112 protein-coding genes and 5 tRNA genes are annotated in these 112734 nt (G+C 71.0%); 102 read left to right on the plus strand and 15 right to left on the minus strand.

Translation table 11 applies throughout. The annotated features are described in order from the left end of the window. Window positions 1-272 precede the first annotated feature (272 nt). Both ABT015_RS05325 and ABT015_RS05330 read left to right on the plus strand, forming a co-directional pair. Window positions 273-926, plus strand: a complete 654-nt coding sequence (locus ABT015_RS05325) for an ArsR/SmtB family transcription factor (protein WP_350877016.1) — start codon at window positions 273-275, stop codon at window positions 924-926. Window positions 927-968: 42 nt separating this feature from the next. Then, the gene (locus tag ABT015_RS05330; protein WP_350877018.1) at window positions 969-1460 is read left to right on the plus strand and encodes a hypothetical protein; all 492 of its coding nucleotides are present in this window, start codon (window positions 969-971) and stop codon (window positions 1458-1460) included. A gap of 78 nt (window positions 1461-1538) precedes the next feature. On the opposite strand, the gene ABT015_RS05335 is transcribed toward ABT015_RS05330, so the two are convergent. Then, window positions 1539-2027, minus strand: a complete 489-nt coding sequence (locus ABT015_RS05335) for a YajQ family cyclic di-GMP-binding protein (protein ID WP_063348915.1) — start codon at window positions 2025-2027, stop codon at window positions 1539-1541. Window positions 2028-2243: 216 nt separating this feature from the next. On the opposite strand from ABT015_RS05335, the gene ABT015_RS05340 reads away from it, so the two are divergent. The 9 genes from ABT015_RS05340 to ABT015_RS05380 all read left to right on the plus strand — a co-directional run bounded on the left by ABT015_RS05340 (window position 2244) and on the right by ABT015_RS05380 (window position 15310). Continuing rightward, window positions 2244-2324 (plus strand) — tRNA-Tyr (locus tag ABT015_RS05340). Window positions 2325-2760: 436 nt separating this feature from the next. Further along, window positions 2761-4593 carry an APC family permease gene (locus ABT015_RS05345; protein ID WP_350877021.1) on the plus strand — a complete coding sequence of 611 codons (1833 nt, stop codon included), beginning with the start codon at window positions 2761-2763 and terminating at the stop codon, window positions 4591-4593. Window positions 4594-4887: 294 nt separating this feature from the next. After that, window positions 4888-6885 (plus strand): APC family permease, encoded by a 1998-nt coding sequence (locus ABT015_RS05350; RefSeq protein ID WP_350877393.1) that lies wholly within the window; start codon window positions 4888-4890, stop codon window positions 6883-6885. Window positions 6886-7329: 444 nt separating this feature from the next. Beyond that, a complete protein-coding gene (gene kdpF / locus ABT015_RS05355; protein WP_037971201.1) occupies window positions 7330-7419 on the plus strand; it encodes a K(+)-transporting ATPase subunit F in 90 nt (29 codons plus the stop codon). 1 nt (window position 7420) lies between these two features. Next, window positions 7421-9082 carry a potassium-transporting ATPase subunit KdpA gene (gene kdpA, locus ABT015_RS05360; protein WP_350877024.1) on the plus strand — a complete coding sequence of 554 codons (1662 nt, stop codon included), beginning with the start codon at window positions 7421-7423 and terminating at the stop codon, window positions 9080-9082. Then, on the plus strand, window positions 9082-11196 hold the full coding sequence (gene kdpB, locus ABT015_RS05365; protein WP_350877026.1) for a potassium-transporting ATPase subunit KdpB: 2115 nt from the start codon (window positions 9082-9084) through the stop codon (window positions 11194-11196). Before kdpA ends, kdpB begins: the two co-directional genes overlap by 1 nt. Before the next feature lie 14 nt (window positions 11197-11210). Next, window positions 11211-11846, plus strand: coding sequence for a potassium-transporting ATPase subunit KdpC (kdpC, locus tag ABT015_RS05370; protein WP_350877028.1), 636 nt, complete (start codon window positions 11211-11213; stop codon window positions 11844-11846). 176 nt (window positions 11847-12022) lie between these two features. Next, a complete protein-coding gene (locus tag ABT015_RS05375; protein ID WP_350877030.1) occupies window positions 12023-14575 on the plus strand; it encodes an ATP-binding protein in 2553 nt (850 codons plus the stop codon). A 60-nt stretch (window positions 14576-14635) separates the two neighbouring features. After that, window positions 14636-15310, plus strand: a complete 675-nt coding sequence (locus ABT015_RS05380; RefSeq protein ID WP_350877032.1) for a response regulator — start codon at window positions 14636-14638, stop codon at window positions 15308-15310. A gap of 241 nt (window positions 15311-15551) precedes the next feature. On the opposite strand, the gene ABT015_RS05385 is transcribed toward ABT015_RS05380, so the two are convergent. Continuing rightward, window positions 15552-16823, minus strand: a complete 1272-nt coding sequence (locus tag ABT015_RS05385; protein WP_350877034.1) for an amidohydrolase family protein — start codon at window positions 16821-16823, stop codon at window positions 15552-15554. Between the two features lie 286 nt (window positions 16824-17109). Between ABT015_RS05385 and ABT015_RS05390 the strand changes: the two genes are divergently transcribed. From ABT015_RS05390 to ABT015_RS05425, 8 genes are all read left to right on the plus strand, one after another. Beyond that, window positions 17110-17182 (plus strand) — tRNA-Thr (locus ABT015_RS05390). A 43-nt stretch (window positions 17183-17225) separates the two neighbouring features. Next, window positions 17226-17298, plus strand: a tRNA-Met gene (locus tag ABT015_RS05395). Window positions 17299-17381: 83 nt separating this feature from the next. Then, the gene (gene rpmG, locus ABT015_RS05400; RefSeq protein ID WP_006604855.1) at window positions 17382-17546 is read left to right on the plus strand and encodes a 50S ribosomal protein L33; all 165 of its coding nucleotides are present in this window, start codon (window positions 17382-17384) and stop codon (window positions 17544-17546) included. Between the two features lie 154 nt (window positions 17547-17700). Continuing rightward, the gene (locus ABT015_RS05405; RefSeq protein WP_350877036.1) at window positions 17701-18159 is read left to right on the plus strand and encodes an FAS1-like dehydratase domain-containing protein; all 459 of its coding nucleotides are present in this window, start codon (window positions 17701-17703) and stop codon (window positions 18157-18159) included. Between the two features lie 5 nt (window positions 18160-18164). Beyond that, the gene (locus tag ABT015_RS05410; protein ID WP_063351327.1) at window positions 18165-18587 is read left to right on the plus strand and encodes a MaoC family dehydratase; all 423 of its coding nucleotides are present in this window, start codon (window positions 18165-18167) and stop codon (window positions 18585-18587) included. 117 nt (window positions 18588-18704) lie between these two features. Further along, window positions 18705-19274 (plus strand): TetR/AcrR family transcriptional regulator, encoded by a 570-nt coding sequence (locus tag ABT015_RS05415; RefSeq protein WP_350877395.1) that lies wholly within the window; start codon window positions 18705-18707, stop codon window positions 19272-19274. Window positions 19275-19360: 86 nt separating this feature from the next. Next, entirely contained in the window at window positions 19361-20881 is a 1521-nt protein-coding gene (locus tag ABT015_RS05420) for an MFS transporter (RefSeq protein ID WP_350877039.1), read from the plus strand. A gap of 61 nt (window positions 20882-20942) precedes the next feature. Beyond that, window positions 20943-21986, plus strand: coding sequence for a UDP-N-acetylmuramate dehydrogenase (locus ABT015_RS05425; protein ID WP_350877041.1), 1044 nt, complete (start codon window positions 20943-20945; stop codon window positions 21984-21986). A gap of 21 nt (window positions 21987-22007) precedes the next feature. On the opposite strand, the gene ABT015_RS05430 is transcribed toward ABT015_RS05425, so the two are convergent. Together ABT015_RS05430 and ABT015_RS05435 are read right to left on the minus strand one after the other, a co-directional pair. Next, a complete protein-coding gene (locus tag ABT015_RS05430) occupies window positions 22008-23042 on the minus strand; it encodes an adenosine deaminase (protein WP_350877043.1) in 1035 nt (344 codons plus the stop codon). Window positions 23043-23180: 138 nt separating this feature from the next. After that, on the minus strand, window positions 23181-24428 hold the full coding sequence (locus ABT015_RS05435; protein ID WP_350877045.1) for a pyridoxal phosphate-dependent aminotransferase: 1248 nt from the start codon (window positions 24426-24428) through the stop codon (window positions 23181-23183). A 284-nt stretch (window positions 24429-24712) separates the two neighbouring features. Between ABT015_RS05435 and ABT015_RS05440 the strand changes: the two genes are divergently transcribed. The 16 genes from ABT015_RS05440 to ABT015_RS05515 all read left to right on the plus strand — a co-directional run bounded on the left by ABT015_RS05440 (window position 24713) and on the right by ABT015_RS05515 (window position 43493). Next, window positions 24713-24785: transfer RNA gene (locus ABT015_RS05440), tRNA-Trp, on the plus strand. A gap of 147 nt (window positions 24786-24932) precedes the next feature. Next, complete coding sequence (secE, locus tag ABT015_RS05445) at window positions 24933-25292, plus strand: preprotein translocase subunit SecE (protein WP_350877047.1); 360 nt, start codon at window positions 24933-24935, stop codon at window positions 25290-25292. A 212-nt stretch (window positions 25293-25504) separates the two neighbouring features. Further along, the gene (gene nusG / locus ABT015_RS05450; RefSeq protein ID WP_350877049.1) at window positions 25505-26392 is read left to right on the plus strand and encodes a transcription termination/antitermination protein NusG; all 888 of its coding nucleotides are present in this window, start codon (window positions 25505-25507) and stop codon (window positions 26390-26392) included. 165 nt (window positions 26393-26557) lie between these two features. After that, complete coding sequence (gene rplK, locus ABT015_RS05455; protein ID WP_063348931.1) at window positions 26558-26992, plus strand: 50S ribosomal protein L11; 435 nt, start codon at window positions 26558-26560, stop codon at window positions 26990-26992. Between the two features lie 77 nt (window positions 26993-27069). Further along, window positions 27070-27792, plus strand: a complete 723-nt coding sequence (gene rplA, locus ABT015_RS05460) for a 50S ribosomal protein L1 (RefSeq protein ID WP_350877051.1) — start codon at window positions 27070-27072, stop codon at window positions 27790-27792. 171 nt (window positions 27793-27963) lie between these two features. Further along, window positions 27964-28749 carry a hypothetical protein gene (locus tag ABT015_RS05465; protein ID WP_350877053.1) on the plus strand — a complete coding sequence of 262 codons (786 nt, stop codon included), beginning with the start codon at window positions 27964-27966 and terminating at the stop codon, window positions 28747-28749. Between the two features lie 111 nt (window positions 28750-28860). Further along, window positions 28861-29673: an SCO4651 family lipoprotein gene (locus ABT015_RS05470; protein WP_350877055.1), complete on the plus strand. Its 813-nt coding sequence runs from the start codon at window positions 28861-28863 to the stop codon at window positions 29671-29673. Between the two features lie 127 nt (window positions 29674-29800). Continuing rightward, window positions 29801-30664 (plus strand): SCO4651 family lipoprotein, encoded by an 864-nt coding sequence (locus tag ABT015_RS05475; RefSeq protein ID WP_350877057.1) that lies wholly within the window; start codon window positions 29801-29803, stop codon window positions 30662-30664. A 366-nt stretch (window positions 30665-31030) separates the two neighbouring features. Continuing rightward, complete coding sequence (gene rplJ, locus ABT015_RS05480) at window positions 31031-31594, plus strand: 50S ribosomal protein L10 (protein ID WP_063348937.1); 564 nt, start codon at window positions 31031-31033, stop codon at window positions 31592-31594. Between the two features lie 84 nt (window positions 31595-31678). Continuing rightward, window positions 31679-32062 carry a 50S ribosomal protein L7/L12 gene (rplL, locus tag ABT015_RS05485; protein WP_208869184.1) on the plus strand — a complete coding sequence of 128 codons (384 nt, stop codon included), beginning with the start codon at window positions 31679-31681 and terminating at the stop codon, window positions 32060-32062. Between the two features lie 721 nt (window positions 32063-32783). After that, window positions 32784-36260 (plus strand): DNA-directed RNA polymerase subunit beta, encoded by a 3477-nt coding sequence (gene rpoB / locus ABT015_RS05490; protein ID WP_350877059.1) that lies wholly within the window; start codon window positions 32784-32786, stop codon window positions 36258-36260. 98 nt (window positions 36261-36358) lie between these two features. Beyond that, the gene (locus tag ABT015_RS05495; protein WP_350877062.1) at window positions 36359-40252 is read left to right on the plus strand and encodes a DNA-directed RNA polymerase subunit beta'; all 3894 of its coding nucleotides are present in this window, start codon (window positions 36359-36361) and stop codon (window positions 40250-40252) included. A gap of 143 nt (window positions 40253-40395) precedes the next feature. Next, a tRNA-Met gene (locus tag ABT015_RS05500) sits at window positions 40396-40469 on the plus strand. 357 nt (window positions 40470-40826) lie between these two features. Then, window positions 40827-42014: a sensor histidine kinase gene (locus ABT015_RS05505; RefSeq protein WP_350877064.1), complete on the plus strand. Its 1188-nt coding sequence runs from the start codon at window positions 40827-40829 to the stop codon at window positions 42012-42014. Then, window positions 42011-42691 carry a response regulator gene (locus ABT015_RS05510; protein ID WP_350877067.1) on the plus strand — a complete coding sequence of 227 codons (681 nt, stop codon included), beginning with the start codon at window positions 42011-42013 and terminating at the stop codon, window positions 42689-42691. The genes ABT015_RS05505 and ABT015_RS05510 overlap by 4 nt, the downstream gene beginning before the upstream one ends. Window positions 42692-42881: 190 nt before the next feature. Next, window positions 42882-43493, plus strand: a complete 612-nt coding sequence (locus ABT015_RS05515; protein WP_350877068.1) for a hypothetical protein — start codon at window positions 42882-42884, stop codon at window positions 43491-43493. Window positions 43494-43541: 48 nt separating this feature from the next. Here the strand turns inward: ABT015_RS05515 and ABT015_RS05520 are convergent, their stop codons facing one another. After that, window positions 43542-45338, minus strand: a complete 1797-nt coding sequence (locus ABT015_RS05520; protein ID WP_350877070.1) for a vWA domain-containing protein — start codon at window positions 45336-45338, stop codon at window positions 43542-43544. Next, a complete protein-coding gene (locus ABT015_RS05525; RefSeq protein WP_350877072.1) occupies window positions 45335-46399 on the minus strand; it encodes an ATP-binding protein in 1065 nt (354 codons plus the stop codon). Before ABT015_RS05525 ends, ABT015_RS05520 begins: the two co-directional genes overlap by 4 nt. Window positions 46400-46511: 112 nt before the next feature. On the opposite strand from ABT015_RS05525, the gene ABT015_RS05530 reads away from it, so the two are divergent. From ABT015_RS05530 to ABT015_RS05545, 4 genes are all read left to right on the plus strand, one after another. Continuing rightward, complete coding sequence (locus ABT015_RS05530) at window positions 46512-47252, plus strand: SIR2 family NAD-dependent protein deacylase (RefSeq protein ID WP_350877074.1); 741 nt, start codon at window positions 46512-46514, stop codon at window positions 47250-47252. An 81-nt stretch (window positions 47253-47333) separates the two neighbouring features. Further along, window positions 47334-48548, plus strand: a complete 1215-nt coding sequence (locus tag ABT015_RS05535; RefSeq protein WP_350877076.1) for a cytochrome P450 — start codon at window positions 47334-47336, stop codon at window positions 48546-48548. Window positions 48549-48601: 53 nt separating this feature from the next. Continuing rightward, window positions 48602-49600, plus strand: coding sequence for an ADP-ribosylglycohydrolase family protein (locus tag ABT015_RS05540; protein WP_350877078.1), 999 nt, complete (start codon window positions 48602-48604; stop codon window positions 49598-49600). Between the two features lie 253 nt (window positions 49601-49853). Next, complete coding sequence (locus ABT015_RS05545; protein ID WP_350877080.1) at window positions 49854-51020, plus strand: serpin family protein; 1167 nt, start codon at window positions 49854-49856, stop codon at window positions 51018-51020. An 87-nt stretch (window positions 51021-51107) separates the two neighbouring features. On the opposite strand, the gene ABT015_RS05550 is transcribed toward ABT015_RS05545, so the two are convergent. The 4 genes from ABT015_RS05550 to ABT015_RS05565 all read right to left on the minus strand — a co-directional run bounded on the left by ABT015_RS05550 (window position 51108) and on the right by ABT015_RS05565 (window position 56115). Continuing rightward, window positions 51108-52220 (minus strand): ADP-ribosylglycohydrolase family protein, encoded by a 1113-nt coding sequence (locus ABT015_RS05550; protein WP_350877082.1) that lies wholly within the window; start codon window positions 52218-52220, stop codon window positions 51108-51110. A gap of 42 nt (window positions 52221-52262) precedes the next feature. After that, on the minus strand, window positions 52263-53543 hold the full coding sequence (locus ABT015_RS05555; RefSeq protein ID WP_350877084.1) for a DUF2786 domain-containing protein: 1281 nt from the start codon (window positions 53541-53543) through the stop codon (window positions 52263-52265). A 101-nt stretch (window positions 53544-53644) separates the two neighbouring features. Beyond that, window positions 53645-55276, minus strand: a complete 1632-nt coding sequence (locus tag ABT015_RS05560; protein WP_350877086.1) for a GumC domain-containing protein — start codon at window positions 55274-55276, stop codon at window positions 53645-53647. Then, a complete protein-coding gene (locus tag ABT015_RS05565; protein WP_350877088.1) occupies window positions 55273-56115 on the minus strand; it encodes an ABC transporter ATP-binding protein in 843 nt (280 codons plus the stop codon). Before ABT015_RS05565 ends, ABT015_RS05560 begins: the two co-directional genes overlap by 4 nt. Window positions 56116-56368: 253 nt before the next feature. Between ABT015_RS05565 and ABT015_RS05570 the strand changes: the two genes are divergently transcribed. The 49 genes from ABT015_RS05570 to glmM all read left to right on the plus strand — a co-directional run bounded on the left by ABT015_RS05570 (window position 56369) and on the right by glmM (window position 94597). Continuing rightward, the gene (locus ABT015_RS05570; RefSeq protein ID WP_350877090.1) at window positions 56369-56944 is read left to right on the plus strand and encodes a DUF1707 and DUF4190 domain-containing protein; all 576 of its coding nucleotides are present in this window, start codon (window positions 56369-56371) and stop codon (window positions 56942-56944) included. Window positions 56945-57365: 421 nt separating this feature from the next. Continuing rightward, a complete protein-coding gene (gene rpsL / locus ABT015_RS05575) occupies window positions 57366-57737 on the plus strand; it encodes a 30S ribosomal protein S12 (RefSeq protein ID WP_014144289.1) in 372 nt (123 codons plus the stop codon). Window positions 57738-57739: 2 nt separating this feature from the next. Then, window positions 57740-58210 (plus strand): 30S ribosomal protein S7, encoded by a 471-nt coding sequence (gene rpsG / locus ABT015_RS05580; RefSeq protein WP_030055803.1) that lies wholly within the window; start codon window positions 57740-57742, stop codon window positions 58208-58210. Window positions 58211-58249: 39 nt separating this feature from the next. Then, the gene (gene fusA, locus ABT015_RS05585) at window positions 58250-60355 is read left to right on the plus strand and encodes an elongation factor G (protein WP_063348955.1); all 2106 of its coding nucleotides are present in this window, start codon (window positions 58250-58252) and stop codon (window positions 60353-60355) included. Window positions 60356-60590: 235 nt separating this feature from the next. Continuing rightward, a complete protein-coding gene (gene tuf / locus ABT015_RS05590) occupies window positions 60591-61784 on the plus strand; it encodes an elongation factor Tu (protein ID WP_063348956.1) in 1194 nt (397 codons plus the stop codon). A 185-nt stretch (window positions 61785-61969) separates the two neighbouring features. Beyond that, entirely contained in the window at window positions 61970-62959 is a 990-nt protein-coding gene (locus tag ABT015_RS05595; RefSeq protein ID WP_350877093.1) for a glycosyltransferase family 2 protein, read from the plus strand. Further along, entirely contained in the window at window positions 62956-63387 is a 432-nt protein-coding gene (locus ABT015_RS05600) for a GtrA family protein (protein ID WP_350877095.1), read from the plus strand. The genes ABT015_RS05595 and ABT015_RS05600 overlap by 4 nt, the downstream gene beginning before the upstream one ends. Window positions 63388-63569: 182 nt before the next feature. Beyond that, window positions 63570-65636, plus strand: coding sequence for a hypothetical protein (locus tag ABT015_RS05605; protein ID WP_350877097.1), 2067 nt, complete (start codon window positions 63570-63572; stop codon window positions 65634-65636). A 124-nt stretch (window positions 65637-65760) separates the two neighbouring features. Then, window positions 65761-67095 (plus strand): hypothetical protein, encoded by a 1335-nt coding sequence (locus tag ABT015_RS05610; protein WP_350877099.1) that lies wholly within the window; start codon window positions 65761-65763, stop codon window positions 67093-67095. Between the two features lie 103 nt (window positions 67096-67198). Continuing rightward, window positions 67199-67888 (plus strand): glycosyltransferase family 2 protein, encoded by a 690-nt coding sequence (locus tag ABT015_RS05615; protein ID WP_063348961.1) that lies wholly within the window; start codon window positions 67199-67201, stop codon window positions 67886-67888. After that, window positions 67885-68262 carry a DUF2304 domain-containing protein gene (locus tag ABT015_RS05620; RefSeq protein WP_063348962.1) on the plus strand — a complete coding sequence of 126 codons (378 nt, stop codon included), beginning with the start codon at window positions 67885-67887 and terminating at the stop codon, window positions 68260-68262. Before ABT015_RS05615 ends, ABT015_RS05620 begins: the two co-directional genes overlap by 4 nt. A 430-nt stretch (window positions 68263-68692) precedes the next feature. Continuing rightward, entirely contained in the window at window positions 68693-69586 is an 894-nt protein-coding gene (locus ABT015_RS05625) for a glycosyltransferase family 2 protein (RefSeq protein WP_350877102.1), read from the plus strand. A gap of 331 nt (window positions 69587-69917) precedes the next feature. After that, on the plus strand, window positions 69918-71738 hold the full coding sequence (locus ABT015_RS05630) for a hypothetical protein (protein WP_350877104.1): 1821 nt from the start codon (window positions 69918-69920) through the stop codon (window positions 71736-71738). Between the two features lie 419 nt (window positions 71739-72157). Beyond that, window positions 72158-72466 carry a 30S ribosomal protein S10 gene (gene rpsJ, locus ABT015_RS05635; RefSeq protein ID WP_012785157.1) on the plus strand — a complete coding sequence of 103 codons (309 nt, stop codon included), beginning with the start codon at window positions 72158-72160 and terminating at the stop codon, window positions 72464-72466. Window positions 72467-72480: 14 nt separating this feature from the next. Next, complete coding sequence (gene rplC, locus ABT015_RS05640) at window positions 72481-73128, plus strand: 50S ribosomal protein L3 (protein ID WP_327677876.1); 648 nt, start codon at window positions 72481-72483, stop codon at window positions 73126-73128. A 4-nt stretch (window positions 73129-73132) separates the two neighbouring features. After that, window positions 73133-73810 (plus strand): 50S ribosomal protein L4, encoded by a 678-nt coding sequence (rplD, locus tag ABT015_RS05645; protein ID WP_350877106.1) that lies wholly within the window; start codon window positions 73133-73135, stop codon window positions 73808-73810. Beyond that, window positions 73810-74130: a 50S ribosomal protein L23 gene (rplW, locus tag ABT015_RS05650; RefSeq protein WP_063348967.1), complete on the plus strand. Its 321-nt coding sequence runs from the start codon at window positions 73810-73812 to the stop codon at window positions 74128-74130. The genes rplD and rplW overlap by 1 nt, the downstream gene beginning before the upstream one ends. A gap of 43 nt (window positions 74131-74173) precedes the next feature. Continuing rightward, window positions 74174-75010, plus strand: a complete 837-nt coding sequence (gene rplB / locus ABT015_RS05655; protein WP_063348968.1) for a 50S ribosomal protein L2 — start codon at window positions 74174-74176, stop codon at window positions 75008-75010. A gap of 11 nt (window positions 75011-75021) precedes the next feature. After that, on the plus strand, window positions 75022-75303 hold the full coding sequence (rpsS, locus tag ABT015_RS05660; protein ID WP_030055821.1) for a 30S ribosomal protein S19: 282 nt from the start codon (window positions 75022-75024) through the stop codon (window positions 75301-75303). A 50-nt stretch (window positions 75304-75353) separates the two neighbouring features. Continuing rightward, window positions 75354-75701: a 50S ribosomal protein L22 gene (gene rplV / locus ABT015_RS05665; protein ID WP_030055822.1), complete on the plus strand. Its 348-nt coding sequence runs from the start codon at window positions 75354-75356 to the stop codon at window positions 75699-75701. Continuing rightward, complete coding sequence (gene rpsC / locus ABT015_RS05670; RefSeq protein WP_350877110.1) at window positions 75701-76525, plus strand: 30S ribosomal protein S3; 825 nt, start codon at window positions 75701-75703, stop codon at window positions 76523-76525. The genes rplV and rpsC overlap by 1 nt, the downstream gene beginning before the upstream one ends. A 5-nt stretch (window positions 76526-76530) precedes the next feature. After that, window positions 76531-76950: a 50S ribosomal protein L16 gene (gene rplP / locus ABT015_RS05675; RefSeq protein WP_030055824.1), complete on the plus strand. Its 420-nt coding sequence runs from the start codon at window positions 76531-76533 to the stop codon at window positions 76948-76950. Continuing rightward, the gene (rpmC, locus tag ABT015_RS05680) at window positions 76950-77174 is read left to right on the plus strand and encodes a 50S ribosomal protein L29 (protein WP_063348970.1); all 225 of its coding nucleotides are present in this window, start codon (window positions 76950-76952) and stop codon (window positions 77172-77174) included. The genes rplP and rpmC overlap by 1 nt, the downstream gene beginning before the upstream one ends. Next, a complete protein-coding gene (rpsQ, locus tag ABT015_RS05685; protein ID WP_030055826.1) occupies window positions 77174-77446 on the plus strand; it encodes a 30S ribosomal protein S17 in 273 nt (90 codons plus the stop codon). Before rpmC ends, rpsQ begins: the two co-directional genes overlap by 1 nt. Window positions 77447-77548: 102 nt before the next feature. Beyond that, window positions 77549-77920, plus strand: a complete 372-nt coding sequence (gene rplN / locus ABT015_RS05690; RefSeq protein WP_030393301.1) for a 50S ribosomal protein L14 — start codon at window positions 77549-77551, stop codon at window positions 77918-77920. A gap of 15 nt (window positions 77921-77935) precedes the next feature. Next, the gene (rplX, locus tag ABT015_RS05695; RefSeq protein WP_030055828.1) at window positions 77936-78247 is read left to right on the plus strand and encodes a 50S ribosomal protein L24; all 312 of its coding nucleotides are present in this window, start codon (window positions 77936-77938) and stop codon (window positions 78245-78247) included. Beyond that, complete coding sequence (gene rplE, locus ABT015_RS05700) at window positions 78247-78816, plus strand: 50S ribosomal protein L5 (protein WP_030393302.1); 570 nt, start codon at window positions 78247-78249, stop codon at window positions 78814-78816. Before rplX ends, rplE begins: the two co-directional genes overlap by 1 nt. A 4-nt stretch (window positions 78817-78820) precedes the next feature. Continuing rightward, window positions 78821-79006 carry a type Z 30S ribosomal protein S14 gene (locus ABT015_RS05705; RefSeq protein ID WP_030393303.1) on the plus strand — a complete coding sequence of 62 codons (186 nt, stop codon included), beginning with the start codon at window positions 78821-78823 and terminating at the stop codon, window positions 79004-79006. A 268-nt stretch (window positions 79007-79274) separates the two neighbouring features. Then, window positions 79275-79682, plus strand: a complete 408-nt coding sequence (rpsH, locus tag ABT015_RS05710; RefSeq protein ID WP_030055831.1) for a 30S ribosomal protein S8 — start codon at window positions 79275-79277, stop codon at window positions 79680-79682. 22 nt (window positions 79683-79704) lie between these two features. Next, window positions 79705-80244: a 50S ribosomal protein L6 gene (gene rplF, locus ABT015_RS05715; RefSeq protein WP_030055832.1), complete on the plus strand. Its 540-nt coding sequence runs from the start codon at window positions 79705-79707 to the stop codon at window positions 80242-80244. Window positions 80245-80247: 3 nt separating this feature from the next. Then, window positions 80248-80631, plus strand: a complete 384-nt coding sequence (rplR, locus tag ABT015_RS05720) for a 50S ribosomal protein L18 (protein WP_030280785.1) — start codon at window positions 80248-80250, stop codon at window positions 80629-80631. Between the two features lie 48 nt (window positions 80632-80679). After that, a complete protein-coding gene (gene rpsE / locus ABT015_RS05725; protein ID WP_030055834.1) occupies window positions 80680-81303 on the plus strand; it encodes a 30S ribosomal protein S5 in 624 nt (207 codons plus the stop codon). Then, window positions 81303-81485, plus strand: coding sequence for a 50S ribosomal protein L30 (gene rpmD / locus ABT015_RS05730; protein ID WP_030055835.1), 183 nt, complete (start codon window positions 81303-81305; stop codon window positions 81483-81485). Before rpsE ends, rpmD begins: the two co-directional genes overlap by 1 nt. 2 nt (window positions 81486-81487) lie before the next feature. Continuing rightward, window positions 81488-81940, plus strand: a complete 453-nt coding sequence (rplO, locus tag ABT015_RS05735) for a 50S ribosomal protein L15 (protein ID WP_255752515.1) — start codon at window positions 81488-81490, stop codon at window positions 81938-81940. Window positions 81941-82262: 322 nt separating this feature from the next. Beyond that, window positions 82263-83573 carry a preprotein translocase subunit SecY gene (secY, locus tag ABT015_RS05740; RefSeq protein WP_350877114.1) on the plus strand — a complete coding sequence of 437 codons (1311 nt, stop codon included), beginning with the start codon at window positions 82263-82265 and terminating at the stop codon, window positions 83571-83573. Then, a complete protein-coding gene (locus ABT015_RS05745) occupies window positions 83573-84226 on the plus strand; it encodes an adenylate kinase (RefSeq protein ID WP_350877116.1) in 654 nt (217 codons plus the stop codon). Before secY ends, ABT015_RS05745 begins: the two co-directional genes overlap by 1 nt. A 108-nt stretch (window positions 84227-84334) precedes the next feature. Continuing rightward, entirely contained in the window at window positions 84335-85174 is an 840-nt protein-coding gene (gene map / locus ABT015_RS05750; RefSeq protein WP_063348975.1) for a type I methionyl aminopeptidase, read from the plus strand. 152 nt (window positions 85175-85326) lie between these two features. Beyond that, entirely contained in the window at window positions 85327-85752 is a 426-nt protein-coding gene (gene mscL / locus ABT015_RS05755) for a large conductance mechanosensitive channel protein MscL (protein ID WP_350877119.1), read from the plus strand. A gap of 205 nt (window positions 85753-85957) precedes the next feature. Beyond that, the gene (gene infA / locus ABT015_RS05760; protein ID WP_014047798.1) at window positions 85958-86179 is read left to right on the plus strand and encodes a translation initiation factor IF-1; all 222 of its coding nucleotides are present in this window, start codon (window positions 85958-85960) and stop codon (window positions 86177-86179) included. A 32-nt stretch (window positions 86180-86211) separates the two neighbouring features. Then, entirely contained in the window at window positions 86212-86325 is a 114-nt protein-coding gene (gene rpmJ / locus ABT015_RS05765; RefSeq protein WP_003956441.1) for a 50S ribosomal protein L36, read from the plus strand. 178 nt (window positions 86326-86503) lie between these two features. Next, window positions 86504-86884: a 30S ribosomal protein S13 gene (rpsM, locus tag ABT015_RS05770; protein ID WP_148644398.1), complete on the plus strand. Its 381-nt coding sequence runs from the start codon at window positions 86504-86506 to the stop codon at window positions 86882-86884. 72 nt (window positions 86885-86956) lie between these two features. Continuing rightward, window positions 86957-87364, plus strand: a complete 408-nt coding sequence (rpsK, locus tag ABT015_RS05775) for a 30S ribosomal protein S11 (protein ID WP_030232513.1) — start codon at window positions 86957-86959, stop codon at window positions 87362-87364. A gap of 146 nt (window positions 87365-87510) precedes the next feature. After that, window positions 87511-88533: a DNA-directed RNA polymerase subunit alpha gene (locus tag ABT015_RS05780; protein WP_030232516.1), complete on the plus strand. Its 1023-nt coding sequence runs from the start codon at window positions 87511-87513 to the stop codon at window positions 88531-88533. A 127-nt stretch (window positions 88534-88660) separates the two neighbouring features. Beyond that, window positions 88661-89146 (plus strand): 50S ribosomal protein L17, encoded by a 486-nt coding sequence (gene rplQ, locus ABT015_RS05785; protein ID WP_350877122.1) that lies wholly within the window; start codon window positions 88661-88663, stop codon window positions 89144-89146. A 76-nt stretch (window positions 89147-89222) separates the two neighbouring features. Beyond that, on the plus strand, window positions 89223-90134 hold the full coding sequence (truA, locus tag ABT015_RS05790) for a tRNA pseudouridine(38-40) synthase TruA (RefSeq protein WP_350877124.1): 912 nt from the start codon (window positions 89223-89225) through the stop codon (window positions 90132-90134). Window positions 90135-90175: 41 nt separating this feature from the next. Next, window positions 90176-91834, plus strand: coding sequence for an ABC-F family ATP-binding cassette domain-containing protein (locus ABT015_RS05795; RefSeq protein WP_350877126.1), 1659 nt, complete (start codon window positions 90176-90178; stop codon window positions 91832-91834). 234 nt (window positions 91835-92068) lie between these two features. Then, a complete protein-coding gene (rplM, locus tag ABT015_RS05800; RefSeq protein WP_030055846.1) occupies window positions 92069-92512 on the plus strand; it encodes a 50S ribosomal protein L13 in 444 nt (147 codons plus the stop codon). Between the two features lie 45 nt (window positions 92513-92557). Continuing rightward, complete coding sequence (gene rpsI / locus ABT015_RS05805; RefSeq protein WP_350877128.1) at window positions 92558-93067, plus strand: 30S ribosomal protein S9; 510 nt, start codon at window positions 92558-92560, stop codon at window positions 93065-93067. Between the two features lie 165 nt (window positions 93068-93232). Beyond that, entirely contained in the window at window positions 93233-94597 is a 1365-nt protein-coding gene (glmM, locus tag ABT015_RS05810; RefSeq protein WP_350877130.1) for a phosphoglucosamine mutase, read from the plus strand. 61 nt (window positions 94598-94658) lie between these two features. On the opposite strand, the gene coaA is transcribed toward glmM, so the two are convergent. After that, window positions 94659-95654 carry a type I pantothenate kinase gene (gene coaA, locus ABT015_RS05815; RefSeq protein WP_350877132.1) on the minus strand — a complete coding sequence of 332 codons (996 nt, stop codon included), beginning with the start codon at window positions 95652-95654 and terminating at the stop codon, window positions 94659-94661. A gap of 99 nt (window positions 95655-95753) precedes the next feature. Here coaA and glmS point away from each other — a divergent pair, with 99 nt between their 5' ends. Next, window positions 95754-97610: a glutamine--fructose-6-phosphate transaminase (isomerizing) gene (gene glmS, locus ABT015_RS05820; RefSeq protein ID WP_350877134.1), complete on the plus strand. Its 1857-nt coding sequence runs from the start codon at window positions 95754-95756 to the stop codon at window positions 97608-97610. Between the two features lie 33 nt (window positions 97611-97643). On the opposite strand, the gene ABT015_RS05825 is transcribed toward glmS, so the two are convergent. Then, window positions 97644-98201 (minus strand): Uma2 family endonuclease, encoded by a 558-nt coding sequence (locus ABT015_RS05825; RefSeq protein WP_350877136.1) that lies wholly within the window; start codon window positions 98199-98201, stop codon window positions 97644-97646. 173 nt (window positions 98202-98374) lie between these two features. Between ABT015_RS05825 and ABT015_RS05830 the strand changes: the two genes are divergently transcribed. From ABT015_RS05830 to ABT015_RS05850, 5 genes are all read left to right on the plus strand, one after another. Next, on the plus strand, window positions 98375-99850 hold the full coding sequence (locus ABT015_RS05830; RefSeq protein WP_350877138.1) for an NAD(P)H-hydrate dehydratase: 1476 nt from the start codon (window positions 98375-98377) through the stop codon (window positions 99848-99850). Window positions 99851-100023: 173 nt separating this feature from the next. Next, window positions 100024-101223: an alanine racemase gene (alr, locus tag ABT015_RS05835; protein WP_350877140.1), complete on the plus strand. Its 1200-nt coding sequence runs from the start codon at window positions 100024-100026 to the stop codon at window positions 101221-101223. Further along, complete coding sequence (locus ABT015_RS05840) at window positions 101220-102413, plus strand: alpha/beta fold hydrolase (RefSeq protein WP_350877142.1); 1194 nt, start codon at window positions 101220-101222, stop codon at window positions 102411-102413. The genes alr and ABT015_RS05840 overlap by 4 nt, the downstream gene beginning before the upstream one ends. Window positions 102414-102509: 96 nt before the next feature. Beyond that, on the plus strand, window positions 102510-103007 hold the full coding sequence (tsaE, locus tag ABT015_RS05845; protein WP_350877144.1) for a tRNA (adenosine(37)-N6)-threonylcarbamoyltransferase complex ATPase subunit type 1 TsaE: 498 nt from the start codon (window positions 102510-102512) through the stop codon (window positions 103005-103007). Window positions 103008-103124: 117 nt separating this feature from the next. Next, complete coding sequence (locus ABT015_RS05850; protein WP_063348989.1) at window positions 103125-103319, plus strand: hypothetical protein; 195 nt, start codon at window positions 103125-103127, stop codon at window positions 103317-103319. A gap of 16 nt (window positions 103320-103335) precedes the next feature. On the opposite strand, the gene ABT015_RS05855 is transcribed toward ABT015_RS05850, so the two are convergent. Further along, window positions 103336-103905, minus strand: a complete 570-nt coding sequence (locus ABT015_RS05855; RefSeq protein ID WP_350877398.1) for a hypothetical protein — start codon at window positions 103903-103905, stop codon at window positions 103336-103338. Between the two features lie 153 nt (window positions 103906-104058). Between ABT015_RS05855 and tsaB the strand changes: the two genes are divergently transcribed. From tsaB to ABT015_RS05880, 5 genes are all read left to right on the plus strand, one after another. Further along, window positions 104059-104733, plus strand: a complete 675-nt coding sequence (gene tsaB, locus ABT015_RS05860; protein WP_350877147.1) for a tRNA (adenosine(37)-N6)-threonylcarbamoyltransferase complex dimerization subunit type 1 TsaB — start codon at window positions 104059-104061, stop codon at window positions 104731-104733. Between the two features lie 23 nt (window positions 104734-104756). Further along, complete coding sequence (gene rimI, locus ABT015_RS05865) at window positions 104757-105236, plus strand: ribosomal protein S18-alanine N-acetyltransferase (protein WP_350877400.1); 480 nt, start codon at window positions 104757-104759, stop codon at window positions 105234-105236. Next, window positions 105229-106335 (plus strand): tRNA (adenosine(37)-N6)-threonylcarbamoyltransferase complex transferase subunit TsaD, encoded by a 1107-nt coding sequence (gene tsaD, locus ABT015_RS05870; protein ID WP_350877149.1) that lies wholly within the window; start codon window positions 105229-105231, stop codon window positions 106333-106335. The genes rimI and tsaD overlap by 8 nt, the downstream gene beginning before the upstream one ends. 11 nt (window positions 106336-106346) lie before the next feature. Beyond that, window positions 106347-106592 carry a hypothetical protein gene (locus ABT015_RS05875; RefSeq protein WP_350877151.1) on the plus strand — a complete coding sequence of 82 codons (246 nt, stop codon included), beginning with the start codon at window positions 106347-106349 and terminating at the stop codon, window positions 106590-106592. 80 nt (window positions 106593-106672) lie between these two features. Continuing rightward, the gene (locus ABT015_RS05880; RefSeq protein WP_350877153.1) at window positions 106673-107587 is read left to right on the plus strand and encodes a polysaccharide deacetylase family protein; all 915 of its coding nucleotides are present in this window, start codon (window positions 106673-106675) and stop codon (window positions 107585-107587) included. A 25-nt stretch (window positions 107588-107612) separates the two neighbouring features. Here the strand turns inward: ABT015_RS05880 and ABT015_RS05885 are convergent, their stop codons facing one another. Next, a complete protein-coding gene (locus ABT015_RS05885) occupies window positions 107613-108779 on the minus strand; it encodes a THUMP-like domain-containing protein (RefSeq protein ID WP_350877156.1) in 1167 nt (388 codons plus the stop codon). A 317-nt stretch (window positions 108780-109096) separates the two neighbouring features. Between ABT015_RS05885 and groES the strand changes: the two genes are divergently transcribed. The 3 genes from groES to ABT015_RS05900 all read left to right on the plus strand — a co-directional run bounded on the left by groES (window position 109097) and on the right by ABT015_RS05900 (window position 112274). Continuing rightward, entirely contained in the window at window positions 109097-109402 is a 306-nt protein-coding gene (gene groES / locus ABT015_RS05890) for a co-chaperone GroES (RefSeq protein WP_014136232.1), read from the plus strand. Between the two features lie 116 nt (window positions 109403-109518). Next, window positions 109519-111144 carry a chaperonin GroEL gene (gene groL / locus ABT015_RS05895; RefSeq protein WP_350877158.1) on the plus strand — a complete coding sequence of 542 codons (1626 nt, stop codon included), beginning with the start codon at window positions 109519-109521 and terminating at the stop codon, window positions 111142-111144. Between the two features lie 131 nt (window positions 111145-111275). Next, window positions 111276-112274, plus strand: coding sequence for a LysR family transcriptional regulator (locus ABT015_RS05900; protein ID WP_350877160.1), 999 nt, complete (start codon window positions 111276-111278; stop codon window positions 112272-112274). An 89-nt stretch (window positions 112275-112363) separates the two neighbouring features. Here ABT015_RS05900 and ABT015_RS05905 read toward each other — a convergent pair whose 3' ends face one another. After that, window positions 112364-112690, minus strand: a complete 327-nt coding sequence (locus tag ABT015_RS05905; RefSeq protein ID WP_063348997.1) for a WhiB family transcriptional regulator — start codon at window positions 112688-112690, stop codon at window positions 112364-112366. Window positions 112691-112734: the final 44 nt, after the last annotated feature.

Here is a 112734-nt window from a genome sequence, read left to right on the forward strand (position 1 = left end):
TCCGCCGTCGCCTCCTCCGCCGTCGCCTCCTCCGCCGTCGCCTCCTCCGCCGTCGCCTCCTCCGCCGTCGCCTCCTCCGCCGTCGCCTCCTCCGCCGTCCTCGACTCGTCAGCCGCCGTTCTGCTCCCCGCCATGGCCCACCCCGCCGTTCGCGCTTCCGACATCATTCACGTTGTCGTGAATGATGTCGGAAGCGTGATTGATTGCGCAAGGGTGAGCGCTCACCGGAGCGTGATTGCGTGCGGCGCGGCCGATCTGCCAAGGTGGTGCCCGTGGCCGAGCACGATCTGGAACCCGCCGACGGCGGCGAGCAACCCACCACCTGGGTCAAGGAACGCCAGGTGGCCGACGTCGCCGTGCTCAAGGCACTGGCCGACCCGTTGCGGCTGGCCATCCTCGGCGCCCTGAAGTCCGGCGAGGAGCGCCCGCTCACCGCCAAGGAGATCGCCGCCGCGCTCGGCGAACCGCAGACCAAGCTCTACCGCCACATCAAGCAGTTGGAGAAGGCCGGGCTGGTCATCGTGGCCGGCACCCGGCTGGTCTCCGGCATCGTCGAGAGCCGCTACGCCGCCGCCCAGGAGTCGATCCGGCTCGCCCCGGAGATGTTCACCGCCGACTCCCCGGGCCGCTCCGAGGCGTACGACGCCATCCTGGCCGCCATCGACCGGGTCCGCGGCGACTTCCGGGCCCATGTCCTCGGCGGGCGGCTGGACTTCAGCTCGCCCCGGGACGGATCGGTCGGGCCGCCCGGACTGTTCGCGCACTCGACGCTGCGGCTCAGCCCGGACCGGCTGATCCGGCTGCGGACCCAACTCGCCGCAGTCATCGACGAGCTGAACGGGGAAGCGCCCAGCACGGCCGAGGACGCGGTGGACGTGACGGTCTTGACCCTGCTCTACGGACTCCAGCCGGGCACGGAATCATAAACTCCGCGCCGACTGTCGGTGCGGTGGGACACGATGACCGGCATGTCCTATGAACTCCAGGCCCTGATAGGAACATTCGAGCTGTTGGCGGTGGCCGCGGCGGAAACCTCGACGGCCCGGGTGGTGCCACTGGCACAGGGTCTGGCCCTGATACCGGTCACCCCCGCGGTGCTCTCCGCCCTCCAGACCGACGGCGGCTCGACGAAGCCCGCCGAGGCGGCCGGCTTCGGCTGGCACCCGGGCGGCTTCGAACTCCGGCTGGCCGCCTGGTCCAAGGCCGGCCCGATCGCCTGCGTCGAGGCCGAGTACTTCGGCGGCAGCGGCACCCAGCGCGCCGCCGTCTGGGAGAACGGCCGGATCGTCCTCGGCCCGCTCACCAAGGGCGAGTTCGAACCCTTCCCGCCCGAGGGCTCCCCGATCTCCCGCGCCCTGCGGCGGATCGGCGCCCGCACCGAGGCCGGCCGGGTGGACGAGTTCGAGTCCGTCGGCCTGTCCGCCCACCGCGGCACCAGCGGCTGGGCCGCCGCCGACTGACCCCACCCACGCGAAAGGCCCCGCCCCCCGGAGCTCGAACTCCCGGGAACGGGGCCCTGCCGCACAGCCCCCGCGGGGTCAGCGGTAGTTCACGTACTGGATCGCGAAGTCCAGGTCCTTGCCCTTGAGCAGTGCCTGTACGGTCTGCAGGTCGTCGCGGCTCTTCGAGCTGACCCGCAGCTCGTCGCCCTGGACCTGCGCCTTGACGCCCTTCGGGCCCTCGTCGCGGATGATCTTCGCGACCTTCTTGGCATCCTCCGTGGAGATGCCCTCCTTGATGTCCGCGAAGATCTTGTACTCCTTGCCGGACAGCTGCGGCTCGCCGGCGTCCAGGGCCTTGAGCGACAGTCCGCGCTTGATGAACTTGCCCTGTAGGACGTCCAGGATGGCCTTCACGCGCTCCTCGCCGTTGGCCTTCATCTCGATCTTCTCGCCGGAGCGGCTGATCTCGCCGCCGACGCCCTTGAAGTCGAAACGGGTGGCGATCTCACGGGAGGTCTGGTTGATCGCGTTGTCGACCTCCTGCCACTCGACCTTCGAGACGATGTCGAAACTGGAGTCGGCCATGGGTGTTGGTCTCCTTGATGTTCTGGCTTCACTGGCACGGCCTGCCCCACCGGGCGTCCGCCTCCCCAGCCTATCCAGCGCCACCCCGCCCCCGCCCCCGACAGCCACGCCGTGGCCCTTGATCATCACGTGACCTATCGAGTGGCGGAGCACCCCCCGGCATCAGGTATTGTTTACGAAGTCGAACGGGGCGAACGCCCCGGGGGACAAGATCCTGGCTGGTTGCCCGAGCGGCCAAAGGGAGCAGACTGTAAATCTGCCGCGCAAGCTACGCAGGTTCGAACCCTGCACCAGCCACAGGACAGAGAACGGCCCCCGATCTGCGGAGACGCGGATCGGGGGCCGTTGTCGTTTTCCCGCCGCGTGAGCGTCGCAGCGCTGCCGTGCCGGCGGCGGGGACACTTATTGCGCATTGCTTGCAATTACGGGCAGCAGGCAGCAGAGTGGGTGCGGGGGTGGGTGGGGCCGTTCAGCGTGATTGTGGTGGTGTCCCGGGTGTGCGTAGGGCGCGCCGGGGGTTCTTCGCAAGAGCTGGTCGTCTTCCCAACCGGCGCCCGCCGGGACAGCGGCCCACCCACCCCCGCCACCGGCCCCCGCCATGAGCTCTCCCGCGGCGCGTCAAGGGCCCGTCAATGGTTCCTGGGACGGCGTCAGGAACGCGTAGGGGTTGGGTGGAGGGCGGGGGTGCGGCCCGCAGGATCGGAGGAACAACCGATCGCGGAGGTTCCGTCCGATGTCCAGCGCCATCACCACCCCGGCCGTCACGGCCGAACCCGAGCCGCCGGACGCCGGCGCGGGCGACGAGCGGCACCGGTTGAGTGCGCTGGGCGGTCTGGCGGCGCTGTCGTTGGACGCCATGGCCTCGGTCGCGTACGGGCCGGAGTCGATCGTGCTGGTGCTGGCCGCGGCCGGGGCGTACGGGCTGGGGTTCACGCTGCCGGTGACGGTGGCGATCGCGGTGCTGCTGGGCGTGCTGGTGGCGTCGTACCGGCAGGTGATCGCGGCGTTCCCGGACGGCGGCGGCTCGTACGCGGTGGCGAAGGAGCACCTGGGCCGGCGGACGGCGCTGACCGCGGCCGCCTCGCTGGTGATCGACTACATCCTGAACGTGGCGGTCTCGGTGACCGCGGGGGTGGCGGCGCTGACCTCGGCGGTGCCGAGCCTGTACGACGACCGGGTCTGGCTGTGCCTGGGCGTGCTGGCCCTGGTGACGGCGGTGAACCTGCGCGGGATCGCCGAGTCGGCGCGCTGGTTCATGGCGCCGACGGCCGTCTTCGTGGTGTCGATCCTGGCGATCATCGTGGTCGGCCTGTTCCGGGACGGCCCGGCGAGCACCGCGGCCGCCGCGGGCCACGCGTCGACGCTGGCCGAGAACGCCACGACCGTCGGTGCGTTGCTGCTGCTCAAGGCGTTCGCGGCCGGGTGCTCGGCGCTGACCGGGGTGGAGGCGGTGGCGAACGCCGTTCCGTCGTTCCGGACCCCGCGGGTGAAGCGGGCGCAGCACACCGAGGTGGTGCTCGGTGCGCTGCTCGGCGTGATGCTGATCGGGCTGGCCGTGCTGATCGGCCGTTTCCACCTCCAGCCGGTGGAGGGCGTCACGGTGCTGGCTCAGCTCGCCGACGCCTCGCTCGGCCACGGCGCCGCGTTCTACGTCGTCCAGTTCGCCACCGTGGTGCTGCTCGGGCTGGCCGCGAACACCTCCTTCGGCGGGCTGCCGGTGCTGCTGCACCTGCTCGCCCGGGACAACCACCTGCCGCACGTGTTCGCGCTGCGGGCCGACCGCCAGGTGCACCGGCACGGGGTGCTGTTCCTGGCCCTGGTGTCGGCGGCGCTGCTGGTCGGTTCGGGCGGGGACGTGAACAGCCTGGTGCCCCTGTTCTCGATCGGCGTGTTCGTCGGGTTCACGATCTGTCAGGTCGGCATGGTCCGGCACTGGTCCGTGCACCGGCCGGCCGGCTGGGTGTGGAAGGCCGCGCTGAACGGGTTCGGCGCGCTGCTCACCGGGGTCGCGACGGTGGTGGTGACCGGCACCAAATTCACCGAGGGCGCCTGGGGCATCGTGGTGGCGCTGCCGCTGCTGGTGGCGCTGTTCGAGGCGGTGCACCGGAGTTACGGGCTGATCGGCGAGCGGCTGGAGCTGGGCCGGGTGCCGGGCGCGGTGACCCGCCAGCGCAGCCTGGTGGTCGTGCCGGTGACGGCCATCACCCGGCTGACCCGGGACGGCCTGTCGGCGGCGCTGTCGCTCGGCGACGAGGTGCTGGCGGTGACGGTGGTGCACGAGCAGGCCGAGGCGGAGGCGCTGCGGCGGGACTGGGAGCTGTGGCAGCCGGGCGTGCCGCTGGTGGAGATCCCGGAGGACCGCCGCCGGCTGGGCCGGCCGATCGCCGCGTTCGTGAACCGGCTCGGCGAGGAGCACGTCTACGACCGGTTGACGGTGCTGATCCCGGAGGTGGAGCCGGCCCGCTGGTGGCAGCGGGCGCTGCAGAACCGGCGCGGCGCCGTGATCGACCGCGCGCTGCGGCGGCACACCGACGCGGTGGTCTGCCGACTGCGGATGCGGATGTGACCCGGGCCGCCACCGCTGAGGCGCCGGGCCGCCACCGCTGAGGCGCCGGGCGTCCACAGCTTGGACGCCCGGTAACAACCTGGCATCTTGACACGGTCTTAACGGGGGGGCCTTGACGCCCTCGATACGCCCGGCACGTGCCCGCCCGCAGCGGCCCTGACCTGCGGGAAGTCCATGAGGGCGGGACGTGCCGGGCCGGTGCCGCAACGGATTCCGTCGTGTCCGACCGAACTTACGCTCGCCAACGTGTTCAACGTGCCCCAGGCGCTGAAGCGCCTCGTCATCGGCCGGGCCATGCGCAGCGAGGAGCTCGGCGAGACGCTGCTGCCCAAGCGGCTGGCGCTGCCGATCTTCGCCTCCGACCCGCTCTCCTCGGTTGCCTACGCGACGCAGGAGATCCTGCTGGTGCTCACCGTCGGTGGCGCCGCCTTCCTCTACCTGACCCCGTGGGTCGCGGCCGGTGTGGTCGCGCTGATGGCGGTCGTGGTGATGTCCTACCGCCAGGTGGTGCACGCCTACCCGAGCGGCGGCGGCTCGTACGAGGTGGTGTCCCGCAACCTCGGCGCCAACTCCGGTCTGGTGGTGGCCGCCTCGCTGCTGGTCGACTACGTGATGACGGTCGCGGTGTCGGTGGCCTCCGGGGTGGACAACATCATCTCGGCGCTGCCGTCGCTGGCCGGTCACCGGGTCTGGCTGGCGCTGGGCTTCGTGCTGCTGCTGATGGCGGTGAACCTGCGCGGAGTCCGGGAGTCCGGCAAGGCCTTCGCCGCGCCGACGTACCTGTTCATCGGCGGCATCCTGCTGATGGTGGTCACCGGGCTGGTCCGGGTCGCGCTCGGCGACGCGCCGGTGGCGTCCAGCGCCTCGTACGGGATCCTCCCGGAGGACGGCAAGGACACGGTGGCCGGCCTCGGCCTGCTGATGCTGGGCCTGCGGGCGTTCGCCTCCGGCTGTACGGCGCTGACCGGGGTGGAGGCGATCTCCAACGGCGTCCCGGCCTTCCGGGCGCCGAAGGCGAGGAACGCCGCGCGCACCATGGCCGTGATGGGCACCACGGCCGTGGTGATGTTCGCCGGCATCACCGCCCTCGCGCTGATCGCCAAGGTGCACATCACCGAGGGCGGCGCCTGCCGGCTGACCGGCTTCCCCGGGGACTGCGCGAGCACGCCCCAGCAGACCGTGATCGCCCAGCTCGCGGCGGCGATCTTCGGCGGCGACCACAGCGTGCTGTTCTACGCGATCCAGGCGGTCACCGCGCTGGTGCTGATCCTGGCCGCCAACACCGCCTTCAACGGCTTCCCGCTGCTGGCCTCGATCCTGGCCGAGCACCGCTACCTGCCCCGGCAGATGCACACCCGCGGGGACCGGCTGGCCTTCTCCAACGGCATCATCGCGCTCGCGGTGGTGGCCGGCGGGCTGCTGTGGCTGTACGACGCGAACGTCACCAGCCTGATCCACCTGTACATCCTGGGCGTCTTCACCTCCTTCACGCTGTCCCAGATCGGCATGGTCCGGCACTGGAACCGGGCGCTGGCCACCGAGACCGATCCGGCGGTGCGCCGCTCGGCGCTGCGCTCCCGGGTGATCAACGCCTTCGGCGCGGTCGTCACCGCACTGGTGCTGGTGATCGTGCTGCTCACCAAGTTCACCCAGGGCGCCTGGCTGGCCGTGGTCGCCGCGCTGGTGTTGTGGCTGATGATGCGCGGCATCCGCCGGCACTACGACGGCGTCGCCGCCGAGCTGGCGGTGGACGATCCGGAGGCCGAGTCGGCGCGGCCCGCCCGGGTGCACGGGGTCGTGCTGGTGTCCAAGCTGCACAAGCCGACGCTGCGGGCGCTCGGCTACGCGGAGGCGTTCCGGCCGGACTCGCTGGAGGCGCTGACGGTGGCGGTGGAGCCGGAGGCGACCGGTGAGCTGGAACGGCAGTGGACGGAGGCCGGCGTCCGGGTGCCGCTGAAGGTGCTGGACTCGCCGTACCGGGAGATCACCAAGCCGGTGCTGGCGTACGTGCGGGAGCACCGCCGGGACAGCCCCCGGGAGGCGGTCGCCGTGTTCATCCCGGAGTACGTGGTCGGCCACTGGTGGGAGCACCTGCTGCACAACCAGTCGGCGCTGTGGCTGAAGAGCCGGCTGCTGTTCACGGCGGGCGTGATGGTGATCAGCGTGCCGTGGCAGCTGACCTCCTCCGGGCGCGCAGGCGGCCCGTCGCGCCGGGCGCCCGGCGCGGTGCGCCGGGGTGAGCCTGCCCCGGGGAGCGGGTACGAGCGGCTCCCGGCGCCGGAGAAGGTCTGACCGGAGCAGCAGCCGGCCCCCCTCGGCCCCGTCGGCCCCGCCCGCACGAGCCCGCACGAGCCCGCACGAGCCCGCACGAGCCCGCACGAGCCCGCACGAGCCCGCACCCGTACGGAAGCCCCGGAATCCCGGGGCTTCCGGCGTTCCGGCGCCGGGCCGATCACGGCCTGATGACGACGGTCACGGCCCGGTGAAGCGGGCGTCAAGGTCGCGTCAACGTCCCGCAGTCACCCGTATGGAGGGCGTCAGGGAGCCATAACGCGCCTCTGACGGCTGCTTTGCTGCATCTGCCGGTCGTCCGCCGGCGCCGCGCGAAGCCCCCGGCCCGCCCGCGGCAGTCTCCCGAACCGCTCTGGTGGAGCCCATGTCCGATCTCATCTACGTCGGTGTCACGGTCGCCGTGTTCGCCGTCATCGCCCTGATCGCGCGGGGGGTGGAGAAGCTGTGAGCGCGGAGAACATCGCAGGTCTGATCGTGGCCGTCGCGCTCGTCGGCTATCTCGTCGTGGCGCTGATCTTCCCGGAGAAGTTCTGACATGGGATCCACTCTCGCGGGCTGGCTGCAGGCCCTGGCCCTGGTCGGGGCACTGGCCCTGTGCTACCGCCCCCTTGGCGACTACATCGCCAAGCTCCTCACCACCACCAAGCACCTCAGAGTCGAGCGCGGCATCTACAAGCTGATCGGCGTCGACGGCGACGCCGATCAGCGCTGGCCGGTGTACCTCCGCTCGGTGCTGGCCTTCTCGGCCGTCTCCGTCCTCTTCCTCTACGGTCTGATCCGCCTCCAGGGCTACCTGCTGCTGAACCTGGGCGTTCCGCAGATGGAGGGCCACCAGGCCTGGAACACCGCGATCTCGTTCGTCGCCAACACCAACTGGCAGTCCTACGCCGGTGAGTCCGCGATGGGCCACCTGGCGCAGATGGCGGGCCTGGCGGTGCAGAACTTCGTCTCCGCGGCCGTCGGCATCGCCGTCGTCGGCGCGCTGATCCGGGGCTTCACCCGCAACCGGACCGACCGGGTCGGCAACTTCTGGGTGGACCTCACCCGGATCAACCTGCGCCTGCTGCTGCCGATCTCGATCGTGTTCGCCCTGGTCCTGGCCGCCTCCGGCGTGATCCAGAACTTCCACGGCTTCCACGAGGTGGCCACGCTCAGCGGCGAGGTGCAGAAGATCCCGGGCGGCCCGGTGGCCTCCCAGGAGGTCATCAAGCTGCTCGGCACCAACGGCGGCGGCTTCTTCAACGCCAACTCCGCGCACCCGTTCGAGAACCCGACCGGCTTCTCCAACCTGGTCGAGATCTTCCTGATCCTGCTGATCCCGTTCGCGCTGCCGCGGGCCTTCGGCCGGATGGTGGGGGACAACCGCCAGGGCTACGCGATCCTCGCGGTGATGGGCCTGTTCTGGGTCGCCTCGACCGCCCTGCTCACCTTCGCCGAGTCGCAGCACCAGGGCACCGCCCTCCAGGCCGCGGGCGCCGCGATGGAGGGCAAGGAGCAGCGCTTCGGCATCGCCGCCTCCGGCCTGTTCGCCGCCTCGACCACGCTGACCTCGACCGGCGCGGTGAACTCCTTCCACGACTCGTACACGCCGTTCGGCGGCGGGCTGACGGTCTTCAACATGATGCTGGGCGAGATCGCGCCCGGCGGTGTGGGCTCCGGCCTGTACGGCATGCTCGTGCTGGCGATCGTCGCGGTGTTCGTCGCCGGTCTGATGGTCGGCCGCACCCCCGAGTACCTGGGCAAGAAGCTCGGCGGCCGGGAGATGAAGTTCGCCTCGCTGTACATCCTCACCACGCCGACCCTGGTGCTGGTCGGCACGGGCCTGGCGATGGCCCTGCCGGGGGAGCGGGCCGGGATGCTCAACTCGGGCGCCCACGGCTTCTCCGAGGTGCTGTACGCCTTCACCTCGGCCGCCAACAACAACGGCTCGGCCTTCGGCGGCATCACCGTCAACACCGACTGGTACGACACGGCGCTCGGCCTGGCGATGATCTTCGGCCGCCTCCTGCCGATCGTCTTCGTCCTGGCGCTGTCCGGTTCGCTCGCCCAGCAGCAGCCGGTCCCGGCCACCCCGGGCACTCTGCCCACCCACAAGCCGCTGTTCGTGGGCCTGCTGTCGGGCGTCATCCTGATCGTCGTCGGCCTCACCTACTTCCCGGCCCTGGCTCTCGGGCCGATCGCGGAAGGTCTCTCCTGATGTCCACCCCTACGCTCAACCCCGCACCGGTCGACAAGGCCGAGCCCGCCGCGCAGCACAGAGTGGCCAGCGGCCTGCTCGACCCGAAGCTGATCGTCGCGTCCCTGCCGGACGCGGTGAAGAAGCTCGACCCCCGGGTGATGGTCAAGAACCCGGTCATGTTCGTGGTCGAGGTCGGCTCGGTGGTCACCACCGTCTCCGCGATCGCCAGCCCGTCCGTGTTCGCCTGGGCCATCACCGTCTGGCTCTGGCTCACCACGATCTTCGCCAACCTGGCCGAGGCCGTCGCCGAGGGCCGCGGCAAGGCCCAGGCCGACACCCTGCGCAAGACCAAGACCGAGAGCGTCGCCCGCCGGCTCACCGACTGGCCCGCCACGCAGGCCGAGGAGGAGGTGCCGGGCACCGCGCTGCGGCTCGGCGACCACGTGGTGGTCGAGGCCGGGCAGATCATCCCCGGCGACGGCGACGTCGTCGAGGGCGTCGCGAGCGTCGACGAGTCGGCGATCACCGGCGAGTCCGCGCCGGTCATCCGCGAGTCCGGCGGTGACCGCTCGGCGGTGACCGGCGGCACCAAGGTGCTGTCCGACCGGATCGTGGTGAAGATCGCCTCGGAGCCCGGCAAGTCGTTCATCGACCGGATGATCGCCCTGGTCGAGGGCGCCGCCCGGCAGAAGACGCCGAACGAGATCGCGCTGAACATCCTGCTCGCCTCGCTGACCATCGTCTTCCTGGTCGCCGTGGTGACCCTGCAGCCGATGGCCACCTACGCGGGCGCCCCGCAGTCGATGATCGTCCTGGTCGCCCTGATCGTGGCGCTCATCCCGACCACCATCGGCGCGCTGCTCTCCGCGATCGGCATCGCCGGCATGGACCGGCTGGTGCAGCGCAACGTGCTGGCGATGTCCGGCCGGGCCGTCGAGGCGGCCGGCGACGTCAACACCCTGCTGCTGGACAAGACCGGCACCATCACCCTGGGCAACCGCCAGGCCGCCGAGTTCCTGCCCGCCCCGGGCGTGTCCACCGAGGAACTGGCCAGCGCCGCGCAGCTGTCCTCCCTCGCGGACGAGACCCCGGAGGGCCGCTCGATCGTGGTCCTCGCCAAGACCGAGTACGGCCTGCGGGCCCGCGCCCAGGGCGAGCTGACGCACGCCACCTGGGTCCCGTTCACCGCCCAGACCCGGATGTCCGGCGTCGACCTGGACGAGGCCGAGGCGGTCCACCAGGTCCGCAAGGGCGCGGCCGGCGCGGTCACCAACTGGGTGACCGAGAACGGCGGTTCGGTCGGCAACGAGGTCTCCGCCCTGGTCGACGGGATCTCCGCGGCCGGCGGCACCCCGCTGGTGGTGGCCACCAAGGTCGGCGCCAAGCCGGCCCGCGTCCTCGGGGTGATCCACCTCAAGGACGTGGTCAAGGAGGGCATGCGGGAGCGCTTCGACGAGCTCCGCCGGATGGGCATCAAGACCATCATGATCACGGGCGACAACCCGCTGACCGCCAAGGCGATCGCGGAGGAGGCGGGCGTGGACGACTTCCTCGCCGAGGCCACCCCCGAGGACAAGATGGCGCTGATCAAGAAGGAGCAGGAGGGCGGCAAGCTGGTCGCGATGACCGGCGACGGCACCAACGACGCCCCCGCGCTCGCCCAGGCCGACGTCGGCGTGGCCATGAACACCGGGACCATGGCGGCCAAGGAGGCCGGCAACATGGTCGACCTGGACTCCAACCCGACCAAGCTGATCGAGATCGTCGAGATCGGCAAGCAACTGCTGATCACCCGTGGCGCGCTGACCACCTTCTCGATCGCCAACGACGTGGCCAAGTACTTCGCGATCATCCCCGCGATGTTCGCCGGGGTCTACCCGGGTCTGAGCCACCTCAACATCATGGGCCTGCACAGCCCGCAGTCCGCGATCACCTCGGCGATCATCTTCAACGCCCTGGTCATCATCGGCCTGATCCCGCTCGCCCTGCGCGGTGTGCGCTACCGCCCGTCCGACGCCAGCTCCCTGCTGCGCCGCAACATCGGGGTCTACGGCTTCGGCGGTCTGGTGGTGCCGTTCGTCGGCATCAAGCTGATCGACCTGATCGTCCAGTTCATCCCCGGCCTGAGCTGAGAGAGGAGAATCCGATGTCCAAGCCCCTGCCGACGACCGTCCGCACCCACTTCACCGCACTGCGGGCGCTGCTGGTGCTCACCGCGATCCTCGGGATCGCCTACCCGCTGCTGGTCACCGGGATCAGCCAGGTCGCCTTCACCGAGAAGGCCAACGGCTCGCTCGTGAAGTCCGACGGCAAGGAGGTCGGTTCCAGCCTGATCGGCCAGAACTTCAACCTCCCGAAGAAGAACCCCGACGACCCGAAGGAGGAGGCGCAGCCGGACCCGAAGTGGTTCCAGCCCCGCCCCTCCGCGGCCGGGACGGGCTACGACTCGTCCTCGTCCGGCGCCTCCAACCTCGGCCCGAACAGCGACGACCTGCTGAAGGCCGTCAACGACCGCCGCGCCGCCGCCGCCGAGTTCGACGGCGTCGCCCCGGAGAGCGTCCCGGCCGACGCGCTGACCGCCTCCGGCTCCGGCCTCGACCCGTACATCTCGGTCGCCTACGCCGAGGAGCAGGTGAACCGGGTCGCCAAGACCCGGAACCTGTCGGCGGACGCGGTGCGGAAGCTGGTCGAGAAGTACACCGTGGGCCGCTCGCTCGGCTTCCTCGGACAGGAGGGCGTCAACGTCCTCCTGCTGAACCGGGCACTCGCGGAACAGAAGTGACCGGCGGAACCGGAATGACCGACGGAACAGAAGTGACAGGTCAACGGCTGGATCCGTGAAACAGGCCGACCCGGGCCGGGGCACCACCCCCGCGCCCGGGTCGGCCGCCGTACGTCCCGACCCCGGCCCGAGGACGCCCTGGCGGCAGCCCTCGCAGGAACGAAAGAGCAGTGCCCATGGCCCGCGACCTCACCCCCGGCACCGGCATCCGCAAGGGCCGGCTGAGGGTGTACCTCGGTTCCGCCCCGGGGGTCGGCAAGACCTACCGGATGCTGGACGAGGCCCGGCGCAGACAGGAGCGCGGGGCCGACGTCGCGGTCGGGTACATCGAGTGCCACGGCCGCCGCCACACCGAGGGCATGCTGGACGGCCTGGAGGTCCTGCCGCGTGTCCGACGCTCCTACCGTGACGCCGAGTTCGACGAGATGGACCTCGACGCGGTGCTCACCCGCCGTCCGTCCGTCGTGCTGGTCGACGAACTGGCGCACACCAACATCCCCGGTGGCCGCCACGCCAAGCGCTGGCAGGACGTCGAGGAACTGCTGGCCGCCGGGATCGACGTCATCACCACCGTCAACATCCAGCACCTGGAATCGCTGAACGACGTCGTCCAGAAGATCACCGGCATCCCGCAGCGCGAGACCGTCCCGGACGAGGTGGTCCGCCGGGCCGACCAGATCGAACTCGTCGACATGGCCCCGCAGGCGCTGCGCCGCCGGATGGCCCACGGCAACGTCTACAGGGCGGAGAAGGTGGACGCCGCGCTCTCCAACTACTTCCGGGTCGGCAACCTCACCGCCCTGCGCGAACTCGCCCTGCTCTGGGTGGCCGGGCGGGTCGACGAGGGCCTGCGCGACTACCGGGCCAGCCACAACATCGACCGCGTCTGGGAGACCCGCGAACGCGTCGTGGTCGCCCTCACCGGCGGCCCCGAGGGCGAGACCCTGATCCGCCGCGCCGCCCGGATCGCCGACCGCACCGCCGGCGGCGACCTGCTGGCCGTCCACGTCTCGCGCAGCGACGGCCTGGCCGGCGCCTCCTCCGGCGCGCTCGCCCAGCAGCGCCAGCTGGTGGAGACCCTCGGCGGCAGCTACCACGTGGTGGTCGGCGACGACATCCCCACCGCGCTGCTCACCTTCGCCCGCGCCCACGACGCCACCCAGCTGGTGCTCGGCACCAGCCGCCGCGGCCGGATCAACCGCTTCCTCACCGGCCCCGGCATCGGCGAGACCACCGTGGACGACTCCGAGGACATCGACGTCCACATGGTCACCCACGAGTTCACCGGCCGCGGCCGGCTGCCCTCGCTCGGCCGCCGCCACTCCAGGCGCCGCACCATCGCCGGCTACGCCGCCGGCCTCGTGGTGCCCTGGCTGCTGACCGCGATCCTGTCCCAGGCGCACGAGAGCATCAACCTCACCACCGACGCGCTGATCTTCCAGCTCGGCGTGGTCATCGTCGCCCTGCTCGGCGGCGCCACCTCCGCCCTGCTGGCCTCGGTCACCGCCTCGCTGCTGCTCAACTACTACTTCATCCCGCCGATACACGCCCTGACCATCGGCGAGACCAACAACATCGTCGCCCTGGTCGTCTTCGCCTCCGTCGCGCTCGCCGTCGCCACCATCGTCGACCACGCCAGCCGGCTCACCAGTCGCGCGGCCCGGGCCACCGCCGAGGCGGAGACCCTCTCCACCCTGGCCGGCAGCGTGCTGCGCGGCGCCGACGCGCTGTCCGCCCTGATGGAGAAGTCCCGGACGGCCTTCGGCATGCAGGCCGTCGCCCTGCTCTCCCGGGTCGACGACGAGGTGCTCGCCCACTCCGAGGCCGAGCACCAGGACGACGCCGACGGGCAGAGCGAGACCACCGAGGTGCCGGTCGGAGCGGACGCCGTCCTGGTCCTGACCGGCCGCCGGCTGCCGGCCGCCGACCAGCGCGTCCTCACCGCCTTCGCCGCGCACGTCGCCGTCGCGCTGGAACGCGACCGGCTCGCCGTGGTCGCCGCCGAGGTCGAGCCGATCAAGGCCGCCGACCGGATGCGCACCGCCCTGCTCGCCGCCGTCAGCCACGACCTGCGCACCCCGCTCGCCGCCGCGCTCGCCTCGGTCGGCTCGCTGCGCAGCCCCGACGTCGAGTTCTCGCCCGAGGACCAGGCCGAACTGCTCGCCACCGCCGACGAGTCGCTGGTCAAGCTCACCCGCCTGGTCGACAACCTGCTCGACATGAGCCGCCTCCAGGCCGGCGCGCTCACCCTGCACCTCGCCGAGACCCACCTCGACGAGATCCTGCCCCGGGCGCTCGACAGCCTCCCCGACCCGTACGCCCCGATCCAGCCGCTCGACCTGGACACCGCGCCGCCGGTGCTCGCCGACCCGCCGCTGCTGGAGCGGGTGCTCGCCAACGTGATCACCAACGCGCTGCGCTACAACGCGCCCGGCGCGCCCGTCCTGGTCACCGCCAGCCACCACGCCGACCAGGTCGAGATCCGGGTGATCGACCGCGGCCCCGGCATCGCCCTGGAGGAGCGCGACCGGGTCTTCCTGCCCTTCCAGCGCCTCGGCGACACCGACAACACCACCGGTGTCGGCCTCGGCCTCGCGCTCTCCCGCGGCCTGGCCGAGGCCATGGGCGGCAGCCTGGAGGTCGAGGACACCCCCGGAGGCGGCACCACCATGCTGCTCACCCTGCCCGCCGCCACTCGGGAGGAGCCCGTACATGAGTGGACGAACTGAACGAACCGCCGAAAGCCGCGTGTCCCGCGAAGCGACCGCCGAACGGAGCGAGGTGGCCGCATGAGCGAGATCCTGATCGTCGACGACGAACCGGCCCTACTGCGCACGCTGCGGATCAACCTCAGCGCCCGGCAGTACGCCGTGCGGACGGCCGCCAGTGGCGGCGAGGCGCTGGACCGCGCCGCGCACTCCGCCCCCGACGCCGTGCTGCTCGACCTCGGCCTGCCGGACCTGGACGGCATGGACGTGCTGCGCGGCCTGCGCACCCGCAGCGCGATGCCGATCATCGTGCTCTCCGGCCGGTCCGGTGCCGCCGACAAGGTGGGCGCCCTCGACGCGGGCGCCGACGACTACCTCACCAAGCCGTTCCTGATGGAGGAACTGCTGGCCCGGCTGCGTGCCGTGCTGCGCCGGCCGGTGGGCGGTGCCCCGCCGGGGCGGCCGGTGATAGGCGACCACACCGTCGACCTGACGGCCACCACGGTGACCGGCCCGCGGGGCCCGGTGCGGCTCACCCCGACCGAGTGGCGGATCCTCTCGCTGCTGGTGGCCAACCCGGGCCGGCTGGTGCCCGGGCGGCAGATCCTGCGCGAGGTGTGGGGGCCGGCCCAGGAGGCGCGCGGCAACTACCTGCGGGTCTACCTGGCCGGGCTGCGCCGCAAGTTGGAGCGCGATCCGGCCCGCCCGCGGCACCTGATCACCGAACCGGGGATCGGGTACCGGTACGAGCCCTGAGCGCCGCCCCGGCCGCCTCCGCGTCAACGACCCGTCAAGAGCGGCTCGGAGAGCGACAGGGGAACGTCAAGGCGGGCCCGGGGCGGTGTTCCGTGGGCGTAGCGTCAGTGCTGACCGAGCGGGTCCGGCTCCGATGTGGGGGAGGCCCGGGACCGCTCCAGCCGCCGTCGAACGGCGGCCAGCAGGTGGGGGAGGGGCGCGCGACATCTGTCGCGCGCCCCTTGAATTTTCTCGGGGCTGTTCAGCCCCCGCCGATGCTCCCGGACTGCCGGGGCAGCGCCAGCGCCACGGTGTCCGCGAACTCCCGCACCGCGCTCGTCCGGCTGACCACCCGGCCGCTGTGCACCACCAGCCGGCTGTGGCCGCCCGCGAGCGCCCCGGCCAGGCTGTCCCCGCGCACCGCCAGCAGCTCCGCCGGGAACCCGGCGTCCACCCGGACCGGCGGCAGCCCGAGCGCCGCCCGGGCCTGGTTCGCCACCGCGTCGTACGCCGCCTCCAGGTCCAGCTCGCCGCCCGCCGCCAGCAGGTACGCCGACTCCAGCGGATCCGCCCGGCCGACCGGGTTGGACTGGTCCCGTAGCGCGCCGCTGCCGGCCGCCAGTGGCACCCGGGCGTCCGTCAACTCCCGCAGCAGGCCCGGCCGCAGCCCCGGCGACCGGCCCTCCAGCCCGGTGCAGCCGCCGTTCTGCGGCAGGCAGACCACCCGCACCCCGCCGGTCGCCAGCACCGTGGACGCGCCCCGGGCCAGCGCCCCGCACGGCCCGAGCGTCACCCGCGGCCGCAGCGGGGCCAGCGCGCCGACCAGCCGGGCGAGTTGGGCCGGATCGCCGGCCGTGGTGTGCAGGTCCACCGGGCAGTCCGCCTCCCGGGCGGCCTCCAGCAGCACGTGGACGTACCCGGCCGGATCCGGGTCCAGCTCCGGGCAGCCGCCGGCCGCGGTGGCGCCGAGCTTGAGCGCCTCGCGCAGTTGCGCCCGGCCGTCGGCGCCGGCCCGGCCGGTGAGCAGCCGGGGCATCGCCACCGCCTGGAGTTCGGCCAGGCCGCGCAGCGCCTGCCGGGCGGTGAGCACCGCCTCCAGCCGGCGCAGCCCGTGCACGTCGCCGATCCGGACGTGGGTGCGCTGGGCGGTGGCGCCGTAGCCGAGCGAGGCGAGCGCGGCCTCGGTGACCCGCCGGGTGAGGTCGGCGGGGCTCTCCGGCGGCGGGGCGGCGAGGGCGGCGGAGAAGGCGGTGTCGTAGTGGGCGTGCGCCTCGGCGGGGGCCGGCAGCAGCAGGTAGCCCTTGAGGTCGATCCGGGCGCCGGTGGTGATGGTGGGCGCGCCGGGCAGGGCGGGCAGCGGGCCGAGGCTGCCGACGGTGCCGACGGCCTGGATCCGGTCCCCGCTGATCCGGACGTCCACCACCCGCCCGTCGGCCAACCGGGCGCCGGTGAGCAGGAGGACCGGTCCGTGCCCGAGCGGGTTGGCTGTCGGGCCGGAGCCGGAGTGCGGTCCGTCGGCGGCTGCGCTGTCCATCGCAGGCTCCTTCCCGCGCTGGCCCGTCCGGTCGGCCGGGCCGTCCTGATCCCGGGTCGTCCTGACGCCCCGGGCCGTCCCCGTCAATGAGGGTCGAGCCTATGGCGCGTGGCGTCGGGGCGCTCGGAGGCGGGCAATAGTCGTATCGGGTCGGGCCGTGCGGCTGGTGGGCCGATCGAACGCGGGGCCTTGGATCGTCCGTCCGTTCACCTCGCCGACCTGCGGTCTTCGCGTCGGGATACGGATTTCACCTCTGGGCGCGGAACGTGTAATCTCTTCCTCGTTCGCCCCTATAGCTCAGTCGGTAGAGCGTCTCCATGGTAAGGAGAAGGTCTGCGGTTCGATTCCGCATGGGGGCTCTGGTGAAAAGCAGTCGGCTTCGGTTGTGCTGCGGATCACTGTGGCGGTGTAGCTCAGTTGGTAGAGCAAGCGGCTCATAATCGCTGTGTCACCGGTTCAAGTCCGGTCACCGCTACCCCGCGTAGTCGGTCGGGAGATCGCACTCCCGGTCGGCTACTCTTGTTGTGTTCTTATTCGTTGTCCCAGGAAGGCACTCCCGTGGCTGCCACCGACGTCCGCCCGAAGATCACGCTGGCCTGCGTGGAGTGCAAGGAGCGGAACTACATCACCAAGAAGAACCGGCGTAACGACCCGGACCGTCTTGAGATGAAGAAGCACTGCCCCCGCTGCAACTCGCACACCGCGCACCGCGAGACCCGCTGACCCTCTCGCAGGGCATCGGGCCTGTGTGACAGGTCTTGAGCTCCGGGCCGCATCCCTCAGGGGGTGCGGCCCGGAGTTTTTCGCGTATGCACCCATGCGCGCCCCGCCGGCGGCAACGGCCGCCGGATCCACCGTGCTTCCGAGGAGTTGCCCCATGGCACTCGACCCCTCCTTCATCGGGCGGACCTACCCGCCCACCGAGCCGTACGAGGTCGGCCGGGAGAAGATCCGCGAGTTCGCGATCGCGATCGGGGACACCAACCCGGCGTTCACCGATCCGGCGGTGGCGAAGGCGCTGGGCCACCCCGACGTGATCGCCCCGACGACCTTCCCGTTCGTGATCACCTACCGGGCGGCCGCCCAGGTGGTCGAGGACCCGGAGCTGGGCCTGGACTACAGCCGCGTGGTGCACGGGGACCAGAAGTTCTCCTACTCCCGCCCGGTGCTGGCCGGCGACCGGCTGACGGTCGCGGTCACCATCGACAACATCAAGTCGCTGGCGGGCAACGACGTGCTCACCGTGCGTGGCGAGGTGTCGGACGCGATCGGCGAGCACGTGGTGACGTCGATCATGACGCTGGTGGCCCGGGCCGCCGACGAGACGGGGAAGTGAACACGATGGCGATCAGCTACGACGAGGTCGAGGTCGGCACCCAGCTGCCGGCGCAGTCCTTCCCGGTGACCCGCGACACCCTGGTGCGGTACGCGGGCGCCTCCGGCGACTTCAACCCGATCCACTGGAACGAGAAGTTCGCCGTGGAGGTCGGCCTGCCGGACGTCATCGCGCACGGAATGTTCACCATGGCCGCGGCCATTCGGGTGGTCACCGACTGGGTCGGCGACCCGGCCGCGGTGGTCGAGTACGGCGTCCGCTTCACCCGCCCCGTCCCGGTGCCGAACGACGGCGTCGGCGCGGTGGTCGAGGTGTCGGCCAAGGTCGCCAAGCTGCTGGACGACCGCAAGGTGCAGGTCGACCTGCTGGCCACCACCGGCGGGCAGAAGGTGCTCGGGATGTCCAGGGCGGTCGTCCGGCTAGCCTAGGCCCCCTCTGTCGGCTGCGGCGGGGCCCGTCCGACGGGATTCCCGCCGCGCCCGTCGGTCTTGCGAAGATAGTGATTGGCCACTAACTTGGCTTCCGTGGCGAGGACGAGCATGCGGATGAGCGCGGAGGAGCGGCGCGAGAGCGTCGTTCGCGCCGCGGTGATCGAATTCGCCAGGAGCGGCTACCGGGGGACGTCCACCGAGGCGATCGCCCGCCGGGTGGGTGTCTCGCAGCCGTACCTGTTCCGGCTGTTCCCCGGCAAGCAGGCGATCTTCACGGCCGCCGCCGAGCGCTGCATCGAGGAGACCTGGAAGGTCTTCGACGAGGCCTCGGTCGGGCTGACCGGGCCGGCGGCCGCCGAGGCGATGTCCGAGGCGTACCTGGGCCTGGTCGCGGACAGCGAGCAGCTCATGATGCAGATGCAGCTCTACGTCTCGGTGTTCGCGGCCCGGACGACCGGCGAGGACGAGATCGGGGAGACCGCCCGGAGGCTCTGGGAGGAGCTGTTCGAGCGGGTCAGGGGCCGGATCGGCGGTGACGTGCAGGGCGCCGCGGAGTTCTTCGCGTACGGGATGCTGATCAACACGCTGGTGGCGCTGGGGTACCCCCGGGACCACCGGATCTGGAGCGGCCTGGGCTTCGGTGAGCAGGGAAAGTGCGGAGAGCACGGCGAGGGCGGGGAGTAGCGGGCCGCACGGTGGAGTCCGTGCGGCCTTTTTCGGTCCTCGAAAGTTAGTGATCAATAACTATCTAAGACCCCTGGGGGGAAGTCATGACGGAGAGAACGGAAGAACAGGGACTGGGACGGCTCGGTGCCTGGACCCTGGTGATCACCAGCGTCGCGGGCTTCATGGCCAGCCTGGACAACCTGGTCGTCACCACCGCGCTGCCGTCCATCCGCGAGGACCTCGGCGGCGGGCTGTCCGACCTGGAGTGGACGGTCAGCGCCTACACCCTGTCCTTCGCCGTCCTGCTGATGTTCGGCGCCGCGCTCGGCGACCGGTTCGGCCGCCGCCGGATCTTCCTGGTCGGGCTCACGCTCTTCACCGTCGGCTCCGCCGCGGCCGCCCTCTCGCCGGGCATCGGCGCCCTGATCGCCGCCCGCGCCGTCCAGGGCGCCGGCGCCGCCGTCTCCATGCCGCTCACCCTCACCCTGCTCACCGCCGCGGTGCCGGCGGCCAGGCGGGGTCTGGCCTTCGGCATCTGGGCGGGCGTCAACGGCCTGGCCGTCGCCACCGGACCGCTGGTCGGCGGGACGCTCACCGAGCACTTCTCCTGGCAGTGGATCTTCTGGGTGAACGTCCCGGTCGGCCTCGTCCTGATCCCGCTCGCCGCCCTCAAGCTCCGCGAGAGCCGGGGCGCCAACCCGGCGCTGGACGTGGTCGGCACGATCCTGGTCAGCCTGGGCCTGTTCGGCGTCGTCCTCGGCCTGATCCGCGGCAACCCGAACGGCTGGACCAGCCCGCTGGTGCTCGGCTCCCTGATCGGCGGCGTCGCGCTGCTCACCGCCTTCGTGCTGTACGAGCAGCGCTGGGCCCGGCACCCGATGCTCCCGATGCGGCTGTTCCGCAGCCGGGCCTTCTCCGCCGTCAACGCCTCCGGCCTGCTGATGTTCCTCGGGATGTTCGGCTCGATCTTCCTGATCAGCCAGCACCTGCAGAGCGTGGGCGGCTACAGCCCGCAGGAGGCCGGCATCCGGATGCTCCCGTGGACCGGCATGCCGCTGATCGTCGCCCCGATCGCGGGCGTCCTGGCCGACCGCTTCGGAGGCCGCCCGATCGTGGTCACCGGGCTGCTGCTGCAGGGCGCCGGCCTGGCGATGTACGCGGCGATCACCGGCGGCAGCACCGGCTACGACTACGCCGCCGAGATCCCCGCCGTGGTGATCTGCGGCATCGGCATGTCGCTGTACTTCGCCCCGACCGCCGCCCTGGTGATGGACAGCGTCCGGCCGGAGGAGCAGGGCATCGCCTCCGGCGCCAACAACGCGCTGCGCGAGGTCGGCGGCGCGCTCGGCGTGGCCGTCCTCTCGGCGGTGTTCTCGGCGCAGGGCGGGTACACGTCGGAGCAGTCCTTCATCGACGGGCTGGTGCCCGCGCTGTACGTCGGCGCCGGGGTGGTGGCGGTCGCGGCGGTCTGCGCGTTCTTCCTCCCGCGCCGGGTGAAGCCCGCGGTCGTCGCCGACGAGCCGGCGGCCGTGGAGCCGGAGCAGGCCGGTGCCGAGCGGGCCGAGGCCGGTGCCGAGCGGGCCGGGGACGCGGCGCCCGTCCACGCCGAGGCCTCGAAGGCCTGACCGGCCGGTACGGGTGCGGGGGCGGCCGGGCGGCCGCCCCCGCACCCGTACGCTGGTGGGCGTGCTGGTAGAAAACGACGCCCCCCTCGCCCCGCTGACCACGCTCCGGCTCGGCGGCCCGGCCCGCCGCCTGGTGACCGCCCACACCGACGACGAGGTGATCGCCGCCGTCCGCGCGGCCGACGAGGCCGGCGAGCCGCTGCTGGTCCTCGGCGGCGGCTCCAACCTGGTGATCGGCGACGCCGGCTTCCCGGGCACCGTGCTGCGGATCGCGACCACCGGCTTCGCCCTGGACGGCACCGTGCTGGAACTGGCGGCCGGCGAGGTCTGGTCGGAGGCGGTCGCCCGCGCGGTGCGCGAGCACGGCCTGGCGGGCGTCGAGTTCCTGGCCGGCATCCCCGGCTCGGCCGGTGCGACCCCGGTGCAGAACGTCGGCGCGTACGGCCAGGAGGTCGCCCAGTCGATCACCGAGGTGGTCGCCTACGACCGCACGGCCGGCGAGGTGGTCACGGTCCCCAACGCCGAGTGCGCGTTCTCCTACCGGCACAGCCGCTTCAAGGCCGAGCCGGACCGCTACGTGGTGCTGCGGGTGCGGTTCGCCCTGGCCGACCACGAGGGGCTCTCCACCCCGGTCAAGTACGCCGAGGTGGCCAGGCACTTCGGCGTCGAGCAGGGCGAGCGGGTGCCGCTGGAGCGGGCGCACGACGCGGTGCTGGGGCTGCGCTCCGGCAAGGGCATGGTGCTGGACCCGGCGGACCACGACACCTGGTCGGCCGGCTCCTTCTTCACCAACCCGGTGCTCACCGCCGCCCAGTACGAGTCCTTTCGGACCCGCCCGGGCACCGAGAACGCCCCCGCCTACCCGGCGCCGGAGGGCTGCACCAAGACCTCGGCCGCCTGGCTGATCGACCGGGCCGGCTTCGGCAAGGGCTACGGCAGCGGCCCGGCGACGCTCTCCACCAAGCACACCCTGGCGCTCACCAACCGCGGCGCGGCCACCGCCGAGGACCTGCTGGCGCTGGCCCGGGAGATCCGGGACGGCGTCCGCGAGGCCTTCGGGGTCGAGCTGGTGAACGAGCCGGTGATGATCGGCGTCAAGCTCTAGGCCTGGTCCACAAGGCACGCCTCAGGTGCCGCTGACCAGCCAGGTGTCGATGTCCGCCAGCAGCTCCTTGCGGACGGCCTCCGGCGCGCGCGAGCCGCGGACGGACTGCCGTGCCAGCTCGGCGAGTTCGGCGTCGCCGAAGCCGAGGACGTCGCGGGCCAGGTCGTACTGGGCGGCCAGCCGGCTGCCGAACAGCAGCGGGTCGTCCGCGCCCAGGGCCAGCGGCACGCCGGCGTCGAACAGCCGCCGCAGCGGGACGTCCTCGGGGCGCTCGTAGACGCCGAGCGAGACGTTCGAGGACGGGCAGACCTCGCAGGTGATCTGGCGGTCCGCCAGTCGTTCCATCAGCCTCGGGTCCTCGGCGGCGCGGACGCCGTGGCCGATCCGGCCGGCGCCCAGGTCGTCCAGGCAGTCCCGGACGGACTCGGGCCCGGCCAGCTCGCCGCCGTGCGGGGCGGCCAGCAGCCCGCCCTTGCGGGCGATCTCGAAGGCCCGGTCGAAGTCCCGGGCGAGGCCGCGCCGCTCGTCGTTGGAGAGACCGAAGCCGACCACGCCCTGGTCGGCGTACCGGACGGCGAGCCGGGCCAGCGTCCGGGCGTCCATCGGGGACTTCATCCGGTTCGCCGCGACCAGCACCCGGATGCCCACCCCGGTGGCCGTGGCGGCGTGCTCCACGGCGTCCAGGATCAGCTCCAGCGCGGGGATCAGCCCGCCCAGCCGGGGCGCGTACGAGGTCGGGTCGACCTGGATCTCCAGCCAGCGGGAGCCGTCCCGTCGCTCGTCCTGGGCGGTCTCCAGGACCAGCCGGCGGATGTCCTCCTCGTCCCGCAGCACCGAGCGGGCGGTGTCGTACAGGCGCTGGAAGCGGAACCAGCCGCGTTCGTCGGTGGCCCGCAGTCGCGGCGGCTCGCCGGAGCTGAGCGCCTCCGGCAGTCGGACGCCGTGCTTGTCGGCCAGCTCCAGCAGGGTGGCGGGCCGCATCGAGCCGGTGAAGTGCAGGTGCAGGTGGGCCTTCGGGAGGTCCCTGACGTCTCGCGGATTCAACAGGCGTTCCATTCGCCGATACTGCCGCATCGGACCCCCAAACGGGAACCGCCCTCCTTCCGTCCCCCGAAGGGGTGAAAGAGGGCGGTACCCGACGTGAAGCGCGGGTGTCAGCGGGCGTCAGCGGACGTCAGCGGGCGCCGACGGGTGTCAGTCGCGGGCCTCGCCGAGCAGCTTCTGCAGCCGGCCGATGCCCTCGGCCAGGTCGGCGTCGCCGAGCGCGTAGGAGAACCGCAGGTAGCCGGGGGTGCCGAAGGCCTCGCCCGGGACGGCCGCGACCTCGGCCTCGTCCAGGATCAGCGAGGCCAGCTCGCCGGAGCTCTCCGGGCGCCGGCCGCGGATCTCCTTGCCCAGCAGGCCCTTGACGGACGGGTACACGTAGAACGCGCCCTGCGGCTCGGGGCAGTACACACCCTCGATCTCGTTGAGCATCCGCACGATGGTCCTGCGGCGGCGGTCGAAGGCGGTGCGCATCTCGTGCACGGCGGCCAGGTCGCCGCTGACGGCGGCGATCGCGGCGCGCTGGGCGACGTTGGAGACGTTCGAGGTGGCGTGCGACTGCAGGTTGGTCGCGGCCTTGATGACGTCCTTGGGGCCGATCACCCAGCCCACCCGCCAGCCGGTCATCGCGTAGGTCTTGGCGACGCCGTTGACCACGATGCACTTGTCGGCCAGCTCGGGCAGCAGGGCCGGCAGCGAGGTGAAGGAGGCGTCGCCGTACACCAGGTGCTCGTAGATCTCGTCGGTGAGCACCCAGAGGCCGTGCTCCAGTGCCCAGCGGCCGATCGCCTCGGCCTCGGCCTCGGTGTACACCGCGCCGGTCGGGTTGGACGGCGAGACGAAGAGCACCACCTTGGTGTTCTCGGTGCGGGCGGCCTCCAACTGCTCGACCGAGACCTTGTAACCGGTGGTCTCGTCGGTCACGACCTCCACCGGGACGCCGCCGGCGAGCTGGACCGACTCCGGGTAGGTGGTCCAGTACGGGGCCGGGACGATGACCTCGTCGCCCGGGTCCAGGATCGCGGCGAACGCCTCGTAGATCGCCTGCTTGCCGCCGTTGGTGACCAGCACCTGGGAGGCGTCCACCTCGTAGCCGGAGTCGCGCAGCGTCTTGGCGGCGATCGCGGACTTCAGCTCGGGCAGGCCACCCGCCGGGGTGTAGCGGTGGTTCTTCGGGTCTCGGCAGGCCTCGACGGCCGCCTCGACGATGTAGTCCGGGGTGGGGAAGTCGGGCTCGCCGGCTCCGAAGCCGATCACCGGACGGCCGGCCGCCTTGAGGGCCTTGGCCTTGGCGTCCACGGCGAGGGTCGCGGACTCGGCGATCGCGCCGACCCGGGCGGAGACCCGGCGGTCGGCGGGGCGGATGGAACGGTCGGGCTGCGGGGTGGAAGCGCTCATGCCTGCATCGTCGCAGAACCGGGACGGACCGGGCATCGCGGTTTCACCATCCGTACCGGACCGTCCACATGGCGGCCCCCGTCGATCCGCCGGTGATCATGCGGGCATGCCGGACATATGCCGGACAACCGGTGCCCCCGGAAGAAGAGGTTCGACCAAACACCCCTCGACCACGTATGCTCACTGCTCGACGGCCCGCCGAAAAAGAACCGGAGCTCCACCAGCTGTGCAGACAGCAGGGGGAGATGCGGTAGGTTGGTCGCTACGGAGTCGCGAGGCCCCGTAGGGCAATAGCTCAATTGGTAGAGCACCGGTCTCCAAAACCGGCGGTTGGGGGTTCAAGTCCCTCTTGCCCTGCTGCTTGATCCGTTTTCAGCCCGTTCGCTCCACAGAGCGAGCGGGCTTGATGCGGAGAGGGCACCGATCAGCACCGCTTGTAGCCGGCCGTTTCGTGCCCCATCGGGCGCGAGCCGCTCGGCCGGACCCGGATTCAGGTGAGGACGAGTGACGGAGACCACGGGCTCCACCGCAACGCCTGAGAGCGGCAACCCTGAGGGGGCCGACGGCGCTGCCGACACCACGCCCGCGGAGGGCGAGGAGAAGTCGCTCTCGCGCCGCGAGCGTAAGCGCGCCGCCCGCGCCGGTGACAAGAAGTCCGGCAAGCGCGGCAAGATGGGCCCGTTCGCCCGAATCGGCCTGTTCTACCGCCAGATCATCGCCGAACTGCGCAAGGTCGTCTGGCCCACCCGCAGCGAGCTCACCCAGTACACGACCGTCGTCGTCGTGTTCGTGGTGGTCGTGATGGGCTTCGTGGCCGGCCTCGACTACGGCCTCTCCAAGCTGAGCCTCCTGGTCTTCGGCTGACCTGGCCGTCCCACCTCCGTAGCAGTCTCCCGACCCGGGCCGAATCATCGGCCCGGGTCGTGCTGTCTGCGCCGGACGTACGCGGCCGCTACCGTGGACTCGGTACTGTTGAAGTCTCCGAGTCCTCTCCTGGCGCCCGCGCGAGCGGCAGCCCGCCGGAGCCGGCCCCGGAGCGCGCCACCTTCACCATCTCCAGGAAAGAAGCAGCCACCGTGTCTGAGTCCCCCCTGTACGACGCCGACGAGACCGTCCGCGAGGCGGATGTCGCCGCCGAGCTGGACGCGGCCGAGCTGGCTGACGAAGCCGAGTCCGCCGAGCAGATCGTTGACGCCGTGGACGGCGACGAGGACGAGGTCGAGGCGCACGACGAGGCCGAGGCCGGCGAGCCCGCCGAGGAGGCGGCGCTGCACGTGGAGGACGACGTGGAGCCCGCCGCCGAGGAGACCGAGGCCGACGCCGACGCCGAGGAGGCCGAGGCCGAGGAGACCGTCGAGGTCGACCCGGTCGCCAAGTTCCGCGAGGACCTGCGCTTCATGCCGGGCGAGTGGTACGTGATCCACACCTACGCCGGCTACGAGAACCGGGTGAAGCAGAACCTGGAGCAGCGCGCCGTCTCGCTGAACGTCGAGGAGTACATCTTCCAGGCCGAGGTGCCGCAGGAGGAGGTCGTCCAGATCAAGAACGGCGACCGCAAGACCATCCGCCAGAACAAGCTCCCCGGCTACGTCCTGGTGCGCATGGACCTCACCCCCGAGTCCTGGGGCGTCGTGCGCAACACCCCCGGTGTCACCGGCTTCGTCGGCAACGCCTACGACCCGTACCCGCTGACCCTGGACGAGGTCGTCAAGATGCTCGCCCCGGACGTCGAGCGCCAGGCGGCCAAGGAGGCCGGCAAGCCCTCGCCGATCAAGCCGAGCGAGATCCAGGTGCTGGACTTCGAGGTCGGCGACTCGGTCACCGTCACCGACGGTCCGTTCGCGACGCTGCAGGCGACCATCAACGAGATCAACCCCGACTCGAAGAAGGTCAAGGGCCTGGTCGAGATCTTCGGCCGGGAGACCCCGGTCGAGCTCTCCTTCGACCAGATCCAGAAGAACTAGTCCCACGGTCTTCGGATCCGGGGCGGGGCCGAGGGCCCTGCCCCGGATCCGTTTTGGTCCAGCGGCGCTAAGGCGTTAGCCTGGTTCGATGTGTGTGTTGGCGGCCGGGTGTCGCCCCGGCTCCGCACACACCAGCACTCACCTCTCGGAAGGACCCGGAGAGACATGCCTCCCAAGAAGAAGAAGGTCACGGGGCTTATCAAGCTCCAGATCAACGCCGGTGCGGCCAACCCGGCGCCGCCGGTCGGCCCCGCGCTGGGCCAGCACGGCGTCAACATCATGGAGTTCTGCAAGGCCTACAACGCTGCGACCGAGTCGCAGCGCGGCATGATCGTGCCGGTGGAGATCACGGTCTACGACGACCGTTCCTTCACCTTCATCACGAAGACGCCGCCGGCCGCGCGCCTCATCCTGAAGGCCGCCGGTGTGGACAAGGGCTCCAGCGAGCCGCACAAGACCAAGGTCGCGAAGCTCACCAGCGCCCAGGTCCGCGACATCGCGACCACCAAGATGCCCGACCTGAACGCCAACGACCTGGACGCGGCGGAGAAGATCATCGCCGGCACCGCCCGGTCGATGGGCATCACCGTCGAGGGCTGACCAGCTCTTTTCGTCCCTGTGGTAGGGCCTGCGCAGGCCCGTGATACCACGACTCCCATCACCATTCAGGAGCAGCAGTGAAGCGCAGCAAGGCTCTGAAGGCCGCGGACGCTCAGGTCGACCGCGACCGCCTCTACGCCCCCCTCGAGGCCATCCGCCTCGCCAAGGCGACCAGCACCACCAAGTTCGACGGCACCGTCGAGGTCGCCATGCGTCTGGGCGTCGACCCGCGCAAGGCCGACCAGATGGTCCGCAGCACCGTGATCCTCCCGCACGGCACCGGTAAGACCGCTCGGGTCCTGGTCTTCGCGACCGGTGACCGTGCCGAGGCCGCGCGTGCTGCGGGCGCCGACATCGTCGGCTCCGACGAGCTGATCGACGAGGTCGCCAAGGGCCGCCTGGACTTCGACGCCGTCGTCGCCACCCCGGACCTCATGGGCAAGGTCGGCCGCCTCGGCCGCGTGCTCGGTCCCCGTGGTCTGATGCCGAACCCGAAGACCGGCACCGTGACCCCGGACGTCGCCAAGGCTGTCAACGACATCAAGGGCGGCAAGATCGAGTTCCGCGTCGACAAGCACTCGAACCTGCACTTCATCATCGGTAAGGCCTCCTTCACCGACGAGCAGCTGGTCGAGAACTACGCCGCCGCGCTGGACGAGGTGCTCCGCGCCAAGCCGTCCGCCGCCAAGGGCCGCTACATCAAGAAGACCGCCATCAGCACCACGATCGGCCCCGGCATCCCCGTGGACCCGAACCGCACCCGCAACCTCTTCACCGAAGAGGACCCGGCCGCGGTCTGAGCCGATCGGCTCTGAAGCAGTCTGTACAGCGGGCCCGTACCCCCTTCACCGGGGGTGCGGGCCCGCAGTCGTTTCCGGATCGGGACGGGGGTGGATGGGAACGGTTGACCGAAGCGTCGTACGCTCTGCCGGTCAGATCATGTGCAGAACGTGTGACCGTCGGAGCGTGCCGTGCCGCCCACCCTTCGCCCCGCCGCCGCGGTGGCCACCCTGCTGCTGATCGGTGCCACCACCGGGTGCAGCCTGCTGGCCGCCCCGGGAACCCGCACCCCCGACGGTGACCCCGCGCCCGTGCCGCCCCGCAAGGTGGTGCTCGCCGCCGCCCAGGCGCTGGACGACGCCGGCGGCGCCCGGATCGACGTGGTCGAGGAGGGCCCGGCCGGCCGCCGCACCGCGAGCGGCACCCTGACCTGGGGCGCCCGGGACGAGGGCGCCCTGACCGTCACCGACGAGCAGGGCACCGGGCAGCTGACCCTGAAGGACGGCGCACTCGACCTCAGTTACCAGGGCGCCCCGCCCAAGCACGCGGACCGGGACGGCGCCGAGTCGCTCGATCCGCGGGCGACCACCGGCCCCGGCGGCTACGCGGGTGGCTGGATGACCGCCCTGGTCACCAACCCGGGCAGCCGTGCGTACGAGATCGCGCAGGCCGGGACGCTCGGTTCGCTCGGCGGCGAGCAACTGGCCGGGATGACCGTGGCGCACTACCAGGGCACCACGCCGGTGGCCGAATACTTCGGCGCGGACCAGGAGTTGACCCCGGCGCGACTCGCCGCGGTGGTCGACTGGTACGGCCGGCGAGGGGTGTCGGCGATCGGTTACGACGTCTGGGTCGGGCCCGGTGAGCGGCTGCTGAGACTGCGTGAGACGGCCCGGGGGAGCGACGGCACCACGGTGACCACGACGGATGTCTCGACCCCCGGAGAAGGCGACGCGCCCCCTGTCGAAACCGGGTGACGGGAGGGGGCTGTACGGCACGTGGGGGATCTGGCGATCCGTTAGAGTCCGCGTGAGAAGAAGCCGAAAATCGGTTCTTCATCGGATCGTTCGGATCTCACGGGGGACTCCATGCGCGCTGCGCGCCTCGCCTCGACCGTCGTCACCGCGGCCGTGCTGCTCGGTGCCGTCACCGCCTGCGGCAGCAAGGGCGGCGACGCCAAGAGCGGCGACGCGGCGCCGACCGGAGACCCCAAGGCCGCGCTGGCCGCCTCCGCCCTGGTGATGCAGAAGGCCGGCAACGGCAAGGTCACCATGGTCTCCCCGGACGGCTCGACCCACACCGCGGGCAGCGGCGACGCCGACTGGAAGGACCCGAACCGGACGGCCGTCGACCTGACGGGCGAGGTGGAGACCAAGAAGATCCGGTTCCGGGTGATCGGGACCGACGGCTACCTCGGCGGCGGCGACACCGAGGCCGCCGCCATGGGCGGCAAGCACTGGATCAAGCTGCCCGCCTCGAACGAACTCGGCAACGGCGTCCTGCTGATGAGCCAGCTGCTCAACCCGGTCGCCCAGCTCGGGCTCGCCGCGCAGAGCGGCAAGCCCGCCAAGGTCGGCCAGGAGAGCCTCGACGGCGTCCAGGCCACCCACCTGCGGGTGGTCGAGGAGGCCTCCGCCATGGTGGCCGGCATGCCGGGCCTCACGGCCGACCAGCGCACGGCCGTCCAGAAGTCCCTGGAAGAGGACGGCAGGACCCTCACCATCGACTTCTGGCTCAACGGCCGGCAGGAACTCGTCCAGTACCAGGAGTACGGCGACAAGAACGGCGAGCACGACGCCGTCACCGTCAAGTACGCGGACCTCGGCAAGGCCTCGAAGATCGACGCCCCCGCCGCCACCGACCTCGGCAGCGAGACCGACCTCCTCAAACTGCTCGGCTGACACGGTGGAACTGGCCGAGCCGGCGAAGTTGGGCAAGGGGGGCGCCACCGGCTGATCCGGGGCAGGGTGGCAAGGTGGCCGGAACGAAAGCCGCCGACGCGGCGCCGGGGCGAGAGGGGACCAGACGATGGCGGGACGACGGCGGTTGGCGGCGCTGGCCGCGGTCGTCCTGCTGGCGAGCGGGCTGGCCGGCTGCGGCGGGGGTGGCGGCACGCCGGCCACGCCCTCCGGCAGCCCGAGCCCGACCAGTTCCTCGTCGACCGAGGCGGCCAAGCCCAGCGACCGCTCGCCGCACGGCGTCCTGGTCTCCGCCCAGCTGGCCATGCAGACCGCCCGCCGGGCCAAGGTCAGCTACCGGCTGGGAGCGGACGCCGGGGCCGGGCCGCTGTTCTGGCAGCCCAAGACGGCGCTCCAGATCAAGCGCTCCACCCCGGCCGACGCCGAGCAGCTGATCGTCGTGGACACCGTCGCCTACCAGGGCGGTGACGCCGCCACCGCGGCCCGCCAGGGCGGCCGGCACTGGGAGCGCTTCTCCGTCCCGCCGGACCCGGACGGCCACCGGGAGGTCCCGTACGCGGGGCTGATCGACCTGCTGAACCCGGTCGAGGCGCTGGCGGCCGCCACCGCCGACGGGGTGGACCCGCGGTTCGTCGGCGAGGAGAAGTTCGACGACTCGACGGTCGAGCACTACCGGATCACCACGACCGCCGAGCGCTACGCCGCCGCCCAGACCCAGCTGACCCAGGCCCGCCGGGACGGCCTGCGGGCCGCGCTGGCCCCCGGCGGCTCGATCTCGCTCACCGTGGACCTCTGGCTCAACGACAAGGACCAGCTGGTCCGGCTCCAGCGCACCGGCAGCGGTGACAGCGGCCAGGCGGACGACTCGATCCTCTACTCCGACTTCGCCGGCGCCCTGCTCTCGGTGCAGGCCCCGGCCGAGGCGGACACCGTGGACACCGGGCCCCGGACGGTCTCCCCACTGGCCCGCTGAGCCCCGTCCGGCCCGGCCGGCCCGGCGGGGATCGGCCGTTCAGGGGCGATTTGCCCCGGACGGCGGAGTCCGGTTACTGTTACCGAAGCCAAAGACCGCTGGTTGTCACCGTGCTCGCGAGGGATTCGGTGGCCGAAGGATCTGCGCTTCGTCGCAGGCAGCCCGCGCAGGTGTGTCTGGAGCTTCGACTTCCGGGTCCGCGTTCGCGCGAACATCCGTTGAGGTCGTTTCGAGCCCCGTGCGCCCTGCGCACCGGGGCTCATCTGCTTTTCCGCAGGCTTTCCTTCCGTCCGGTTGGTTCGAGGCGTGAATGGTCGACTTTCGCGGTCGGCCGGATTTCGACATCACGGAAGGAGGCGTAAGCCTATGGCAAGGCCCGACAAGGCTGCTGCCGTCGCCGAGATCACGGACAAGTTCCGTGGCTCCTCCGCGGCGCTGCTGACCGAGTACCGCGGTCTCTCGGTGAAGCAGGTCAAGACCCTGCGTCGCTCGCTCGGCGAGAACGCCGAGTACGCCGTGGTGAAGAACACGCTGACCAAGATCGCGGCCAACGAGGCCGGGATTTCGGAGCTCGACGACCTGTTCAACGGTCCGACGGCTGTCGCCTTCGTCACCGGTGACCCGGTGGAGTCGGCGAAGGCTCTGCGTGACTTCGCCAAGGAGAACCCCGCTCTCATCATCAAGGGCGGTGTCCTTGACGGTAAGGCGCTGTCCGCCGATGAGATCAAGAAGCTCGCGGACCTCGAGTCCCGCGAGGTGCTGCTCGCCAAGCTGGCGGGTGCCCTGAAGGCCAAGCAGTCCCAGGCTGCCGCGCTCTTCCAGGCCCTGCCGTCGAAGCTCGTCCGCACTGTGGACGCGCTGCGCGACAAGGTCGAGCAGGGCGGTGCCGGTACGCCGGCTCCCGCCGCCGAGGACGCCGCCGCCGAGTAATCGGCAGGCTCACGCCTCGCTGCGGGCCCGTGCCCGCCCCACCCGTACATACGGCATCACCTGCCGATTTAGTGGAAGGACGCCATCATGGCGAAGCTGTCCCAGGACGAGCTGCTCGCGCAGTTCGAGGACCTCACCCTCATCGAGCTCGCTGGCTTCGTGAAGGCCTTCGAGGAGAAGTTCGACGTCACCGCCGCCGCCCCGGTCGCCGTTGCCGCCGCCGGTGGCCCGGCCGCCGTTGAGGCCGTCGAGGAGCAGGACGAGTTCGACGTCATCCTCGATGGTGCCGGCGACAAGAAGATCCAGGTCATCAAGGAGGTGCGCACCCTGACCTCCCTCGGCCTGAAGGAGGCCAAGGACCTCGTTGACACCGCTGGTGCCAAGGTCCTGGAGAAGGTTGCCAAGGACGTTGCCGAGAAGGCCAAGGCCGCCCTCGAGGGTGCCGGCGCCAAGGTCACCGTCAAGTGACTTCTCGCCCCCTCTGAGGGGGCCTGAAGCCGGGCCGATCACCCTTGTGGGTGGTCGGCCCGGCTTTTTCGCGTTCCCGGCCCTGGGCGGCCCTGGACGGCCCCTGGGCCGGTCCGCGGCCGGGACGCGCCGGTGTGGCCGAGAGCCCACTCGGCAGCGTCGGTGCGGACGGGTATGGTGATCACCGTCATCGACTGTGGCCCCCACCACGGCTTCTGTAACGCCGGGGGGCGTCCGGCCGATGGACGGGTCGAGGTCCGCACCGCCTGCGGGCCCTTGACGAACCCGGCGAGGCGCGCGATTCTCAAGGCGCGAGTCCGCCCGGTTGGTTTGCCTCTGGATGCATAACCAGTGGCTCAGGCGGGAAATGACTCCACGTGAGTTATGGGGCCCGGGCAGTGCCCGGGCCGGTGCAGTACCCGGTGGGCGTTCGCGTCCGCCGGCTACCGGGAGGAGTCTCCGATTCGGTTTCCGAATCAGAGCTGGACAGCAGTGTGCCCTTTGGCTACACTGTCCCTTTGCGCTGCCTGTTAGCTGCTCCGTGACTCGTCGCCCGGAGTTTGCGTTGCCCTGAAGGGGTCTGGCATCGCCTCCGCAAAGCGGCTCTGACCTGGGATTCCGATCCCGGCGGAGGCCAGTGGCGAGGGAGGCGGGACCAAGCCCGTGAAGGCCCGGCTGGTACGCGCGTAGTGAGCTCCGAGCCCTCGGAAGGACCCCCCTCTTGGCCGCGCCGCGCAACGCCTCGAACAATTCCGCCGCATCCACCGCCCCGCTCCGCGTCTCCTTCGCGAAGATCAAGGAGCCCCTCGAGGTCCCCAACCTCCTGGCCCTGCAGACCGAGAGCTTTGACTGGCTGCTCGGCAACGCGGCCTGGAAGTCCCGGGTCGAGGCGGCGCTGGAGAACGGTCAGGACGTCCCCACCAAGTCCGGTCTGGAGGAGATCTTCGAGGAGATCTCCCCGATCGAGGACTTCAGTGGGTCGATGTCGCTGACCTTCCGCGACCACCGTTTCGAGCCGCCGAAGAACTCGATTGACGAGTGCAAGGACCGCGACTTCACGTTCGCGGCTCCGCTCTTCGTCACGGCCGAGTTCACCAACAACGAGACCGGTGAGATCAAGTCTCAGACGGTCTTCATGGGCGACTTCCCGCTCATGACCCACAAGGGCACGTTCGTGATCAACGGCACCGAGCGTGTCGTCGTGTCGCAGCTGGTCCGCTCCCCGGGCGTGTACTTCGACTCCACTCTGGACAAGGTGTCCGACAAGGACATCTACTCCTGCAAGGTCATCCCCTCGCGTGGTGCCTGGCTGGAGATGGAGATCGACAAGCGCGACATGGTCGGCGTCCGCATCGACCGCAAGCGCAAGCAGTCCGTCACCGTGCTGCTCAAGGCGCTCGGCTGGACCAACGAGATGATTCTCGAGGAGTTCGGCGAGTACGAGTCCATGCGCAACACCCTGGAGAAGGACCACACCCAGGGCCAGGACGACGCGCTGCTGGACATCTACCGCAAGCTGCGTCCTGGCGAGCCGCCGACGCGCGAGGCCGCGCAGACGCTTCTGGAGAACCTGTACTTCAACCCGAAGCGCTACGACCTCGCCAAGGTGGGCCGCTACAAGGTCAACCGGAAGCTGGGCAACGCCGAGTCGCTGGACTCCGGCGTGCTCACCGAGCCCGACATCATCGGTGCGATCAAGTACCTGGTGAAGCTGCACGCCGGTGAGACCGAGTGGAACGACCAGACCGGTCGCGACATCGTGGTCGAGGTCGACGACATCGACCACTTCGGCAACCGTCGCCTGCGCAACGTCGGCGAGCTCATCCAGAACCAGGTCCGTACGGGTCTCGCCCGTATGGAGCGCGTCGTGCGCGAGCGCATGACCACCCAGGACGTCGAGGCGATCACGCCGCAGACCCTGATCAACATCCGGCCGGTCGTCGCCTCCATCAAGGAGTTCTTCGGCACCAGCCAGCTGTCGCAGTTCATGGACCAGACGAACCCGCTGTCGGGCCTGACCCACAAGCGCCGTCTGTCCGCCCTCGGCCCCGGTGGTCTCTCCCGTGAGCGCGCCGGCTTCGAGGTCCGTGACGTGCACCCCTCGCACTACGGGCGCATGTGTCCGATCGAGACCCCCGAAGGCCCGAACATCGGTCTGATCGGGTCGCTGGCCTCGTACGGCCGGGTCAACGCGTTCGGCTTCATCGAGACCCCGTACCGCAAGGTCATCGAGGGTGTCGTCACGGAGCAGGTCGACTACCTCACGGCCGACGAGGAGGACCGCTACGTCATCGCGCAGGCCAACGCCCCGCTGACGACGGAGCTGACCTTCGCCGAGCCGCGTGTCCTGGTCCGCCGCCGTGGCGGCGAGATCGACTACATCCCGGGCACCGAGATCGACTACATGGACGTCTCGCCGCGCCAGATGGTGTCGGTCGCGACCGCCATGATCCCGTTCCTCGAGCACGACGACGCCAACCGCGCGCTCATGGGCTCGAACATGATGCGCCAGGCGGTGCCGCTGCTGAAGAGCGAGGCTCCGCTGGTCGGTACCGGCATGGAGTACCGCTGCGCCGTCGACGCCGCGGACGTCATCACCGCCGAGAAGGCCGGTGTCGTCCAGGAGGTCTCGGCCGACTACGTCACCGTCGCCAACGACGACGGCACGTACACCACGTACCGCGCCGCCAAGTTCACCCGCTCCAACCAGGGCACCGCCTTCAACCAGAAGGTGCTCGTGGACGAGGGCGCCCGGGTCGAGTCCGGCCAGGTGCTGGCCGACGGCCCGTGCACCGACGAGGGCGAGATGGCCCTCGGCAAGAACCTGCTCGTGGCGTTCATGTCGTGGGAGGGTCACAACTACGAGGACGCGATCATCCTGTCGCAGCGCCTCGTGCAGGACGACGTCCTCTCCTCGATCCACATCGAGGAGCACGAGGTCGACGCCCGTGACACCAAGCTCGGCCCCGAGGAGATCACCCGGGACATCCCGAACGTCTCCGAGGAGGTCCTCGCCGACCTCGACGAGCGCGGCATCATCCGCATCGGCGCCGACGTCGTCACCGGCGACATCCTGGTCGGCAAGGTCACGCCCAAGGGCGAGACCGAGCTGACCCCGGAGGAGCGCCTGCTCCGCGCGATCTTCGGTGAGAAGGCCCGTGAGGTCCGCGACACCTCGCTGAAGGTGCCGCACGGTGAGTCCGGCAAGGTCATCGGCGTCCGCGTCTTCGACCGCGAAGAGGGCGACGAGCTGCCCCCGGGCGTGAACCAGCTGGTCCGCGTCTACGTGGCCCAGAAGCGCAAGATCACCAACGGTGACAAGCTCGCCGGCCGTCACGGCAACAAGGGCGTCATCTCGAAGATCCTGCCGGTCGAGGACATGCCGTTCCTGGAGGACGGCACCCCGGTCGACATCATCCTCAACCCGCTGGGTGTCCCGTCCCGAATGAACCCGGGACAGGTCCTGGAGATCCACCTCGGGTGGCTCGCCAAGCAGGGCTGGGACGTCTCCGGCCTCGCCGACGAGTGGGCCCAGCGCCTCCAGGCGATCGGCGCCGACACCGTCCAGGGCGGCACCAACCTCGCCACCCCGGTCTTCGACGGCGCCCGCGAGGACGAGATCACCGGCCTGCTGGACAACACCACCCTCACCCGTGACGGTGAGCGCCTGGTGAACTCCACCGGCAAGGCCCGGCTGTTCGACGGCCGCTCCGGCGAGCCGTTCCCGATGCCGGTCTCGGTCGGCTACATGTACATCCTCAAGCTGCACCACCTGGTCGACGACAAGCTGCACGCCCGTTCGACCGGTCCGTACTCGATGATCACCCAGCAGCCGCTCGGTGGTAAGGCGCAGTTCGGTGGTCAGCGCTTCGGTGAGATGGAGGTGTGGGCCCTTGAGGCGTACGGCGCTGCTTACGCGCTGCAGGAGCTGCTCACCATCAAGTCCGACGACGTCCTCGGCCGCGTGAAGGTCTACGAGGCCATCGTCAAGGGCGAGAACATCCCCGAGCCCGGCATTCCCGAGTCCTTCAAGGTCCTCATCAAGGAAATGCAGTCGCTCTGCCTCAACGTGGAGGTGCTGTCCTCGGACGGCCAGTCCATCGAGATGCGGGACTCCGACGAGGACGTGTTCCGCGCCGCCGAGGAGCTCGGCATCGACCTGTCCCGGCGCGAGCCGAGCAGCGTCGAAGAGGTCTGACGGAGGTTGGGCCGGCTGCCCGAGCAGCCGGCCCGCCCCCAGGCCCCCCTCAGACCACATGAACGACTCTCGACTTACGAAAGAGGGCTTGACGACCAGTGCTTGACGTCAACTTCTTCGACGAGCTCCGCATCGGCCTGGCCACCGCCGACGACATCCGCCAGTGGTCGCACGGCGAGGTCAAGAAGCCGGAGACCATCAACTACCGCACCCTGAAGCCCGAAAAGGACGGACTCTTCTGCGAGAAGATCTTCGGCCCCACCCGGGACTGGGAGTGCTACTGCGGCAAGTACAAGCGCGTCCGCTTCAAGGGCATCATCTGTGAGCGCTGCGGCGTCGAGGTGACCCGCGCCAAGGTGCGCCGTGAGCGGATGGGCCACATCGAGCTGGCCGCCCCGGTCACCCACATCTGGTACTTCAAGGGCGTGCCGTCCCGCCTCGGCTACCTGCTCGACCTGGCGCCGAAGGACCTCGAGAAGGTCATCTACTTCGCCGCCTACATGATCACCTGGGTCGACGACGAGCGCCGCCAGCGCGACCTGCCGTCCCTGGAGGCGCACGTCTCGGTCGAGCGCCAGCAGATCGAGAACCGCCGCGACTCCGACCTCGAGGCCCGTGCCAAGAAGGCCGAGACCGACCTGGCCGAGCTGGAGGCCGAGGGCGCCAAGGCCGACGTGCGCCGCAAGGTGCGCGAGGGCGCCGAGCGCGAGATGAAGCAGCTGCGCGACCGCGCGCAGCGCGAGCTCGACCGCCTCGACGAGGTGTGGGCCCGCTTCAAGAACCTCAAGGTCCAGGACCTCGAGGGCGACGAGCTGCTCTACCGCGAGCTGCGCGACCGCTTCGGCACCTACTTCTCCGGCTCGATGGGCGCGGCGGCCCTCAAGGACCGCCTCGAGACCTTCGACCTGGCGGAGGAGTCCGAGCGCCTGCGCGAGATCATCCGCACCGGCAAGGGCCAGAAGAAGACCCGCGCGCTGAAGCGCCTCAAGGTCGTCTCCGCGTTCCTGCAGACCACCAACAAGCCCAACGGCATGGTGCTGGACTGCGTCCCGGTCATCCCGCCGGACCTGCGTCCGATGGTGCAGCTGGACGGTGGCCGCTTCGCGACCTCCGACCTGAACGACCTGTACCGCCGCGTGATCAACCGCAACAACCGCCTGAAGCGGCTTCTCGACCTCGGCGCGCCCGAGATCATCGTGAACAACGAGAAGCGCATGCTCCAGGAGGCCGTCGACGCCCTGTTCGACAACGGCCGTCGCGGCCGTCCGGTCACCGGCCCGGGCAACCGCCCGCTGAAGTCCCTCAGCGACATGCTGAAGGGCAAGCAGGGTCGTTTCCGCCAGAACCTGCTCGGCAAGCGCGTCGACTACTCGGCCCGTTCGGTCATCGTCGTCGGCCCGCAGCTCAAGCTGCACCAGTGCGGTCTGCCCAAGGCCATGGCGCTGGAGCTCTTCAAGCCGTTCGTGATGAAGCGCCTGGTCGACCTGAACCACGCGCAGAACATCAAGTCGGCCAAGCGCATGGTCGAGCGGGCCCGCCCGGTCGTGTGGGACGTGCTCGAAGAGGTCATCGCCGAGCACCCCGTCCTGCTGAACCGTGCGCCCACCCTGCACCGCCTCGGCATCCAGGCCTTCGAGCCCCAGCTGGTCGAGGGCAAGGCCATCCAGATCCACCCGCTCGTCTGCACCGCGTTCAACGCGGACTTCGACGGTGACCAGATGGCCGTCCACCTGCCGCTCTCCGCGGAGGCGCAGGCCGAGGCCCGCATCCTGATGCTGTCCTCGAACAACATCCTGAAGCCGGCCGACGGTCGCCCCGTCACCATGCCGACCCAGGACATGGTGCTCGGTCTGTTCTTCCTGACCTCGGACCGGGAGACGGTGAAGGGCGGTGGCCGTTCCTTCTCCTCGACCGCCGAGGCCGTCATGGCCTTCGACGCCCGCGAGCTGGACGTCCAGGCCCCGATCGAGCTGCGCCTGCCGGCCGGCACCGTCCCGCCGCGCGGCTGGACCCCGCCGGTGGACGAGGAGGGCCAGACGGCCTGGTTCGACGGCGAGCCGTTCCGCCTGACCACCACCCTGGGCCGCGCGCTCTTCAACGAGCTGCTGCCCGAGGACTACCCGTTCGTCGACTACGAGGTGGGCAAGAAGCAGCTCTCCGCGATCGTCAACGACCTGGCGGAGCGCTACCCCAAGGTCGTCGTCGCGGCGACCCTGGACAACCTGAAGGCGGCCGGTTTCCACTGGTCGACCCGCTCGGGTGTCACCGTCTCGATCTCCGACGTCGTCGTCCCGCCGAACAAGCCCCAGATCCTCGAGGGCTACGAGGCGAAGGCGGAGAAGGTCCAGCGTCAGTACGAGCGCGGCCTGATCACCAACGACGAGCGCAAGCAGGAGCTCATCGGCATCTGGACCCAGGCGACCAACGAGGTCGCCGAGGCCATGAACGAGAACTTCCCGAAGACGAACCCCATCTTCATGATGGTCGACTCGGGTGCTCGTGGAAACATGATGCAGATGCGCCAGATCGCCGGTATGCGTGGTCTGGTGTCGAACGCCAAGAACGAGACCATCCCGCGACCCATCAAGGCGTCGTTCCGTGAGGGTCTCACCGTGCTGGAGTACTTCATCTCCACCCACGGTGCCCGTAAGGGTCTGGCGGACACCGCCCTCCGTACCGCCGACTCCGGCTACCTCACCCGTCGTCTGGTCGACGTCTCCCAGGACGTCATCATTCGCGAGGAGGACTGCGGTACCGAGCGCGGCCTGAAGCTGGCGATCGGCACCGTCGGTGCGGACGGCGTCCTGCGCAAGGCCGACGACGTCGAGACCAGTGTCTACGCCCGCATGCTCGCCGAGGACATCACGGTGGACGGCAAGCTCCTTGCCACCGCCAACACCGACCTCGGTGACGTGCTGATCGACGAGCTGATCCGCCACGGCATCGGCGAGGTCAAGACCCGCTCGATCCTGACCTGCGAGTCGGCCGTCGGCACCTGCGCCTTCTGCTACGGGCGTTCGCTGGCCACCGGCAAGCTGGTCGACATCGGTGAGGCGGTCGGCATCATCGCCGCCCAGTCCATCGGTGAGCCCGGTACCCAGCTGACGATGCGTACCTTCCACACCGGTGGTGTGGCCGGTGACGACATCACTCAGGGTCTGCCGCGTGTCGTCGAGCTCTTCGAGGCCCGTACCCCCAAGGGTGTGGCCCCGATCTCGGAGGCCACCGGCCGGGCGCGGATCGAGGACACCGAGAAGACCCGCAAGCTCGTCATCACCCCGGACGACGGCAGCGACGAGATCGCCTACCCCGTCTCCAAGCGTGTGAAGCTGCTGGTCAGCGAGGGCGAGGCGGTCGAGGTCGGCCAGAAGCTGACCATGGGTGCCACCAACCCGCACGACGTCCTGCGCATCATGGGCCAGCGTGCCGTCCAGATCCACCTGGTCGCCGAGGTCCAGAAGGTCTACAACTCGCAGGGTGTGTCGATCCACGACAAGCACATCGAGATCATCATCCGGCAGATGCTCCGCCGCGTGACGATCATCGAGTCGGGCGACGCCGAGCTGCTCCCGGGCGAGCTCGTCGAGCGCGGCCGCTTCGAGACGGAGAACCGTCGCGTGGTCGCCGAGGGCGGTCACCCCGCCTCCGGCCGTCCGCAGCTGATGGGTATCACCAAGGCCTCGCTGGCCACCGAGTCCTGGCTGTCGGCCGCCTCCTTCCAGGAGACGACCCGGGTCCTCACCGACGCGGCGATCCACGCCAAGTCGGACCCGCTGCTGGGCCTCAAGGAGAACGTCATCCTCGGTAAGCTCATCCCGGCCGGTACGGGTCTGCCCCGCTACCGCAACATCCGGGTCGAGCCGACCGAGGAGGCCAAGGCCGCGATGTACTCGGCCGTCGGCTACGACGACTACGACCTGTCGCCCTTCGGCGCCGGCTCCGGCCAGGCGGTTCCGCTGGACGACTACGACTACGGCCCGTACACCGGCTGAGTCCGACGTTCGGCTGGCAGGGCGGTCACCCCTCGCGGGGTGGCCGCCCTGCGGCGTTCCCGCTGCGGGGCCCGGGGCCCGGTGGCCCCGCGGGAAACGGATTAGGTTCCCCGGCGGAAGTCGCGTAGAGTCGTGTTCACCGACGCGGGGTGGAGCAGCTCGGTAGCTCGCTGGGCTCATAACCCAGAGGTCGCAGGTTCAAATCCTGTCCCCGCTACTCAGTAGCAACGAAGGGCCCGGAGGCATCAAGCCTCCGGGCCCTTCGTCGTTCCCGGCTCCGGCCCCTCCCTCGTGCGGGGGAGGGGCCGGAACCGCTCCGGTGGGGGAGGCGGAGGAGGGGGCGGCCGGGGGAGGCTTCGCGGGTCGGGACGACGGGGCTTTCGAAGGGGGCCGGGCATGAAGCGGGTACGGGGCGCGATGGCGGCCGCGGGGGCGGCGCGCAGCATCACGGCGGGTACGGGCGCCGGCGGGCTGTCGGTCGGCGGTGTCTGACCGGGCCGTTCCGGAGGTTCTGCCGGTAGGGCATGATCTTCTCCGCGGGGGCGGCGCCCCCGGACCCGGGGGAGGGGCGGCGGTGGTGCGAGCGGCGCGCTGGCGGAGCTGGTCGGCCGGGCTGAGTCCGTACGTGCTGGACTCGCTGCTGGCCGTGGCATCGGCCGGGATCTCGCTCTGGGCGGTCGGCAACGACGACCGGGCCTGGCCGTGCTGGATCTACCTGGTGGCGGTGTCCAGCGCGCTGTCGCTGCCCTGGCGGCGCCGGGCGCCGCTGGCCGCGTTGGCGGCGGGCAGCGTGGCCATCATGGCGCTGTCCGTGGTGGCGCACTCGGCGAGTCCGCAGGTGCCGCTGGCCGGGGTGATCGGCATCTACACGGTGGCGGAGCGCTCCCCGGACCGGCAGCGCTGGACGGTGCTGGCGGTGGTGGTGATCGCCAACGTGATCGGCACCCACTCGCCCAACGGCATGCTGTTCAGCCTGCTCACCTCGGTCGGCTCGTTCGTCTTCGGCTCGCTGGTGCGCGCCCAGCGGCGGCTGACCCGGCTGGAGGCCGAGCGGGCCCGCGAGGCGGGGGAACGGGCGGCCAGTGAGGCGGGCCGCGCGGTGGTGGAGGAGCGGGCCCGGATCGCCCGGGAGATGCATGACATCCTGGCGCACGCCGTCTCGCTGATGATCATCCAGGCCGAGGCCGGGCCGCTGGTGGTGCACGCCAACCCGGACCGGGCGATCCGCGCCTTCGACGCCATCGCCGACACGGGCCGCGACGCGATGGTCCAACTGCGACGCGTCCTCGGAGTGTTGAAGGAGGAGGGGGCCGGTCCTGAGCTGGCCCCGCAGCCCCGGCTGGCCGAACTCGCCGACGTGGCCGAGCGGGTGCGCCGGGCCGGACCGGCGGTGGAGCTCGAACTGGCCGACGGGCTGGGCGCGGTGCCCGCCGACGTCCAGGCCGCGGCGTACCGGATCGTGCAGGAGGCGCTGACCAACACGGTCAAGCACTCCGGCGCCGACCGGGTGGCGGTCCGGGTGCGGCGGTCCGGGGACACCATGGAGGTCGTGGTGTCCGACAACGGGCGCGGGCTGCCGGTGACCGCCGGCGGCGCGGTGAACGGCTGGTCCGGCGGCCGCGGGCTGGTCGGCATCCGGGAGCGGGCGGCGGCCTGCGGCGGACGGGCCGAGGCCGGACCCGGACCGGAGAACAAGGGCTTCCTGGTGAGTGCCCGGCTGCCGTTGGGGGTGGCGGGCGTGGTGGAGAAGGCAGGCGGATGAAGCCGATTCGGGTGGTCGTCGCGGACGACCAGGAGCTGGTGCGGGCAGGGTTCGGGATGATCCTGGACGCGCAGCCCGACATCGAGGTGGTGGCCGAGGCCTGTGACGGCGCCGAGGCGGTCGAGGCGGTCCGCGCCCACGGCCCGGACGTCCTGCTGCTGGACGTCCGGATGCCGGTCATGGACGGGCTGGAGGCGGCCCGCCGGGTCTGCGCCGAGTTCCCGTCCACCAAGGTGATCATGCTGACCACCTTCGACGCCGACGACTACGTCTTCGACGCGCTGTACGCGGGCGCCAGCGGCTTCCTGCTCAAGGACGTCCGGCGGGACGACCTGGCGCACGGGGTGCGGATGGTGGCCTCCGGGGAGGCGCTGCTCGCGCCCTCGGTGACCAGGCGGCTGATCGGCGAGTTCGCCGCCCGCCGCCCGGGCTCGCCCGAGCGGGCGGTGCGGCCGCCGTCCAAGCTGCTGGAGCAGCTCACCCTGCGCGAGCAGGAGACCCTGCGGCTGCTGGCGCGCGGGCTCTCCAACGCGGAGATCGCGGCCGAGCTGGTGGTCAGCGAGCACACGGTGAAGACGCACGTCAGCAATGTGCTGGGCAAGCTGGGGCTGCGGGACCGGGTGCACGCGGTGGTGTTCGCGTACGAGGCCGGCGCGGTGGTGGCGGGGGAGGCGTAGGGGCTCTCCTACGGGGTCCTGGCCGGCGGGAGGGGCCCGGCCGGGACTCCCCCGTGCGGGGGAGGCGGCGGGTTCGCCGGTACGGGCGATCCGCGACGAGGGGTGCGGCGGACAGCATCTGCGGTGTCGGAACGGACCACGGGCCACCAGCCACCTGCCGGGGCCGCGGATCACCACAGGAGATCGTCGGATGAACACCCCGCAGCAGAACCGCCGCACCGCCTACGCCGTCGTCGGCGCCCCCGCCCTGATGGCTCTCTACGGGGGGATCCGGCTGGTCCCGGGCTCCCGGGCTCCCGGCCTCGGCTGGACGGTCGGCCACACCGCGATGTTCGCCGGGCTGCTGCTGTTCGCCCCGGTCCTGCTCGCCCTGCGCGGGCTGCTCGCCCAGCGCGGCACCACGGCCGGGCGGCTCGCGGCCGGTGCCGCGCTCGGGACGGCGTTCGCCGGCCTGGCGGCCTCGCTGGTGCAGATCGGGATCGACCTGTACGTCGGCCTGGCGGCGGCGGACAAGGCCGAGCAGTCGCGGATGTTCGACCGGGTCCAGAGCGTTCCCGGGGTGCTGCCGGTCGTCTACCAGATCGGCCCGCTGCTGTTCTACGTCGGCCTGCTGGCCCTGCTGGTCGCCGCCGCGGTGGGCGCGGCCCGGACGCTGCCCTGGTGGAGCCCGGTGCTGATGCTGGTCGGCACCGCCGCCTCGGGGGTCGACCTGGCGCTGATCCCGGTGGCCGCGGTCTGCTACCTGGTGGCGCTGGCCCCGCTGGTTCGCCGCGCCGCCGGGCCCCGCCCGGCAGTGGTCTGACCGGGCGCCCCGTACGGGCGGCCGCTCCCACGGGGGAGGGGCCGCCCGTCAGCTCATCCGGAACACCGGTCCGCGCGGGGTGAACGGCAGCCCGGCGCCCCGGGGGACGAGGAAGGCGTGCTCGCGGCGTACCCGCAGCACGTCGCAGGCGCCGTCGGTGATCACCAGCACGGGCGCCCCGCGCGGGAAGTCCTCGGCCCGCTCCAGCAGGTCGACGCCCGGCTGGAGCACGGTGCCGCCGCGCCCGCGCACCCGGACCCGGCCGGCGATCTCGCCGACCGGGACGTACCCGGCGTCGTGCGGTGCGGCGTCGCAGTGCACCACCCGGGCCGCGGGCACGTCCCGGGCGGCCGCGTACGAGGCGATCGCGCCGAGTGCCTTGCCGAGCAGGACCCGGTTCATCGAGCCGGAGGTGTCCAGGACGACGCCGAAGGTGCAGCGCGGCACCTCCTCGGGCGGGTGGTAGCGGCCGGCCCGGGGGATGTCCGGGGTGGCGGACTGCCGGCGGGCCGGGCGGGAGTAGCTGCGGACCGGCTCCGGGCGGGGCACGAACTCGTCGAACCAGCGGGCCAGCCGGGCGTCCCAGGGCAGCGGCGGATGGGCGAGGGCGCGGATCTCCTCGACCAGCCCGGCGGGCAGCAGGCCGCGTTCGCGCTGGTGCAGCTCGAAGCCCTGCTGGAGGCCGCGGCGGTAGAAGTCGTCGAGGTCCACGTAGTCGCGCGGGCCGCGGTCCAGCGGTGCGCCGAGGATGTCCGGGCGGTTCTTGCCGGCCAGGGTGGCGAGCCGGCGGATCCGGCGCTCGTCGCGGACGATCCGGTCGTACACCTCCTCGGCCGACAGCCCCTTCAGCTGCGGGTCGTGCAGCAGGCCTTCCGGCATGTCGCCGACGCCCATCTCCAGCAGCCAGCCGTTGATGACGTAGTCGGCGGCGACGTTGAAGAGGAACGGGTCCCGGCCGCCGCGGCGCTCGCCGTGTCGCAGGGCGGCGTGCAGCATCTCGTGGCCGAGGACGAACCGCCACTCCTCGTCGGTGTGCTGGCGCAGCGGGTTGATGTAGACCTCGCCGGCCTCGGCGTTGACGGCGGCGATGGTGATGCCGTGGGCGCGGGCCAGTTCGGCGTCGGCGACGACGGTGAGGCCGGCCGCGATGCCGCCGAGCAGCGGGTAGGAGGACACGAACCAGCCGAGTGCCCTGGTCCACGGCCGTTCGGGCAGGAGCTCGCCGGTCTCCTGGTCGATCCGGCCGCCGGCCCGGTCCATCGCGGCGGACATGGTGCGGGTGAGTGCGGCGGCGAAGGCCGCCGACCAGTCCTGCGGGGTGTGGCCGTGGTCCTGCCACTCGACCAGCAGCTGGTCGTGGTCCGCGGCGCCGGCCGTCCCGGCGTCGGCGGGCGGCAGGCCGTCGCGGCGCCAGCGGGAGGCCAGCTCCTCCTCGTCGCCGCCCGGGTACTCCTGCGGGAGGGCGACCGGGGGGCGGCCGACCGGGAAGGTCGCGAGGAAACGGTTCACCACCGCGCAGCGGGCCGCCTCCTCGTAGACGTCGGGCTGGACCCGGACACCCCGGGCGGCCGGGACGTGGCCGAAGCCCAGGTGCAGCAGGCAGTGCGCCAGCACCCAGGCCCACTCCTCCGGCTCGGCCCGGCGGCGCGGGTTGACGTGCACGGTGCCGTCGGAGTCGACCACCGCCCAGCCGCCGGGCGGGGCCAGCCCGCAGTCGTCCCGGCGGCAGAAGTCGGCGGGCACGGCGTCGAAGGCCGGATTCCGGCGCAGCAGCCGGACTCCCTCGGCGAAGACCTCCGCGCCCGGGTCCGGCTTCTTCGCACCCTTGTGGACGGAGGGACTCACCGGCGGGCCTCGACCAGCCGGGGCATGTCCCGGGCCGCCTCGATCAGGAACCAGGAAGGCAGCACCGGATTGCCGTCCGCGCCGTCGGCGATCACCGTCTGGGCGACCTCCACCGAGATCTCGGCCAGCTGCACCAGCAGCGACTTGGCCCGGAAGGCGGTCTGGCGCTGCGCCCCCGAGGCGTGCTCCTTGCCGGCGGGCAGCTCCTTGACGAGGCGGCCGCGGAAGGCGTCGGCCAGGTAGTAGAGCAGGTCGCGGTCCTCCAGCCGGTGCGGCCAGCGGGCGTCGCCCTTGAGGATCGCCTCCAGACCGTACGCGTTGCGGACGATCTTGGCGTAGCCGCAGAAGGCGATCGCGTGCTGCGGGGTGAGCAGCCCGTACGCGAGCACCTTGAGGGTCTCCTCGTCCAGGGTGGGGCCGAAGGAGTGCAGGGCGTCGGAGAGCATGTGCCAGGCGCGCGGGGTGGAGAACGGCTCCTCGGTCTTCGGCGGGGCGGACCACAGGTGGTCGGGCCGGTCGGTGACGTAGTCGATGACCCAGGGGTGGATGCCGGCGCCGGCCGCCCAACGCAGCCAGTCCGCGGCGCTGGCCCGCAGGTGCACGTGGACCATGCGGTTGACCAGCGCGGACGCCATCGGCCGGGCGAGCGCGCCGTCGGTGGCTCGGTTCCCGGCGCCGATCACGATCGAGCCGGGCGGCAGCTCGTACGAGCCGATCCGGCGGTCCAGGATCAGCGAGTAGAACGCCTTCTGGACGTCCGGGGTCGCCGCGTTGAGCTCGTCCAGGAACAGGCAGTACGGCTCGTCGCGGGCGATCTGCTCGGGCGGGCAGAACCGGGAGCGGCCCTGCGGGGTCAGCTGCGGGACGCCGATCAGGTCCTCTGGCGCGAGCTGGGTGCCGACCAGGCTCACGCACTCCAGACCGAGCGACTCGGCGAACTCCCTTACCAGCGAGGACTTCCCGATCCCGGGCGCGCCCCAGAGGAACACCGGCCGGACGGTGGCCAGCCCGAGCAGCAACTCGGGAATCTGGACGGGCGAGACGCTGACTGCTCCCTGCACGGGGCTCCTTGGCAAGTGGTGGGGTGACCGGCCCAGTGTGCGGCGGCAGTTGACGCGGCGCACCCGGATTTTCGGTGGCGCCCCGAACCGGCCCGCCCGTACCGTCCGGGGCATGAACGCGAAACGCCCCCTGATCGCCGTCCTCACCGGCGCGGGCATCTCGACCGACTCGGGCATCCCCGACTACCGCGGCCCGCAGGGGCTCTGGCAGCGCGATCCGTCGGCCCAGGACCTGGTCACCATCGGCCCGTACCGCGCCGATCCCGAGGTGCGGCGGCGGGCGTGGCGGCTGAGGCTGGAGACGGGCGCGCTGGGGGCCGAGCCGAACGCCGGGCACCGGGCGCTGGTCGACCTGGAGCGCTCGGGGCTGCCGCTGCGGGTGCTCACCCAGAACGTGGACGGGCTGCACCAGCGGGCCGGGCTGGCCCCGCGCAAGGTGCTCGAACTGCACGGCACCGCACTGGAGGTGCAGTGTCTGGGCTGCGGGGCGACGGGGCCGATGGCGGAGGCGCTGCGGCGGGTCGAGGAGGGCGAGCCGGACCCCGACTGCCGGGCGTGCGGGGGGATCCTGAAGCCGCGCACGGTGATGTTCGGCGAGAACCTGGACCCGGAGGTGCTCGGGCAGGCCGACTCGATCGCCCGCGCCTGCGACGTGTTCATCGCGGTCGGTACCAGCCTTCAGGTGTTCCCGGTGGCCGCGCTGCCGTACGACGCGGTGCGGACGGGGTCGAAGCTGATCATCCTGAACGCCGAGCCGACGCCGTACGACGAGGCCGCCGACGAGGTCATCCGCGAGCCGATCTCCCAGGCGCTGCCGGCCCTGGTGCGGAGGCTGGTGGCGGAGGGGCTCTGAAGAAGGGGCTTAAAAAGGGGTGAACCGCATGCGTACGATGATCCTTCCGGCTCCCCCCTCATGGCCTGGAGTGATCGAGCGATGACGACGACGGCGAAGTTCGACCCCTGGTCGGCGGCGTTCGTGGCCCACCCGTACGACGCGTACGCCGAGTTGCGCGAGCACGCGCCGGTGACGTACTTCGAGCCGACCGGGCAGTGGCTCGTCTCGCGGCACGAGGACGTCAGCGCGCTCCTGCGCGACCGGCGGCTCGGGCGCACCTACACCCACCGCTTCAGCCACCAGGAGTTCGGGCGGCCCGAACCCGACCCGGCGCACGAGCCCTTCCACACCCTCAACGACTTCGGGCTGCTCGACCTGGAGGCCCCCGACCACACCCGGATCCGCCGGCTGGTCTCCAAGGCCTTCACCCCGCGCATGGTCGAGGGCCTGCGGCCGACCGTCCAGCGGCTCGCCGGGGAACTCGTCGACGGCCTGCTCACGGCCGGCGGCGGCGACCTGATCGCCTCCGTCGCCGAGCCGCTGCCGGTCGCCGTGATCGCCGAGATGCTCGGCGTGCCGGAGAGCGACCGGCACCTGCTCCGGCCCTGGTCCGCCGACATCACCGGCATGTACGAGCTCAACCCGAGCGAGGAGGCCGCCCGCAAGGCCGTCACCGCGAGCACCGAGTTCTCCGACTACCTGCGCGCCCTCATCCGCGAACGCCGCACCGCCCCCGGCACCGACCTGATCAGCGCGCTGATCCAGGCCCAGGAGGGCTCCGACGCGCTCAGCGAGCAGGAGATGATCTCCACCTGCGTGCTGCTGCTCAACGCCGGCCACGAGGCGACCGTCAACACCACCGGCAACGGCTGGTGGGCGCTGTTCCGCAACCCCGGTGAACTCGCCCGGCTGCGCGGCGCGACCGACGCGCTCCTGCCCACCGCCATCGAGGAGCTGATGCGCTGGGACACCCCGCTGCAGCTGTTCGAACGGTGGGTCCTGGAGGACATCGAGCTGCGCGGCGTCACCATCCCGCGCGGCTCCGAGGTCGCCCTCCTCTTCGGCTCCGCCAACCGCGACCCCGAGCGCTTCACCGACCCCGACCGCCTCGACCTCGGCCGCACCGACAACCCCCACATCACCTTCGGCGCCGGAATCCACTTCTGTCTCGGCGCCCCGCTCGCCAGACTGGAACTCACCGAGTCCTACGGCGCCCTCCTGCGCCGCGCCCCCGGCCTGCGCCTGGCCCGCGAACCCGAGTGGAACCCGGGCTACGTGATCCGGGGCCTGAGGGAACTGGTGGTCGAGGTCTAGACCGAGGTCTGGGCCAGGTCGGGTCGGGTCGGTTCGAGGAACGGGGGAGAGCTGTGGGCAAGGCGACGGGGTCACTGCTGGGGCTGGCGATCGGGGATGCGATCGGCCGGGTGACCGAGTTCAAGACGGTCGAGATGATTGCCGAAGACCACCCGGACTGGCGGCAACTTCCGCTGCCCCCAAGGGCGCTGGTCACCGACGACACCCAGATGACCCTCGCCCTCGGCCGTGGTCTGCGCATTGCCCTGGAGCGCGGGCCGCTGACCCCGCTACGGCTGGAGCGGCCCGTTCGCGAGGAGTTCGTCGACTGGTGGCGCTCCCCGGAGAACAACCGTGCTCCCGGCATGACCTGCCTGCGCGCCTGCGAGCGGCTGAGCCGCCCCGCGTACCGCTGGCAGCAGGCGAGCGACGTCGGTTCCAAGGGCTGCGGCGCCAACATGCGGGTCGCTCCGGTCGGGCTGATCCGCGAACTCGACGCCCGCCAGCTCGCGGGCGCCGCGCAGCTGCAGTCCGCGCTCACCCACGGGCACCCGACCGCGCTCGCCGCCAGTGACCTCACCGCGTACGCCATCCGCAAGCTCGCCGAGGGCGTTCCGCCGGCCGGCCTGCCCGAGGTGCTGCGGGCCTACGCGCTGGCGAGCCGCGAGCGCTACGACGAGTTCTGGCTCGGCGACCTCGCCGCGCGCTGGCACGGCCGCTCGCCGCAGGACGTCATCGCCCGCGGCTGGGACGACTGCGTGGCCGTTCTCGACCGACTCGACGCTGCGCTCGCCGCGCCCGACGTCGAAGCGGACCCGTGCCTGGCCACCGGTGAGGGCTGGGTCGCCGAGGAGGCCTTCGCCACCGGCCTGCTCTGCTTCCTGCTGCTGCCGGACGACCCGGTGGCCGCCGTCCGGCGGGCCGCCTACTCCAGCGGCGACTCGGACTCCCTGGCCTGTCTGACCGGCGCCTTCGCCGGGGCCCGTCACGGGGAGTCGGTCTGGCCGCAGGAGTGGGTGGAGCGGATCGAGTACCGGGACGAGCTGCTCGCGCTCGGGGCGCTCTGGGACTGAGTTCCACGACCTGAGCTCCACGACCTGAGCTCCACGACCCGCGGTCCGGCTCCGGGCGGAACCGGGGTCGGGGGTGGTGCGTCGAAGGGCCATGACGAAGCGCAGCGCCGTAGGGCATGGCCGTTCCCGCCGTCGGGCGGGGTTGCTTCTCGCCGCCGGGTTGGCCGTCGGCCCGGCGCTGGCCGGGTGCGGGAGTGCGGCGGGCGGGGGGCCCGTGGTGGTGCGGGCCTCGGCGTCGGGGAGCCGGGCGGCGGTGGATCCGGGGCAGGTGGCGGCGGTGGCGGCCGGGACCGGCGCGTTCGGGCTGGACCTGCTGCACGCGCTGACGGCGACGCCGGACGGGGCGGGGCGCAACGTCGTGGTCTCGCCGGCCGGGCTGGCGAGCGTGCTCGGGATGCTGCTGCCGGGGGCGCGCGGCGCCACCGCCGAAGAGCTGGCCAAGGCCCTGCACACCGGGCTCGACCCGCGGCAGTACGCCCTCGCCGTCGGCGCGCCGGACGGCGGGAGCCGGGCCGGCGGCGACCAGGTCGTCCTGCGCCGGTCCGACGCCCTGTGGATGCAGCAGGGCCTGGCCGTCGCCCCGGAGTACCTGGACACGCTCGCCGCCGCCTTCGACACCGGTGTGCACCCCGTCGACTTCGCCAGGGACCCGGACGGCGCCCGCGGAAGCATCAACGCGGCGGTGGAGAAGGCCACCGAGGGGCGGATCAAGGAGCTCTTCGGCCCGCGGCAGATCACCGCCGACACCCGGCTGGCGCTCACCGACGCGCTCTACCTGAAGGCGGCGTGGGCCTCCGGGTTCAAGCCCGCGAACACCTCCGAGCGCCCCTTCCACCGGTTGGACGGCTCCACCCCGTCGGTGAGCACGATGAGCCGCACCGGCACCCTCCGGTACGCCGAGGGCTCCGGCGGCATCGTCGGCGAACCCTGGCAGGCCGTCGAACTCCCTTACGTGGGAGGTGGGTTGGCGATGGACCTGATCGTCCCCGCGCAGGGCGGGTACGCGGCCTTCAGCAAGGGCCTGGACCGGGCCCAGCTCGACCGGATCCTCGGCGGGCTCGACGAGCGGTCCGTCGACCTGACCCTGCCGCGGTTCCACTTCGACACGGCCAACGACCTCGTCCCCGCCCTGCGCTCACTCGGTGTCAAGGCGGCCTTCGACGCGCCCGACTTCACCGGCATCACCGCCAAGGAGCCGCTCGGCCTGGGCGCGGTGGTGCAGAAGGCCACCGTCGAGGTGAACGAGGACGGTACGGTCGCGGCGGCCGGCAGCGGCGCCGGGGTGGCGGCGATGGCGGCGCCGGCCGCGCCGGAGTCCGTCCAGCTGCACATCGACCGGCCGTTCCTGTTCCTGATCCGCGACACCGTCGACGGGCGGCCGCTGTTCCTCGGCCAGGTCACCGACCCGCAGGCGCCCTGAGCCGACCCGCAGGCGCCTTGAGCCGACCCGCAGACGAAGCGGGCGAAGCAGACGAAGCGGGCGAAGCACACGGAGGCGGATCGGGCGTCACCAGGCCGGGTAGCGCCCGCCGAGCGCCGGGTGGGCCGGGTCGCGGCTGCCGAACAGCACCAGCAGGTCGTCCGCGACCCGCAGCAGTTCGGCCCGGCCCTCGACCGCCCCCGCCCACTCGGCGGGCAGCGCCGAGGCGCCGTACGCGGCGCCGACCAGGTTGCCGCAGACCGCGCCGGTGGAGTCGCTGTCCCCGGAGTGGTTCACCGACAGCAGCAGCGCGCTGCGCACCGGGTCGGGTTCGAGGGTGGTCGCCAGCAGCGAGTACACCGCGATGGCCAGGCACTCCTCGGCGATCCAGCCGAGCCCGACCCGCTCCACGGACTCCGCCGTCGGCTGCGACTCCTGGGCCACCCGGACGGCCCGGGCCAGCGCCTGCACCGTCTCCTTGGATCCCGGCAGCTCGCGGATCTGCTCCACGGTCTCGCCGACCGCCGCCCACGGCTCGGTCCCGTTGGCGAGCCGCTCGACCAGTGCCGCGAAGGCGCCCGCCGAGAGGTAGCCGGTCGGGTGCCCGTGGGTGATCTGGGCGCACTGCACGGCCAGCCCGAAGGACAGCTCGACGCCCAGCCGGGCCAGCCCGAACGGCGCCGAGCGCATCACCGTGCCGCAGCCCTTGGAGTCCGGGTTGATCGGCCCCGGCTGCCCGATCACGGACGGCGACTCGAACTCCGGGTGCTCGGCCACCCCGCTCATGCAGGCGTTGCCGGGCGCCCGCGACGCGTACAGGAAGGGCCTGGTCAGCAGCCAGCCGTCGTACGGGCGGGGCTGCGGCGCGGTGTCCGGCGAGCCCTGGCGCTGGGTCAGCAGCCAGCGCCGGTACGCGGCGTGGACGGCCTCCGGCACCGAGCCGCCGCCGCCCGTCCAGCCGCGGACGAAGGCACGGATCAGGCCCTCGGCGGTGAACAGGGTCATCTGGGTGTCGTCGGTGACTTCGACCGGCCCGGCGCCGGCCGGCAGCCCGGTCACGCCGTCCGGCCCGTACCGCTGCTGGATCTGGTGGAGCTGCTGGAACTCCACCGGCCAGCCCAGCGCGTCGCCGACGGCCCCGCCGAGCAGCGCCCCGCGCACCCGGTCGCGGTATCCCGATTCGGCCGCCGACTCCGTCACGTCGATCCCCCTTGGTTCATGGCGGGATACGTTCTATCAGGTCTACCGGCGGATCTGCCCGGCGCGCCCGTGCAGCGCGGCGCGGTCGGCGGCGGCGCGCCCGGCCGCCCAGCCCACGCCGTCGCTCACCCGGACCCGCTGCGAGACCAGCTTGGGGAACAGCCGGCCGACCTCGTCGTCCACCGCCTCGGAGCGGGCGGCGAGCGCGGGCAGCAGCCGCTCGTCGGGCAGCAGCTGCTCCTCGGTGCCGTCCTCGCGCAGGTGCCGGCCGGCCGCGGCGGCGGTGGTCGCGCGCTCGGTGGCGGCGGTCAGCCGCTCGCGGATCCGCGCCGCGTACGCGACCAGGAAGGAGTGCCGGAACGCCTTGCTGCGCGAGTCCCGGCGGGAGCCGGCCTTGTTGAGCGCGTGGGTGGCCTGCACCAGCAGCGAGGTGTAGAGCAGTTCGACGCCGTCCAGGTCGCCGTCGAAGCCGACGACGGTGCAGAAGCCGAACTCCTTGGCCCACACGACCCGGCACCGGTTGGCCGCCGCGACGGCGTCCAGCAGCATGGTCTTGGGGCTCTCGTACGGGTTGTCCACGCCGATCCGCAGCGCCGCCGGGGTGTTCCGGTCGTCTCCGGTGGCGGCCAGCAGCGCATCGTCGATGCTGTGCTGGGCCATCAGCTGCTGGGCCTTGGTGGTGAGCGCCTCGGCCTCCTCCGGGTACTCGGTGGACTCGGCCTTGGCCAGCAGCGCCCGGATCCGGGCCAGCATCCTCGGCTCGCCGGCCTGCGGGCCGGTGCTGCGCTCGGCCTGCGGCCGCCGGCCCGGCGCGGGGCCGACCGGGGAGATCGGCGGCAGCCGGCCCCAGGTCCGCAGCAGCTCCAGGGCGGTGGTGGCGAGCGCGAAGCGGTCCAGCCGGTGCCGGTCGGCGAAGGCGCCGAGGTACTGCTCGTCACCCGGCCACCACACCTCGGCCTCCAGCTCGCGCAGCTGCTCGTGCCAGCGCCGGTCGAGGGCGGCCGCGGCGTGCCGACGGCCCTCGGCGGCGATCAGGTCCACCGCGAGGGCCAGGTGGACGGGCTTCAGCCCGCGCCGGACCACCCGGGCGAGGTCCGCCGGACGCCACCCGGCGGACCAGCAGCGGCCGACGGCGGTGTCCGCGTACCCCAGCAGGGCCCGGCTGACCGCCGGCCACTGGCCGGCCGAGGCGGCGAGCAGCGACGCCCCGGTGTCCAGGGCGAGGTCCAGCGTCTCGTCCGGGGCCGTCAGCACCGATCGCACCGCCTGCTCCAGCAGCGGGCCGGCGCCCCCGTCCCCGTCCTGCTGCGCGCGCTTGCCCACGGTGTGTCCCTGCTCTCCTCGACGGTCCGGCCCTCCCGCCCATGATGCCGGAGCGCCCGGCCCCTTCGACGGGACCGGGCGCTCCGGGTGACGCGGGCGACTCAGCGCTCGACGGCCTTGGCCAGGATCTCCGGGGCGCGCTCCAGCAGCCGCCCGGCCGCGAAGCGGATGCCGAGGGCGGCGATCAGGGCGCCGTAGAGCGGGCCGGCCACCAGGACCGGCCAGGTCGGGCCGGCGGAGAGCAGCGCCCAGCCGAGGTAGCCGCTCACCGGCAGGGAGAGCAACGCCACACCGAACAGCGAGCCGAACTGGTTGACCAGCACCAGGCCGCCCTGTCCGGGGGCGGCGTTGCGCATCGGGTTGCTGTCGGCCGGCATGGTGTACGGCGCGAGCACGCTGAGCGTCGCGCCGAGCGCGACGCCGCAGCCGAGCAGGGCGAGCGCGAGGCCGAGTGCGGACGGCAGACCGGCCCAGTCGCCGGTGGCGGCGGCCAGCACGGGCCCGAGCACCAGCGTCACCGGAACGGCGTACGACAGCACCGCGTAGGCCCGGCCGCGCAGCTCGTCCCGGGCGTCGGCCGGGGTGAGCAGGGTGGCGGCGACCATCCAGAACGCCGAGCCGTCCATGCCGAACAGGTTGAGCATCTGCAGCCCGAGGAACATCCCGGTCATCGCCAGCAGGTAGACGCTCGACCAGCCCTGGACCATCGACAGCACGCAGATCACCAGCGTCATGCCGATGCTGGTGAACACCGCGGCCTTGGCCCGCGGCTCCCGCCAGGCGTACCGGAGGTGGCGCTGCATCACCGCGCCGGTCCGGCCCTCGGGCAGGAAGCTCCAGCCGCGCGAGCTCTGCACGCCGCGGGCCACCTCCAGGGTGGAGGAGTCGGCGGTGACCATCAGCTCCTGGAGGCTGCCGCGCCACCAGCGCAGCAGCAGGGCGAGCAGCGCCGCGGCCGCGGCGAGCTGGAACAGCGCCAGCCCGTACCGCCCCTCGCCGGCGGTGCGGGCCGCGTCCGCCGCGCTGACCGGCGGCAGCCAGCGCAGCACGGAGGCGATCGGCGCCAGCGGGCTGAGGTCGAGGTGGTCCCCGGGGCGGCCGAAGACGCTCTGCGAGCCGACGTTGGCGGCCTGCACGAGCAGGGCGAACAGCAGTCCACCGAAGATCGCGAAGTCCTTGCCGCGCCGGCTGGAGAGCATCCGGGCGTTGCCGGCGGCGACCGCCCGGGCGAGCGTGACCAGGCAGAGCACGGCCAGCGGGACGCCGACCAGCGCGGCCGCGGCGGAGGCACCGCCGTTGGCGCCGGACAGCGCCGCGCCGGTCACCAGCACCAGGCTGACCAGCGGGCCGGGCCCGATCAGCGCGGCCAGCAGCGAGCCGCGCAGCAGCGGGCCGGGCCGCAGCGGGAGCATGGTGAGCCGGGTCGGGTCGGCGCTCTCGTCGCTGGAGAAGAGGAACAGCGGCAGCGCCGCCCAGCCGAGGGTGAGCACGCCGAGCAGCATCACCCCGGCGTCCCCGGAGCCGTCGAAGCGCCCGTTCAGCATGGCGAGGGCGAAGGCGATGCCGGCCGCGAAGGCCAGGCCGACGACACCGCCGATGACGTACACGGCGGTCCGGCCGGGGCTGCGCCGCAGGCCGTTGCGCAGCAGCCGCAGCTTGAGCGCCACCAGGGCGCGGACCACCGTCCGCCCGTCGGGCACCGGGGTCGGGGCGGCCGCGGGGGTGGTGCTCACTGCCCGCCCCCGAGCTGCGCGCCGGTCTGCCCACTGGCTTGTCCGCCGAGCCAGCCGAGCGCCTGGCCGTCGTCCTCGCGGACGCCGATCAGCCCGAGGAAGGCCTCGTGGAGGCTGCGCCCGCCGCGCACGGTGTCCAGCGGGCCGTGGGCGATCACCCGGCCGGCGTTGACCACGGCGACCCAGTCGCAGAGCTGTTCGACCAGTTCCATCACGTGGCTGGAGAAGATCACCGTGGATCCGGCCGCCGCGTACCGCTTGAGCACGCCGCGGATGGTCTGCGCGGAGACCGGGTCGACGCCCTCGAAGGGCTCGTCGAGGAACAGCACGTCGGGGTTGTGCAGCAGCGCGGCGGCCAGACCGATCTTCTTGCGCATGCCGGTGGAGTAGTCGGCGACCAGCTTGTCGGCGTCGCGGGCGAGGTCCAGGACGGCCAGCAGTTCCTCCGCGCGGCGGTCCACCTCGGCGCCGGGCAGGCCGCGCAGCCGCCCGTTGTACTGCAGCAGTTCGCGGCCGCTGAGCCGCTCGAACATCCGCAGCCCCTCGGGCAGGATGCCGATCCGCGCCTTGACCGCGACCGGGTCGGCCCAGACGTCGCCGCCGTGGATGAGGACGGTGCCCTGGTCGGGCCGGAGCAGGCCGGTGGCCATGGACAGCGTGGTGGTCTTGCCGGCGCCGTTCGGGCCGACCAGGCCGATGAAGGAGCCGGCCGGCAGCTCCAGGCTGAGTCCGGCGACGGCGGCCTGGCCGCCGAAGTGCTTCCACAGCCCTTGGATGCTGACGGCGGAGGGGGGAACGGGTACGGGGTGGTCGGACGGCGGCGGCGCTGACGCCTGCATGGCGGCCTTCTCTGTTCGCTGGCGGATGGGTGTCTCGGAATCAGCCTGTCACTGCGGAAACGGGCTGTCTCCCGAGTTGAGGATCCCCTGAGCGAGTGGGCCGAACGAGTGAGGCGCGCCGTCGGGACGGCGCGTTACGGCGGGTGCCGGGCCGGAATTGGCAACTACTCAGCCGCGCCGTTCGTCCTGCACTATGAGGGACAGTGAGGGACAGCGAGGCGCGCGGGGCCGCGCCGGGTGCCGGGAGGTGCGGATGGCCGTTCAACCGTGGGGAGCCGCGGGCCCCGGCGAGCCCGATCGCCGCGGGGACTGGCAGCCCCAGCCCGCTCCGCAGGCCGCCCCGCAACCCGTCCCGCAGCCCGGGTTCCACGCGGGGATGCGCGCCGGGTACGCGGACCGTGACCGGACGATCGACGTGCTGAAGGCCGCGTTCGCCGAGGGCCGGCTCTCCGCCGAGGAGTACGAGCAGCGCCACGAGCAGGCCTCCGGCGCGCAGACCTACGGCCAGCTGGCCGGGCTGGTGTCCGACCTGCCCTCCGGCCCGATGCCGTCGCCGATGGCCTTCGCCGCCCCGCCCGTCCCGGCGACCTTCCTCCCGCCGCCCCCGCCGCCGGTTCGCTCCACCAACGGGCTGGCGGTCACCTCGCTGGTCTTCGGCCTGACCGGTCTCTCGCTGCCCGCGGTGGTCGTCGGGCACGTCGCGAAGGCCCAGCTGAGCCGCCACGACCGGGCCGGCGACTGGGTCTCCACCCTCGGCCTGCTCTTCGGCTACGCGGGCTGCGCGCTCTGGACGCTGCTTCTCCTGGTGGCGCTGCAGGCGCCGATCTGAGCGAGCCGCCCGGGGCGCGTCCCGCCCCGGTGGCGGCGGTCGGCGGGCTGTGGTAGAGCGGTTGGAGGGCGGCCCGACACCGGGTGGTCGCGTCCGGGACACTCCTGGGACATCCGGCCGAAGGTCGCGACCTGCGGCGTTGCATTTGTTTTGACCGCGCCCGATGCGCTAGGTACGCTCTGACCTTGTGCCTGGGGTGTCCCCGGGTCCTTGTGCGTGCATGCACACCGGTCGCCGCGCCGAGCCGGAGCGCCTTCCAGCGCCCCGCGCGTTGAGCGCCGTCGCTGTACATCAGCTCATGGGATTCCGTGTCGGAATAAGCCCAACACACCCGACCGCGTGGGTCGACCACGGGGCCGTGTGCGGGGGATCACCGCAGGTTAGTTTTACCAAGCCTTGGCACACAGAAAACGGAGAAACGGTGCCTACGATCCAGCAGCTGGTCCGAAAGGGCCGGCAGGACAAGGTCGAGAAGAACAAGACTCCCGCGCTGAAGGGTTCCCCGCAGCGTCGTGGGGTCTGCACGCGTGTGTACACGACCACCCCGAAGAAGCCGAACTCGGCTCTCCGCAAGGTCGCCCGTGTGCGCCTCACCAGCGGGATCGAGGTCACCGCTTACATCCCGGGCGAGGGCCACAATCTGCAGGAGCACTCCATCGTGCTGGTGCGCGGTGGTCGTGTGAAGGACCTTCCTGGTGTCCGCTACAAGATCATCCGCGGTTCGCTTGACACCCAGGGTGTCAAGAACCGCAAGCAGGCTCGCAGCCGCTACGGCGCCAAGAAGGAGAAGTAAGAATGCCTCGTAAGGGCCCCGCCCCGAAGCGCCCGGTCATCATCGACCCGGTTTACGGCTCCCCGGTCGTCACCCAGCTGGTCAACAAGATCCTGCTGCACGGCAAGCGCTCCACCGCCGAGCGGATCGTCTACGGCGCCCTCGAGGGCGTTCGTGAGAAGACCGGCTCGGACCCGGTCGTGACGCTGAAGCGCGCGCTGGAGAACGTCAAGCCGGCCCTCGAGGTCAAGTCCCGCCGTGTCGGTGGCGCGACCTACCAGGTTCCGGTCGAGGTCCGTCCGGGCCGCGCCAGCACCCTGGCGCTGCGCTGGATGGTCGGTTACTCCCGCGCCCGTCGCGAGAAGACCATGACCGAGCGCCTGATGAACGAGATCCTCGACGCCAGCAACGGCCTGGGCGCTTCCGTGAAGCGTCGCGAGGACACCCACAAGATGGCCGAGTCCAACAAGGCCTTCGCGCACTACCGCTGGTAGTCCCTACCCCGTCACTAGACAGAGAGAGAACGAGCCACCATGGCTGCAACCTCCCTTGACCTCGCCAGGGTCCGCAACATCGGGATCATGGCGCACATCGACGCGGGCAAGACCACCACCACCGAGCGGATCCTGTTCTACACCGGCGTCTCGTACAAGATCGGTGAGGTCCACGATGGCGCTGCCACCATGGACTGGATGGAGCAGGAGCAGGAGCGCGGCATCACGATCACGTCGGCCGCGACGACCTGTCACTGGACGGTCGACGACGTCGACAACACCATCAACATCATCGACACCCCGGGTCACGTCGACTTCACCGTAGAGGTGGAGCGTTCGCTGCGCGTCCTCGACGGTGCCGTGACGGTGTTCGACGGTGTTGCCGGTGTCGAGCCCCAGTCCGAGACCGTGTGGCGGCAGGCTGACCGCTACGGCGTCCCGCGCATCTGCTTCATCAACAAGCTGGACCGCACGGGCGCGAACTTCTTCTTCTGCGTCAAGACCATCGTGGACCGCCTCGGCGCGACCCCGCTGGTCATGCAGCTCCCGATCGGTGCCGAGGCGGACTTCAAGGGCGTTGTCGACCTTGTCCGCATGAAGGCGCTGGTCTGGTCCGCCGAGGCCGCCAAGGGCGAGATGTACGACATCGTCGACATCCCGGCCGAGCTGCAGGAGCAGGCCAACGAGTACCGCGAGATGCTCCTGGACGAGGTGTCGAACGTCAGCGATGACGTGATGATGCTCGCCATGGAGGGCGAGGACGTCCCCGAGGAGCTGCTGTACGAGGCGATCCGCAAGGGCACCCTGGAGTCGGCCTTCACGCCGATCTTCTGCGGTACCGCGTTCAAGAACAAGGGCGTTCAGCCCCTGCTCGACGCGGTCGTCAAGTACCTCCCGTCGCCGCTGGACATCGAGTCGGTTGAGGGCACCAAGCCCAACGACCCGGAGACCAAGATCACCCGCAAGGCCTCGGACGACGAGCCCCTGGCCGCGCTGGCGTTCAAGATCATGTCCGACCCGCACCTGGGCAAGCTCACCTTCGTCCGGATCTACTCCGGCCGCCTGGAGTCCGGCACCTCGGTGCTGAACGCCGTGAAGGGTAAGAAGGAGCGCATCGGCAAGATCTACCGCATGCACGCGAACAAGCGTGAGGAGATCGAGTCGGTGGGCGCCGGCGACATCGTCGCCGTCATGGGCCTGAAGCAGACCACCACCGGTGAGACGCTGTCCGACGAGAAGGCCCCGGTCATCCTGGAGTCCATGGACTTCCCGGCCCCGGTCATCCGCGTCGCGATCGAGCCCAAGTCCAAGGGTGACCAGGAGAAGCTGGGTGTTGCCATCCAGCGTCTCGCCGAGGAGGACCCGTCCTTCCAGGTCAACACGGACGAGGAGACCGGCCAGACCATCATCGCGGGTATGGGCGAGCTGCACCTCGAGGTGCTGGTCGACCGTATGAAGCGTGAGTTCAAGGTCGAGGCCAACGTCGGCAAGCCGCAGGTCGCGTACCGCGAGACGATCCGTCAGGCCGTCGAGCGCATCGACTACACCCACAAGAAGCAGACCGGTGGTTCCGGTCAGTTCGCCAAGGTGCAGATCGCGATCGAGCCGCTCGAGCAGGCCGAGGGCTACGAGTTCGTCAACCAGGTCACCGGTGGCCGCGTGCCGCGGGAGTACATCCCGTCGGTCGACGCCGGTTGCCAGGAGGCCATGGAGTTCGGCATCCTCGCCGGCTACCCGCTGCAGGGTGTCCGCGTGAAGCTGCTCGACGGCCAGGCGCACGACGTCGACTCGTCCGAGCTCGCGTTCAAGATCGCCGGTTCGATGGCGTTCAAGGAAGGCGCGCGGAAGGCCAAGCCGGTCCTCCTCGAGCCGATGATGGCCGTCGAGGTCACCACGCCCGAGGACTACATGGGCGACGTGATCGGTGACATCAACTCTCGCCGTGGCCAGATCCGGTCCATGGACGAGCGTCACGGTGCCCGCGTCGTCACGGCGCTGGTGCCGCTCTCCGAGATGTTCGGCTACGTCGGTGATCTGCGCAGCAAGACCTCTGGTCGCGCCAGCTACTCGATGCAGTTCGACTCGTACGCCGAGGTTCCGAAGGCCGTGGCGGAGGAGATCATCGCCAAGGCCAAGGGCGAGTAAGGACCGGCTCCAGCCGGTTCCCTACGAGGCCGCGGCCGTCCCGATATTTCGGGACGATTGTGAACCCTTAGGCTATTAGGGGGCGTCCCGGGAGAATCCGGTCGGATTCTCCCGGGGGGCCTCCGGCCCCCACCCCGCGGGACGGTGCGAGGTGCTTCCGGCACCTCGGGCCAAACCCGATCAAAGACCAACTGACGTCAGCACGGCGTACAGAACTGTCCTCAGGAGGACTGCAGTGGCGAAGGCGAAGTTCGAGCGGACGAAGCCCCACGTCAACATCGGCACCATTGGTCACATTGACCACGGTAAGACGACCCTTACCGCGGCGATCACCAAGGTGCTGCACGACGCTCACCCGGAGATCAACCCCTTCACGCCGTTCGACCAGATCGACAAGGCGCCGGAGGAGCGGCAGCGCGGTATCACCATCTCGATCGCGCACGTCGAGTACCAGACCGAGGCGCGTCACTACGCCCACGTCGACTGCCCGGGTCACGCGGACTACATCAAGAACATGATCACCGGTGCGGCCCAGATGGACGGTGCGATCCTCGTCGTCGCCGCCACCGACGGCCCGATGCCGCAGACCAAGGAGCACGTCCTCCTGGCCCGCCAGGTCGGCGTCCCCTACATCGTCGTCGCCCTGAACAAGGCCGACATGGTGGACGACGAGGAGATCCTGGAGCTCGTCGAGCTCGAGGTCCGCGAGCTCCTCTCGGAGTACGAGTTCCCGGGCGACGACCTGCCGGTCGTCCGCGTCTCCGCGCTGAAGGCGCTGGAGGGCGACAAGGAGTGGGGCGAGAAGCTCCTCGGCCTCATGGCTGCCGTGGACGAGGCCATCCCGACCCCGGCCCGCGCCGTGGACCAGCCGTTCCTGATGCCGATCGAGGACGTCTTCACGATCACCGGTCGTGGCACCGTCGTCACCGGTCGTATCGAGCGTGGCATCCTCAAGGTCAACGAGACTGTCGACATCATCGGCATCAAGGAGACCAAGACCACCACCACGGTCACCGGCATCGAGATGTTCCGCAAGCTGCTCGACGAGGGCCAGGCCGGTGAGAACGTCGGTCTGCTGCTCCGTGGCATCAAGCGCGAGGACGTCGAGCGCGGCCAGGTCATCATCAAGCCGGGTTCGGTCACGCCGCACACCGACTTCGAGGCCCAGTCCTACATCCTGTCGAAGGACGAGGGTGGCCGTCACACCCCGTTCTTCAACAACTACCGCCCGCAGTTCTACTTCCGTACCACGGACGTGACCGGCGTCGTGACCCTCCCCGAGGGCACCGAGATGGTCATGCCGGGCGACAACACCGCCATGACGGTCGCGCTGATCCAGCCGATCGCCATGGAGGAGGGCCTGAAGTTCGCCATCCGTGAGGGTGGCCGCACCGTGGGCGCCGGCCAGGTCACCAAGATCATCAAGTAATTGGTGTTCTGACCTGTCTGTCCCGCACAGGCGAACCGAAGGGCTCCGCACACCCAGGTGTGCGGAGCCCTTCGGCCTTCATCAGGCTTTCACGCGCCTTCACGCGCTTTCACGGGCTGCTCATGGCCGGCTGTTATTGTCGGGCGACCGTCCAGCCCGCCGTCGCGGAAAGTGGGATCCAACGCATGCCAACGGCACCACTGTTGTCGGTCGTGATGCCGATCTACAACGAGCAGGAGGCGCTCCCGCTGACCGTCGAGCGGCTGCGGCCGATCCTGGACGGGCTCGGGGTCGACTACGAGGTCGTGGGCGTCGACGACGGCAGCACGGACGCCACCCCCGTCGTCCTGCAGAAGGTCCGGCAGGACTGGCCGGAGTTCCGCATCGTCCGCTTCGCCCGCAACTCGGGGCACCAGGCCGCGCTCACCGCCGGCATCCACCGGGCGCGCGGCGACTACGTGGTGAGCATCGACGCCGACCTCCAGGACCCGCCGGAGAAGATCCCGGAGATGCTCGACCTGGCCCGCGAGCAGGGCTTCGACGTCGTCTACGGCGTGCGCGGGGACCGCGCCACCGACACCGCCTTCAAGCGCCGGACGGCCGGCGCCTACTACTGGCTGATGCGCAAGCTGGTCGGCAAGCGGATGCCCAACCAGGCCGGCGACTTCCGCCTGCTCAGCCGCGCGGCCGTGGAGGCCCTCAAGCAGCTGCCCGAGCACCAGCCGGTCTACCGGCTGCTGGTGCCGTGGCTCGGCTTCCCCAGCGGCGAGGTGGTGTACGTCCGGGAGGAGCGGGTCGCCGGCGGTACCCACTACCCGCTGTCCAAGATGGTCCGGCTCGCGCTGGACAGCGTGACCAACTTCTCCGCCGCCCCGCTGCGGCTGGCCACCTGGCTGGGCCTGGTGAGCTTCGTGGTCTGCCTGGCCCTCGCGGTCTACACCACCCTCTCGTACGCGCTCGGTGCGACCGTGCCCGGCTGGTCCTCGCTGTTCATCGGCATGCTCTTCATCGGCGCCGTGCAGCTGATCTGCGTCGGACTGCTGGGGGAGTACGTCGGCCGGATCTACTCGGCGGTGCAGGCCCGCCCGACCTACTTCGTCGGCTACGACTCGGCGGACGACGAACTGGCGCAGGACGGCGCGGCGCGGGGCGACGCGCGGGGCCCGGGCCGGTGACCGTCACCGCGGAACCGGCGGAGCCCGTCCAGCCGGCCCCGTCGACCCGCCGCCAGCTGCCGTCCTTCCTGGTCATCGGGGTGCTCAGCACCGTCTTCTACCTGGCGCTCTTCGTCGCCGCGCGCTGGTTCACCGACCCGCAGGCGGCGAACCTGATCGCGCTGGCCGTCAGCGCGGTGGCCAACACCGCGGCCAACCGCCGCTTCACCTTCGGGGTCACCGGCTCGCAGGGCATGGTCCGGCACCAGCTCCAGGGCGCGGTGGCCTTCCTGATCGGGCTCGGCCTCAGCGCGGGCGCGCTCGCCCTGCTGGACCAGGTGGCGCCGAACGCCTCCCGGCCGGTGGAGGTCGCCGGACTGGTCGCCGCCAACGGCCTGGCCACGGTGGCCCGGTTCGTCCTGTTGAAGATCTGGGTCTTCCGGGGTTGAACCGGGGCTGAACGGCGGCCGTTCCCACCGGTTCGGGTGCCGCCCACCCGGCCCCCTCAGCCCGTCGTGCCGACGGGCCCCTCGGTATGCTGTGGCTCGTAGCCTGCCCGCTGACGGTAGTGGAAGTCCGCACCCGGCCGGGGAGACGGGCGGCAGGGACTTGACCGAAGGGGCACGGCACCGTGTCGACCGTACATTCCTCGCCTGAGCGCGAGCTTCAACGTCCGACCGCACCGCCGGGGCCGCCGCCCGAGCCGACCACCGGTGGACGGTCCAGACGCAACCCGCTCGTCCTGGCCGGGGGGCTGGCCCTGTCCTGGCTGGTGCCGACCGGGCTGGTCGCGCTGGACCTGGGCGTCCTGCTGCTGCCGCTGCTGCTGTTCTCGATAGCCGCCGTGCTCCGGGTCGGCGGCGTGCTGCTCGACCGGCTGTTCGTCGCCGGGCTGGTGCTCGCCGGTTCGGTGCTGACGTTCGGCCTGCTCTTCTCGCTCTGGCCGTGGGGCCTCTCGCCGGTCGCCACCAGCGGCCTGATGTTCAGCGTGGTGACGGTCGCCGCCTGGGCCGCCCGCCGCGGCCCGCGCCTGCCGTTGCGCTTCCGCTGGTCCGACCTGCTGGTCCTGGGCACCGGTTACGGCGTCTGGCACTACCTCTTCCACCCGATCGCGGGAACGTCCGCGGCCGAGCGGGTCGCGTACTTCGCCACGTCGGAGGACCGGCTCGCGCACTTCTCCTTCTTCTCCGGCATCCAGAACGTCGGCGGCTTCAACTTCCTCCACCAGGACGCGGCCAGGTCCTTCCTGATACCGCCGTCCGAGGTGACGTACCCGCAGGGCTCCCACTTCCTGCTGGCCTGGACGGACACCCTCGTCCACTCCTCCGCCGACTCCGGCGACATGCTCTACACCATGAACCGGTACTTCCTGTACCTGCTGGTGGGCTACGCGCTGTTCTGCGCCGTGCTGGTCTGGGCGGCCCGGTGGATCGGCGGGCCGCGGCTGCGCGGCTGGCGCTGCGCGGCGGTGTGCGCGACCGTCGGCGCGATCATGTTCGCGAGCAACTACATGGACCTGATGGTCCACGGCTTCGACTCGACCTTCATCGGGCTGCTGCTGATAGCACTCGCGCTGGCCGTGCTGATCCGGCCGGCGATGGGCACCACCGAGTTCGTGCTGGCCGCGTCGGCCGGACTGATCACCGTCACCTACGCGTACAACATCTACGGCGCCTTCGTCGGCGTCGCACTGCTGGGCGCGCTGGTGGCGCACCGGCGCAAGTTCGCCGGGCGCTGGTGGTGGACCGCCGGCGCGCTGGCGTGCGCGCTGGGCGTGGCCGCGCTGCCGAGCGTCCTGTCCGTGCTGGGCAACCTCGACGTGGCCGGTGCCTCGAACATGAACGGCCCGAGCGTCGGGGCCGACCGCTCCGTACTCATCGGCGGCGGGCTGCTCGGCCTGCTGGCCGCGGTCATGCCGCGCAACCGCCGGACCGCCGTCGGCCAGGCGCACCTCGCGGTCCTGCTCGGCACCGGGGGGCTGCTCAGCGCCTTCGCCGCCTACCAGCTGCACACCATCGGCAAGTACTCGTACTACTTCCACAAGATGACGGCCGTGGGCGTCGTGGTCAGCCTGATATCCCTCGGCGCCGTCGGGGTCATGCTGCAGAGCCCGTACCGGGGGACGGCCCGCACGCTGCCGAGCCGCCTCGGCGAGCTGGCGATATCCGGCCTCGCCGTCGCCGCCGCGCTCAGCCTCTTCGCCAACGTGCAGTGGGGCTTCCTGACCACCAAGGACAACCCGTCCGCCTGGTCCGCCAACCCGCTGGTGGCCTGGGGACGCGGCGAGTTCAAGGGGGACATGGGCCCCAAGGGCGCGCAGGCGCTCGACATATCGAGCAAGGGCCCGGTGATCGCGCTCTTCGCCAACGACGACTACAAGAACCTCAAGGCCACCTGGCTCGCCTCGCTGCTGAACCGGCGCGGGGGCGACATGACGGCGCTGTACGACATCCACTGGGTGTCCATCGGCGGCCCCCAGGTGAAGGAGGAGGACTACCAGAAGTCCCTGGGCCGCCTCAAGGGAGCCATCGACAAGCTCCCGGCCGCGCCCGTCCCGCCGACCGTCCTGACCGCCGACCCCTCCGTGGGCGACCGGATCAAGCGGGACCTGGCGGCGCAGGGTGTCACGGTGACGGTGCTGAGCGATCCTCAGAACCTTTGGACAGAGCCGTGGTCCCGTACCTTCCCGGGTGTCTGAGGGTGGGGGCCACCGTCATCGGACGTTCACGGCTACCCGCTACTATTCACAGCAATCGCACGGCCGGGCCGGCCTCGTGCGGAGACGTGTGGCAAGGTCGGCCGGTTAATTCGGTGATCATGTGATGAAGAACCCGATCGCCAAGCTGCTCGGGGTGCTACCCCCGGGGGCCCGGCTCGTGGTCGGTGGGACGGTCGTGCTCGGCGCCTCGGCGTACGTCTACATGGCGCTCGTGGGCTACAGCCTGGGCACGGCCGGTGCGGCCAGGGTGACGATGCTCTGGACGATCGTGATGTCCGTCGGGTGGGGTCTGTTCCAGCCCGTCGAACTGGAGCTGACGCGGCTGGTCGCCGCCCGCAAGGTGTCCGGGGCGGGGGCACTGCCCGCGGTACGGCGGATGCTGCTGCTCGCCCTGGCGATCCTGGCCGCGGCCTGCGCCGTGCTGGCGGCCGCCGCCGGCCCGATCGCCGACCAGCTGTTCGGCGGCGACCGGACCCTCGTGGTGGCCCTCGCCGGCGGCATGGCGGGCCTCGCGGTGAGCTCGGTCTCCCGCGGTGCGCTGGCCGGCCTCGGGCTGTTCGGCCCCTACGGCACCCAGCTGGCCGTCGACGGTGCCCTGCGCATCGGGCTGGCCGCGCTGACCGCCGTCCTCGGGCTGCACTCGGCGCTGGCCTTCGGCCTGATCCTGGTGGTCGCCCCGGTCACCGCCTCGCTGATCGGCCTGCGCGGCATCCTCGCCGACCGAGCCCCCGGGCCGGAGGTGTCCTGGCGCCAGCTCACCAGCGGGCTCGGCCTGCTGATCGGCTCCGTGATGCTCAGCCAGCTGGTGGTGAACGCGACCGTCGTCTGCGTGCGCCTGCTCGCGCCGAAGCACTCCGAGGCGTCCGACGCCCTGGTCTTCGCCCTCGGCCAGGCCGTGGTGATGGCCCGCGTGCCGCTCTTCGCCTACAGCGCCCTCCAGGCCTCCATGGTCTCCGCGCTCTCGGGTGCCACCGCGGCCGGCGACCACGCCGAGTTCCGCAAGGTGCTGACCCGTACCACGGCGATCGTCGCCGCCATGTGCATCGGCGGCGGGCTGCCGGTGATCGCGCTCGGCGCCTGGCTCAACCCGCTGCTCTTCAACGCCAAGGACCTGCTCAACCCGCTGGACTTCACCTGGCTCGTCCTCGGCACGCTCTGCTACGTCCTCGCGACGGTATTCGGCCAGGCGCTGATGTCGAGCGCCCAGCACCGCCGACAGCTGGTGGGCTGGACGGCCGGTTCCGTAGCATTGGTTGCGGTCGCCCTCTCCCCGGGTGACGTCGGTCTCCGTGCCGAGCTCGCGTACCTGGCCGGCGCGCTGGTCAGCGCCGTCCTGATGCTGTGGGCGCTGTACCGCGCGTTCCCCTCCCGCCCCGCCGCCTCCGGGCACTCCGGGCTGGACAGCAGGAGCGCGGCCGAACCGCTGCGGACCTCGTGACGGTGGGGGACCGGACTGTGATTGGCCGACGACGCCCGTGATCACCACCGACAGACAGACCGAGGCACGCGACGCCGTGCCGTTCGCCAAGCATGGAGCCCCTGTGTCCGACTATGACAACGTCTGGCTGGTGATCCCGGCCTACAACGAAGGCCAGGTGATCGCCGAGGTCGTGGAGGGGGCACGCAAGACCTTCCCCAACATCGTGGTGATCGACGACGGCTGCACCGACGACACGGCGAAGCACGTCATGACGACCGGCGCCCACCTGGTGCGGCACCCGGTCAACCTGGGCCAGGGCGCCGCGCTGCAGACCGGCCTGAAGTACGCGCTGGAGCAGGAGGGCGCCGAGTACTTCGCCACCTTCGACGCGGACGGCCAGCACCAGACCGCCGACGTGGAGAAGATGGTGGCGCTGCTGCGCCAGGACGAGGCCGACATCGTGCTCGGCTCCCGCTTCATCGAGCAGACCGGCCAGGTGCCGTGGATCAAGCGGGTCGTGCTCCGCACCGCCGCCGCGGTCAGCCCGACCGCCCGCAAGCTCAAGCTCACCGACGCGCACAACGGTCTGCGCGTGATGAACCGGGAGGCGGCCAGCCGCATCCGGATCACCATGAACGGCATGGCCCACGCTTCGGAGATCGTCTCCTTCCTCGCCGGCTCGGACCTCCGGGTGGCCGAGGTGCCGGTGGACATCCTCTACACCGACTACTCGCGCGCCAAGGGCCAGTCCCTGATCAACGGCGTGAACATCCTCTTCGACATCTCGCTGCGGGAGCGTAACCGCCGATGAATCACCTCTGGATCCAGCTGATCCTCGTCCTGGCCGCCGTGGGCATGGCCCTCCTGTTCGTCCGGCGCTGGGACGCCGCGAACACCCGGGCGTGGAAGCGCATCGCCTTCTCGCTCTTCGTCGTCGCCAACGTCATCGCGATCCTGTGGCCGGCCGGCGTGACCAAGCTGGCCACCGCGCTGGGCGTCGGCCGTGGCACGGACCTGGTGCTCTACCTGATGGTCATCGCCATGGGCTTCCTGACGCTCAACACCTACCTGCGCTTCCGGTCGCTGGAGAAGAAGCTCACCGACCTGGCCCGTACGGTCGCCATCACCGAGGGCGTCCGTCACAACAACGACCGCCTCGACGCTCCGGTCGGCTCCGACCACTGATCGCGCTCCACGCGACAGGGCAGCGGACTTGAGGGCCGGCACCCCCGACGGGGTGCCGGCCCTCAGTCGTGCGTGCGGGTGGGCGCGCCGCCGGAGAGGCCGGCGAACGGTCCCGTCGGCCACCGGGTCGAACGGTGACGCCCGTTCATCCGTTGTCAAAGAGGGGGCACCAATGCGTGCCGCCTTTTTGGGCTCCGGAAAATCCGGACATTACCGAGTTCATTCATCCACCGGCCGCCTGGTGGACGTATTTCTTTGTGCCAGAATTCCCGATTGGCGGCCTCTGCGCACCCGGTTTCCGCCCCCCGGCGCCGGTGTGGGCCGACCGGCTGACGCACGGGCCCGGCAAAGCTGGTTGACTTGGGGCGCCCGCTGGCCGCGGCCGGGCGGCACCGAAGCGTGATCCAGGACCAGGAGGTGCGGCGCCGTCATGAGCGTCGATTTCGTCATCCCGTACTACGGCGATCCGGAGTACCTGTTCGCCACCATCGACAGCATCCGGGCCCAGCACCAGCAGGACTGGCGGCTGACCGTCGTGGACGACCAGTACCCGGGCTTCCGGGCGCCCCAGTACATCGAGAGCCTGAACGACGAGCGGATCCGGTACATCCGCAACGCGGAGCGGCTGGGCCCCAACGGCAACACCTACAAGGCCTCCACCCTGGCCGAGCGCGAGTTCGTCTCGATGATGGGCGCCGACGACCTGCTGGAGCCCGACTACCTGGACGTCGTCCTGGAGCGCCTGCGGGCCGACCCGAACGCGATCGCGGTCCAGCCGGGCGTGCGGGTGATGGACAGCGACGGGACCCTGGTGCCCTCGCTCGGCATCGGCGACAAGGTCAAGCGCCGGATCAGCGCGCCGGCCCGCAAGGCCGGGGTGATCAGCGGCGAGGCCGCGGTGAAGAGCCTGCTGTCCGGCAACTGGCTGTACACGCCGTCGCTCACCTACCGCCAGTCCGCGCTGTCGAAGATCCCGTACCGCCCGGACATCGACGCCATCCACGACCTGGCGTTCATGGTCGACATGCTGATGGAGGGCGGCAACCTGCTGGTCGACGAGCGCGAGGTGTTCCGCTACCGGCGCCACCAGGCCAGCGACTCCTCGAACCGGGTCAAGGACGGCAAGCGCTTCGACGAGGAGCTGCGGTACTACTCGCTGATCTCCAAGGAACTGCGCGCCAAGGGCTGGAACAACGCCGCGCGCTCGGCCGACCTGCACCTGTCGTCCCGCCTGCACGCCCTGATGGTCGCCGCCGGCCGGCTCGGCGCGGGTGACTTCTCCCACGCCGGCGCCATGGTCGGCCGCGCGGTCCGCAGCAGCTGACCGGAGCTGTCCGAGGGCGGTACCGGCAGCCGGCCGGACGCCCCCGGGCCACGGCGCCCCGAGGCGCCCGGCCGAATTCGACGGGGCGGGAGTAAGCGCTTCGGTCGGCCGCTGGGCTCTAGATGGGTGAGGGGGTGCTCATGGGGAGCACCGACGACCGACCGGGCGGATCCTGCCGAACCACCACGCCCAAGCCCCGACACGGCCGGAACGGGGTCCTTGCCCGAGGCTTCGGCTTCTGGTAAGCGCCCTATGATGGCCGCTGATCGCCGGTCCACTGAGCCATTCTTCGCCACTCATCGGACGTGGCCACTGCACGGAAGTGACTGACATGACTGATCTGGCCACCAGCCCGGTCGGCGGCTCCAGCAAGGAGTCGCTCGAACCGGAGGGCGCGATCGCGCCCCGCCCCGGACGGCTCGACGGCCTGCTGGAGCGTCCCTGGGCGGTCCGCTCGGCCGAGGCCCTGGTCTCGATCGTGGCGGCGCTCGGCTTCGCGCTGCTCTGCACCCGCATCGACGTCAACCCGCTGAACCGGGTGGGCCAGGTCAGCGGTCTGGCCATGCTCCAGAAGTACGCCGCCATCGTGGGCCTGCCCATCCTGGCGGTGCTGCTGTACGCCGCCTACCGGGGCAGCCTGGCCCGGTACCAGCTGGCCCAGCGCCTGGTCTGCGCGGCCGTCGCCGGTCTGGCCACCGGCGCGGTCGCGGGCGGGATCGCGGTGGCGCTGAACGGCACCCAGTGGGGCCTCGGCGGTCAGGAGGGCGACCCGGGCAACCTCATGGGCATGGCCAACGACATGCTGCGCGGCAAGGGCCTGCCCGGCGTCTACCCGCCCGGCTTCCCGGCGCTGCTGGCGGTCTGGTCGAAGCTGTTCTACGGCGGCGTCGGCGGCGTCGGCTACGCCATGAAGGACGTCCAGCTGATCTGCAGCGCGCTGGTCGGCCCGATGGCGTACCTCTCCTGGCGGCTGATGCTGCGGCCGGTCTGGGCGCTGCTGATCGCCGTCCCGTCGGCGATCCTCTTCCTCGACCCGATCCGGCCGTACAGCCACGTCACGATGCTGGTCATGGTGCCGATGCTGGCCGCCGCCCTGCGGGAGCTCCGCCGGTCGCACGAGCTGTCGACCCGGTCCACGGTGCTGCGCGGCCTCGGCTTCGGCGTCTCGTTCGGCCTGATGTTCCTCTGGTACTCGGGCTGGTTCGTCTGGGCCGCGCCCGGCGTCCTCGTCCTGGCGCTGTTCGTCGTCCCGTGGCGCCAGGGCGCCGCCCGGGTCAAGCGGGTGCTGCTGTTCCTCGGCGTGACGCTGGTGAGCGCCGGCGTGGTCGGCTCGCCGCTGCTGTACGAGCTTGTGAGGCTGGGCGCCCAGGCCAAGGACCGGTACGCGTACCTCTCGGTGTACATCGACCCGGCGTACATCATGGGCTGGGCCTCGGACCGCAACGGCGACCTGAACTACCACGACTTCCCGTTGCGCGGTGAGCTCGCCGGGCAGAGCGCCTACACCCTGCTGCTGCTCGCCGGAGTCGCGCTGGCGCTGGGCCTCGGGCTGCGCAGCATCACCGTCCGGACCGTGACGGCCACCCTGGTCAGCGCCTGGCTGCTGCGTTTCTGGTTCGCCTCCCAGATGGCCCAGACGAAGTCCATCCAGCTGTACCCGCGGACGACCTGGATCATCCTCTACGCGCTGATGATCCTCGCGGTGCTCGGCCTGATGTTCCTCGTCCAGCGGGGCGCGGGCTGGCTGCGCACGGTGCAGCGGGTCGGCACCGACGGGCGGCCGGCGCCGCTGACCCTGCGGCCCGCGGTCACCGGCCGGCTGGTCGCCGGCGCGGTCTGCGCGGTGGCGCTGTTCGCCACCATGGCGGCCTCCTGGTCGGCGGACCGCTACATGCCGACCACCAAGCCCGAGTACGTGCCGGTCGCCGGGGCCAAGGGCATCGACATGGGCGCGGACGCCTGGCGCGCGCACATCCTGGTGAACCGCGACGGCAAGTGCCCGAAGTACGACCCGGCCGGGCCGACCGACTGCGCGCCGGTGAACAAGGACCTCAAGGAGTACAACAACGAGCCCGACAAGGGCCAGCTGTGGTGCGCCAACGTGACCGGTGACGAGTGGGCGCTGACCTGCGGGAGCAAGCGACCCTGGTGACGCGGGTCCGCGGCGGTGAGCGCCGCGGCTGAGGACGGTCACCCGATCGGGGCCGGTGAGGGCGACCTCACCGGCCCCGATTGGCATCTGGGCTGCTCCATGTGGCAGTATGTCCAAGTTGCTCGGTTGAGTTGCCGATGCTGCGCGCCTCCCGCCGGGAGGACTGGAAGCGAGTCCCAGGTATTCGTCGTTCCCGTGATGGCCGTTAAGCGTGAAGTCGACGCCACGGCAGCTGCGGGGCGAAAGTACGGGAATCTTCCGGGAAGCGTATGCGGGGCCTCGACCCGGCCCCCCACCCCGAAAGTTTGAAACCGACGAGTTGTTCGCCGGTTTTTTGCAAGCGCGAGAGCGACACGCCCGAGCGCGGGGGTCGGAGGGTGGTCGTGCAGTGACTAAGGACAAAGGACTACTGAGTAGCCATGGCGGGACAGAAGATCCGCATCCGGCTCAAGGCCTACGACCACGAGGTCATCGATTCCTCGGCGAAGAAGATCGTCGAGACGGTGATCCGTACTGGTGCGCAGGTCGCGGGCCCGGTGCCGCTGCCCACTGAGAAGAACGTGTACTGCGTCATCCGCTCGCCGCACAAGTACAAGGACTCGCGCGAGCACTTCGAGATGCGTACTCACAAGCGTCTGATCGACATCCTCGACCCCACGCCGAAGACGGTTGACTCGCTCATGCGTCTCGACCTGCCGGCTGGCGTCGACATCGAGATCAAGCTCTGAGAGGCGCACCGAAGATGGCTAAGCAGATTAAGGGCATCCTGGGCGAGAAGCTCGGCATGACCCAGGTCTGGGACGAGAACAACCGGATCGTTCCGGTGACCGTCGTCAAGGCTGGGCCCAATGTCGTGACCCAGGTCCACACCGCTGACAGTCCGGCCGGCTACGACGCCGTCCAGATCGGCTTCGGCGAGATCGACCCCCGCAAGGTGAACAAGCCCCTCGCGGGCCACTTCGCCAAGGCCGGTGTCACCCCGCGCCGCCACCTGGTCGAGCTCCGTACCACGGACGCGTCCGAGTACACCCTCGGCCAGGAGATCACCGCGGAGCTGTTCGAGGCGGGTGTCAAGGTCGACGTGACCGGCACCTCCAAGGGCAAGGGCTTCGCCGGTGTCATGAAGCGCCACAACTTCCGGGGCCTCGGCGCCGGTCACGGTGTGCAGCGCAAGCACCGCTCGCCCGGCTCGATCGGTGGCTGCGCCACCCCGGGTCGCGTGTTCAAGGGCGTGAGGATGGCCGGCCGGATGGGCCACGAGCGTGTGACCACCCAGAACCTGACCATCCATGCCGTTGACGCGGAGAAGGGGCTGCTCCTGATCAAGGGCGCAATCCCGGGCCCGAACGGCGGCCTCGTCCTCGTCCGCACTGCGGCGAAGGGGCTGTGAGGATATGAGCACCATTGACATCCTGTCGCCCTCGGGCGACAAGACCGGCAGCCTCGAGCTGCCGGCCGAGATCTTCGACGCGAAGGTCAGCGTTCCGCTGATGCACCAGGTCGTCGTGGCGCAGCTCGCTGCGGCCCGTCAGGGCACCCACAAGACCAAGACTCGCGCCGAGGTCCGCGGTGGCGGCAAGAAGCCGTACCGCCAGAAGGGCACCGGCCGCGCCCGTCAGGGCTCGACCCGCGCCCCGCAGTTCGCCGGCGGTGGCGTCGTGCACGGTCCCGTGCCGCGCGACTACTCGCAGCGGACCCCGAAGAAGATGATCGCCGCCGCCCTGCGCGGTGCGCTCACCGACCGGGCCCGCCACAACCGCATCCACGTCGTCACCGACGTGATCGCGGCCGAGGCGCCGTCGACCAAGGCCGCCAAGGGTCTGTTCGGCAAGATCACCGAGCGCAAGAACATCCTCCTCGTCGTCGAGCGTGCCGACGAGCTGGGTCTGAAGAGCGCCCGCAACCTGCCGCACGTGCACATCCTGGACGCCGGTCAGCTGAACACCTACGACGTGCTCGTCTCCGACGATGTGGTCTTCACCCAGGCCGCCTTCGAGCGTTTCGTGGCGGGTCCCGCCGCGTCCGCCAAGGCCGTGGCTGCTGAGGGCGAGCTCGAAGGGAGCGCCGCCTGATGGCTGCAGAGATCACGAGCAAGACGTTCACGGACCCCCGTGACGTCCTGGTGAAGCCGGTCATCTCGGAGAAGAGCTACTCGCTCCTCGACGAGAACAAGTACACGTTCGTCGTGTCGCCCGGTGCCAACAAGACCCAGATCAAGCAGGCCGTCGAGGCGGTCTTCTCGGTCAAGGTCGAGTCCGTCAACACGCTCAACCGTCAGGGCAAGCGCAAGCGCTCCAAGACGGGCTTTGGCAAGCGCAAGGACACCAAGCGCGCCATCGTGACGCTGGCTGAGGGCAACCGCATCGACATCTTCGGTGGTCCGGTCTCCTAACGGAGATCGTGATCGTCGATAAGGACGAGGACGAGAGAGCCAAATGGGCATCCGCAAGTACAAGCCGACTACGCCGGGCCGTCGTGGCTCCAGCGTGGCCGACTTCGTAGAGATCACGCGGTCCACGCCGGAGAAGTCGCTGGTTCGCCCCCTGCACAGCAAGGGCGGCCGTAACAACGCCGGTCGGATCACCGTTCGCCACCAGGGTGGCGGTCACAAGCGCGCCTACCGCGTGATCGACTTCCGTCGTCACGACAAGGACGGCGTGCCGGCCAAGGTCGCGCACATCGAGTACGACCCCAACCGCACCGCGCGCATCGCGCTCCTGCACTACGCGGACGGCGAGAAGCGCTACATCATCGCGCCGCGCGGTATCGCGCAGGGTGACCGGATCGAGAACGGCGCTGGCGCCGACATCAAGCCGGGCAACAACCTGCCGCTTCGCAACATCCCGGTCGGTACCACCATCCACGCGGTGGAGCTGCGTCCCGGTGGCGGTGCCAAGATGGCCCGCTCCGCCGGTGCCGGCATCCAGCTGCTGGCGCGTGAGGGCAAGATGGCGCACCTGCGCATGCCCTCCGGTGAGATCCGCCTGGTGGACGCGCGCTGCCGCGCCACCGTCGGTGAGGTCGGCAACGCCGAGCAGTCGAACATCAACTGGGGCAAGGCCGGCCGTATGCGCTGGAAGGGCGTTCGCCCGACCGTGCGTGGTGTCGCCATGAACCCGATCGACCACCCGCACGGTGGTGGTGAGGGTAAGACCTCTGGTGGCCGCCACCCGGTCTCGCCGTGGGGCCAGAAGGAGGGTCGCACTCGTAGCCCGAAGAAGGCTTCGAACGCCCTCATCGTGCGCCGCCGCAAGACCAACAAGAAGCGCTAGGAGCAGGTCAGATGCCGCGCAGTCTCAAGAAGGGCCCCTTCATCGACGGCCACCTTCTCAAGAAGGTGGACGCGCAGAACGAGGCGGGTACCCAGAACGTCATCAAGACCTGGTCCCGTCGCTCCGTGATCTTCCCGGCCATGCTCGGCCACACGATCGCGGTGCACGATGGCCGTAAGCACGTCCCGGTGTTCGTCACCGAGTCGATGGTCGGCCACAAGCTCGGCGAGTTCGCGCCGACGCGTACCTTCCGCGGTCACGTCAAGGACGACCGCAAGTCGAAGCGTCGCTAGTCGCCAGCGAGATTACCGACTCAATGACTTACACCAGCAAGGGGACAACCATGGAAGCCAGGGCCCAGGCGCGGTACATCCGCGTCACGCCCATGAAGGCCCGCCGCGTGGTGGACCTCATCCGTGGCCTGCCGGCCACGGAGGCCCAGGCCGTCCTGCGTTTCGCTCCGCAGGCCGCCACCGTGCCCGTCGGCAAGGTGCTCGACAGCGCCATTGCCAACGCCGCGCACAACTACAACCACTCCAACGTGGACGACCTCGTCATCAGCGAGGCGTACGTTGACGAGGGCCCGACCCTGAAGCGGTTCCGTCCGCGTGCGCAGGGTCGTGCCTACCGGATCCGCAAGCGGACCAGCCACATCACCGTGGTCGTCAGCAGCAAGGAAGGGACCCGGTAATGGGCCAGAAGGTTAACCCGCACGGGTTCCGCCTCGGCATCAGCACGGACTTCAAGTCCCGCTGGTACGCCGACAAGCTGTACAAGGACTACGTCAAGGAAGACGTCGCCATTCGTCGCATGATGACGAAGGGCATGGAGCGCGCCGGCATCTCCAAGGTCGAGATCGAGCGCACCCGCGACCGCGTCCGCGTCGACATCCACACCGCTCGCCCCGGCATCGTCATCGGCCGCCGTGGCACCGAGGCCGACCGCATCCGCGGCGACCTCGAGAAGCTGACCGGCAAGCAGGTCCAGCTGAACATCCTCGAGGTCAAGAACCCCGAGCTGGACGCCCAGCTCGTGGCTCAGGGCGTCGCGGAGCAGCTGTCCTCCCGCGTCTCCTTCCGCCGTGCCATGCGCAAGTCGATGCAGGGCACCATGAAGTCCGGCGCCAAGGGCATCAAGGTCCAGTGCTCCGGTCGTCTCGGCGGCGCCGAGATGAGCCGGTCGGAGTTCTACCGCGAGGGCCGTGTGCCGCTGCACACCCTGCGCGCGAACGTCGACTACGGCTTCTTCGAGGCCAAGACGACCTTCGGCCGTATCGGCGTGAAGGTCTGGATCTACAAGGGCGACGTCAAGAACATCGCCGAGGTCCGCGCTGAGAACGCCGCTGCCCGCTCGGGCAACCGCCCGGCCCGTCCCGAGGGTGGTCGTCCCGCCCGCGGTGGCGAGCGCCGTGGTGGCGAGCGCGGTGGCCGCGGCCGTCGCCCCGCCGCGTCCGAGGCCCCCGCGGCCCCGGCCGCCGAGGCTCCGGCTGCCGAGAACACCGGAACGGAGGCCTGACTCCAATGCTGATCCCCCGTCGGGTCAAGCACCGCAAGCAGCACCACCCCAAGCGCCGTGGCGCTGCCAAGGGTGGCACCGAGCTCGCCTTCGGCGAGTACGGCATCCAGGCCGTCACCCCGGCCTACGTGACGAACCGGCAGATCGAGTCCGCTCGTATCGCCGTCACCCGTCACATCAAGCGTGGCGGCAAGGTCTGGATCAACATCTACCCGGACCGTCCGCTCACCAAGAAGCCGGCCGAGACCCGCATGGGTTCCGGTAAGGGTTCGCCCGAGTGGTGGATCGCGAACGTGCACCCGGGTCGGGTCATGTTCGAGCTGTCGTACCCCAACGAGAAGGTGGCTCGTGAGGCGCTGACCCGCGCTGCTCACAAGCTCCCGATGAAGTGCCGGATCATCCGGCGCGAGGCAGGTGAGAGCTGATGTCGGCCGGCACCAAGGCTGCTGACCTCCGCGAGCTGGACAACGAGGGTCTCGTTGCCAAGCTCCGTGAGGCCAAGGAGGAGCTGTTCAACCTCCGCTTCCAGGCGGCGACCGGGCAGCTCGACAACCACGGACGGCTCAAGCTCGTCCGTAAGGACATCGCGCGGATCTACACCCTGATGCGCGAGCGCGAGCTGGGCATCGAGACGGTGGAGAACGCCTGATGACTGAGAACACCAACGAGACGCGCGGTTTCCGCAAGACCCGTGAGGGTCTCGTCGTCAGCGACAAGATGGACAAGACCGTCGTCGTCGCCGTCGAGGACCGCGTCAAGCACGCTCTGTACGGCAAGGTCATCCGCCGTACGAACAAGCTGAAGGCGCACGACGAGGCGAACGCCTGCGGCATCGGCGACCGGGTCCTCCTGGCGGAGACCCGCCCGCTGTCCGCGACGAAGCGCTGGCGCGTCGTCGAGATCCTCGAGAAGGCCAAGTAACGAAGTTGATGCGGTACGGCCGTATGTGCACCAGGCCCCTCGTGGGCGCTGGTGTGAGCAGCGGCCGGCCCGTCAGCTCTCGTTGACGATCAGGAGAAAGCTGTGATCCAGCAGGAGTCGCGACTGCGTGTCGCCGACAACACGGGCGCGAAGGAAATCCTTTGCATCCGCGTTCTCGGTGGCTCCGGTCGTCGCTACGCCGGCATCGGGGACGTCATCGTCGCGACCGTCAAGGACGCGATCCCCGGCGGTTCGGTGAAGAAGGGTGACGTCGTCAAGTGCGTCGTCGTCCGTACCGTGAAGTCGCGTCGTCGTCCGGATGGCTCGTACATCCGCTTCGACGAGAACGCCGCGGTCGTTCTGAAGAACACCGATGGTGACCCCCGTGGTACCCGCATCTTCGGCCCGGTGGGCCGCGAGCTGCGTGACAAGAAGTTCATGAAGATCATCTCGCTTGCGCCGGAGGTGCTCTAACTCATGGCGAACAGCATGAAGATCAAGAAGGGTGACCTGGTTCAGGTCATCACCGGCAAGGACCGCGGCAAGCAGGGCAAGGTCATCCAGGCCATGCCCGCCGAGAACAAGGTCCTGGTCGAGGGTGTGAACCGGGTCAAGAAGCACACCAAGCCGGGCCCGGGCACTCAGGGTGGCATCGTCACCGTCGAGGCCCCGGTGCACGTCTCCAACGTCCAGCTGGTCGTGGAGAAGGACGGCAAGAAGGTCGTCACCCGCGTTGGCTACCGCTTCGATGACGAGGGCAACAAGATCCGCGTTGCCAAGCGAACCGGTGAGGACATCTGATGTCTGAGACGACTGTTGAGAAGGTGACCCCCCGTCTCAAGGAGCGTTACAACTCCGAGATCAAGGGTCAGCTGCAGGAGCAGTTCTCGTACGAGAACGTCATGCTGACGCCCGGCCTGGTCAAGGTCGTCGTCAACATGGGTGTCGGCGAGGCCGCCCGTGACAGCAAGCTGATCGAGGGCGCGATCCGCGACCTCACCGCCATCACCGGTCAGAAGCCGGCGGTGACGAAGGCTCGCAAGTCCATCGCGCAGTTCAAGCTGCGTGAGGGCCAGCCGATCGGCACCCACGTCACCCTCCGCGGTGACCGCATGTGGGAGTTCCTGGACCGTCTGGTGTCGCTGGCCCTGCCGCGTATCCGTGACTTCCGTGGTCTCTCCCCGAAGCAGTTCGACGGCCGTGGCAACTACACCTTCGGTCTGACCGAGCAGGTCATGTTCCACGAGATCGACCAGGACAAGGTCGACCGTCAGCGCGGTATGGACATCACCGTCGTGACCACCGCCCAGACCGACGACGAGGGCCGGGCGCTCCTGCGCGCTCTGGGCTTCCCGTTCAAGGAGGCGTAACCACATGGCGAAGAAGTCCCTCATCGCGAAGGCCGAGCGCAAGCCGAAGTTCGGCGTCCGGGCCTACACCCGGTGCCAGCGCTGCGGCCGTCCGCACTCGGTGTACCGCAAGTTCGGCCTCTGCCGTGTCTGCCTTCGTGAGATGGCGCACCGCGGCGAGCTGCCGGGCGTGACCAAGAGCTCCTGGTAACCAGGACCTCGCGGTAACGCCATAGCGAAGCAGGTGTGCCCGACCCCACAGAGCCCCTTTTTGGGGCTGCGTACGGAATCCCGTAGGGTAGTGAGGTCGGGCCCCCTGTCGCGGTGGCTCCATAGCTGCCGTCGACCCTCTTCGGAGGGCTCGCACCCAGTCTTACGACGCCGCAGGTCCCCTGCGTCTGTGCCCCTGCCGCACTCCTCGGAGTGCGGCGGGGGGACCTGGCGCGGAGAAACCACGGCGAGAGAGGCCTGAGGCCATCATGACCATGACCGACCCCATCGCAGACATGCTCACGCGTCTGCGTAACGCTAACTCGGCGTACCACGACTCCGTGGCGATGCCGGCCAGCAAGATCAAGGCGCACGTCGCCGAGATCCTGCAGCAGGAGGGGTACATCTCCTCCTACAAGGTTGAGGAGCCCGTTGAGGGCGAGGTCGGCAAGAAGCTGACCATCGAGCTCAAGTTCGGTCCCAACCGTGAGCGCTCGATCGCTGGCATCAAGCGGATCAGCAAGCCGGGCCTGCGGGTCTACGCAAAGTCCACCAACCTGCCGAAGGTGCTCGGCGGCCTGGGCGTGGCGATCATCTCCACGTCCTCGGGTCTCCTCACCGACAAGCAGGCCGCCAAGAAGGGCGTAGGCGGAGAAGTTCTCGCCTACGTCTGGTAATTCGGGAAACGGAGGTACAGCAATGTCGCGCATTGGACGGCTGCCCATCCAGGTCCCCGCTGGCGTGGACGTCACCATCGATGGCCAGGCGGTCTCGGTGAAGGGCCCCAAGGGCTCCCTCACCCACGTTGTCGCCGCGCCGATCGAGATCGGTAAGGGCGAGGACGGCACGCTGCTCGTCACCCGCCCCAACGACGAGCGTCTGTCGAAGGCCCTGCACGGCCTTTCCCGCACGCTGGTGGCGAACATGATCACCGGCGTGACCGCGGGCTACCGCAAGTCGCTGGAGATCAGCGGTGTCGGCTACCGAGTTCTGGCGAAGGGCTCCGACATGGAGTTCCAGCTGGGCTACAGCCACCCGATCCTGGTCGAGGCCCCCGAGGGCATTTCCTTCGTCGTCGAGTCGGCCACCAAGTTCCACGTGGACGGCATCGACAAGCAGAAGGTCGGCGAGGTCGCCGCGAAGATCCGCAAGCTGCGCAAGCCCGACCCGTACAAGGCCAAGGGCGTCAAGTACGCGGGCGAGGTCATCCGCCGCAAGGTCGGAAAGAGTGGTAAGTAAGCGATGAGCGTCTCTGTCAAGATCGGCAAGGGCAACGCCTACAAGAGCGCCGCTCGCAAGCGCCGCGCGATCCGCGTTCGCAAGCGCGTCGTCGGCACCGAGGTGCGTCCGCGCCTCGTCGTGACGCGCTCGAACCGTCACATGGTCGCCCAGGTCATCGACGACGCCAAGGGTCACACCCTGGCGTCGGCGTCCACCCTCGACGTGTCCATCAAGGGCGCCGAGGGCGACAAGACCGAGCTGGCCAAGAAGGTCGGGAGCCTGGTCGCCGAGCGCGCCAAGGCCGCCGGCATCGAGTCGGTCGTCTTCGACCGCGCGGGCAACCGGTACGCCGGCCGCATCGCCGCCCTGGCGGACGCGGCTCGCGAGGCCGGGCTCGACTTCTAAGCCGCTCGTCGACTCAGTCGACGGACGTAATCGAGAGAGGTAATTCCAATGGCTGGACCCCAGCGCCGCGGTAGCGGCGCCGGCGGTGGCACCGGCGGTGGCGAGCGGCGCGACCGTAAGCGTGACGACCGGGGCAACGCCCCCGCCGTCGAGAAGACCGCTTACGTCGAGCGCGTTGTCGCGATCAACCGTGTCGCCAAGGTTGTCAAGGGTGGTCGTCGTTTCAGCTTCACCGCGCTGGTCGTGGTGGGCGACGGTGACGGCACCGTGGGTGTCGGTTACGGGAAGGCGAAGGAGGTTCCGGCCGCCATCGCCAAGGGTGTTGAGGAGGCCAAGAAGAACTTCTTCAAGGTCCCCCGTATCCAGGGCACCATCCCGCACCCGATCCAGGGTGAGAAGGCCGCCGGCGTCGTGCTCCTGAAGCCCGCCGCCCCCGGTACCGGTGTTATCGCCGGTGGTCCGGTGCGCGCCGTCCTGGAGTGCGCCGGCATTCACGACATCCTGTCGAAGTCGCTCGGCTCGGACAACGCGATCAACATCGTGCACGCCACCGTGGCTGCTCTGAAGGGCCTCGTGCGCCCCGAGGAGATCGCCGCTCGTCGTGGCCTGCCGCTGGAGGACGTGGCCCCCGCCGCTCTGCTGCGGGCGCGTGCTGCAGGGGTGAGCGCCTGATGGCTCGCCTGAAGATCACGCAGACCAAGTCGTACATCGGCAGCAAGCAGAATCACCGTGACACCCTGCGTTCGCTTGGTCTCAAGCGCATGCACGACGTCGTGGTGAAGGAGGACCGTCCCGAGATCCGCGGGATGGCCCACACGGTCCGTCACCTGGTGACGGTTGAGGAGGTGGACTGATCATGGGCGACAACCCGATCAAGATCCACAACCTGCGTCCCGCCCCGGGTGCCAAGACCGACAAGATCCGCGTGGGTCGTGGTGAGGGCTCCAAGGGTAAGACCGCCGGTCGTGGTACCAAGGGCACCAAGGCCCGCTACCAGGTTCCGCAGCGCTTCGAGGGTGGCCAGATGCCGCTCCACATGCGCCTGCCGAAGCTGAAGGGCTTCAAGAACCCGTTCAAGATCACGTTCCAGGTCGTCAACCTCGACAAGCTGGCCGAGCTCTACCCGCAGGGTGGAGAGGTCACCGTCGAGGACCTGGTCGCCAAGGGCGCGGTTCGCAAGAACTCCCTCGTCAAGGTGCTCGGCACCGGCGAGATCTCGGTTGCGCTGCAGGTGACGGTCGACGCCGTCTCCGGCTCCGCCGCCGAGAAGATCACCGCCGCCGGCGGTACCGTCACCGAGCTCGTCTGAGCCCGCTGACTTCCGTGCGAGCCCCGCACCTCCTTCGGGAGGTGCGGGGCTCGCGCGTTTTCCGGACATCGCGTTTTCCGGGCATTCCGTTGACGTGTCCTCGTTCTTTTGTGTGGCAAACCCGGGCATCCCGTACCCCGTGAGTGGGGGAGGGGCGGTACGCGCTTCTTCCGAGTGGCTGCGCACTGTTAGAGTCCGTGGAGTTCCCTTGTAGGCTGCGCGTAGGCTCGCCTGTGCCGTCTGTACGGGAGCCCGTACCGCCAAAACTCCCATTCAGGACCGACCCTCCCGCCGACGACGCGCGGGAGGCGCAGGAGGCACCGTGCTCAGTGCGTTCGCGCGGGCGTTCCAGACGCCCGACCTGCGCAAGAAGCTGCTGTTCACGCTGGGCATCATGGTGCTGTTCCGCCTGGGCTCGCACATTCCGATCCCCGGCGTGAGCTTCACGGCCGTGAACGAGTGTGTGAAGGACACCAAGAACAACGGCCTCTTCGGGCTGGTCAACCTGTTCAGTGGTGGCGCGCTCCTCCAGCTGACGATCTTCGCGCTCGGCATCATGCCGTACATCACCGCGAGCATCATCCTCCAGCTCCTCACGGTCGTGATCCCGCGACTGGAAGCGCTGAAGAAGGAGGGCCAGGCCGGCCAGACGAAGATCACCCAGTACACCCGCTACCTGACCATCGCGCTCGCCGTGCTCCAGGGCACCGGCATCGTGGCGACGGCCTCCAGCGGCGCACTGTTCTCCGGCTGCCCCGTGGGCAACCAGATCGTCCCGGACACGAGCGTGTTCCGGATCGCCGTCATGGTGATCACGATGACCGCCGGCACCACGGTGATCATGTGGCTGGGCGAGCTGATCACGGACCGCGGCATCGGCAACGGCATGTCGCTGCTGATCTTCACCTCGATCGCCGCGCAGTTCCCGTCCTCGATGTGGGCGATCAAGGGCTCCGGCACCATCGGTGGCGGCTGGGTCGAGTTCCTGTCCGTGGTCGCGGTCGGCATCATCGTCGTGATGCTGGTCATCTTCGTGGAGCAGGCCCAGCGCCGGATCCCGGTGCAGTACGCGAAGCGGATGATCGGCCGGCGGGCGTTCGGCGGCACGTCGACCTACATCCCGCTCAAGGTGAACCAGGCCGGTGTCATCCCGGTCATCTTCGCCTCGTCGCTGCTGTACATCCCGGCCCTGGTGGTCCAGCTGACCGGTAGCCAGTCGGGCTGGGCGGTGTGGATCACCCAGCACTTCGTCAAGGGCGACCACCCGATCTACATGGCGACCTACTTCCTGCTGATCGTCTTCTTCGCCTTCTTCTACGTCGCGATCTCCTTCAACCCCGAAGAAGTTGCCGACAATATGAAGAAGTATGGTGGCTTCATCCCGGGCATCCGGGCCGGCCGACCGACGGCCGAGTACCTGAACTACGTGCTGACCCGAATCACGTGGCCGGGTTCGCTCTACCTGGGCCTGATCGCGTTGATCCCGATGATCGCCCTGGTCGCCTTCGGACAGCAGACCAACTTCCCGTTCGGCGGCACCAGCGTGCTCATCGTCGTCGGCGTCGGACTCGAAACTGTGAAGCAGATCGAGAGCCAGCTCCAGCAGCGCAATTACGAAGGGTTCCTCCGCTGATGCGTATCGTCCTCGTTGGTCCTCCCGGGGCCGGGAAGGGTACTCAGGCGCACCTGCTCGCCAAGACCCTGTCCATTCCCCACATCTCCACCGGCGACCTGTTCCGCGCCAACATCGGTCAGGGCACCCCGCTGGGGCTCGAGGCCAAGAGCTACATGGACGCGGGCCGCCTGGTGCCGGATGAGGTCACCATCGGGATGGCCAAGGACCGCATGCTCCAGGAGGACGCCGCCGGCGGCTTCCTGCTCGACGGCTTCCCCCGCAACCTCGGCCAGGCCAAGGCGCTCGACGAGTTCCTCGCCGAGCAGGGGATCAAGCTGGACGGCGTGCTGGACCTGGAGGTCCCCGAGGACGAGGTGGTCCGGCGGATCGCCGGCCGCCGCCTGTGCCGCAACGACGGGGGCCACGTCTTCCACGTGGACTACAACCCGCCGAAGGCCGAGGGCGTCTGCGACGAGTGCGGCGGCGAGCTGTACCAGCGCTCGGACGACACCGAGGACAAGGTGCGGACCCGGCTGGAGGTCTACCACACGGAGACCGAGCCGATCATCGACTACTACGCCCAGCAGGGCCTGGTGGCGACCATCTCGGCCCTCGGCAAGGTGGACGAGGTCACCCGCCGCGCGATCGAGGCGCTGAAGCAGGACAACTGAGTTTCCCGGCGACGCCGTACGGCCGCGCTCCCCGATCCCGGGCGGCGCGGCCGTACGGCGTCGTACGGTGGTAGGCAGTGGCAAACAGAACGTGGAAGGCGTGACCAGATGGTGGAGATCAAGACCCCCGAGCAGATCGCGAAGATGCGAGCGGCCGGGCTGGTCGTCGCCGAGGCGCTGAAGGCCTGCCGGGAGGCGGTCGCCCCGGGGGTGACCACCCAGGAGCTCAACGACATCGCGGACAAGGTCATCACCGATCACGGTGCGACCTCCAACTTCCGCGCCGACCACGGCGGCCTGTGGTTCCCCGGGGTGATCTGCGCCTCGGTGAACAACGAGGTCGTGCACGGCATCCCCGGTGACCGGGTGCTCCAGGAGGGCGACGTCATCTCGATCGACTGCGGCGCCATCCTGGACGGCTGGCACGGCGACGCGGCGATCACCGTGGCGGTCGGCGAGGTGCGCCCCGAGGTCGAGATGCTGAGCCGGGTGACCGAGGGCTCGATGTGGGCCGGCATCGCCCAGATGAAGAAGAACAACCGCCTGGTCGACGTCTCCAAGGCGATCGAGGGCTTCATCCGCCGCCAGCCGCTGCCCCCCAAGGGCAAGTGGGGCATCACCGAGGGCTACGGCGGCCACGGCATCGGCACCGCGATGCACATGGAGCCGCACGTGCTGAACTACGTCGAGCGCGGCCGCGGCAAGGGCCCGAAGCTGATCCCCGGCACCGTGCTGGCGATCGAGCCGATGGTCTCGCTGGGCACCCCGCACACCGCCGTGCTGGAGGACGACTGGACGGTCGTCACCAACGACGGCACCTGGGCCTCGCACTGGGAGCACTCGGTGGCCGTCACCGAGCAGGGCCCGCTGGTCCTGACGGCCTTCGACGGCGGCAAGGCGGAGCTCGCGAAGCTGGGCATCACCGCTGCCCCGGACCCGCTTGGCTAGTCTCGTGGCGGTCGGCCGAGCGGCCAACTTCCGCTGCTGACAAGGGATCAGGGCCCTGGGGGTTTGGACCTCCAGGGCTTTTGTCCTATTTTTATCGGCTGGCAGTGGCTTCAGTAGCGGCTTCGGCGGCTTCGATCGATCGGGAGAGTGCAGTGCTCAAGGGATTCCGCGACTTCATGATGCGCGGCAACGTCGTCGACATGGCGGTCGGTGTCGTCATCGGTGCCGCGTTCACCGGGGTGGTGACCGGCTTCGTGTCGGCCTTCCTCACCCCGCTGGTCGGCGTGGTGGTGGGCGCGGCCGGCGACTTCAGCTCGTACAAGGCGACGGTGGCCGGGGTCACCTTCCCGTACGGCCAGTTCCTCAACGTGCTGATCGCCTTCGTGATGACCGCGGCGGTGCTGTACTTCTGCGTCGTGCTGCCGGTCACCAAGGCGACCGCGCGGTACCTGCCGAAGAAGGTGAAGACCCCCAAGCGGCCCTGCCCCGAGTGCCTGACCGAGATCCCCGAGGCCGCCCGCCGCTGCGCGGCCTGCACCGCCCACGTCGAGCCGCTGACCGTCACCGCCGGGTTCTGACCCGCCGGGACCAGCCGGGACGTCACGGTGGCTGCCTTCGGGGGACCTCGTTTTGGCCCACCGGACGCGCTGGCGTAGGATGGACCGTCGGCTCACTCGTAGCGTGCTTCAGCACGCCCTCTTCCCTTCGGGGGCGGGGTGAACCCAGGTTCGCACGAGCGTGCCGCATACGGTAGCCGGTCCCGGAAGGTGGATCTCGCAGTTCATGGCTAAGAAGCAAGGCGCCATTGAGATCGAGGGCACCGTGATCGAGTCTCTTCCGAACGCGATGTTCAGGGTCGAGCTGCAGAACGGTCACAAGGTCCTCGCGCACATCAGTGGCAAGATGCGCATGCACTACATCCGCATCCTGCCGGACGACCGGGTCGTCGTGGAGCTCAGCCCCTACGACCTCACGCGCGGGCGGATCGTCTACCGCTACAAGTAAGAACGTCAGATCTAGACCCGGAGAACCTGAACATGAAGGTCAAGCCGAGCGTCAAGAAGATCTGCGACAAGTGCAAGGTGATCCGCCGCCACGGCCGGGTCATGGTGATCTGCGACAACCTGCGCCACAAGCAGCGCCAGGGCTGATCTCTCCCCAGCATTTCTCGTAGTACTTCGCGCGACGCGAAAACGTCATAAGCGGGCTACCCGATCCGTCCCCACGAAGGGACGGACTGCCACCCCCGGTCAGAGGCCGGGGCTCCATCGTCGAGAGGCGAAGGAGTAGGTAGCACGCAAGACCTCTGAAAAAGCACAGGAGCCTTGAATGGCACGCCTCGCCGGCGTTGATCTCCCCCGTGAGAAGCGGATCGAGATCGCCCTTACCTACGTGTACGGCATCGGCCGTACCCGCGCCCAGCAGACCCTGGCCGAGACCGGTGTCAACCCGGATGTCCGCGTTCGCGACATCACCGAGGAAGACCTCGTGAAGCTGGGCCAGTACATCGACGCCAACTACACGGTCGAGGGTGACCTCCGCCGTGAGGTGGCCGCCGACATCCGCCGCAAGGTCGAGATCGGCTGCTACGAGGGTCTGCGTCACCGCCGCGGCCTGCCGGTCCGCGGTCAGCGCACCCACACCAACGCGCGTACCCGCAAGGGCCCGCGTCGCGCGATCGCCGGCAAGAAGAAGCCGGGCAAGAAGTAGTCCGTCCCGTCACCGGACATCCCTCCGGCCCGCGGGTCAGCGGACCGACCACCTCAGTAGGAGAACAGACTTATGCCCCCCAAGGGTCGTCAGGCTGCCGGCGCGAAGAAGATCCGCCGCAAGGAAAAGAAGAACGTCGCTCACGGCCACGCGCACATCAAGAGCACGTTCAACAACACCATCGTTTCGATCACCGACCCCGCGGGCAACGTGATCTCCTGGGCCTCCGCCGGTCACGTCGGCTTCAAGGGCTCGCGCAAGTCCACCCCGTTCGCCGCGCAGATGGCCGCCGAGGCCGCTGCCCGTCGCGCGCAGGAGCACGGCATGCGCAAGGTTGACGTCTTCGTCAAGGGTCCGGGCTCCGGCCGCGAGACCGCGATCCGCTCGCTCCAGGCCACCGGCCTGGAGGTCGGCTCGATCCAGGACGTCACCCCCACCCCGCACAACGGCTGCCGTCCGCCGAAGCGCCGCCGCGTCTGACGCAGCGCCTTCGGGCTCGCAGTACCTGCTTTGAACCTTCGTACGGGGTCCCACGCGGTGATTCGTCGCTGTTCGCGGGACCCCGTACGCTTGGTCCTGTCGGCATCAAATAGTGGGTGCCGAAGACAACTGGAGGAATACCCCCCATGCTTATCGCTCAGCGCCCCTCGCTGACCGAAGAGGTCGTCGACGAGTTCCGCTCGCGGTTCGTGATCGAGCCGCTGGAGCCGGGCTTCGGCTACACCCTCGGCAACTCCCTGCGCCGCACGCTCCTGTCGTCGATCCCGGGTGCCGCTGTCACCAGCATCCGCGTCGACGGCGTCCTGCACGAGTTCACCACCGTGCCGGGCGTCAAGGAGGACGTGACCGACCTCATCCTCAACATCAAGCAGCTGGTCGTCTCCTCGGAGCACGACGAGCCGGTCGTGATGTACCTGCGCAAGCAGGGCCCGGGTGTCGTCACCGCCGCCGACATCGCCCCGCCGGCGGGTGTCGAGGTGCACAACCCGGAGCTGGTCCTCGCCACGCTGAACGGCAAGGGCAAGCTGGAGATGGAGCTGACCGTCGAGCGCGGTCGCGGCTACGTCTCCGCCGTCCAGAACAAGGCCTCCGGCCAGGAGATCGGCCGCATCCCGGTCGACTCGATCTACAGCCCCGTGCTGAAGGTCACCTACAAGGTCGAGGCCACCCGTGTCGAGCAGCGGACCGACTTCGACAAGCTGATCGTCGACGTCGAGACCAAGCCCGCCATGCGTCCGCGTGACGCCATGGCCTCGGCCGGCAAGACCCTGGTGGAGCTGTTCGGTCTCGCCCGCGAGCTGAACATCGACGCCGAGGGCATCGACATGGGCCCGTCCCCGACGGACGCCGCCCTGGCCGCCGACCTGGCGCTGCCGATCGAGGAGCTGGAACTCACCGTCCGCTCCTACAACTGCCTCAAGCGCGAGGGCATCCACACCGTGGGTGAGCTCGTCGCCCGCTCCGAGGCCGACCTGCTCGACATCCGCAACTTCGGTGCGAAGTCGATCGACGAGGTCAAGGCGAAGCTGGCCGGCATGGGCCTGGCCCTCAAGGACAGCCCGCCCGGGTTCGACCCGACCGCCGCCGCCGACGCCTTCGGCGCCGACGACCTGGACGACGCGGGTTACGCCGAGACCGAGCAGTACTAAGAGATTTGGCCGCGGGGGCGGTTCCACCGAACCGCCCCCGTCGTCGTGAAAGTCGTCCGGGCAACAGTGCCCGGACGCCCGCTGCGGTACCTGATACGGCCGTAGTCGGAGATTCAAGGAGTCATCCATGCCGCGTCCCACCAAGGGTGCCCGCCTCGGCGGCGGCCCGCACCACGAGCCGCTGCTGCTCGCCGGTCTGTGCCGGGAGCTGTTCCAGTACGGCCGCATCACCACGACCGAGGCCAAGGCCCGTCGGATGCGCCCGCTGGCGGAGAAGCTGATCACCAAGGCGAAGAAGGGCGACATCCACAACCGTCGCCTGGTGCGCAAGACGATCACCGACATCGCCGTGCTGCACACCCTCTTCACCGAGATCGCGCCGCGCTACGAGAACCGCCCGGGTGGTTACACCCGTATCACCAAGATCGGTCCCCGTCGTGGCGACAACGCCCCGATGGCCGTGATCGAGCTGGTCGAGGCGCTGACCGTCGCGCAGACCGCCGTCGGCGAGGCCGAGGGCGCCACCAAGCGCGCCGTCAAGGAGGCCGAGGCCAAGGTCGAGGCTCCGGCCGACGCCAAGGCCGACGAGGCCGTCGAGGCCGAGCAGGCCTGACACCGCTAGGTGTGGTCACGGGCCCGCTCTCCCATCCGTGGGGGAGCGGGCCCGTTCCTTCTGTCTGGAGTGGATTGTGGTCAACGATTGCGCCGAGCAGCCGCCGGTGAAGGACGGCCCGGCCGACGGGTTCGTCCGGGTCCGGCTCGATCTCGCCTACCAGGGCGCCGAGTTCTCCGGTTGGGCCCGCCAGCGCGGCGGCCGCCGGACGGTCCAGGAGGAGATCGAGAGCGCGCTGCGGATCGTCACCCGCAGCCCCGAGCTGTTCCCGCTGACCGTGGCCGGGCGCACCGACGCCGGGGTGCACGCCCGCGGCCAGGTCGCGCACGTCGATCTGCCGGCCGAGCTGTGGGAGGCGCACCGCGAGAAGCTGCTGCGCCGGCTGGCCGGCCGGCTGCCCGGGGACATCCGGATCTACCGGGTCGGCGAGGCGCCGGCCGGGTTCGACGCCCGCTTCTCGGCGATCTGGCGCCGCTACGCCTACCGGGTCGCCGACCACCCCGGCGGGGTCGACCCGCTGCTGCGCGGGCACGTGCTCTGGCACGACCGCCCGCTGGACGTCGACCGGATGAACGAGGCCGCGAAGCTGCTGCTCGGCGAGCACGACTTCGCCGCGTACTGCAAGAAGCGCGAGGGCGCCACCACCATCCGCACCCTGCTGGAGCTGCACTGGGACCGCGTCCCGGTGGACTCCTACGCCTCCCAGGAGGGCTCGCTGGCGGTCGCCACCGTCCGCGCCGACGCGTTCTGCCACAACATGGTCCGGGCGCTGGTCGGGGCGATGCTGCTGGTCGGCGACGGGCACCGGCCGGTGGAGTTCCCCGGCGAGGTGCTGGCCGGCGGGGTCCGCAACTCGGCCGTCAACGTGATCCGGCCGTACGGGCTCACCCTTGAGGAAGTCGGCTACCCGGCGGACGACCAGCTCGCCGAGCGCAACCGCCAGGCCAGGCGGCTGCGCACACTGCCCGGTCAGCCGCCCGTCGGGTAATCCGTTTGGGCCGGGCGCGTCGGCTTGGGACAATCGTCCGCATGGGACACGTCGAGATTTCGCACCTGGAGTACTACCTGCCGGACGGGCGGGTGCTGTTCGACGACGCGTCCTTCCGGGTCGGCGAGGGCGCCGCGGTCGCCCTGGTCGGCGCCAACGGGGCCGGCAAGACCACCCTGCTGCGGATGATCGCGGGGGACCTCCAGCCGCACGGCGGCACGGTGACGATCAGCGGCGGGCTCGGCGTGATGCGCCAGTTCGTCGGCACCACCGGCCGCGAGGACGAGCGGGCCACCCCGGGCGCGCTGGCGCCGGACGCCTCGGTCCGCGACCTGCTGGTGTCCGTCGCCCCCGAGCGGATCGCCGTCGCCGCCCGCGCGGTGGACGCCGCCGAGCTGGCGATGATCGCCCAGGACGACGAGAAGACCCAGATGGCCTACGCCCAGGCGCTCTCCGACTGGGCCGACGTCGGCGGCTACGACTACGAGACCGACTGGGACGTCTGCACCATGGCGGCCCTCGGGATGCCCTTCGACAAGGCCCAGTGGCGCGGCCTGAACACCCTCTCGGGCGGGGAGCAGAAGCGGCTCGTCCTGGAGGCGCTGCTGCGCGGCCCCGAAGAGGTGCTGCTGCTCGACGAGCCCGACAACTACCTGGACGTCCCGGGCAAGCGCTGGCTGGAGGAGGCCCTCAAGGCCACCTCGAAGACCGTCCTGTTCATCTCGCACGACCGCGAGCTGCTCTCCGAGGCCGCCGACAAGATCATCGCCGTCGAGTCCGGCGCGGCCGGGAGCAGCGTCTGGGTGCACGGCGGCGGTTTCGACAGCTTCCACGAGGCCCGCAAGGACCGCTTCGCGCGCTTCGAGGAGCTGGGCCGGCGCTGGGACGAGGAACACGCCAAGCTCAAGAAGCTGGTCGTCACCCTGCGCCAGGCGGCCTCCGTCAGCCACGCGCTCGCCACCCGCTACGCCGCCGCCCAGACCCGGCTGAAGAAGTTCGAGGAGGCCGGCCGCCCGGAGGAGCCCCCGCGCGAGCAGAGCATCACCATGCGGCTCAAGGGCGGGCGCACCGGTGTGCGCTCCTTCACCGTGGAGCAGCTGGAGCTCACCGGTCTCATGAAGCCCTTCGACCTGGAGGTGTTCTACGGCGAGCGGGTCGCCGTGCTCGGCTCCAACGGCTCCGGCAAGTCGCACTTCCTGCGGCTGCTGGCGGGCGACGAGAGCGTCGCGCACACCGGCACCTGGAAGCTCGGCGCCCGGGTCGTCCCCGGCCACTTCCGGCAGACCCACGCCCACCCGGAGCTGTTCGGCCGGACGGTGCGCTCGATCGTCGAGGAGGAGCACGCGCTCAGCCGCAGCGCCGCGATGGGCGCGCTGCGCCGCTACGAGCTGGACCGGCAGGAGGAGCAGAAGTTCGAGTCGCTGTCCGGTGGGCAGCAGGCCCGGCTGATGATCCTCAAGCTCGAACTCTCCGGCGTGACGGCCCTGTTGCTCGACGAGCCGACCGACAACCTGGACCTGGACAGCGCCGAGGCGCTGCAGGCCGGGCTGGAGGCCTTCGACGGCACCGTGCTGTGCGTCACCCACGACCGCTGGTTCGCGAAGACCTTCGACCGCTACCTGGTGTTCGGCGCCGACGGCCGGGTCTACGAGTCGCCCGAGCCGGTCTGGGACGTCAGCCGGGTGGAGCGCGAACGCTGAGTGACGGCGGGGGTGGGGGAAGCCGATTTTTGACCCCCACCCGCCCGCCCGGTAACCTGGACGCTTGATGTGCGTATTGGCTCGCTCTATCTCACGTGAGAGGTCGGTACGCCGGAGACATCAGGTTCGACGACCAGCGGTCCCCCTTGAATTGCGTCCAAGGGTGGCCAGGCTGCTCTTCCGTCCCAGGTGCTCCTGTCAGGACTCACTCACTGAAAAGCGAAGGCTACGACCGTGCGTACGTACAGCCCCAAGCCCGGCGACGTCCAGCGTCAGTGGCACGTCATCGACGCGACCGACGTCGTGCTCGGCCGTCTGGCTTCCCAGGCCGCCAACCTCCTCCGGGGTAAGCACAAGGCGATCTACGCGCCGCACGTTGACACTGGTGACTTCGTCATCATCATCAACGCCGACAAGGTGCACCTGTCCGGTAACAAGAAGACCCAGAAGCTGGCCTACCGCCACTCTGGCTTCCCGGGCGGTCTGCGGTCGGTGCGCTACGACGACCTGCTGGCGAACAACCCGGAGAAGGCCGTCGAGAAGGCCATCAAGGGCATGATCCCCAAGAACAGCCTGGGCCGCCAGATGCTCTCGAAGCTGAAGGTCTACTCGGGCGACCAGCACCCGCACGCTGCCCAGCAGCCGGTGCCGTTCGAGATCACCCAGGTCGCGCAGTAATTCGGCCACCAAGCCCCCCAACACTGAAAAGAGCTGAGGAACACCGTGGCCGAGACCACTGAAACCCTTGAGGTCGACTTCGACGAGGCCGTTGAGGCCGTCGAGGGCGAGTACACCTCCGAGGAGAGCTACACCTCCGAGTCGCTGGCCGGCCGCTTCGGCGAGGCCATCCCGGGCGCCGGCCTCGGCCGTCGCAAGGAGGCGATCGCCCGCGTGCGCATCGTCCCCGGCACCGGCCAGTGGAAGATCAACGGTCGCACCCTGGAGAACTACTTCCCCAACAAGGTGCACCAGCAGACCGTGAACGAGCCCTTCAAGCTCCTCGAGCTTGACGGCCGTTACGACGTCGTCGCCCGCATCAGCGGTGGCGGCGTCTCCGGCCAGGCCTACGCGCTGCGCCTCGGCGTTGCCCGTGCCCTGAACGAGGCCGACGTGGACAACAACCGCGGCGCGCTGAAGAAGGCCGGCTTCCTGACCCGTGACGCCCGCGCCGTCGAGCGCAAGAAGGCCGGTCTCAAGAAGGCCCGCAAGGCGCCGCAGTACAGCAAGCGCTAATCGCGTCCCTGGGGGTGCGGTCCGCCCTGGCGGCGCACCCCCTGGTTGCGCGAACCGTCGCCCCGGAGTACCACGTGTACTCCGGGGCGACGTGTTCCCCGGCTATCGTGCGGCGGCCGGGTGCCATCGGTTGGGTTCCGAGCAGTGGTGATGGAGGACGGGACAGTGGGACGACTCTTCGGTACGGACGGCGTGCGCGGGGTGGCCAACGAGGGCCTGACGGCCGAGCTGGCGCTCGGGCTGTCGGTCGCGGCGGCCCATGTGCTCGGCGAGGCCGGCGCCTTCGAGGGCCACCGGCCGGTCGCGGTGGTCGGCCGGGACCCGCGCGCCTCGGGCGAGTTCCTGGAGGCCGCTGTCATCGCCGGCCTGGCGAGCGCCGGCGTCGACGTGCTCCGGGTCGGCGTGCTGCCGACCCCGGCCGTGGCGTATCTCACCGGCGCGCTCGGCGCCGACTTCGGCGTGATGCTCTCCGCCAGCCACAACGCGATGCCCGACAACGGCATCAAGTTCCTCGCCCGCGGCGGCCACAAGCTGGACGACCGCATCGAGGACGCGATCGAGACCCACTACCGCAAGCACACGCTCGGCAGCGAGGACTGGAACCGCCCGACCGGCGCCGCCGTCGGCCGGGTGCGCGAGTACACCGAGGGCTTCGACAAGTACGTCGCCCACCTGATCGGCGTGCTGCCCAACCGCCTCGACGGCATCAAGGTCGTCATCGACGGCGCCCACGGCGCGGCCGCCTACGTCGCCCCCGAGGCCTTCGCCCGGGCCGGCGCCGAGGTCGTCCACACCCTGGGGGCGGAGCCCACCGGCCTCAACATCAACGACGGCGTCGGCTCCACCCACCTGGACCGGCTGCGGGCCGCCATGACGGAGTACCGCGCCGACCTCGGCATCGCCCTCGACGGCGACGCCGACCGCTGCCTGGCCGCCGACGCGGACGGCAACGAGGTGGACGGCGACCAGATCATCGCCATCCTGGCCGTCGCCATGAAGGACGCCGGCACCCTGCGCCGCAACACCGCGGTGGCCACCGTGATGTCCAACCTCGGCTTCAAGCTGGCGATGGAGCGCGAGGGCGTCGACCTGGTGGAGACCGCCGTCGGCGACCGGTACGTGCTGGAGGCGATGAAGGAGCACGGCTTCGCGCTGGGCGGCGAGCAGTCCGGCCACGTCATCCTGCTCGACCACGCCACCACCGGCGACGGCACCCTGACCGGCCTCATGCTGGGCGCCCGACTGGCCGCCACCAAGCAGCCGCTGGCCGACCTGGCCGCCGTGATGACCCGTCTGCCGCAGCAGCTGATCAACGTCAGGGGTGTCGACAAGAGCCGGGTGAACACCAGCGTCGAGCTGGCCGCCGCCGTCTCCGAGGCCGAGGCCGAACTGGGCTCCACCGGCCGGGTGCTGCTGCGTTCGTCCGGCACCGAGCCGCTGGTCCGGGTCATGGTCGAGGCCGCCGACCCGGTGCAGGCCGAGTCCGTCGCGCAGCGGCTGGCCGAGGCCGTGCGGACGCACCTGGGCTGAACGGGCCCGGCATGACGGAAGGGGCCCCGCCGTCGGCGGGGCCCCTTTTGTCGCATCGGTGTCAGAGCTTGCGCAGCAGCGCCCGACGGACCTTGTGGTCCGCCCCCTTCTGGAGGATCAGGGTCGCCCGGCCGCGGGTCGGCAGCACGTTCTCCAGCAGGTTCGGCTTGTTGATGGTGCGCCAGACCTGTCGGCCGTACTCCATCGCCTCCTCCTCCGGCACCTCGGTGAAGCGGCGGAAGTAGGAGTTCGGGTCCTGGAAGGCGGTCTCGCGGAGCTTGCGGAAGCGGTCCAGGTACCAGTGCTCGATGTCGTCGGTGCGGGCGTCGACGTAGATCGAGAAGTCGAAGTAGTCGGCCACCGCCAGACGGGTGCGCCCGTCGCTGCCGGGCAGGGCCGGCTGGAGCACGTTCAGGCCCTCGACGATCAGGATGTCCGGGCGCTCCACGGTGAGCCGCTCGCCCTGCACGATGTCGTACACCAGGTGCGAGTACACCGGCGCGGTGACGCGCTCCTTGCCCGCCTTCACGTCCGCGACGAAGCGCATCAGCGCCCGGCGGTCGTACGACTCCGGGAAGCCCTTGCGGGCCATCAGGCCCCGGCGGCGCAGCTCGGCGTTGGGCAGCAGGAAGCCGTCGGTGGTCACCAGCTCGACCCGCGGGTGCTCGGGCCAGCGGGCGAGCAGGGCCTGGAGCAGGCGGGCCGTCGTCGACTTGCCGACCGCGACCGAGCCGGCCACCCCGATGATGAACGGGGTGCGGGTGCGTTCGGTGTCCGGCGTGTCCAGGAAGGTGCCCAGCGTGCCGCGCAGCTCGTGCGTGGCGTGGATGTACAGGTTCAGCAGCCGGGACAGCGGCAGGTAGACGTCGCGGACCTCGTCCAGGTCGAGGGCGGTACCGAGGCCGCGTAGCCGCTCCACCTCCTCGGCGGTCAGCGGCAGCGGCGTACGCTCGCGCAGTGCGCTCCACTCGGCCCGACTGAGGTCCACGTAGGGGGACGGCGACGGGCCGGGCGTGGCGGCGCCCCGCGTACAGAGTTCGGTCAGCACATGCTCCATTGTGAGCCGTGGCGGCGTTCACCGTGGTTGTGGTGTCGGTCACGCACTGTTCGCGGCAATCGGGAAAAGGGCCTCAGAACCGCCCTTATGCTGGCACGCATGTGCGGAATTGTTGGATACGTGGGCGCGCAGTCCGCCCTCGACGTAGTAATCGCAGGCCTGCAGCGACTGGAGTACCGGGGCTACGACTCGGCCGGTGTCGCGGTGCAGGCGCAGGACTCCGACGGGCAGTGGAGTCTGGTCACCGACAAGCGGGCCGGCAAGCTCGCCAACCTGGAGAAGTCGCTCGCCGAGACCCCTCTGCCCGGCGGCACCACCGGCATCGGCCACACCCGCTGGGCCACCCACGGCGGCCCGACGGACGCCAACGCCCACCCCCACCTGGACGACCACCTCCGGGTGGCCGTGGTGCACAACGGCATCATCGAGAACTTCGCCCAGCTGCGGGCCGAGATCGCCGAGCGCGGCCACACCCTCCGCTCCGAGACCGACACCGAGGTCGTCGCGCACCTGCTCGGCGAGGCCTACGACGGCGACCTCGCGGAGGCCATGCGAGTGGTCTGCCGCCGCCTCGACGGCGCCTTCACCCTCGTCGCCGTGCACGCCGACGCGCCGGACGTGGTCGTCGGCGCCCGCCGCAACTCGCCGCTCGTGGTCGGGCGCGGCGAGGGCGAGAACTTCCTCGCCTCCGACGTCTCCGCGTTCATCGAGCACACCCGCGAGGCCGTCGAGCTGGGTCAGGACCAGGTCGTCGAGCTGCGCCGGGACGGCGTCACGGTGACCAACTTCGACGGCACCCCGGCCGACGTGCGCGAGTACCACGTCGACTGGGACGCCTCGGCCGCCGAGAAGGGCGGCTACGACTACTTCATGCTCAAGGAGATCGCCGAGCAGCCGAAGGCCGTCGCCGACACCCTCCTCGGCCGGATCGGCACCGACGGCCGGCTCATCCTCGACGAGCTGCGCATCTCCGACGCGGACCTGCGCTCGGTCGACAAGGTCGTCATCGTCGCCTGCGGCACCGCCTTCCACGCCGGCATGATCGCCAAGTACGCGATCGAGCACTGGACCCGCATCCCCTGCGAGGTCGAGGTCGCCTCCGAATTCCGCTACCGCGACCCGATCATGGGCCCGGGCACGCTGGTCATCGCCATCTCCCAGTCCGGCGAGACCATGGACACCCTGATGGCCCTGCGGCACGCCCGGGAGCAGGGCGCCAAGGTGCTGGCGATCTGCAACACCAACGGCTCCACCATCCCGCGCGAGTCGGACGCGGTGCTGTACACCCACGCCGGCCCCGAGGTCGCCGTCGCCTCCACCAAGGCATTCCTGACCCAGCTGGTCGCCTGCTACCTGGTCGCCCTCTACCTGGGCCAGGTGCGCGGCACCAAGTGGGGCGACGAGATCTTCGCCGTCATCAAGGAGCTCGGCGACGCGCCCAAGCAGGTCGAGCAGGTCCTGGAGACCATGGAGCCGGTGCGCGAGCTGGCCCGCTCGCTCGCCGACGCGCGCTCGGTGCTGTTCCTCGGCCGTCACGTCGGCTTCCCGGTGGCCCTGGAGGGCGCGCTCAAGCTCAAGGAGCTGGCGTACATGCACGCCGAGGGCTTCGCGGCGGGCGAGCTCAAGCACGGCCCGATCGCGCTGATCGAGGAGGGGCTGCCGGTCGTCGTGGTCGTCCCCTCGCCGCGCGGGCGGTCGATCCTGCACGACAAGATCGTCTCCAACATCCAGGAGATCCGGGCCCGTGGCGCCCGCACCATCGTGATCGCGGAGGAGGGCGACGAGGCGGTCGTCCCGTACGCGGACCACCTGATCCGCATCCCGGTCACCCCGACCCTGCTCCAGCCGCTGGTCTCCACCGTGCCGCTCCAGGTCTTCGCGTGCGAGCTGGCGACGGCCAAGGGCCACGAGGTCGACCAGCCCCGCAACCTGGCCAAGTCGGTCACCGTCGAGTAGTAGCGCTCACGGCGTCCCTGCGGTGGCTGTGCCCTACCGCAGGGGCGCCGTGTCGAGCGTGAAGGAGAAGGGGGCGGGCAGGTCGACCGGCTTGCCGAAGTCGGTCCGGGTGTGGGCCGTGTAGTCGCCGTTCTCGGGCGCGGTGAAGAGGGTGACCTTGCCGGCGGTGCGGTCGATCAGCAGGTAGCAGGGGATGCCCGCAGCGGCGTAGCCCTTGCGCTTCGGCTCGCGGTCCTTGTACGGGTTGGTCGAGGTGATCTCGAAGACCAGGAGGACTCCCTCTGCGGAGGCCCACGAATCCGCATGCTCGAAGTGACCGGCCGGGCTGACCGTGCCGTCCGGGAGGAAGCGCCCCTTGGGTGTGACCAGCCCCTTGTTCCCGGAGATGTCCAGTTCAGCCTCCACCTTGCGCATGAACTGACGGTTGAGCAGCGAGAACGCGGTCTCGTGGGCTCCGTCCTGCGGCGGCGTCACGACGATCTCCCCTTCGATGAATTCAGCCTTGCTTCCCAGCGGGGTGTCCAGCTCCAGAAACGCCTGGAGGAGGCTGTCCTCGCCCAGCGGGTGCTCGATTGCCGGCATGGCGACCATGGCCCTTCTCCCTCCTGTGGGTCCGTGCCGAGCGACAAGGTAGGCGTACGGACCGACACCGGCAGGGGAACGAAGTGGGTGTCACTCGAAAGTGTGCCGCAGGCCCGGCCCGTGGGGCGGTGACGCGGGCTAGCGTCGGCGGGTAGCCCGCGACCGCTGAAGGAGTTCTCCCCATGCGTCATGCACATCCTGTGGAAACCGTCCGGGCCGCCGAGGCCGCGCTGATGGCGCGGCTGCCGGAGGGGACGTTGATGCAGCGGGCGGCCGCCGGGCTGGCGGCGACCTGTGCCCGGCTGCTGGCGGGGCGTCGGGGGCGGGTGTACGGCAGTCGGGTGGTGGTGCTGGCCGGCAGCGGGGACAACGGGGGTGACGCCCTGTACGCCGGGGCGGCGCTGGCCCGGCGGGGCGCGCGGGTGACGGCGGTGCTGCTCGCGCCGGAGCGTGCGCACGCGGGTGGGCTGGCCGCGCTGCGGGCTTCCGGCGGGCGGGTGGTGCTGGATCAGGAAGTCGGCCTGGCCGACTTCTCGCGCGCCGACCTGGTGCTGGACGGCATCGTCGGCATCGGCGGCCGGGGCGGGCTGCGGGACGGGGCCCGGCCGTACGCGCGGGCCGGGCGGCGCGGGGTCGTGGTGGCCGTGGACCTGCCCAGCGGGGTCGACGCCGACACCGGCGAGGTGCCGGGCGAGGTGCTGCGCGCGGACGTCACGGTCTGCTTCGGCACGTACAAGCCGGGCCTGCTGGTCGACCCGGGCGCCTCCTACGCGGGCGCCGTCCAGCTGGTCGGGATCGGACTGGAGCCGCCCGCGCCGGAGGTGACGGCGCTGCAGCACGCGGACGTGGCGGCGCTGCTGCCGCTGCCGGGCGCGGAGAGCGACAAGTACCGGCGGGGCGTGGTCGGGGTGGCGGCCGGTTCGGCGACGTACCCGGGCGCGGCCCTGCTGGCGGTCGCCGGGGCGCTGCACGGCGGCGCGGGCGCCGTCCGGTACGTCGGCACGGCGGCCGAGGAGGTGGTGCGGCGCTTCCCGGAGGTGCTGGTCACCGAGGGCGGGCCGGCCGGGGCCGGGCGGGTGCAGGCCTGGGTGGTCGGGCCGGGCGGCGGCGAGGGGGCGCGGCAGGCGCTGGCCGAGGCACTGTCGAGCGACGTCCCGGTCCTGGTGGACGCGGACGGGCTGACCGAGCTGGCCCGGCTCGGCCCGGACGCGCTGGCCGGCCGGACGGCCCCCACCCTGCTCACCCCGCACACCGGCGAGGCCGCCCGGCTGCTCGCGGGCGCCGACGGCACCGCGCCGCCGCCCGCCGACTCGCTGGCCGCCGCCCGGCTGGCCACCGCCCGCAGGCTGGCGGCCGCCTACCGGGCCACGGTCCTGCTCAAGGGCTCCACCACGGTGATCGCCGACCCGGGCGGCGCCGTCCGGGTCAACCCGACCGGCACGTCCTGGCTGGCCACCGCCGGCAGCGGCGACGTCCTGGCGGGCCTGGCGGGCTCCCTGCTGGCGGCCGGCCTGTCACCGCTGGACGCCGCGTCGGTGGGCGCCTACCTGCACGGCCTGGCGGGCCGCCACGCGGCGGGCGATCCGGGCGCGCCGGTGACGGCGCCGGCGGTGGCGCAGGCGCTGCCCGCGGTGTGGCGGGCGGTGCGGGAGGCGTAGGCCCGGGGCGGGCGGGGTGGGCGGTGCGGAACCGATCACTCCTCCGTGGGCGTCCGGAACAGGGTGACGAGCGGTGCGCCGCAGGTCGGCGCGGTGCCGGGGCCCCCGGCACCGGCCGACGCACGGACGGGCCGTTCGGCGAGGACTCCGGGATGTCTGGGAGACTGACCCTGATGACAACTGCGAACACGACCGGCACGGCCACCCTGACCGACGGCGTACGGGCCGAGGCGACCATCGATCTGGCCGCCCTGCGCGGCAACCTCGCCGCGCTGCGCGAGCGTGTCGGCAGCTCGGCGGTGATGCTCGCGGTCAAGGCGGACGCCTACGGCCACGGCGCCGTCGAGTGCGCCCGCGAGGCGGTCGCGAACGGGGTCGGCTGGCTCGGCTGCGCGACGCCCGAGGAGGCGCTGGCACTGCGGGCCGCGGGCATCCGCCCGGAGCAGGCCCGCGTGCTGTGCTGGCTGTGGACGCCGGGCGGGCCGTGGCGGGAGGCGCTGCGCGCGGGCATCGACATCTCGGTGAGCGGCCAGTGGGCGCTGGACGAGCTGCTGCCGGCCGTCCGGGAGACCGGCATCCCGGCCCGGGTGCACCTGAAGGCGGACACCGGTCTGGGCCGCAACGGCTGCCAGCCGCACGACTGGCCGCACCTGGTGGCCGCCGCCCGCCGCGCCGAGGCGGAGGGGCTGCTGACCGTCGTCGGCGTCTGGTCGCACTTCGCCGCCGCCGACGAGCCGGGCCACCCGTCGATCCAGGCCCAGCTGGACTCCTTCCACGCGGCGCTGGCCCGAGCCGAGGCCGCCGGGCTGCGCCCGGAGGTGCGGCACCTGGCGAACTCGCCGGCCACCCTGCTGCTCCCGCAGTCGCACTTCGACCTGGTCCGCACCGGCCTGGCCGCGTACGGGCTGTCGCCGGTGCCGGAGGTCGGGTCGCCGGCCGACTTCGGGCTGCGCCCGGTGATGGCGCTGACCGCGCGGCTGGCGCTGGTCAAGCACGTTCCGGGCGGGCACGGGGTCAGCTACGGCCACCACTACGTGACGCCGGGCCCGACCACGCTGGGCCTGGTCCCGGTCGGCTACGGCGACGGCATCCCGCGGCACGCCAGCGGTACCGGCCCGGTGCAGATCGGCGGCAAGTGGCGCACGATCGCCGGCCGGGTGGCGATGGACCAGTTCGTCGTGGACCTGGGCGGGGACACCCCCGCGATCGGCGACGAGGTGCTGCTGTTCGGCAACGGCGAGCAGGGCGAGCCGACCGCCGAGGACTGGGGCCGGGCCTGCGGCACCATCTCGTACGAGATCGTGACCCGGATCGGCGCCCGGGTCCCGCGCCGCTACCTGGGCGGCAGCCGCACCGAGGGCGCGGGCGCATGACGGAGGGACCGGCCGAGAACGGCCCGGTCGCGGCGGTGGCCAAGGCGGCCGGCGCGGCCTCCGGGGTGAGCCGGGCCGGTGTGATCGGGATCTCGGTCGGCGTGCTGGCGGCCGGGGCGGCCGCCGGGGTGGCGATAGAGCGGCTGACCGTCGGCCGGGCAACCCGCCGCCGGGCCCGGGCCGAGCTGGACGCCGAAGCCCCGTACGGCTCGCTGCGCGGGCGCCCGCGGACGGTGGCCGCGCCGGACGGCACCGAGCTGTACGTCGAGCTGGACGGCACCGGCCCCGAGCCGGACGGCGGCACCTCCGGCCCCGAGCCGCTGACCGTGGTGTTCTGCCACGGCTACTGCCTCAACCAGGACAGCTGGCACTTCCAGCGGGCCGCGCTGCGCGAGGGACTGCGGCTGGTCTTCTGGGACCAGCGCAGCCACGGCCGCTCCGAGCGCTCCCGCTCCTACCTGACCGGTGAGCCGGCCAGCATCGACCAGCTGGGCGGCGATCTGAAGGCGGTGATCGACGCCGTCGCGCCGACCGGGCCGCTGGTGCTGGTGGGCCACTCGATGGGCGGCATGACGGTGATGGCGCTGGCCGACCAGCACCCGGAGCTGTTCCGGGAGAGGGTCGCCGGGGTGGCGCTGATCGGCACGCTGGCGGGGGACTGGAACGAGGTCAGCCTCGGGTTGCCGTCGGCCGGCGCGAAGCTGTTCAAGAAGGTCGCGCCCGGGATGATGCGGCTGCTGGGCCGTCAGGTCGAGCTGGTGGAGGCGAGCCGGCGGCTGGGCGCGGACGTCGCCGCCGTCTTCTACCGGAGGTTCTCCTTCGGCGGGCGGGACGTCGACCCGGGCGTGGTGCGGTTCGCCGAGCAGCTGCTGGACGCCACCCCGATCGACGTGGTCGCCGAGTTCTACCCGGTGTTCGGCACGCACGAGAAGTACGCGGCGCTCGCTGCCCTGAGCGGCCTGCCGACACTGGTGCTGGCGGGTACCAAGGACCTGCTGACGCCGTCGGCGCACAGCGAGGCGATGGTCGCGCGGCTGCCCGGCGCGGAGCTGGTCCTGGTGGAGGGCGCCGGGCACCTGGTGATGCTGGAGCGCCCTGAGCTGGTCGACCACGAGCTGGTGGCGCTGCTGCGCCGGGCCGCCGACTTCGCCGCCGCCGAGCCGCCCCCGGCGGCCCTGGACGGCTCCTGACCCCTTCCCGGCGCGCGCGGGGCCGGCGATGTGGCACGGTAGCGGTGGCGGCCGGCGGTCGGCACGCCGGTACGGACCGAAGGGCAAGACACGCGCATGGGCTCGCACGCCACTCTCACCGTCCCCACCCCGGAGCGGATGGGCCGGCTCGGCCGGGAGCTGGCCGCGCTGCTGCGGCCCGGGGACCTGGTGCTGCTCTCCGGTGAACTGGGAGCGGGGAAGACCACGCTGACCAGGGGCCTGGGGGAGGGGCTGGGGGTCCGCGGGGCGGTGACCTCGCCGACCTTCGTGATCGCCCGGGTGCACCCGTCGCTGGTCGGCGGCCCGGCGCTGGTGCACGTGGACGCGTACCGGCTCGGCGGGGACCTGGACGAGATGGAGGACCTCGACCTGGACGTCTCGCTGCCGGAGTCGGTGGTCGTGGTCGAGTGGGGCGAGGGCAAGGTCGAGCGGCTGTCCGAGGACCGGCTGGAGGTGCGGATCGAGCGCGCCCTCGGCGACGCCGTCGACGAGGACGACCTGGACCCGCGCCGGGTGGTGCTGACCGGCCTCGGTCCGCGCTGGGCGGGTGTCGCGCTGGAGGCGCTCGGCTGAGGCCCGCACCCGGGTGTGCGCCGTTTTGCCGACGGGCTGTCGGGAAGTGTTGCGGGCGGGGTGCCGGGCGTGGTGGGATGGGTGCTGCGGTTAGGTCTGCCTAACTAGGGAGGCGCCATGTCGAGCACCACCCCCGCCCCGAAGCGCGCCGGGCACGGCGCCGGGGCCGGAGAGTCCGCCCGCCGCGTCCAGGGGGCGCCGATGCGGGCGCTGCTGGCCGCCTGTGCGGCCGCCGAGGCGGTGTCCACCCCGCCCGAGCCGGAGCCCCGGCGGGCCGAGGAGCCGGAGACGGGCACACCCCGCGCGGCCTGACCCACCCGGGCCGCGCTCAGGCGACCACGACCACCTTGGTGCCGTTCGGCGCGAAGTCCCAGAGCAACTGGCCGTCCGGGCGGCCGCTGCGGATGCCGCCGGTCTTGGCGTTCGGCTCGGCGGTCGGGGTCGCGCCGTCCATGGCGGCGCTGAAGCCGAACACCACGCCGTTCTGCTGCGCGAAGCGCACCACGTGCTCGATCTGCTTGCCGTCCGTGCCGGTGGTCGTCGGGGTGCGGCTGTAGACCGAGTAGCTGCCCGGAGCCGGCTCGACCGAGCCCGGGGTGACCGGGAAACCGGGCGTGACCTGCGGGTTCTTCTTCGGGTCGACCAGCCAGACGTAGTGGCTGCTGATCGAGTAGACCACCCGGGTGCCGCTGCCCGAGACGGTCGGCAGCGGCGGGGCCGTCGGGGTGGCCGAGGCGCTCGGCGTCGCGGAGGCGGCCGGCCCGCTGGACGTCGCGGTGCTGGCGGTCGGCTTGGCGCCGGCCGCCCGGTCCTGAGCTCCGTTGGCCTGGAAGGCCAGCAGGCTCACCACCGCCAGGGCCCCCAGGGTCAGCCCCGTGACCACCACACCAGGACCCATCTTCGCCACGTGCCGCTCCCGCCGCCGTCCCTTTACGTACGGCCCCATCGTGCCAGGTCCGTCCAGCCGGGGCGCGGCGCCCCGGATGTGTGTTCCCGGGTGGCACATCCGGTCGATCAGCCGGTCGGACCAACGTCGGTCTAACCTTGACCCGTGCTGCTGCTCGCGTTCGACACCGCCACCCCCGCCGTCACCGCCGCCGTCCACGACGGCACGGCCGTCCTCGCCGAGACCCACCAGGTCGACGCCAGGCGCCACGGCGAACTGCTCCTACCCGCGATCGACCAGGTCCTGCGGGCGGCCGGCGTGGACAAGCACCGGCTCACCGGCATCGCGGTGGGCGTCGGCCCGGGCCCGTACACCGGCCTGCGGGTCGGCCTGGTGACCGCCGCCGCGCTCGGCCACGCCCTCGGGCTGCCGGTGCACGGCGTCTGCACCCTGGACGCGATCGCCCACCAGGCCCGCGCCGAGGGCCTGGCCGGGCAGCCGTTCACGGTGGCCACCGACGCGCGCCGCAAGGAGGTCTACTGGGCCTCCTACGACGCCGACGGCCACCGCACCGAGGGCCCCGGCGTGGACCGCCCCGCCGAGCTGGCCCCGCGCCCGCGGTCGGTCGGCGCCGGCGCGCTGCTCTACCCCGAGACCTTCCCCGGCGCGCACGGCCCCGAGCACGTGTCGGCCGGCGCCCTGGCGGGCTTCGCCGCCGCCGAGCTGGCGGCCGGCCGCGAGCTGCTGCCGAACGTCCCGCTGTACCTGCGCCGCCCGGATGCCCAGGTGCCGGCCGCCTTCAAGAACGTTCTGGGGGGCAAGGCGGTGCTCCCGGCGTGACACACGGCACCACCCTGCGCCCGATGCGCTGGTGGGACATCGCGCCGGTGATGGAGCTGGAGCTGCGACTCTTCCCCGAGGACGCCTGGTCCACCGGGATGTACTGGTCCGAGCTGGCCGAGACCCACCCCGGCGGCACCCGCCACTACACCGTCGCCACCGACGCGGACGGCGCCATCGTCGGCTACGCCGGGCTGATGGCGATCGCCGGCGAGGGCGACGTCCAGACCATCGCCGTCGACCAGCGCCACCAGGGCGCCGGCCTCGGCGCGGCGCTGCTCACCGACCTGATCCGGGAGGCCGCCCGCCGCGGCTGCGCCGAACTGCTGCTGGAGGTGCGGGTGGACAACCCGCGCGCCCAGCAGCTGTACGAGCGCTTCGGCTTCCGACCGGTGGGCATCCGGCGCGGCTACTACCAGCCCGCCAACGTCGACGCGCTGGTGATGCGCCTCGACCACCCCAGCACTGACCCGAAGGACCTTAAGGACACCCGCCATGGCTGACGAACCGCTCGTCCTCGGCATCGAGACCTCCTGCGACGAGACCGGCGTCGGCATCGTGCGCGGCACCACGCTGCTGGCCGACGCGGTCGCCTCCAGCGTCAACGACCACGCCCGCTTCGGCGGCGTCGTCCCGGAGATCGCCAGCCGCGCCCACCTGGAGGCGATGGTCCCGACCATCCAGCGCGCCCTGGACACCGCCGGCGTCAAGGCGAGCGACCTGGACGGCATCGCGGTCACCGCCGGCCCCGGCCTGGCCGGCGCGCTGCTGGTCGGTGTCAGCGCCGCCAAGGCGTACGCCTGGGCGCTGGACAAGCCGCTGTACGGGGTCAACCACCTCGCCTCGCACATCTGCGTCGACCAGCTGGAGCACGGCCGGCTGCCGTCGCCGACGATGGCGCTGCTGGTCTCCGGCGGGCACTCCTCGCTGCTGCTCAGCGAGGACATCACCAGTGACGTCCGCCCGCTCGGCGCGACCATCGACGACGCGGCCGGCGAGGCCTTCGACAAGGTCGCCCGGGTGCTCGGCCTGGGCTTCCCGGGAGGTCCGGTGGTCGACCGCACCGCGCGCGAGGGCGACCCCAAGGCGATCGCCTTCCCGCGCGGCCTGAGCGGCCGCAACGACCCGGCGTACGACTTCTCCTTCTCCGGCCTGAAGACCGCCGTCGCCCGCTGGGTGGAGGCCAAGCGCCGGGCCGGCGAGGAGGTGCCGATCGCCGACGTGGCGGCGTCCTTCCAGGAGGCCGTCACCGACGTGCTCACCCGCAAGGCCGTCAAGGCGTGCCGGGACAACGGCGTCGACCACCTGATGATCGGCGGCGGGGTGGCCGCCAACTCGCGGTTGCGCGAGATGGCCCAGCAGCGCTGCGACCGGGCCGGCATCCGGCTGCGGGTGCCCCGGCCGGGCCTGTGCACCGACAACGGCGCGATGGTGGCCGCGCTGGGCTCCGAGATGGTGTGGCGCGACCGCACGCCGTCCGCGCTCGACCTGTCCGCCGACTCCTCGCTGCCGGTGACCGAGGCGCACGTGCCGGCTGCGGACGTCCGGCACGGCGACGTCCACGGCCAGGCGTACCAGGCCCTCACCGGCGGCGCCGAGTGACCGTCGCCGCGATGTGGGAGGCCCGCGCCGCCGCCGGTCGCGGGGCCGAACTCGCCTCCTGGGTCCGGGAGGTGGCGCTGCCGTCGGTGCGCGGCTCGGCCGGGTTGGTCCGCACCGAGCTGCTCGGCGCGCCCGGCGAACGGGTGCTGCTGATCACCTGGTGGACCGGCGAGCCGGTGCCGGTCGCCGACCCGCCGGCCGACCTGCTCGGCCGCCCGGTGCACCGCTGGTCCTTCACCAGCGAGCACGTCGAATAGGCGCTGTCCGGGAACCGCCGCCCCGACCGCTACCGTGCATAGCTGAGAAGAAGCTGGACGGGAACCGGGAGCGCGCTGCGGTGAACAGGGACGGTCGGAGCAGGACCAGGACGTACGCGGTGGGGGCGCTGGCCCTGCTGGCCCTGGCCACCGGATGCGGCGACAACGGGGGCGGTGGCGCCCCGGCGGCGGCCGGCGGCAGCTCGGCGGCCGCGCCCCAGCCCACCGGCGGAGGCGCCGTGCCGACCAGCCCGGCCGGCACGCCCACCACCCCGGCCCCGGCCGGCGGGGACCCGGCGGCCTGGGCGAAGTGGAACCTCAAGCCGCTGACGCCGGCCCCCGCGCCGCCCGCGGACAAGCCCATCAAGCTCGAACGGACCGGCCCGGTACCGGTGTTCAGCGAGGTGAAGACGAGCGACAAGGTCGTCTTCATCACCATCGACGACGGCGCCGAGAAGGACCCGAAGTTCGTCGAGATGCTGACCGAGCTCAAGGTGCCGATCTCGATGTTCCTGACCCGGGACATCGTCAAGAACGACTACGGCTACTTCAAGCCGCTCCAGGCGCTCGGCAACCACATCCAGAACCACACCGTGGACCACCCGGTGATGAGCAAGATCCCGGCGGAGAAGCAGAAGTCCGAGATCTGCGACGCGCAGTCCGCGCTCACCCAGCAGTACGGCACCGCCCCGCTGCTGTTCCGCCCGCCGTTCGGGGACGGCGCCAACACCCCGACGCTGAACAACTCGGTCCAGCAGTGCGGCCCGCGCGCGATGGTGCTCTGGCGCGAGTCGATGCAGATCCACGACATGCAGTACCAGGCGGCGGACAAGAAGCTGAAGTCCGGAGACATCATCCTGGCGCACTTCCGCGGCCCGAAGGAGCTCAAGGGCGCCACGATGACCCAGATGTTCGGCGACCTGCTGGCCCGGATCCAGGAGCAGGGCTTCTCGGTGGCCCGGCTGGAGGACTACATCCAGGCGCCCGCCTCGTAGTCCGGGCGCCCGCCCCGCAGCCGCCTCAGGCGGGCCGGCCGAGCATCATCAGCGGCCCGTTGTCGGTGCGGCTGAGGATCACCGTGACGGCGTTCGGCCCGGAGGGCTTGAGCTGGCGGCGCAGTTCCTCCGGGGTGATCGCCATCCCGCGCTTCTTGATCACCACCGTGCCGACCCCGCGCTCGCGCAGCAGCGCCTTCAGCCGCTTGATGTGGAACGGCAGCACGTCGGTGAGCTCGAAGGCGTGTGCGTACGGGGTGGCGACCAGCTGGTCCGAGGTCAGGTAGGCGATCTTCGGGTCGATCAGCCGGCCGCCCACCTGCTCGGCCACCTCGGCCACCAGGTGGGCCCGGATCACCGCGCCGTCCGGCTCGTACAGGTAGCGCCCGACCGGGCCGGCCGGCGGGTCGGGCAGGTCGCCGCCGGTGAGGCTGGCGGCCTGCGGCAGCAGGGTGGCGCGGTGCGGGCGGGCGGCCCCGGTGCCGAACCAGAGCACCGCCTCCTTCACGTCGCCGTGGTCGGAGACCCACTCCGCCTCGGCGTCGGCCGGGACGGCCTCGTGCGGGATTCCCGGGGCGACCTTCAGCGCGCCGATCGGGGTCCGGCGGCCGGCCTCGATCGCCCAGGAGAGCGGCGGGGCGTACGCCTCCGGGTCGAACACCCGGCCGCGCGCCGTCCGCCGCGCCGGGTCGGTGAACACCGCGTCGTAGCCGGTGACGTCCACCTCGGCGACGTCCGCGCAGCGCACCCGGACCAGGTCGGACAGGCCCAGCGCGGCCGCGTTGGCGGCGGTGGCGGCGCAGGCCGCCGGGTCCTTGTCGACGGCCAGCACCTCGATCCCGGCCCTGGCCAGCGCCAGCACGTCCCCGCCGATGCCGCAGCACAGGTCGGCCAGCCGGCGGACGCCCAGCTCGGCGAAGCGGCGTGCCCGCCACTCGGCCACGCTGCGCCGGGTGGACTGCTCGACGCCGTTGGGCGTGAAGTACATCAGGTCGGCGTCCGCCCCGAACTTCGCCCGCGCCCGCTGCCGCAGCCGGGCCTGCCCGAAGACCGCCGACACCAGCTCGGCCGGGTGCTCCCGCCGCAGCCTGGTGGCCAGCGCCAGTTCCTCCTCGGGCGTGAACTCGCGCAGTTCGGCGAGCAGGGCCTGGCCCTCGGGGGTCAGCAGGGGCTGGAGGTTCTCGGTGTCCACGGGGCCATTCTGGCGGGTTGGCGGCCCCACCGGCTCCGACGGCCGACGCGGCGGGCGGGGTCGCGGTCCGCGGCGGGAGCCCGCCCGGGGGCGGGTGGTCGCACAGGAGTACGGCTCCGCGCCCGCGGTTCGGGATGCCCGGGCGCGCCGTTGGCACTCTGGTTGACTGAGTGCTAACACCGGCCTATGGTCGTCCTTGGCACTCCCCACTGGGGGAGTGCTAACGCGAAGACGTGTGCCTGACCCCCGCGACGGCAGGCACGCAGGTTCGCTCCTACCCGTTAGAAACCCCGTAATCTCCGAAGGGGAGCTCGGACGTGACCACCAGCAGCAAGGTTGCCATCAAGCCGCTTGAGGACCGCATCGTGGTCCAGCCGCTCGACGCCGAGACCACCACGGCCTCCGGCCTGGTTATCCCGGACACCGCCAAGGAGAAGCCCCAGGAGGGCGTCGTCCTGGCCGTCGGCCCGGGCCGCTTCGAGGACGGCCAGCGTCTGCCGCTCGACGTCGCCGTCGGTGACATCGTCCTGTACTCGAAGTACGGCGGCACCGAGGTGAAGTACCAGGGCGAGGAGTACCTGGTTCTCTCCGCTCGCGACGTTCTCGCCATCATCGAGAAGTAAGTCGTTCCGACCCGCCCCGGATCCGTGTCCCAAGTGACAGGGGCCCGGGGCGTGGTTGTTGGTTCACGTAGTCCGGCGGCCGGTGGGCCGGCCGAAGCCCCGAGGGAATAGGGAACATGGCGAAGATCCTGCAGTTCAACGAGGACGCCCGCCGCTCGCTGGAGCGCGGTGTCAACAAGCTGGCCGACACCGTCAAGGTGACCATCGGCCCCAAGGGCCGCAACGTCGTCATCGACAAGAAGTTCGGCGCCCCGACCATCACCAACGACGGTGTCACCATCGCCCGTGAGGTCGAGCTGGACGACCCGTACGAGAACCTTGGCGCGCAGCTCGTCAAGGAGGTCGCCACCAAGACCAACGACGTCGCGGGTGACGGCACCACCACCGCCACCGTGCTGGCCCAGGCCCTGGTCAACGAGGGTCTGCGCAACGTCGCCGCCGGTGCCGGCCCGGCCGCCCTGAAGAAGGGCATCGACAAGGCCGTCGCCGCCGTCTCCGAGCACCTGCTCTCGGTGGCCCGCGAGATCGAGGGCAAGGACGACGTCGCCGCCGTCGCGTCCCTCTCCGCCCAGGACACCCAGGTCGGCGAGCTGATCGCCGAGGCGATCGACAAGGTCGGCAAGGACGGTGTCATCACCGTCGAGGAGTCGAACACCTTCGGCGTGGAGCTGGACTTCACCGAGGGCATGCAGTTCGACAAGGGCTACCTGTCGCCGTACTTCGTCACCGACGCGGAGCGGCAGGAGGCGGTCCTGGAGGACCCGTACATCCTGATCAACCAGGGCAAGATCTCCTCCATCCAGGAGCTGCTGCCGCTGCTGGAGAAGATCCTCCAGGGCGGTGCCTCCCGGCCGCTGCTGATCATCGCCGAGGACGTCGACGGCGAGGCGCTGTCCACCCTCGTGGTGAACAAGATCCGCGGCACCTTCAACGCGGTCGCCGTCAAGGCCCCGGGCTTCGGCGACCGCCGCAAGGCGATCCTCGGCGACCTGGCCACCCTGACCGGCGGCACGGTCATCTCCGAGGAGGTCGGCCTCAAGCTCGACCAGGTCGGCGTGGACGTGCTGGGCACCGCCCGCCGCGTGACCATCACCAAGGACGAGACCACCGTCGTCGACGGTGCCGGTGACACCGAGGCCGTGGCCGGCCGCGTCGCCCAGATCAAGGGCGAGATCGCCGCCACCGACTCCGACTGGGACCGCGAGAAGCTGCAGGAGCGCCTGGCCAAGCTGGCCGGCGGCGTCTGCGTCATCAAGGTCGGCGCCGCCACCGAGGTGGAGCTGAAGGAGCGCAAGCACCGCCTGGAGGACGCCATCTCGGCGACCCGTGCCGCGGTCGAGGAGGGCATCGTCGCCGGTGGTGGCGCCTCCCTGGTGCACGCCGCCAAGGTGCTGGACGGCGGCCTGGGCCTGTCGGGTGACGAGGCGACCGGTGTCGCGGTCGTCCGCAAGGCGCTGCACGAGCCGCTGCGCTGGATCGCCCAGAACGCCGGCCTGGAGGGCTACGTCATCACCTCCAAGGTCTCCGAGCTGGAGCTCGGCCAGGGCTACAACGCGGCCACCGGCGAGTACGGCGACCTGGTGAAGGCCGGCGTCATCGACCCGGTCAAGGTCACCCGCTCCGCCCTGGAGAACGCTGCCTCGATCGCCTCCCTGCTGCTCACCACCGAGACCCTCGTGGTGGAGAAGAAGGAAGAGGAGGCCGAGGCGGGTCACGGCCACGGCCACGGCCACTCGCACTGACGCCTGACGGTCGACCGGAGGCCCGGTCCGCGCCCCTCGGGGTGCGGCCGGGCCTCCGGCGTGTCCGGCGTTTGAGGCTTCAATCATCAGCAGAATTTTGCCATTGGCAAAGATTGCCTTATAACTGAGGCATGATCGAGGCCCGTCACCTGCGCGTTCTGCGTGCCGTCGCCCGCACCGGCTCCTTCTCCGCCGCCGCCCGCGAGCTGGGCTGTACGCAGCCCGCCATCAGCCAGCAGATGAAGGCCCTGGAGAAGTCGGTGGACACCCCGCTGGTGGTCCGCTCCGGCCGGGGCATGCAGCTCAGCGAGGCGGGGCGGGTGCTGCTCAAGCACGCCACCGGGATCCTGGCCGGGCTCTCCGCCGCCGAGGAGGAGATCGCCGCGATCGCCGGGCTGCGGGCCGGGCGGGTGCGGCTGGTCTCCTTCCCGACCGCGAGCTCCACCCTGGTGCCGCCCGCGGTCGCCCGGCTGCGGGACAGCCATCCGGGGGTGCGCGTGTCGCTGGTCGAGGCGGAGCCGCCGGAGTCGCTGGCGATGCTGCGCGGCGGCGAGTGCGAGATCGCGCTGGCCTTCCGCTACCCGCAGTCCGACGACGACGGCGCCGCGCTGCCGGCGCCCGCGCACGGGACGCCGCGCGAGGCGCGGGCCGAGGCCAACCTGGAGGCGCAGCAGCTGAGCGCCGGCTCCGACTGGTCCGATCTGGTGGTCACCCCGCTGCTGGACGACCCGCTGGTGGGCCTGCTGCCCGCCGCGCACCGGTTGGCGGGGCGCGGCAGGCCGGTGGAGCTGGCCGAGCTGGCGGGGGAGCAGTGGATCGCGGGCTGCCCGCAGTGCCGGGGGCACCTGGTGGAGCTGTGCGCGGGGGCGGGCTTCGAGCCCCGGATCGACTTCGCGACCGACGACTATCCGGCGGTGGTCGGCCTGGTGGCGGCCGGGCTGGGGGTGGCGGTGCTGCCCCGGCTGGCACTGGAGTCGGTGCGTCCGGACGGGGTGTCGACGGTGCCGGTGCGGACGGCCGCGGGGGCGCCGGCGGTGCGGCAGGTGGTCGCGCTGACCCTGCCGGATCTGGCCGAGGTGCCGGCCGTGGCGCTGATGCTGGAGCGGCTGTCGGGGTCGGCCGGGCGCTGACGTCCGGGGTCTGAGCGTTCTGGACCGGGCTTGAACAGCCCGGGATGCCGAGGGGAAACGTTTCTTCACGGCGCGCCGTGGAGGAGGGGCTAGCGCCGGGCGATCGCCGGCGGGGTCAGCGGGACCTCCACCAGCCGGTGCCGCGAACGCCCCAGCATCTCCTCGCGCTCGTCCTCGGTCATCCCGCCCCAGACGCCGTACGGTTCGCGGACCGCCAGCGCGTGCGCCGCGCACTCGGTGATCACCGGGCAGCGCATGCAGACCTCCTTGGCACTGGCCTCGCGCGAACTGCGCGCGGCCCCGCGTTCGCCCTCGGGGTGGAAGAAGAGCGAACTGTCCACGCCACGGCAGGCTGCGGAGAGCTGCCAGTCCCAGAGGTCCGCGTTGGGGCCTGGGAGGCGGGAGAAATCTGCCATGGCTCATTCCCTTCAGAGGCTCGTCGGCCGTGGGCCGGCGCTCA

The sequence above is a fragment of the Kitasatospora sp. NPDC094016 genome (assembly GCF_040304045.1).
Lineage (GTDB): Bacteria > Actinomycetota > Actinomycetes > Streptomycetales > Streptomycetaceae > Kitasatospora.

Excerpts from the sequence above, each read along its gene's own strand:
- kdpB (WP_350877026.1), top strand. The coding sequence starts at position 9,082 with ATGTCCACCCCTACGCTCAACCCCGCACCGGTCGACAAGGCCGAGCCC.
- ABT015_RS05510 (WP_350877067.1), top strand. The coding sequence starts at position 42,011 with ATGAAGCCGATTCGGGTGGTCGTCGCGGACGACCAGGAGCTGGTGCGG.
- ABT015_RS05475 (WP_350877057.1), top strand. The coding sequence starts at position 29,801 with ATGGCGGGACGACGGCGGTTGGCGGCGCTGGCCGCGGTCGTCCTGCTG.
- rplQ (WP_350877122.1), top strand. The coding sequence starts at position 88,661 with ATGCCGCGTCCCACCAAGGGTGCCCGCCTCGGCGGCGGCCCGCACCAC.
- rplV (WP_030055822.1), top strand. The coding sequence starts at position 75,354 with ATGGAAGCCAGGGCCCAGGCGCGGTACATCCGCGTCACGCCCATGAAG.
- ABT015_RS05535 (WP_350877076.1), top strand. The coding sequence starts at position 47,334 with ATGACGACGACGGCGAAGTTCGACCCCTGGTCGGCGGCGTTCGTGGCC.
- ABT015_RS05570 (WP_350877090.1), top strand. The coding sequence starts at position 56,369 with ATGGCCGTTCAACCGTGGGGAGCCGCGGGCCCCGGCGAGCCCGATCGC.
- ABT015_RS05515 (WP_350877068.1), top strand. The coding sequence starts at position 42,882 with ATGAACACCCCGCAGCAGAACCGCCGCACCGCCTACGCCGTCGTCGGC.
- kdpA (WP_350877024.1), top strand. The coding sequence starts at position 7,421 with ATGGGATCCACTCTCGCGGGCTGGCTGCAGGCCCTGGCCCTGGTCGGG.
- ABT015_RS05330 (WP_350877018.1), top strand. The coding sequence starts at position 969 with ATGTCCTATGAACTCCAGGCCCTGATAGGAACATTCGAGCTGTTGGCG.
- infA (WP_014047798.1), top strand. The coding sequence starts at position 85,958 with ATGGCTAAGAAGCAAGGCGCCATTGAGATCGAGGGCACCGTGATCGAG.
- ABT015_RS05405 (WP_350877036.1), top strand. The coding sequence starts at position 17,701 with ATGGCACTCGACCCCTCCTTCATCGGGCGGACCTACCCGCCCACCGAG.
- rpsE (WP_030055834.1), top strand. The coding sequence starts at position 80,680 with ATGGCTGGACCCCAGCGCCGCGGTAGCGGCGCCGGCGGTGGCACCGGC.
- ABT015_RS05410 (WP_063351327.1), top strand. The coding sequence starts at position 18,165 with ATGGCGATCAGCTACGACGAGGTCGAGGTCGGCACCCAGCTGCCGGCG.
- groL (WP_350877158.1), top strand. The coding sequence starts at position 109,519 with ATGGCGAAGATCCTGCAGTTCAACGAGGACGCCCGCCGCTCGCTGGAG.
- ABT015_RS05435 (WP_350877045.1), bottom strand. The coding sequence starts at position 24,428 with ATGAGCGCTTCCACCCCGCAGCCCGACCGTTCCATCCGCCCCGCCGAC.
- fusA (WP_063348955.1), top strand. The coding sequence starts at position 58,250 with ATGGCTGCAACCTCCCTTGACCTCGCCAGGGTCCGCAACATCGGGATC.
- coaA (WP_350877132.1), bottom strand. The coding sequence starts at position 95,654 with ATGGAGCATGTGCTGACCGAACTCTGTACGCGGGGCGCCGCCACGCCC.
- map (WP_063348975.1), top strand. The coding sequence starts at position 84,335 with ATGGTGGAGATCAAGACCCCCGAGCAGATCGCGAAGATGCGAGCGGCC.
- rplD (WP_350877106.1), top strand. The coding sequence starts at position 73,133 with ATGAGCACCATTGACATCCTGTCGCCCTCGGGCGACAAGACCGGCAGC.
- alr (WP_350877140.1), top strand. The coding sequence starts at position 100,024 with ATGACAACTGCGAACACGACCGGCACGGCCACCCTGACCGACGGCGTA.
- ABT015_RS05625 (WP_350877102.1), top strand. The coding sequence starts at position 68,693 with ATGAGCGTCGATTTCGTCATCCCGTACTACGGCGATCCGGAGTACCTG.
- ABT015_RS05380 (WP_350877032.1), top strand. The coding sequence starts at position 14,636 with ATGAGCGAGATCCTGATCGTCGACGACGAACCGGCCCTACTGCGCACG.
- ABT015_RS05415 (WP_350877395.1), top strand. The coding sequence starts at position 18,705 with ATGAGCGCGGAGGAGCGGCGCGAGAGCGTCGTTCGCGCCGCGGTGATC.
- ABT015_RS05595 (WP_350877093.1), top strand. The coding sequence starts at position 61,970 with ATGCCAACGGCACCACTGTTGTCGGTCGTGATGCCGATCTACAACGAG.
- rpmD (WP_030055835.1), top strand. The coding sequence starts at position 81,303 with ATGGCTCGCCTGAAGATCACGCAGACCAAGTCGTACATCGGCAGCAAG.
- ABT015_RS05795 (WP_350877126.1), top strand. The coding sequence starts at position 90,176 with ATGGGACACGTCGAGATTTCGCACCTGGAGTACTACCTGCCGGACGGG.
- rplR (WP_030280785.1), top strand. The coding sequence starts at position 80,248 with ATGAGCGTCTCTGTCAAGATCGGCAAGGGCAACGCCTACAAGAGCGCC.
- rpsS (WP_030055821.1), top strand. The coding sequence starts at position 75,022 with ATGCCGCGCAGTCTCAAGAAGGGCCCCTTCATCGACGGCCACCTTCTC.
- rpsM (WP_148644398.1), top strand. The coding sequence starts at position 86,504 with ATGGCACGCCTCGCCGGCGTTGATCTCCCCCGTGAGAAGCGGATCGAG.
- ABT015_RS05705 (WP_030393303.1), top strand. The coding sequence starts at position 78,821 with ATGGCGAAGAAGTCCCTCATCGCGAAGGCCGAGCGCAAGCCGAAGTTC.
- ABT015_RS05530 (WP_350877074.1), top strand. The coding sequence starts at position 46,512 with ATGAACGCGAAACGCCCCCTGATCGCCGTCCTCACCGGCGCGGGCATC.
- rpsH (WP_030055831.1), top strand. The coding sequence starts at position 79,275 with ATGACCATGACCGACCCCATCGCAGACATGCTCACGCGTCTGCGTAAC.
- rplP (WP_030055824.1), top strand. The coding sequence starts at position 76,531 with ATGCTGATCCCCCGTCGGGTCAAGCACCGCAAGCAGCACCACCCCAAG.
- ABT015_RS05745 (WP_350877116.1), top strand. The coding sequence starts at position 83,573 with ATGCGTATCGTCCTCGTTGGTCCTCCCGGGGCCGGGAAGGGTACTCAG.
- ABT015_RS05840 (WP_350877142.1), top strand. The coding sequence starts at position 101,220 with ATGACGGAGGGACCGGCCGAGAACGGCCCGGTCGCGGCGGTGGCCAAG.
- ABT015_RS05610 (WP_350877099.1), top strand. The coding sequence starts at position 65,761 with ATGAAGAACCCGATCGCCAAGCTGCTCGGGGTGCTACCCCCGGGGGCC.
- ABT015_RS05630 (WP_350877104.1), top strand. The coding sequence starts at position 69,918 with ATGACTGATCTGGCCACCAGCCCGGTCGGCGGCTCCAGCAAGGAGTCG.
- rpsC (WP_350877110.1), top strand. The coding sequence starts at position 75,701 with ATGGGCCAGAAGGTTAACCCGCACGGGTTCCGCCTCGGCATCAGCACG.
- rplE (WP_030393302.1), top strand. The coding sequence starts at position 78,247 with ATGTCTGAGACGACTGTTGAGAAGGTGACCCCCCGTCTCAAGGAGCGT.
- rplW (WP_063348967.1), top strand. The coding sequence starts at position 73,810 with ATGGCTGCAGAGATCACGAGCAAGACGTTCACGGACCCCCGTGACGTC.
- ABT015_RS05470 (WP_350877055.1), top strand. The coding sequence starts at position 28,861 with ATGCGCGCTGCGCGCCTCGCCTCGACCGTCGTCACCGCGGCCGTGCTG.
- rplK (WP_063348931.1), top strand. The coding sequence starts at position 26,558 with ATGCCTCCCAAGAAGAAGAAGGTCACGGGGCTTATCAAGCTCCAGATC.
- rimI (WP_350877400.1), top strand. The coding sequence starts at position 104,757 with ATGCGCTGGTGGGACATCGCGCCGGTGATGGAGCTGGAGCTGCGACTC.
- ABT015_RS05780 (WP_030232516.1), top strand. The coding sequence starts at position 87,511 with ATGCTTATCGCTCAGCGCCCCTCGCTGACCGAAGAGGTCGTCGACGAG.
- rpsK (WP_030232513.1), top strand. The coding sequence starts at position 86,957 with ATGCCCCCCAAGGGTCGTCAGGCTGCCGGCGCGAAGAAGATCCGCCGC.
- ABT015_RS05900 (WP_350877160.1), top strand. The coding sequence starts at position 111,276 with ATGATCGAGGCCCGTCACCTGCGCGTTCTGCGTGCCGTCGCCCGCACC.
- rpsG (WP_030055803.1), top strand. The coding sequence starts at position 57,740 with ATGCCTCGTAAGGGCCCCGCCCCGAAGCGCCCGGTCATCATCGACCCG.
- ABT015_RS05565 (WP_350877088.1), bottom strand. The coding sequence starts at position 56,115 with ATGCAGGCGTCAGCGCCGCCGCCGTCCGACCACCCCGTACCCGTTCCC.
- rpmC (WP_063348970.1), top strand. The coding sequence starts at position 76,950 with ATGTCGGCCGGCACCAAGGCTGCTGACCTCCGCGAGCTGGACAACGAG.
- ABT015_RS05430 (WP_350877043.1), bottom strand. The coding sequence starts at position 23,042 with ATGGAACGCCTGTTGAATCCGCGAGACGTCAGGGACCTCCCGAAGGCC.
- rpsQ (WP_030055826.1), top strand. The coding sequence starts at position 77,174 with ATGACTGAGAACACCAACGAGACGCGCGGTTTCCGCAAGACCCGTGAG.
- ABT015_RS05350 (WP_350877393.1), top strand. The coding sequence starts at position 4,888 with ATGCGCAGCGAGGAGCTCGGCGAGACGCTGCTGCCCAAGCGGCTGGCG.
- ABT015_RS05385 (WP_350877034.1), bottom strand. The coding sequence starts at position 16,823 with ATGGACAGCGCAGCCGCCGACGGACCGCACTCCGGCTCCGGCCCGACA.
- rplJ (WP_063348937.1), top strand. The coding sequence starts at position 31,031 with ATGGCAAGGCCCGACAAGGCTGCTGCCGTCGCCGAGATCACGGACAAG.
- kdpC (WP_350877028.1), top strand. The coding sequence starts at position 11,211 with ATGTCCAAGCCCCTGCCGACGACCGTCCGCACCCACTTCACCGCACTG.
- tsaD (WP_350877149.1), top strand. The coding sequence starts at position 105,229 with ATGGCTGACGAACCGCTCGTCCTCGGCATCGAGACCTCCTGCGACGAG.
- rplF (WP_030055832.1), top strand. The coding sequence starts at position 79,705 with ATGTCGCGCATTGGACGGCTGCCCATCCAGGTCCCCGCTGGCGTGGAC.
- rpsJ (WP_012785157.1), top strand. The coding sequence starts at position 72,158 with ATGGCGGGACAGAAGATCCGCATCCGGCTCAAGGCCTACGACCACGAG.
- ABT015_RS05830 (WP_350877138.1), top strand. The coding sequence starts at position 98,375 with ATGCGTCATGCACATCCTGTGGAAACCGTCCGGGCCGCCGAGGCCGCG.
- ABT015_RS05855 (WP_350877398.1), bottom strand. The coding sequence starts at position 103,905 with ATGGGTCCTGGTGTGGTGGTCACGGGGCTGACCCTGGGGGCCCTGGCG.
- ABT015_RS05905 (WP_063348997.1), bottom strand. The coding sequence starts at position 112,690 with ATGGCAGATTTCTCCCGCCTCCCAGGCCCCAACGCGGACCTCTGGGAC.
- ABT015_RS05875 (WP_350877151.1), top strand. The coding sequence starts at position 106,347 with ATGTGGGAGGCCCGCGCCGCCGCCGGTCGCGGGGCCGAACTCGCCTCC.
- tsaE (WP_350877144.1), top strand. The coding sequence starts at position 102,510 with ATGGGCTCGCACGCCACTCTCACCGTCCCCACCCCGGAGCGGATGGGC.
- rplO (WP_255752515.1), top strand. The coding sequence starts at position 81,488 with ATGGGCGACAACCCGATCAAGATCCACAACCTGCGTCCCGCCCCGGGT.
- ABT015_RS05825 (WP_350877136.1), bottom strand. The coding sequence starts at position 98,201 with ATGGTCGCCATGCCGGCAATCGAGCACCCGCTGGGCGAGGACAGCCTC.
- rplX (WP_030055828.1), top strand. The coding sequence starts at position 77,936 with ATGAAGATCAAGAAGGGTGACCTGGTTCAGGTCATCACCGGCAAGGAC.
- rplB (WP_063348968.1), top strand. The coding sequence starts at position 74,174 with ATGGGCATCCGCAAGTACAAGCCGACTACGCCGGGCCGTCGTGGCTCC.
- ABT015_RS05420 (WP_350877039.1), top strand. The coding sequence starts at position 19,361 with ATGACGGAGAGAACGGAAGAACAGGGACTGGGACGGCTCGGTGCCTGG.
- ABT015_RS05375 (WP_350877030.1), top strand. The coding sequence starts at position 12,023 with ATGGCCCGCGACCTCACCCCCGGCACCGGCATCCGCAAGGGCCGGCTG.
- ABT015_RS05335 (WP_063348915.1), bottom strand. The coding sequence starts at position 2,027 with ATGGCCGACTCCAGTTTCGACATCGTCTCGAAGGTCGAGTGGCAGGAG.
- ABT015_RS05620 (WP_063348962.1), top strand. The coding sequence starts at position 67,885 with ATGAATCACCTCTGGATCCAGCTGATCCTCGTCCTGGCCGCCGTGGGC.
- rpmJ (WP_003956441.1), top strand. The coding sequence starts at position 86,212 with ATGAAGGTCAAGCCGAGCGTCAAGAAGATCTGCGACAAGTGCAAGGTG.
- glmS (WP_350877134.1), top strand. The coding sequence starts at position 95,754 with ATGTGCGGAATTGTTGGATACGTGGGCGCGCAGTCCGCCCTCGACGTA.
- ABT015_RS05345 (WP_350877021.1), top strand. The coding sequence starts at position 2,761 with ATGTCCAGCGCCATCACCACCCCGGCCGTCACGGCCGAACCCGAGCCG.
- rplC (WP_327677876.1), top strand. The coding sequence starts at position 72,481 with ATGGCTAAGCAGATTAAGGGCATCCTGGGCGAGAAGCTCGGCATGACC.
- ABT015_RS05850 (WP_063348989.1), top strand. The coding sequence starts at position 103,125 with ATGTCGAGCACCACCCCCGCCCCGAAGCGCGCCGGGCACGGCGCCGGG.